Raw genomic sequence first — 98,606 nt, 5'->3', positions numbered from 1 at the left:
TCGGGATTTTAATGGTATTTTCTTCCAGCAACAAGAGGTTTCCAGAGATGGTTCTCGCTACTCTTTTATCTGGATTGAGCAAAATTACATCGTCTAAATCATTTTCTGCAGCGTAGATTTCTGCATAAATATTTTCCGGCGAATGCGTTCTGATATTGCTCAAAATATTGGTATTTACTGAAATTTCTTTAAGCAAATCTATTTCAATATTTTTATGGATAGACAGTACATTTACATGAGGATTCAACTCAAAATAATATTGCACTGGCGTTCTAGAAGAAAGCACTTCTTCTCTGTTTCTAAACGCCATAAAAGTAATCACTCCCTTTTCTAAATTATTTTCAGAAATGGCTTTATTAAAGGTTTCTGTGAAAAATTCAAGGGTAAAAGAAAGCGGAATATTCATTCTCATTTTTCGCATAGAAGCCATCAAAAAAAAGTAGCATTCTTCTGCCATAATTAGCTGATGATTCTTAACAAAAAAATGAACTTTTACGGTATCTCCATTTAAAAATGCATTATTCTGAAGTACTATTTCCTGTGTTTTTTGTCCGTTTAGATAAATCATATTGTAATGATTTTAGTTATGAAAATTGCAAAAAAAATGATAACTGAAATTTCAATTATCAATCTTTTTACTTGGGTTGAAAGATTAAGCTGCGCCTAGTTTGATTTGTAGATTTTCGATGAGATTATCCCAATATAATCTGGTTTCCTCTTCATCTCCTTTTTCGCAGAAATCGGTAATATTAAGAGAAAGATCATTGGTAATCTCATCAATGACAATAGTCATTTCGAAGAAATATTTTGTTCCTTCGTCTTCTTCCCAACGGAAACGCACAAAAGATTCAGGTTTATATCTGATTAATGTCGCTTTTTCTGCGGGACCACCATTCCAACTGAAATAAAAGTCATCACCTCTTTCTACTGCTTCATCTGCAAACCATTCTGAAAGGCCTTCTGCAGTTGCCATATATTCATACAAAATCTCTGAAAGACAATGCATTGTATATTCAAACTGTACCTTATGTTTCATCATATTTTTACCATTTTTGGTGTCGCAATATATAAATTAATTTTATATATCTGCAACTATTTTTCGATAAAATCAATAATTTTTATATGAGTTTTCACATAAAAAAAAGAATTTTAAAAATTTAAAACCCCTTTTTTTGTTTATTTCTCATTTAAAGCTTCTAAAATAATTTCGCAGCCCTTTTTAATCTCTTCTTTGCTAATGGTTAACGGTGGAGAAATCCTCATAAATTCATTTCGGTAGAGTTGCCAAAAAACAATGAGTTCTTTTTCCATACAGCGCTTCGCTACGTCTAATGTATATTCTGGAGATTCTAATTCTACTGCGAGCATTAAACCTCTTCCGTTTACTTTTTTAATTTTCGGGTGAACCAATAATTCTCTGAACAATTTTTCTTTTTCTTCTACTTCATTCATTAAACCACTTTCTAAAACTTCTTTTAAAGTTGCATAACTAGCAGCTGCAATTAAAGGATTTCCTCCAAAAGTAGTAATATGTCCCAATTTAGGAGAATGCTGCAGCGATTTCATTATTTCTGCAGAGCTCATAAATGCGCCAACTGGAACTCCACCTCCCATTCCTTTTCCCATCACGAGAATATCTGGAACCATATCATAATGTTCGAAAGAAAACAATTTCCCTGTTCTCCCAAAACCTGGCTGAATTTCGTCAAGGATTAATAAAGCCCCAACTTCCTCACATCTTTTTTTCAAATTTTTGAAATAATTTTGAGAAGGTGTCAAAAAACCAGCCGCTCCTTGAATCGTTTCGGCGATTACACAAGCTGTTTTTTCAGTAATTTTAGAAAATTCTTCTTCATTATTAAATTCTATGAAAGTAATCATCGGCAACAAAGGACGAAATTCTCTCTTGTGAAACTCATTTCCCGAAACCGACAAAGCGCCATGAGTATTGCCATGATAAGAATTTTTCATGGAGATAATTTCTTCTCTTCCTGTATATCTTTTGGCTAATTTCAGTGCTCCATCAATCGCTTCTGCACCAGAATTTACCAAATAGGTAACTTCTAAAGGTTCTGGAGTAGCTTCTGATAAAAGTCTGCACAGTTCCACCGGTTTTTCCTGAGCATATTCTCCGTAAACCATTACGTGAAGATATTTATCTGCCTGTTCTTTAATTGCATTCACCACTTTAGGATGAGAATGTCCCAAAGTATTGGCAGAAACTCCCGCTACAAAATCTAAATAAGCTCTACCATCTTTTCCATAAATATAACTTCCTATTGCTTTTTCTACTTCGAAACCTGCTGCATAAGGTGTAGTTTGTGCTTGATATTTGAAAAATTCTTGTTTCATTTTGCAAAGATAAAGAAGATAAAAGTTGGAAGATGGAAGTTTTTAAAAAATTTTTTACAGAAATCACAAGATAATTTCATATTTCCAAATTCTAAATTTAAAGGTTTTTCCGTTTTTTTACTCTCGCTGATTCAGCAGATGAATAGATGCTGAATTTTTATTTGCAAAATTAGCGTAATCAGCGAGATATTAAAGTTTTACCGATATGTAATTAAGTTGTGACCTCTTATTTTTATTAAAAGTTTTGTTAAAGTAAAAATTGATTTCAAAAATAAAAAGTCGGACTAAAGTCCGACTCTATAGATTTATAGCTTTCTATCTCTTTTGATGGTTTTTGGTTTTTTCTTGGCTTCTTCTTTTTTACGAAGTTCTTCCGCTTTTTGGTACAGCGTATCGTCTGTTTCATATTTCACTTCTTCATAATTAGGCGTGTCTAAGAAAATATCTTCCCATTTCCGTGGTCGATCTTTGGTATTCCAATTAAAATCTGTGAATTTTCGTTTATCTGGAGCAATCATACTCATCGGGTAAATATCTGAATTGGCTCCAATATTACAAGAGAGAATCTGAATTTTTCTTTCTTCAAAAAGTGCTTCAATTTGTCCACAAGTAGAAAGTGCAATACCGATTCTATCTAATTTTTTGGTCTGCGCATCTTCAGAATCTGCATAAGTAATGGCTTGAGCGTTTCCTGTTACTTTGGCAATTTTAATTTCGTTGTTTTGATAAAAAACGGTCATTAAATTTCCTTTCACTTGATTGAACTCATCTTTCAACGTGAGAGAATCTGCTTTAGAAATTGCAAATGCATTTCCAATGACTTTTAGAGAGTCTATATTTTGTTCCGTTGTATTGAAATATGCTTCAATTTTATCTCCAGAAATTTGTTTTTCGCCACTCCAGAAAAGAGGTTTCACGTTTAAATGAAGAATTCCATCCGTTTCATTAAAGCTCAAAGAATCTGCTCTACCTTGTGCTTTGGTCATGAACAATCTCACTTTTTTATATCCACGAAGGAAACTTTTTTTCTTATTGGTAGAATCTAATTTTTGGTAACTTAAAAATCTTTCCGCAGCAATATAAGCTGTATCTTGATTCATAATTTTTACCGCATAAGGTTTTTGGGTAATCATCGCCGAATCTATTTTTTCGTAGATTTCTCCGTAACCACCGATGATGTAACGATTTTCCTTCGGGTCGTCTAATCTTACGTTTCCTTCTGCTTTACCAAAGCCTGTGAGTTGATTAAAAAACATTTTATCTCCTTTCAGAATTTTACCGTTGTAATAAATTCTAGAATTTTTATTGAGATACACTTGTTTTTCGTTCATGAGATACTTTCCATTTTCCGTGTAGACGTAATTAGAAGGTTTCTCTTTATTGATAATTGTTGTAGGCCCGAAAAACTCTGCAACATTGGTATTTTGATAATGTTTGATATTTTTTCCTTCTACTCTATATTGGGCATTATCAATAGTGTAATTATTGGTAAATTCATTGGTTTTAGAATCAATGAAATAAGTAGCAGACTGAGTCCACATGGTGTTTCTGCCATCATTAATGGTTCCACCAGAATTGAAATAAGCTGTATTTTTTACTCTGTCATAATACAAAACATCTGTAGAAATGGTTTGTTTCGCATCAGTAAGCACCACTTTTCCACGGGCAATTCCTCGTTGAGTATTTCCATCATACTCCATTTCGTTTGAGGTAATTCTGTTTCCGTCTGAAGTAACAAGCAAAACGTTTCCAATGGCTTTAGCAAAATTTTCTTTTTCGTAGAAAATCACTCGGTCTGCCGTCAACATTGCACCTTGGTGTTCGAATTGCACATTTCCTGTGAAGAAAGGATTTCCTCCGTACATGTCTGGTTTTCTTTCGAATAAATCTGAGTGAATGAAACGTACTTTTTGACCGGGCTGAACCGCTACATTGGTTTCTTTTTTGAAATAAGGGTCTTTTACTAAAGGTTCTTTGGAATTGAGTTTATCAATCTGCGAAAAACCTAAAGCATAAATAAAAATGAAGAGTACGAAAAGGATTTTTTTCATTATTTTTTTTTGTGTCCGTAAAAATATAATGAATGATTGTCAATTTTCACGCCAAACGCTTCTTCGATGGATTGTTTGATGCCCTGAATTCTAGGGTCGCAAAATTCTATAATTTCTTCAATCTCTTTGTCTGAGCCATCTTTGTAAATCACTAAATGGTCATGTTGCTTATCAAAATAAGATTTTTCGTAAGAAGATGAAGAAAGTGTCTTTTCGCCGAACTGGTGTTTACGAATCAAGCCTGCATCTAGAAAAATTTCTATAGTATTATAGATGGTTGCCTTAGAAACATGATATTTTTTATTAATCATGATGAGATATAAATCATCTACATTAAAGTGATGATCCATATTATAAATCTCTTCTAAAATGGCATATCTTTCTGGAGTGTTTCTGTAGGCTTTATCTTGTAAATATTGCTTCAGAACATCTTTTATTACACCTATATTTTTTTCTTTTTGAGTAGCTTCCATTGTTTTAATTGAAAAGCAAATTTATTAATTTTTAACTAATAAAAGGTAAATTTTAATGAGAGACAAAATCTAAAAACCTCAATTGCTTGAGGTTTTCATTTTATATTAAGAATCGTAACGTTTAAACTCCTCTAAAATAATTTTTTTCTCTCTTATCGGGTTATTGATTAGTGGTACAGATTCTACCAAAACATTATGCGGTGCTAAACCATACGCTTTGAAATCACTACTACCGATATATTTCACGAAATTATAGATATTCAAGGTGATTTTTTCTTTTACCGTCAATAAAAAGTCATTAATATAAACGTTATCAATAATCACATATTTTAAATCTGGCGGAATATTATGATTTCTAAGAGATGGGTGGCTACTTCTATCAGGAATAATACCTTCTTTCATCATATCAAATAACACCTGATTGAAATAATCATTGATTTTTCTATCAATTTTGAATCCTAAAAGGAAATTCACTTTATACACCGTTCCTGGCATTACCTCATCAATTGAATATTTATAGGTGAAAGGATCTTCTTGATTGATGATATTTAAAATAAAATAATGGTCTGCTCTTTTCGGCTGTGAGCGCATGATAGAATAAATAATTTTAGATTCTACCTCATCTTCTTTCTTCGCACGGCTTAAGAAAGCAAGATTGGTCGCATATTTCGGAATAGACTCATCTAGTTTAATGTCCTTGATGGTAGAAACATAATCTTTCAGTTTTACAAACTTGATGAAATTCTGCTTAATCATTCTACCATTATACCAAGCATACATACAAACTGCCACGAAACCTGCTAAGAAAACGGTAATCCAACCACCTTCGAAGAATTTAATGATGTTAGCACTGAAAAAACCTATTTCAATAGACAAATAAACCAAGGCAAAAATTGCTATAAAAATTTTATTCACTCTATTTCTCCACAACCATGCAATCAATAAGATGGTAGTCATCATCATGGTTACCGTAATAGATAAACCATACGCTGCTTCCATATGTACAGATTCTTTGAAATAGAATACTACAATTAGACAGAAAATAAGTAAACCCCAATTGATTCTTGGAATATACATTTGACCTTTTAAACCAGAAGGATATTGAATCTGTTGGAATGGCCAAAAGTTAAGAGACATCGCTTCTGAAAAAATAGTAAATGAACCTGTAATTAATGCTTGAGAAGCAATAATTGCCGCTGCTGTTGCTAAAATTACTGCTGGAATAATTAAATAATGTGGTAACATTCCGAAGAAAGGATTTGTTCCTGTGAAAACCATTCCGTAGTTATTTAGTAACCACGCACCTTGACCTAAATAGTTTAAAATCAACATGATTTTTACAAAAACCCAACTCACTCTAATATTTTTATAACCACAGTGTCCTAAATCTGAATACAAAGCTTCTGCTCCTGTAGTACAAAGAAAAACAGCCCCTAAAATCAAAATCGCACTAGGAGAAGTTACTATTAATTTATATGCGTAATAAGGATTAAATGATTTTAAAACTTCTGGATGTTCCATTAAATTCACCACACCGAATCCTCCTAAAAACAAGAACCAAATCACCATCACTGGTCCGAAGAACTTTCCAATAAAACTGGTTCCAAATTGCTGAACGACAAAAATTACAACCAGAATTACAGACGTCATTGCCAAAATAGAATTGATTCCTAAATCTAATCCTTTGATTTGCTTAAGACCTTCTATTGAAGCCATTACCGTAAGAGAAGGCGTGATTACCCCATCTGCAATTAATGCAGATGCTCCTACAATTGCAACGAGATACAACCATTTTGTTTTCATCTTTTTGACCAAAGAAAACAAAGCTAGAATCCCACCTTCACCTTTGTTATCCGCTCTAAGAGAAATAAGAACATATTTGATGGTGGTTTGCAATGTTAGTGTCCAAATAATACAAGAAAGTGCTCCTTCTATATATTCTTCAGAAATCATTTTAGCTTCTTTTCCAGACTTAATGATGGCACTCATTACATACAATGGTGAGGTACCAATATCTCCGAAAACAATTCCTAATGAAACTAAAACACCTATGAAAGTTAATTTTTTGGTGTCAAAATGATGACCTCCAGCTAAAACGTCTGACATTTTTCAAGTTTAAAAATAAATGCAAATTTAATCTAATTTCTAGAGGAAATACTTTTTCCTAAGAAAATTTTACATGAAATTAAAAAAGCGCAACCAAAAATGATTGCGCTTTTTTAAAATATGATTAAAGTTTTAAGATTTTACGTATAAAACGTTTTTAATCTCTTGTTTTACTTTTTCTAATTTCGGGAACCACTCTGCAAATAATGCTGCTGAATATGGAGCAGGAGCATCTGGAGTTGTAATTCTCTTAATTGGTGCATCTAAATAATCAAATGCTTTTTGCTGAACCATGTAAGTAATTTCTGAAGCTACAGAACCAAATGGCCACGCTTCTTCTAGAACTACTAATCTATTGGTTTTCTTCACAGAATTAAGAACTGTCTCATAATCTAGCGGACGAATTGTTCTTAAGTCTATTACTTCTACAGAAATTCCTTCTTGCTCTAAATCAGCTGCTGCTTGCATGGCTAATTTTAAGATTTTACCAAAAGAAACCAAAGTCACATCTTTACCTTCTTTTTTGATATCAGCTTTACCAATTGGGATGTAGTATTCTTCTTCTGGAATTTCCATTTTGTCTCCGTACATCTGTTCAGATTCCATGAAAATTACAGGGTCATTATCTCTAATTGCAGATTTTAATAATCCTTTTGCATCATATGGATTAGAAGGAACAATTACTTTAAGACCTGGGCAGTTTGCATACCAACTTTCAAAAGCTTGAGAGTGTGTAGCTCCTAACTGACCTGCAGAACCAGTAGGCCCTCTAAAAACGATTGGCACATTCCACTGTCCACCACTCATTTGATACATTTTCGCTGCATTAGAAATAATTTGGTCAATAGCCACCATAGAGAAGTTAAAAGTCATAAACTCTACTATAGGTCTATTTCCGTTCATTGCAGCTCCTACAGAAATCCCAGCAAAACCTAATTCTGCAATGGGTGCATCTATTACTCTTTTTGGACCAAATTCTGCTAACATTCCTTTTGAAGCTTTGTAAGCTCCGTTATATTCTGCTACTTCTTCGCCAATGAGATATATCGATTCGTCTTTACGCATTTCTTCGCTCATTGCTTCACAGATAGCCTCACGAAATTGTACTTCTTTCATTTTGATTAATTTGTTGAGTTGCAAATTTAAGGAATTTTTATCAAACTATTATGTATCAATTATTACTTTAGTCAACAAATAAAAAAGACACATCTTTTAGGACGTGTCTTGTTTGTTTTTATCTCTAAAATAGATTAATCTACTCTATGCCAAGTTTGGTTTCTACCGATTAATGAGATTCCTACGTAACCTCTTACATTCAGTTTATCACCGTTTCTGGTCACAGTACACTTGTACGTTTTTCCTTTTTTAGGATCTGTAATGGTTCCATCAGTAAATTCTGAACCGTCTTTCTTTAAACCTCTGATGATTTCTAAACCAACTAATGGCTTGTTTTTTCTATCATCTGTACATTTTACACAGTTGTTATTTTCTGGTTTTTGTAATAATTGTACAATTTTGCCATAATATTTACCGTCTGATTTTTTGAAAATTTCTACGATAGATTTAGGCTTCCCTGTTTCATCATCAATTGTTTTCCATTTTCCTTCAATCTGAGCATATGAAAGAACACTGAAGAATAAAGCGAAAAATGCGAATGCTAATTTTTTCATGTTTCTAATTTTAAATTTTTGCTAAAAGTAAATATTTTTTATTAAACAACAAATTTATTGTTATTCTTATCATACTAATAACAAAGCAAGTGCCAAAATTCGGAAAATTAAACACTAGTTTAATATCTCGATTAAATAAAGTTTTTTCAGCTTTTCATTTCTGGTTTTAGGATTCAGAAATTTTAGGGAAAGTTTAGTGATTTTAAAATGCGTTTCCTGATGAAGAATTTTATACGGTTGTGTAACATTTTGTAAATCATTTTCGTATACCAGAACTCTATCCCCTTTTTTCAACAGAGAAACGTCTTTTCTAGGCGTGTTTTGTTGGGTATAAAAATCAAAAGACCAGATTTCATAATCTTTCGGCATGAAAAGATTTTGGGTTGAAAGTTGATTTTTTTCAAAATATTGAGCCATTTTTAAACCACCTTGATATTGGGTCAAAACAGGATAAAACTGCGAATTGAGAAAAATATTAATGGTTATAGTAAAAAGCAAAGAGACCAAAACCCATCTTCTCACCATATTTCCTTTTTTGAAAATATAAAACAGTAAAGTTCCCACAAAAAACAAACCAACCACAAATAAAACCACTTCATGAATTCCTGTAAAATAATACGTGAGCAATAAAACGCCTACTAAACTTACCGAAATCACCACCAACTGAATCACCCAAAAAACTCTGGCTTTTTTCCATTGATTTTTTTCGAAAATTTCAAAAATATAAGAAGCGGTAAAAACAGAAAGAATCGGAATTAGTCCATTTAAATAATGAGGCAACTTAAATTTAGAAAAACTAAATACCAACATCACCAACCAGAACCCGCCTAAAGTTAAAAACTCTACACCTTCTACTTTTTTAAATCTTTTTTGAATCAAATTTTTAGTTCTTTCGAAAACACCCGTGTAAAATGCGATTGAAAAAGGTAAAAATGCCCAAAGTAATGTGTGAAAAAAGAAAGAATAATCAGGACTATTTTGCTCAAAACCTTTGGCTTGTAAACGATTTACACTTTGATTAAACAAAATAAATTCTACACCTTCGTTTCCAAATTGATGATAATATGCATACAAAATCGGTAAAATCCCCGCTCCAAAACTGAGTGCAGCAAAAATGATTTTCACATTAAAAAACCTCAGCCATTCTCTAGAATACAGCAAATAAGAAAATACCGAAAATCCTATAATCACAATCGCCATCAAACCTTTTGAAGAAAAAGCCAATGCTGTAAAAAACCCTGCTAAAATAACATTGCTGATTTTTTGTGTTTTGATAAAAGCTAAAAACTGCCAAATAGAAAGTGCAATAAAACCCGTCAAAACAGCATCTGTTCTTACATCGTGTGCAGAAAGTATAATCGTTTGTGACGCTAAAAATATGAGTGAAGCGGTATAACTTAGATTTTCATTTTTATACAATAAATCAGCTATCTTTTTAACAGAAAAAGCTGCTAAAAACAAGCATAAAATCGCTGGAATTCTATATGCAATATGATTAATTCCAAAAATTTTCATCGATAAAGCTGCGAGCCAAAAATGCAAGTGCGGTTTGTCTAGATAAGGATTATCTCCTTTATAAATTTCTAAAAAATTGTCAGAATTGGCCATTCTCATCGCCATTGTAGCATGTTGAGCAGAATCATTTTCCATCAATGGAATAAATAGCCCAACTAAGTACACCAAAACAAAGCCTACAAAAAGAAAAAAGATTTGATTTCTAGAAAGTAATTGATTTGGATTCATTATAAAAATCAGGTTTTTTAGTATTTTTGCAAAAATTTGCTTTGCAAAGGTAACAAATCAAGCGCTAAAATGGATAAAAATAAATTCTACTCTCTCGTTATTCCTATGTATAACGAAGAAGGAAATGCAGGAATTTTAATCGACAGAATTTCTGATGCTATGAATGGATATCACTATGAACTCATCTTAATAGACGACAATTCTACGGATAAAACCATACAAGAAATCAAAGAAAAAAAACATCCAAATGTAGTGTTGATTGAGCTCAAAAAAAATTACGGACAAAGTTCTGCAATGATGGCTGGTTTCGATTATGCAACTGGTGATTACGTGATTACACTTGATGGAGATTTGCAAAACGATCCTTCAGATATTCCTGCGATGGTAGAACTTTTAGAAAATGGAAATTACGATTTGGTGGTAGGAAAACGTCAAAAAAGGAAAGATTCTTCCATCAGAACCATTCCTTCAAAAATTGCGAATTTCATCATCAAAAAATCTACAAAACTCAACATTTCTGACCAAGGTTGTGCGCTGAAAGTTTTCACCAATGAAACAGCTAAAGAACTTAATCTTTACGGCGAAAACCATAGATTTATTAGTTTAATGGCGCATTTAAACGGTGCTAAAATCACAGAAATTCCCGTAAAACACCACCCAAGACAACACGGTGTTTCTAAATACGGAATGAACAGAACTTTCAAGGTCATTAATGACTTGCTTTTGGTCTTGTTCAATAAAAAATACCTTTCTAAACCGATTTATCTTTTCGGAAATATCGGTTTAATCACTTTTACATTGGGAGTTTTGGTTAATATTTATTTATTGGCGCTCAAAATTTTAGGAAATGACATTGGCGGAAGACCTTTATTAATCCTTGGCGTATTACTTATTTTCATTGGCATTCAGTTTTTCACCACAGGAATTATTGTAGACATGTTGATGAAAACCTACTACGAATCTCAAGAAAAAAGACCTTTTAACATCAGAAATATCACAACATTTGGAGAAAGTCAATCTTAAAAAACTACTCATCAACTTTGCTAAAATTTTCATTAGCATTGCTTTGTTGTATTTCGTTTTTCAGAAAATTCCTTTTCGGGAAGTAACTGTTTTATGGGCAAAAACGAATGTTTTTTATCTCGTTCTGGCTGCTATTCTCTTTTTGGCTTCCCAAATTATTTCTACCAAAAGACTTGAACTCTATTTCAAAGCCAATGATTTCCATTTGAGTTTTAGAAGCAATTTAGAACTCTATTTTTTGGGAATGTTCTATAATTTTTTCATTCCAGGTGGAATTGGTGGAGACGCTTACAAAGTCTATCTTTTGAATAAAAATTTTGGTTGGAGTGCCAAAAAAATTACCTCATCGCTTTTTAATGACCGATTAAGCGGACTTTTGGCAATTTGCGTATTGATTTTGGGATTTTCCTTCAATTTGCTGGAAGCCAAATTCTTCCCCATCTTATTTGTTCTTTTAGTGGTAGGATTTTTCTTTACTTATTTTTTGACTAAAAAGCTTTTTTCTACTTATACCAAAGTTTTTTTTAAAGCTTTTTCCTATTCATTTTTAGTCCAAATTTTACAAGTCATCAGTTTTATATTTTTATTAAAAAGTTTAGATATTACGAACAATTTCACTATATACGCAGTAGTATTTTTGGCAAGTTCTGTGCTCAGTTTAATTTCTTTTGCAGGAATTGGGGTGAGAGAAATGCTTTTTCTACAAGCGTCTAAATGGTTCAGTTTCCATCCAGAAATTTCAGTTTCTGCGTCTTTACTTTTTACAATGATTACTGCATTTTTTTCACTTTTTGGAGTGATATTTCAAATAAGAAAGTTAAATTTGAAGCTTACTGAAACGCCATGAATTTTATAAAAAATAATTTAGCCAATGCTTTCACTCTCGGGAATTTATTTTCTGGAAGCATCGGTGTTATCAATTTAGTAAACGGAAATTATAAAGTTGCCGCACTTTGCATCATCATTTCTTTAGTTTTAGACTTTTTAGACGGATTTGTTGCCAGAGCGCTTAAAGCCAATTCTAATCTCGGCGCACAATTAGATTCTCTAGCAGACATGGTAAGTTTCGGACTTTTGCCTGGTGTAACGATGTTTAAAGCACTAGAAGGTTTCGGTAATCAATTTATGGATTTTGAACTTCCATTTCAGTTGAAATATTTAGGGCTTTTCGTGGCTTTATTCTCATGTCTCAGATTGGCTATTTTTAATTTAGATGAAGAGCAAAGCTATTATTTCAAAGGACTCAACACACCAAGTAATACGGTTTTACTTTTCGGAATGTATTATGCTTTTCAAGAAACGGGAATGTTTTGGCGAACGTTTGAAAACCCTTTGTTTTTACTAGGTCTCGTCGCAGCAAGCTGTTGGTTACTTATCAGTCCCATCAAAATGATTGCGCTTAAATTTAAATCGATGAAACTGAAAGATAATTACCCAAAACTCATCTTACTTTTGGGCGGAATTCTACTGATTTCTATTTTAGGATTGGCTGGAATCCCGATGGTTATCGTTTTTTATATAATCGTTTCTCTAATTTTTCAAAAACAAATGTAAGGACAAGTCACGACTTTGTCCCTACCAAAATAAATTTTATGAATCTAAAACTCCATAAACCGCTCTGTATCTTTGATTTAGAAACTACTGGAATTAATATTTCTAAAGACAGAATTGTAGAAATCTGCATTCTGAAAGTTTTTCCAGATGCTTCTAGAGAAAGCAAAACTTGGTATGTAAATCCAGAAATGCCTATTCCTGCAGAAGCTACTGCTGTTCACGGAATTTCTGATGAAGATGTAAAAGATTCTCCTACTTTTAAAGAATTGGCTCCGAAAATCATTGATATGATTAAGGATTCTGATTTAGGAGGTTTTAATTCGAATAGATTTGATATTCCACTTTTAGCAGAGGAATTGTTGAGAGCTGGTTATGATTTTGATTTATCTAAACACAGACCAATTGATGCTCAAACCATTTTCCACAAAATGGAACCTAGAAATCTAAGCGCAGCGTACCAATTTTACTGCGGAAAATCTCTAGAAAATGCACATTCTGCGGAAGCAGATACTTTAGCAACCTTCGAAGTTCTGGATGCTCAAATCGAAAAATATGCAGATTTGCCGAATGATATTGCTGCTTTAAGCGAATTTTCATTCCATAATAAATTTGCAGATTTGGCAGGATTTATCGCCTTTGATGATAAAGACGAAGAAATTTTCACTTTTGGAAAATATAAAGGTCAAAAAGTAAAAGATGTCTTCACGAAAGATGTAGGATATTTCGGTTGGATTCAGAATGCTGATTTCCCACTTTATACCAAGAAGGTCTTGACTAAGATTCAGTTGAGAAGTAAGTTTTAAGATTTTTCACGCAAAGACGCAAAGGTTTTTCGCAAAGTCGCTTCACTCATCTAAGAGATTGTCTATTAAAATTATCACAAATGAAAAATATTTCCATTATTAAAAAAGGAGAAAATGAATATGAAATTTCATTAGTAGAAGGAAAACTACCTTTTATTGAAAGCGATATGATTTCTGTTAAAGGGAACTTTATCAAAATTAAATCTATTAGAATTGGTGAGTTTTACACAAAAGATAGTGGTTCGTTAGATGCAACTTGTAAAACTCAAGAATTTGAAATTAAAAAAGAAAATATTATCAATATTTCTTTAGAAAATGGAAAGAAAGATTTGATGAGAGTTTTCATCAATCTCAACAATTCAGATGATATTGAATTAGTTCAGCTTTCAAACACAATAGAATTAGCGAAATTTATGGATATTATGCTTAATACATAATGAAAACTAACATTTCTCATAAGGATATTGAACATTTTTATATCACTTTATATTTCAGTAAAAGCCACTCAGATTGCAAAAAAAAAGCAATTTGGAGAGCTTATCGTGATTTTAGTAGAACGTTAAGAAATCTTTCACAGAATCATCAGGAAGTCAAAAATAAATGGGAAAAATTACTTTGTAACTTAATTGAGGAAGTTTGCCAGAATGATTTTAATGAAAAACAATTCGATGAGTGGCATAAAGAAAATACTGAAAAATTAAAAAAATATTCTTTAGATTATACTTTAACCATTGGGCAAGCTCAAAAATGGATTAATATGACTCTAAAATATTGTTTTCTTTTAGGTGAAGAAAAAATTCCCGGAATAACAAAAAATGTAGATTATTTTCATATTCCGATTGATAATATTATTCAGGACAGAATTTTTGAAGAATTTAAAATCAATCGAATTGATGAATCTTGGAGCAGAATAGATTGTTATAGTAAATATATGGAATATCAAGAAAAGTTCAGAGAAAAGATTAGTGAAAACGAAACTCCTTTTGAAGTGGAATTTAAAATGTTTAATGAAAATTTTTAATTTAATATTATGAAAATCATTTGCATAGGAAGAAATTACGCAGAACACGCGAAAGAATTAGGAAACGAAATTCCAGAAAATCCAGTTATTTTCATGAAACCAGACACTGCTGTTCTCAAGAAAGGCAGTGATTTCTATATTCCAGAATTTTCTGATGACGTGCATTATGAATTAGAAGTGGTGCTTAAAATTTCTAAAGGCGGAAAATATATCCAAAAAGAAAATGCACCTAAACATTATGACGAAATTGCGCTTGGAATAGATTTTACAGCGAGAGATTTACAGTCTCAGCTCAAAGGAAAAGGTTTACCTTGGGAACTCGCAAAAGGTTTTGACGGAAGCGCTGTAGTTTCTGATTTTTTCCCAAAAGAGAATTTTGATTTAAAAAATTTGAATTTTCAACTCAAAAAAAATAAAGAAACTGTACAAGATGGCAATACCTGTCTAATGATGTTTTCGCCAGATGATATTATTGCTTTTGTCTCTCAATACTTCACTTTAAGAGTGGGAGATTTAATTTTCACAGGAACTCCAAAAGGTGTAGGAAAGGTATCAGAAAACGATGAGCTAGAAATGTTTCTAGAAGGCGAAAAAGTTTATAGTCTGCGCATACAATAAATCATTTCTAAAAACTTTTATTTCCCGTTTAAAAATTGTAAATTAGTACTGTTATTAAAACACACGCCATGAAAAATATTATTTTACCCATCGATTTTTCTGACACTACTGATATTCTTGTAGAAGGCGCTGTAGATTTTGCAAAAGAAATAGCCGGAAAAATTTATTTAATACACGTAGCTCCTGCAGATATAGGCTTTGCTATAGGAGATATGGGATTTCAATATTTCCCAGAGATAGAAAAATCTGAAATTTCTGAAGAACTCGCCGAGTTGAATGAAATTGAAAAAAGAATAAAAGCAAAAGGTGTAGCTTGTGAACATTTACTAAAACAAGGCATCGCTGCTGAAATTATTTTAGATTATGCTAAAGACAAAAAGGCCAACTACATCGTCATGGGAAGTCATGGAAGAAGCGGCATTTATGATGTTTTCGTAGGAAGTCTTACCAAAGATATCACGAAAAAATCTCCTATTCCTGTTTTAGTAGTTCCTTGTCACAATTAATTTTAACAAATAGAATAAAAAAATCCCGAAATTTTACAATTTCGGGATTTTATATTATGTAAGAAATCTGATTAATCTTCTTTAGTGTGTAATTCTGGGTTGTAGTATGGGAATTTACCTTCTGTAGGTGAATAATATTCTTTATCTTTATTATTCCCTAATGTGGTTACTAAAACATAACACCAATAGCAAAATAAAGCACTAGCTACAATAAATAGAATCCAGTTCAATACGTTTCCTGCGAAATCATAGAATCCGAAAGACCATTTGAACAAATCACTTAAGAATAACCAAAAAGACGTCATTTTTTTCTTATTTTAAATTAACTTTGCACAAAATTAATAAAAATGTTCAGATTACTATCAAAAGAAAGCAATATTTTTTCGATTCCTGTCTATATATTTTTTTTATTTCTTTTGATCATATCATTTAATATATTGGATTTCAAAACATTAGGTGTTTTTTCTAGCATTATTACGTTTTGCGGATTTGCTTTAGGATATTTTCTTTTTAACGCTATTGGCCTGAATTACAATACTCATCTTCCTCTTTTTCTGTATACCTTTTTTGTGTTTGCATTATATCCGGGAAGTTTAGACATAGGAATTGCGATGTCTTTGTTCACCAACTCTTTTGTAATGGTTTTATTGACCAGCAATCAAGATGAAGTAAGGAAAAATTCATACCTGATTATTGGCGCAATTTTGGCGGTGAATTTCTTGTTTTTGCCTACAACTTGGCCTATGTTTATTTTCGTGTTGATTCACCTTATTTCTACTTCAGATCATATTTCGCTGAATATTTTCAGATTATTTTTTGGAAATGCATTGGTTTTTGGAACTTATTTTGGTGTGATGTATCTTATTGGTTATCATGATTTTGACGAAAGTTATATTCCTTATGTAGAAGATTCTTTCATGCAAGATTACTATCCATTATACTTTCTTTTACCCGTTGCTTTATATGTGTTGTATGCTGTAATGGACCATTTTGCCAATTTTAATAAAAAAAGTCCTTCTAGTAAATTTAAGTACACTTTTATGCTCTTGTTTTTCTTGGCACAATTGGTGACTGTATTTCTTTACATGGGCAAAAATTATGAATATTTACTTTTATTGGTTTTACCGAATGTGATTATCCTTTCTAGAGCCTTGAGATTTTTGAAAAAATATTGGATGAAAGAATTCGGTGTATGGATAATTATTCTCACTTTATTACTTTTTAAACTTACTACTTATATAGATTTAGACGAACTAATAAGATTATGATTCAAATAGATGATAAATTAATTTCTGAAGATATTTTTTCTGAAGAATTTGTGTGTAACCTCAGCAAATGCAAAGGAATCTGCTGTGTAGAAGGAGATGCGGGAGCTCCGCTTGACAAAAATGAGAATGAAATTTTGGAAAGAATTTATCCAAAAATTAAAAGTTATCTTAGACCAGAAGGAATAGTTGCCATAGAACAACAAGGAACACACGTTACTGATATTGATGGAGATTTGGTAACGCCACTCGTAAATGGTGGAGAATGCGCTTATGTAATTTTTGATGAAAAAGGCATCACCAAATGTGGAATCGAAAAAGCTTACGAAGATGGTGTTGTAGATTGGCAAAAACCTATTTCTTGTCACCTCTATCCTATTAGAATAACAGAATACAGAAATTTTTCTGCAATCAATTATCATGAATGGGACGTTTGTAGCGACGCTTGTACCTTAGGAAAAGAATTGCAAGTTCCTGTTTATAAATTCTTGAAAACGCCACTGATTAGAAAGTACGGCGAAGATTTTTACAAAACCCTTTGCGAAGCAGCAGAAGAATGGGAACGCGAATTTAATTCGTAGGAAAAGTAGAATATGTATTATTGATTACCAAAACATAATTTCCTTGATTCTGGGAATTGGTTTTGGTAACTTTTATAGGATTTCCCTTCTCATCTACTTCATAAGTAAAGGTATTTTCTACCACTTCACTATTGCTGAACACTTCTTTTACAATCCAACCTTCTTTATTATAAGTATTTTTAACATTGGTTTTCAGGTTGTACATTTCATAATTGGCTTCTACCAATAATTTATTTTCATAAATTTCTTCGGCGGTTTCTTCCACTTTATCATTTTGAAAATCCTTTATCAGTTTGGTGAAAAAATCGTCATTTTTGTAGTTTTTGTACTATACTATTCTGGTCACTTTATTTTTAGCATCTTTTTCTATTTCTTTTGTCAATCTATTATTTTTGTCAAAGAAATATTGAGTTTTAGAAAACATTTTACCATGCATCCAAAGTTCAGAATTCTGCAACTGAAGATTTTTATAGTGAAAAACCTCTTTTTCCTTCTCGCCAGAATGAACATGCTCTGTTTCTATTTTCACCAATAAATTATCAATATTGTAGTAATATTTTTTCACAGTAACATAATCTCCATCTTTGGTTTTTTTCTCTTCTAAAAATGTATTGTAGAATTTCAATTCTTCTGTAAAAACTATATTCGATTGGTCATCTTCCCAATATTGTTTAGAAATCACAGTTTCTGTATTTTTATGCAAGCCAAAATCTTGAGTCGTAAGTTTTTCTTGAGGAAATCCGAAAATGGAAATAATTATGGTGAAAAATGTTATTTGTTTCATGTTTTCAAAATTTTTAAAGCGCCAAAATATAAAGGGGATAAAACTTCAAGAAAGTAAGTTTGTCCAAATTCGGAACAAAATATTTCGGCACACCATTTTCTTGAATGACTAAATTTCCCATATCTTGAGCCAATTTCATACTAGAAGTATCGATTTGTTTTCCGTTATCGAAAATGATGAATTGATAATCATTATTGATGACAATATATCTTTTAGAAGGTACATTATACGGTTTCATCGCCACGAACTCTTCACTAGGTTTCATATCTTCTACCAATGCAACTTCTCCATTATTAGGGTCAAAATAAATGAAATCTGTTTTGTTGGGACTGATAAAACCTTTGCTCAAATCTGGAATAGGCTGATTTGCTTGATTCTCCATTTTAAATTTTCCGTCTTCGCCTAATCTGATTTTATAGGTAGATTTAGGGTTTTTATTTTCTAGAAGTTGAAAAATATCTCCATTAATCCCTTCTGTGAAATAGGGATTATATTCTGTACTTCCAGTGGTTTCTCCGTTAGTATAAGTCAATTTTCTAAAAAAATAATATTTCCCGAAAACCGCGTTGTTTTCTCTGATTTTAAAAACATTTCCGTTTGGATCTTTTCCTTCTAACCAAGCTTCTTTTCTCATAGGTCTTTGTCCGTTTACCAAACTTTCTTTTAATTCAAAAACTTTTTTACCATCATTAGCCGAGTAATTTTCATCAATATATTGATAATTTTTTTCGTCTTGATAAGAGGTGAAGTTCCATGTAGAATCCAATTTTCCATTGTCAAAAATTTCTACGGAAGCCAATGTACCATCAGATTTATATTGATATTTATATTGCCAATGAAATCTAGGATTAGAAGGTTTAATTTCTATAAGTTTTCCGTTTTTGTCATAGCTAAATGTAGAAATGTTTTCACTGGCTTTGTCTGTTCCTGTAGAAATATATGAAAATCTTACAGGCTTTCCTTTCGCATTGTATTCGAAAGTTTCGATGACTTTATCTTTAGAATATTGTGTTTCTATAGAAATTACTTTTCCGTTTTTGAAGGTATAAATTTTGGTTTCTCTTGGTTCAAATTTCCCAGAAGTAAAGCCTACAGAATAATTCACTTCTTCTATTTTTGCTACATCTTTATTTACACCCCAATTTTCTGCTAAATATTTCACCACATTATCTTGTTGTGCAAAAGAAAATTGCACGAACAAAAGCACTAAAAGTTGAATTATTTTTTTCATCATGTTATATGTTTATTCCAAATATAATAAATTATTTCAAATCATCTATCGCATCGTAACTCAAAACACTCATATTGAAAGATTTAGCAAATTCTTTATCAAAAACTCTGCTTCCTTCTGTAGAACCATCTTCGTAAGTAATTTCCGAAAATTCAAAATAATTAACAATGTCAAATTCTAAATCATCATACTCTGTTTTTTTGGATTTAAGAATGGCGCCTGTTTTTCCGTAAACGTAATGACTATCAAAACTTGTTGCCATATCACTTTTCATCACTTCATTTCCGTTTTTGTCATACTGATAAGTGTAAGAAATTTTAGCAGCTGGGTCGTCTATTTCTTCTGAAATTTTCAAATTATTTTCAAAAACTTCATCTACAATTTTTTTAGAATCATCATTGATAAAAACTACTTTCTTGGTTGTATAATTTTTATCAGAAATATAATTGTAATCTACTGTTGATAATACTAATTTGTCATCTTGATATCTTTTTTCCTTAAGAATTCTTCCTTTTTTATCATAATTGAAATCTGTAAAAATTCTTTTGTTACCTAAAACTTCAGAAATTTTTGACAATTTGCCATTTTCATAAAAAAAATCTATGTAAGGATAGTATTGAGGCTTCTCATAATCATCCGCTGTTTCTATAGAAATCAATTGATTTTGAGCATTATATGTATATCTTTTGATTTGAGTAAATCTATCCAAATAATTATCCAAAACATAATCATATTTTATCAAACCTTTTTCAAAAATTCTGATGTGTTTTTCGATGACGAAATATTTACCTAATTCTACATCGTACTTGTAAACAAATGTATTATAGCTTTTTACATTATTGGGCAGTGAATAATCTGATGCCTTGTATTTTTCTTGAGAAAAAACAGCAATGCTTATAAAAAATAGCGTGATAAATAGATATTTTTTCATTGTATAGGTGTTTTAATATTTTTGTTTCCAAGGATTATAATTCATATCTGTGGTGTAATACACTTTACTACCAGATTTTGCATAACCTTGATTGTCTAAGGTCACTCCTTTTAGCAAGAAAAATCCTGTATGATCTTGGTCTCTATAAACCGTGACTTTAAATTTCCCCAACTCCCAAATCATTCCGTCTGGTAAAGTATCATAAGAAGCAAAACTGTCATCATTCACATAGAGTGTTTTGTCTTTTAGATTAAAAACTCCACTCACATTTACTGTTGCGAAATATGTTTTGGTTCCAAAATTATTCGTGTAAATAAATTCTACTTGATTGGTTCCATAAAAAGGATATTCGGTTTTACTTCCGTCAATTTTTTCATTAAAAACCAATTTCATATAAACGCCAGTATTTATTTCTCCCATGTTTGGAATTTGTTCACTCGAAAAACCTTTCCAAGGTCCTGCTAAAATATCATTCAATGTTTTTTCTTGGGCAAAATTTAGCGTAAAAACCAATCCAAGAATCAAAGAAAACAGACTTCTTATCATGATTTTAAAATTTTAAAAATGATATTGAGCACCAAATCCTACTGTACTCATTTTAAAAGACGATGTGTTTCCGTTTCCGTTCGTCCATTTAAATTTCCCAAAATCAAACATTGCATTTACAGACCATTTTTCACTTTCAGAATTGTAAATAACAGGCTGAAATCCCCAACCAAAATAATTCATGGTTCTATTGGTAGTGGTTTCTACAAAACTATCATCATAAATATTTGAGGATTCTTTGAGTTTTCCAAAACCAACTCCATAATCAAAGTGTAAACTATTCACCGTAGAAATTAAGATTAAATACACAGGAATATCCAAAAAACCAATTCCCAAATCTTTTTCTTTGGTTACTAATCCTGCAAAATCAAAAGCAGAACCTTTAAAACACAAAGGATAAATTCTTCCTTTAATATTCGGAATAGACGTCTTAATTTGAGTAATCGCATCACTAGAAAGAATGTGTGTATTGTCATAACCTACTACTGCTGCAATTCTAAAACCTAATTTAGAGTCTTTTTTATAATTGAAAAATCTTGCACCTTCTGCACTTACAGAGAGTTGCATGCTTTTACCTTCTCTCGCCACTTTTGCCAGTTCGTCACCTGGTTTAGAAAAAGAAGTTCCTAGGTTAAATTTCACAGAATTATTACCTTCTTGCGCAAAAGTAAATACCGAAATCATCAATGCTGAAACAGCCGATAAAATAAATTTTCTTCTCATAGTTTAATTTTTTTTGGTAAAAATACTCGGAAGAAATAAGCAAGTAAATACGAATAAAATCGTATATTTTTCAGAATTTTAATTAATATTACTCTTTGGCTTTTCCCTAATTTTTAAAAATCTTGAATATTCCTATCATAACCATAATTGCGAAAAAAAGCGTAACAATAGGGTTTCTGCGGTAAACTTCTTTCACAGCATACATCGTTAAATCAAAAGTAGAATCTAATTTCTGCTTCGAAACTTTTTTGCCGATTTTCACTTTTGTAGTATCTACTTTTTGAATAGATTTTGTAGCAATTGGTTTACCGTTTACATTCAAAACTGCATCTTTAGAATTTTGTGCAGAAATAGTGGTAACAAGTATGAATGACAACAAATAGAGAAACTTTTTCATGGTATACTATTTAAATTAATTTATTCTTCTTAGCAATCTGCACTGCTTCTAACTTATTATGAACCTGTAATTTAGCGTAAATATTTTCTACATGTTTTCTAATAGTTCCTTTAGAAAGGATGAGATTTTCTGCAATAGCATCATATTTCAATCCTTTGCTTAATTGTTCCAAAACCTGAATCTCTCTTGCGGTGAGGGTAATTTTTTCTTTTTCTTCTTCAGTTTCGAAAACCTGAGGTTCTCTGAGCAATTTCAATGTTTTCAGCGCGATAGACGGCGTCATTGCAGCGCCTCCAGAAAGCGTTTCTTTGATGGAATTGTATAATTCTTGAGGATTAATTTCCTTCAGCAAATAACCATCGGCTCCAGCTTTGATGGATTTAAAAATTTTTTCATCATTATCAAAAACCGTTAGCATTAAAATTTTGATGTGAGGATAACGCTTTTTTACTTCCGCAGTAGCTTCTACTCCGTTCATTTCTGGCATTTCTATATCCATCAAAATCAAATCTAAGTTGGAGTTTTTTTCTAATTTTTGGAGCAATTCTTTTCCGTTCAGAGATTTTGATTTGATTTCTATATCTTCAAAAAAAGACAGTTTCTCTTGAACCGTTTTTTGCAAAAAAAGATTATCGTCTACTATCGCTATTTTTATCATGGTATATTATTTATTAGTTGCAAGTTGCGAGTTTCGAGATACGAGATGCGGGTTTCGAGTTTCGGGATTCATGTTTCATAATTTTTCCCAAACAATCTCCAATTCCCCAATTCTCCCACTCTACAATTCTCCCACTCTACAACTCTACAGTTCTATTTCTTTAAAATTTCAGTAATTCTACATTTACGCTGGTTCCTTTCCCGATTTCTGAATTGATGGAAAAATTTCCCCCGATTTCTTCCATTCGTTTTTTCATATTGAGCAATCCGTTTCCTACATCTACATTTTCGGTGTCAAAACCTTTTCCATCGTCTTTGATTTCAATTTTTAAACCTTCCTGAAATTTTTCTGCATTGATGACTATATGATGAGCATTAGCATATTTCATGGCATTATTCACAGATTCCTGAATCGTTCTGTATAAATTTACACCTACTACAGACGAAAATTTCTTGTTTTTAAGATTTTCGTCAATGCTAAAATTGAACAAAATATTTTGATTGGCAGATTGCGCTTGTTCCACAAAATTGAAAATCCTAGAACTCAAATCTTCCATCGTAAAATCTGCTTTATTCATTGCCCAAATCGTGTCTCGAAGTTCTACAATCGTATTTCTGGTAAAGTCACTGATTTTGTCTAAACGCTTTTCTACCGCAGTTTCTAAATTCGGAATTCCAAATTTTGTATTTTCTAAAGACGAAATAATGAAGGTTAATTGCGCACCAATATTATCATGCAAATCTCTGGAAATAGACAAGCGCTGTTCTTGTAACTTATTTTGACTTTCGATTTGCGCCATTGCAGATTTCAATTCAAATTCCTGATGTTGCTGCTTGTTTTTCAATCTTTGTTGACGATAAAAAAGAAAGCCAATAATAGAGGCTAAAATCGCAAATACAATCGCCACCGAAAATTTAATTCTAGAAGTTTCTACTTCGGCTTGCTTCTGAAGTAATTGTTTTTCTTTTTCATTGGTATCAAATTTCACCTCTAATTCGGCAATTTTAGAATTGGTTTCCTGATTAATGAGGCTGTCTTTGAGTGCTGAAAATTTCTTGAAATTCTGCAAAGCATTTTGATGTTCTCCTAAATTTTCAAAACATTCTGAAATCTTGCGATAAGAATCTTGCGAAAGTCCTAAATACTTGTGTTTATCGGTGATTTTTGTTGATTTTTGATAAAACCCAATCGCTTTTTTGAAGTCTTTTTGCATCAAATGCAAATCTCCTAGGTAAGAGTAATTTTCTGCAATTCCTACCGTATCATTTATTTTTTTTCTGATTTCAAGGGCTTTTTGATAGTTTTCCTCCGCTTTGTCAAATTGTTTTCTGAGCACAAAAACCCCTGCAATATTATTCAAACTATAAGGAATGCCGACTTGGTCATTAATTTTTCGTTTTAAGGCGAGACCTTTTTCGTAGTAGAAAAGTGCGCTGTCATATTCTACTTTCATTTCTTTGAGCACACCATAATTGTTATAAATGCTCAATAAGGGTTTCTGAAGGTTATTCTTTTCTGCAATTTGTTTAGATTTCTGCATGTACTGAATCGCTTTCTCTAGATTTCTTTTCTTCATTCTATACCCTAATTCTCCCCATTCTAAAGAAAGATTCTCTAAGTCATTTAATTTCTCGAAAATGTGAATCGCTTTCAGAGAATACGCCAAATCTTTCTCATATTTTCCTTGATAATAATAGACCAAACTAAGGTTACTGTAAGATTTAGCTTCTCCTAAGTCATAATGAATTTTTGCAGATTCTTCTGCATTTTTCAGATAAACCTTGTCCAAAATAGCGGCATCTTTTAACCTTACTTCAAACGGAAGATTATTAATAGAATCTATTTTTTTATGGTTTGATTTTTGCCCAAAAGTCAAACTCAGTGTAAAAATGAATACAAAAGATAAAATTGATTTCATGCAGAGACTTTTCTAAGTCTAAATTTATAAAAATTTATGAATAATGATTTTTACAAATTTGGAGTTTAAACTTCTACCAATAAATACGAAAAAGTTCGTATATTCTGACATAAAAAAGTCCGAGAATTTTCATTCTCGGACTTTACATTTTATAAAAATCAAGTTTTATTTGAAGTCTTCTACTGACACTTCTTTATTAACGATAACTTGATTATTGGTCATTTCCATGTTTTGTCCCATCATGGCTAATTTGATATTTTTAGGAAACTTAATTCCGTCTACTTCCATGTAATCTAGAATAACCATATCTCCTTTGTCAGAAGTGCTTTTCACCAATAAATTAGTTTTGGTATCAAAATATAATTTTTTACCAGCACCAGCTAAAAGATATAATTCTTTACCTTCTTCCGTTACTTTTTCTACTGTTTTGAAGTCTGCCGCATTGTAAGAAAGCACTTCGAATAGTCTTTTTTTCTTTGCTTCTTCAATTGCAGGAGCTGGTAAATCCATTCTCTGACCAGCTTGCATCATGTAACCTTTTTCGCCGTCAAAAACTTGAACCATTTCTTGTCCCATAACTTTTTGAACCGCTTTAGATTTATTCGGTGCCATTTCTAAAGTAGTCGCTTCCATTTCCATGCCCATTACTTTAATCGTAGAAAGTGTTTTCACGGTTTTTACCGCTTCTAATTTAGATTTCCCACCCAAAGCTGCGGCGTAATTATCAATCACTTGTTGAGCCGTTACATTCGCAGAAACTGCTGCTTTTGGAGCATCCGTTTTAGGAGTTTCTACTTCTGGCATTAAAGTAAATACCATTCTGTTTTTCTCGGTTAAATACTTTTTACCAACTGCCTGTAAATCTTTTACAGTAAGTCCTTTTACTTTAGTTAAATAATTAAGAACGCTGTATTTATCGCCACCTTGAGTTTGATAGCTCGTGATGTTTTGTAGCCAATAATTATTGTCTTTCATATTGGTTACATCATCATTCGCTTCTCCTTCTTTAAATTTATCTAAATCTTTTTGTTCTGGCCCGTTGTCAATCATTTTTTGAAGTTCGGCCAAAGCGATTTTGGTTAATTTTTCTGCATTTTCTGGTCCACAAGGGAAATTAATGCTGAAATTGTAGCTTCCATAAGGAACTTTGTTTAAACTTCCTCTTGCTCCACCTCCGTAAATTCCGCCTTCATCTTCACGAAGTTTTTCGATGATTTTAATCGTAGCAACTTCACCTAAAGCTCTCATGGCAAGATCTTCTTTCTCATTATATTTGGTTTCCCCACTGAATCTAATCATCACCATACTTTTAGGATCTTTTCCTTTTTTAATCACTTTTTCTGTAGAAGTGAAAAGAGGTCTGTATCCTAAATCTTTATAAGTTTCTGATTTTTGGGTAGAAGGTAAACTTGCTAAATATTGTTCAGAAAGTTGTTTGATTTGGTTTTCGTCTACATTTCCTACAAAATAGAAATGGAAGTTTCCTGCATTAGCGACTGATTTTTTGTAAATATCGTACGCTAATTTATAGCTGGTTTTTTCCCAAGCTTTAGCATCTGGTAAAATTCCGAAGAATCTAGGATTTTTTTGGTTCAAATATTTCTGAACTTCACTTTGGAAATACGTTTGAGGATTTGCCAAAAGGTTATCTAAAAATCCTTGTTGTTTCGCTTTATAAGAATTGTAGCTTGCTTCGTCATAATTTAGGTTGGTAAAATAACCATAAATCATTTGGAAAAGCGTTTCGAAATCTTTTTTGGTAGAATTTCCGTTGAATCCTGTAGAAATTCCTCCTACATAAGGCATTACAGAAACCTGTTTCCCAGAAAGGAATTTGGTAATATCATTTTTAGAATATTTATTGAATCCAGATTCTGAAAGCGCTGGAAAAGCCCATTGTGTTTTTTCGATGTCTTCATTAGAAATTAAAGAACTTCCACCTAAACTGATCGCTGAGAAAACAATTTCGTCTTCTTTGAAATCTGTTTTTTTGTAAGTTACTTTTGCGCCATTGCTTAATGTAAAAGTAGTGGTTCCCAACTTAGCATCTGCTTCGGTTTTTACAATTTTACCATTGGATTTAAAAGGCTCTACCAAAGTTTTAATGGCAGCTTTGTCTTCGTAAGGTTTTAATTGTGCATTTTTCACATCATCTACAGTTGCCAATAACTGCGCATCTGTAGGAAGTACTGCATTTTCTTTTTTAGGACCAGTTACCACAATCACTCTGCTATCATCTTTGATATAATTTTTCAGAATGTTATTCACTTGGTCTAAAGTCACACTTGGCAAATATTTTTTGTGCAATTCATATTCCCATTCAATTCCTGGAATTGGCTCTTGGTTAAGGAAATTTCTTACATATTCCATTACCAATCTTGCACTTTCTGTTTTATCTCTATTGTTATAAGATTTTTCTAAGTTAGAAAGGGTTTCAGATTTTGCTCTGTCTAATTCATTTTGAGAAAAACCAAATCTTTTTGCTCTTTCTACTTCTTCTAACAGCACTTTAAGCGCATTTTTCTGTTCGCCTTCTTTGGTCATCGCATACGCTTGAAAAGCATCTTTGGTTCTCAAGAAATTGCTATGAGAAACATATCCGAAAATAAATGGTGGCTTCTCAGAATTGGTTAATTCTTGCAAACGGTTATTCACAATGGTAGCAGCCAATTGTTCTACAATGCTTTTTTGATAATCATTTACGGTAACATCTGGTTTTGCAGGACCATCATCTTTAATATAAAATTGCGCCGAAGACGAAGTTGCATCTGCATCAGTAGCAATAGAAATCAAAGTTTCTTTATGATTTGGCATCTCATAATCTACTCTTTTTCTAGCATTTGCAGGATTTTGATATTTGCTAAAATTGGCTTTAATTTTTTGCTCCATTTCATCTACATTAACATCTCCTACTACTACCAAAGCCATTAAATCTGGTCTGTACCAATCTTTGTGAAATCTTCTCAGCGCTTCTGGTTTGAAATTTTGTAGAATTTCTTTTTTACCAATTGGTAATCGGTCTGCATATCTAGAATTGTAAGCTAATTTAGGAAGATATTGGTCTAGCATTCTTTTGTCTGCTCCTAATCCTAAACGCAATTCTTCTAAAACTACGCCTCTTTCTTTTTCTATTTCTTTATCGGTAAGTAATGCGTTAAAAGCCCAATCTTCCATTACTTTAAGCCCTGAATCTAGGTTTCCTGGCTTGTCAAGAGGAACGGGTAGCATGTAAACGGTTTCGTCAAAACTGGTATACGCATTAAGGTGTTGCCCGAATTTAATCCCGATAGATTGTAGAAAATCTACCAATTTATTCTCTGGGAAATTTTTAGTCCCGTTGAAATTCATGTGCTCCATAAAGTGAGCAAGACCTCTCTGGTCTTCGTCTTCATTGATAGAACCCGCATTAATCGCTAAACGGAATTCTACTTTTTTTTCTGGTTTTACGTTTTTCTTGATGTAATACTTCATCCCGTTAGAAAGTGTGCCCGTTCTGACGCTAGGATCAAGAGGAATGTTCTGAGCAAATGCATTGGCAATCAAAAAGAAAGACAACACAAAAGAAAGAAATTGTTTTCTCATAGTTTTAATTTTGATTAATAATAATTTAATACGATAAAAATATAAAGAAAAAACTTATCTAGAAAAGAAAAATCAGTTAAATGTGTGTTAAAAAAATCCGTCTCGAAATTCGAGACGGATTTATATTTCTAAGAAATTTCTAGAAAATTATTTTTGTAATTCTGCTAAAAATTCTTCGTGTGTAATTTTAGTTTCTTTTTTGCTTGCTTTTTCTAGGATAACATCTTTTAGTTTACCCATTGCAACTTCTTGAGAAATTTGTCTTACTTGCTCTTCTTGTTTTAGCATTTCTACTGCATATTTCTGTACTTCTTCTTGTGGAAGATTGTGGATTCCGTACATTGCTAATTGGTTGTTTACTAAAACTTCAGCTTGAGCTAAAACATCTGCATAATCTACTTTTACATCATAATCTTGGAATAATTTTCCTTCGATGATTTGATTTTTGATGATAGATTTTTCTGCTTCAAGAATTTCTTTTGCTTGTTCTTCAGAAGTGATGTTTGGATTAGAGAATAGTAACCATTTTACTAAGAATGCTTCTGGTAACTGAACTTCAGTTTTTTCAGAAACGTTTTCTAATACTTTATTCACAAAGTGAATATCTGCATTTTGTTGGAAATATTCGTCTAATTCAGTTTTTACTCTTGCTTTTAATTCTTCTTCAGAATTAATGTTTCCTTCACCATATACTTTATCAAATAATTCTTGATCTAGTGGTGCTAAGTTTAATTTATAGATTTCTGTAACGGTAGCTTCTAAATCTTCATGATGAATGTGACCTAGTTCATGCTCGTTGTAATTTAAATCTTTAGCCAAAGTTTCGTTTTCCGTTAACTGAGTTTTAGTCAACTTCACTACATCACCTACTTTGTGAGATTTTACCAAACCGAAAGCTTCTTTTTGCTCAGCAGAAACTACTACATTTTTCGGTGGATGATTGTGCTCTCCTTCTGCATCAGCTTCTACTACTTGTGCAATAGAAAGTGCTACATAAGAATCTTTAGTCGCTTTATCTTGAGCATCTTTATCAGCAAATCTTTTTTGCATGTTTTCGATGCTTTGGTTGATTTCTTTATCAGTAGCTTCTACTTTGTAGTGAGGAGCTTCGTAAGAAGATAAATCAATATTAAAATCTGGTTCAAAACCAACTTCGAAACCTACAGAAACTTCTTCTGCATTGTAATCTAGTTCGTTCATAGGAACTGGAACTGGCTGACCAACTAATCTTAAATTGTTTTCGTTTACATAGTTGTTCAATGCTTCAGAAATTTGTTTGTTAATTTCTTCAAAAGCAATACCCGCTTCAAATTGTTTTCTCACCATGCTCAATGGAACTTTTCCTTTTCTAAAACCAGGAACAGTAGCATTTTTAGCATAATTGATCAGTTGTTTTTCAACTTTATCTTTGTAATCAGATTTATTTAAAGTTACTGTAAGCAAAGCACTTACTTCGTCATGATTGGTTCTTGTAACATTCATCTTGTTAAAAATTTTGAGTTGCAAAAATAGTGTTTTTTTATGAAAACAGAAAGCATTTTTTATAGGTAAATTTTCCTTATAAAAAGTCAATTCGCTTTAACGAGAATTTTATCATCTCAAGAAAGTAATTTTCTTAGATTTTTAGAAATTCATCATCAGTTTCACACTGAAATTTCTGCCCATGTTAAAAACGCCCATTCTACCTGTTGCTGGGTTTTCTGGAGCATATTTTAATCTGCTCAAATGGTTCTGATACGCTACATCTGTTAAGTTTTCTCCGCTAATGAAAACATTGAAAAAGTCTTTTTTACCAAATGCCTTAATGTCTGCGCCAATTCCTACACTCAAAAGTGTGTAACTAGGAGTAGCTGTTTCTGTATCAAAAGCGCTGTAAATATTATTTTGTTTGAAATAATGGTCTACTGAAAATTTAGCATAAAAATCAGAAAAAGTATTATTCACTTTTTCGAAATTGGTTTTAATCTCTCCACGATATTTTGGCGCTGGAATAAATGGTAAAAACTTTTCATTTTCTGGACGATTATTCTGCGTAGCTCTTACATAAGAAAATGAATTTTCTACATGCAACCAATCAAATGGATGCGGATGAAAATCTAAGAAAATCTCTCCACCGAAAAGCTGAGCGTTCCCTTGAGTAAATCTAAATGCAGGAACTGGATCACTTGGGTCAATAATCACATCATTTCCGTTGGCATCTTGCATTTTTTCGGTATAAATATAATTAGAAATGAAGTTGACAAACGGTGTAAATTCAAAACTAATATGGTCTGAATTTAAGAAATAAGCAGCATCAATTTGGTGACTGATTTCAGATTTTAAGTTAATATCACCAATTTCGTATCTGAAAGTTCCTTCATGAATTCCGTTAGAAGAAAGTTCTGCAATATTCGGTACTCTGAAACCTCTAGAAAGATTTAATTTAATGGTAGATTGCTTGTCTAATTGGTAAGACAAACCTAAACTTCCAGAAATTCCGCTGTAATTTTTATTAAATTTCGCAAATTTCACATCGGTATTTTCCAGCATTTCTTGAGCATCTACATTTCTATTGTCAAATCTCAATCCTCCTGCTAAAGTCAGATTTTTGTTAAAAGTTTTCTGCGTGAAAACAAACGCTCCTGCATCGAAAAATTGATAATCAGGAATAAGCGCTTCTACTCCTTTATTGGTATTCGATTGTTGCATCCCACCAATTCCGAAAGAAGTTTCCCAATTATTGGTTTCTTTCACGTTATATCTTACGTTATAGTTGAAGGTATTTAAATCAAAGAACAATTCTTTTTCATCAGGCTTAGTTGCGTCTGCAAATTCTTTTCTTTTATTATTTTGAAAAGCAAAATCAGCATTGATGGTTCCGTTTTTCAATAAGAAATAATTGTTTGAAGTTAATCTCAAATGATTGATTTTCTGGTGTGGAAATCCTACTTTATATCCTTTGTAATCTTCATCAGTAGCGGTAACATCGTCTCCATTGTTATTGATAAACGTGAATTTTCCATCAGCATCTCTTTCTCCTTCCACAATATTCAAAGTAGTATTATAAGAACTCACGTTAAAATAAGAATGTCCCCAGTTTTTATTGATTCCTAACATTAAGTTGCCGTCCAATTCTTTGAAACCTGAGTTCAAGACTTTTCCGTCATATTTGTTTTCGTAGTTACCAGCCAATTTATTGGTCAATCTTCCTTCCCAAACGAAGCCGTTTTTGTTTCCTTTATTCGAAAAAGAAGTCGCAATTAAATTGTTATTCGTTTGATAATTGGTAATCAATTGATTTTCGATTTTACCATTTGCAGCTACTTTTGGAGAAATAAAATTCAGTACGCCTGCAATTCCGTCTGAACCGTACATTAAACTTCCTGGACCTTTTACAATTTCTACTTTCCCCACCGAAAATTCATCGATTTCTATTCCGTGTTCGCCGCCCCACTGTTGACCTTCTTGCTTGATTCCATCTACCAATGTAATCACTCTATTGTAACCTAAACCTCTGATTACAGGTTTAGAAATCGCCGCTCCAGAAGTAATTTGGTTCACTCCCGGAATATTTTTCAATCCATCAATTAAATTAGTGGAAGCGTTTTGGTTGATGATATTTTTATCTACAGATTTAATGACTACTGGAATCTTTTTCAGTTCCGAAGCTCTGGTAACTGCCGTTACCACCACCTCATCTATTTCTTTGGCAGATTTTTGAAGGGTGAAATCAGAAACAGCATCTTGACTCACTTCTATGGAAACCAATAATGAAGTATAGTTATCTCCTGTGATTTCTACGAAATATTTTCCAGATTTTAAGTTTTGGAAAGTGTAATTACCATTTTGGTCTGAAACGGTACTTTTTTTAAGGTCTACCAGATAAACTGAAGCATTTTTTACAGGCTCTTGAGTATCAAAATCAGTGATTTTTCCGCTTAATTTATATTGAGCCATCACCAACTGTGCTGCAAAAAGCATTGCAACAAAAAAATATATTTTTTTGATTAACATTTAGATTAATTTTTGTTAAAATTGAAATAATAAGGAATTTGCGAACTTCTAAAAATAGCATCGCAAGTCATAAAAAATTCTAAATGAAAACTGGTGGCGCCCGTAATGAGAAGAATACTACTTTTTCTGTAGGTACAGTAAAGTGATATTGGAAATTTTTAAGCGTAAATTTTTTAGAAATAATGAACAGAAAATTTGCGTCGGAATCTAAAATTCCTATCCCAGCATTAAAAAAGTGTGAAGAGAAACAATCATCTACTCCACCAAAATTTACAATTTTTTCAGAAACGGGTTTCTTGCTAAAAGACAGTAAATCTTCTTTGAAATTATTGGTGTGAGTATGGAAAAACCCCGAAAACACTACAGCAAACAGATATACACTTGCAAAAAGTGATGCCAGAAATCTTCTGTTTGAATGTAATTTTTTGTTCATTCCAGCAAAAATAGCAATATTTTATTAATAGCCAAAAAATCAAATATGACCAAAAACATGGTAGCTCGTTTTGTATTATTTTGTAAATTTGCATGTCAAATTAAAATACTATGGGTAACGCAAGTTTGAAAAAAATCGCGGTGCTTACTTCGGGTGGAGATGCACCAGGAATGAATGCAGCAATTAGAGCAGTGGTAAGAACTGCTAACTACCATAAAATAGAATGTGTAGGAGTAAGAGGAGGCTACACTGGTCTTATAGAAGGTAATTTTACCAAAATGGGACCTCGTTCTGTAAACAATATCATTAATTTAGGAGGAACAATCCTTCGTTCGGCTCGTTCTAAAGAATTCAGAACCGAAGAAGGTAGACAAAAAGCTTTCGAGCAATGCCAGAAAAATGGTATTGACGCATTAGTATGTATTGGTGGAGATGGTACATTTACAGGAGCTAAAATTTTTGCAGAAGAATTTGGCGTAAAAGTAATTGGCGTTCCAGGAACCATTGACAATGATATCTTCGGTACAGACTTTACCATCGGTTATGATACTGCACTGAATACTGCAATGGAAGCCATTGACAAAATTAGAGATACTGCTACTTCTCACAATAGAGTATTTTTCATCGAAGTAATGGGAAGAGATGCTGGTTTTATCGCTTTGAACAGTGGTATTGCTTCTGGAGCATTAGATATTCTTATTCCTGAGAAGAAAGATAGCTTAGAAGATTTGTTCGAAACTTTCGAAAAAGCACAAAAAAGAGGAAAAACTTCTAGTATTGTTATTGTAGCTGAAGGTGAGAGATTAGCTTCTACTTATGAATTAGCCGAACAAACTAAACAAAGATTCCCAGATTATGATATTAGAGTTTCTATTCTAGGACACATCCAAAGAGGTGGTGCACCAAGTTGTGCAGACAGAGTTTTGGCAAGTAGAATGGGATATGGAGCTGTGGTAGGACTTATGAAAGGATTAACGAATGTAATGGCAGGAATTAGATCAAACGATTTAGTTTTTACGCCAATAGAAGATGCTATTAAAAAGCATAATGAAATCAATCAAGATTTACTCCAGATTGCAGAAATCTTGGCAATGTAAATTAATTTAAACAACTAAAAACAAAAAATATGTCAACAATTAAAGTAGGAATCAACGGATTCGGTAGAATTGGAAGTCTAGTTTTCAATGCAATGTTAGAAAGAGATAACATTGAAATCGTAGGGATTAATGACCTTATCAACGCAGAATACATGGCTTACATGATGAAGTATGATTCTGTTCACGGCAAATTTAATGGAGAAGTAAGAGTAGAAGGAAATAACTTAGTAGTAAACGGAAAAACAATCAGAATCACTTCTGAAAGAGACCCTAATAATTTAAAATGGAACGAAGTTGGTGCAGATTACATCGTAGAATCTACAGGACTTTTCTTAGATAAAGGTACAGCTTCTGCTCACATTAATGCAGGTGCTAAAAAAGTAGTTCTTTCTGCTCCATCTAAAGATGATACTCCAATGTTTGTAATGGGAGTAAACCACAAAGAATTACCTGCTGATTTACAAATTTTCTCTAACGCTTCTTGTACTACTAACTGTCTTGCTCCTTTAGCAAAAGTAGTTCACGAAAACTTCGGAATCGTAGAAGGTCTTATGACAACTGTACACGCTACTACAGCTACTCAAAGAACAGTAGATGGTCCATCTATGAAAGACTGGAGAGGTGGTAGAAGTGCATTATTAAACATTATCCCTTCTTCTACTGGTGCTGCTAAAGCGGTAGGTAAAGTAATTCCTTCATTAAACGGAAAATTAACAGGTATGTCTTTCAGAGTACCAACTGCTGACGTTTCTGTAGTAGATTTAACGGTAAGATTAGAAAAAGCAACTTCTTACGAAGAAATTTGCGCTGCTATGAAAGCTGCTTCTGAAGGTGAATTAAAAGGAATCCTAGGTTACACTGAAGATTTAGTAGTTTCTCAAGATTTCGTAGGAGATAAGAGAACTTCTATCTTTGACAAAGATGCTGGTATCATGTTATCACCAAACTTCGTAAAATTAGTTTCTTGGTATGATAACGAAACTGGTTACTCTAACAAGTTAACAGATTTATTATTACACTCTGCTTCTTTATAATCAGAATGAAATAATATCAAACATAAAAACCTTCGGAAACATTCTGAAGGTTTTTTTATGTCAATTTTTTTTCGAAAATAGAAAAACCATCTACTCTATTTTCAAAAATAAAAAGCCATTCTTTCGAATGGCTTTTTATTTGAATTTATATTTTAATCTTATTTGATAATTACTTTTGAAACAGACATTCCTTGATCTGATTTCAGCATCAGTAAATAATTACCACTTTGTAAATTGCTTACTGAAATAGTATCATCTCCAGAATTGGCTGAAACTTTTTGAGTTTTAAGCATTTTACCACTCAAATCATAAAGATAAAGATTACCACCTTTTGCATTAGAATATCTCACACGAATTACTCCGTTTAAAGCAGGATTCTGTAAAATTTCTAGGGTTACTTTTTTAGCATTCACCGCTAGATCATCTGTAGACAAACTCACTTGTTTCACGAATAAAGAATTTGTAGGATCCCATTCATACCAAGAGTCTTGAGTTACATTCACAATATCACCAGTCTTGGTTACTCCTAAAGTACCAGTAGAACTTCCATCTCTGAATAAGAAACTTACTTGGCTAACATTCGGGAAAGTATATTTAAACCAACCTGGATTATCCACATCTGCAGTCATATTTATAGGAGTTCCCCAAGTTGCAGCAGGAAGTGCATTAGATGGAGAATAATTCCAATAATAGATTTTTGGTGATGGCCAATTTGGGGTAGTTGTAGGCGGTTTAAATCTTACTACAATATTTCTTAGTGTTTCAAAAGTGTAAGCTCTCTCTACAACTCCTGAACTTAAACCTAAATTATCAAAAGCTACCGCTTTTACAGTAGTATTAGAATTTACTGTAAAAGAAGAACTATAAAGTGGTGATGAAACTGTAGGCTCTGAACCATCTAAGGTATATCTAATAGTAGGAGCGTTTTCACTATCATCACTTGCAGAAATAGTAACTGTAACATTTGTTCCAGAAACATTTTTGCTACTAGAAGGAGTTATAGTAATAATTGGAGCAACATTTATTGCTGTTTTAGTCCAAACTGCATAATCAGCACCAGAAGCAGAAAGAATCCAACCTGTTCCTAATGAAGGCGTCCAAGAATAAGGTCCGATTTTAACAGCAACTACTGGTTCTGTATCTGATGCATTTTTTTTAATATAAGCAGCGTATAAACCAACCTCCGCTTTATCAATGGTAATATGGCTATACGCATTTATTCCAGTAGTTTTCCTTATTGCCATTAATTTATTAATTTCAGAAGCATAACCTGTACCATAATTTCTTGTTACGCCATCTTTAGCATAAGTTCCTCCATAATAATGTGGCGCAAAAACACATGGAATTCCAGGGTGAGTAAGAATATAAGCGTAAGCTTTAGGAATGTTTGACCCTAAAAAAGCCGAACCCTTAACAAAGGTATCATGATTATCAACAAAAGTAACCGCTTTTTCAGAGAACCCAATTTGCCCAGCTAAACCTGCCATGCTACCACTCGAATTTAATGTAGAATATTGATTAGTAGGATTTTCTTGAATTATTTTTGATAAAGTATAATATAGAGAAAAATCAAATGCTCCAGAAATAGTAGCTCCGCCAGAATAAGTACCGTTAATCCAATTTTTCAAAGCATTTACATTTCCATCCCAAAACTCACCTACAGAATAATATGGCTTACTATCATTGATATAGTTCCCAAAATATGAAGCTGAAAAACCTTTCGCTACATCCCATCTCCATCCTTTAAAACCTAAAGCTTTTAATCTAGACAAAAAATCTTTTACTCCGTTTTGAACGGTAAGATTAGTATGGTCTAAATCTCTAGAACCTGGAAACTCTTCACCAGTGTCAGCAGCTCCAAAAGGTCTGCATCCTGTATAAACATTAGCAGGATTTGCAGCATCATCATTACTACAAATCGTTTCACACCCCCAAGTAGGATTGGTAAAATCCGTCCAATTTTTTGTACCACTTCTGTGATTAACTACAACATCTGCAATAGGATAAAGACCTCTTGCATTCATATTAGCAAGCATTTTTTTTAATTGAGCTTCAGAACCCCAAGAAGTTTGAGAAAAATTGAACCATTCTGTAGGAAAATAACCTACACCTCCTGTTGAAGCACTTGGTGGTGGCAACCAAATCATATCAAAACCCATCGCCTTTAAATTTCCGGCTCTTGAGTTATAATATTCGTAAAAGCCACCTTCACTGGTGTGTCTTGACTGAGAGTATTCATCCCAACCAAAAGACTGGAACATAATATCATCTAAATAATCTTGTCCTTTTACGGAAATTACAGATAATAAGAGTACCAGCAATAAAGTAAATCTATGTTTCATTTTGTTCGTATTTAAGAAAGTAAAGATATATAAAAGAAATCTTTTTAAGAAGCATTTTTTTATGACTTTTGTTATTTTTCTAGAAAAAAAAGTCATTTTTTTAACACAAATCTTAAAAAAAGGAATATTATTTTTTATTTCCCAATTCATTTCTGAAAATAAATTCTTCAGTTTTTCCTTTTAATTCTAGTTTTTTGAAGTAATAATTTCTAGATAATTTTCTTAAAAAATCTTTTTGGTCTACTAGATTCCAATAAAGATCTTCATGAATTCTTTGAGGCAATCTTCGGATATAGAAATCCGTTTTCCAAGTATCTTCATTGTGATAAAATTCTATCACGCCACAATGCTCAGGAATTTCTTCCAATGCAATCATTCCCATTGGCAATAGAAAACTAAAATGATTACAAACATAATCACCACAACCAATTTTGTCATGCTTCAGAAATTTTTCTCCGCTATTTTGATTTTGATAAAATTTTTTGAAATCATTTTTGAAATCGCTCTTCGATAACTTAATTTCAATTTCATGAGAAAAACCTTCCTGATTAATCACCAAAATATCAGCTTCCCAATCTGTATTGAAATGATTGGTCAAGACAATATCTTTTTCAAAATCGCAAAATTTTTGAATGTAGGCAAAAGTAAGTTCCTCTACTTTAATCATCGCAGAATTTTATGAAACCAATAAACTGCAACCGCGAATATCAGAATGGTCAATTCTTCCCAAAACCTGAAACGCATGTTTGTCATTCTGAGCATAGCGAAGAATCTCAAAATCATTTACAATTTTGCCCAAATCTTGTGTCGCAATAAAGCTGCAAGAATGTCTATTCGCCAAGTCTATGATGTTAATGGCGCCAGTTCTCCCTGCTTCCATATAAGAAAACGGATCTTCGGTATTTCTGATTAGAACACGCATCCAGTTGGGCGTTTCGTAAATATTTTCGCCTAGAGAATACGCCTGAGAAAGGAGTTCTGTCATCGAATATTCAGAGAAAATTTTATCTGTCCCGAAACCTTTTTGTAGAATTTTCAAAAGTTCATCTTTGGTCATTTCTTCTTTTCTACCTTTCATTCCACCCGTTTCTATGACTGTGAGGTATTCCGAACGAATTGAAACAGATTCTTCACTTCGTTCAGAATGACAATAATCTAAAAAATCTAATAAGGCAAAAGAAACACCGAAAAGAATTACTTTTCTATTTTCTTTACCTAATTTCTGTAAAAGTTCAAACAATTCTTGGTGATTATAGAGAAAATATCCGTTTTCTGGCTTTCCAGACTTTTTCATCAAAAAATCTACCATATAAATCAATGAAGAATGCGGATTTTCTGAATAATTAGGCAATAAACCTAAGAAAATATAATCTTCTGGTTTCCCTATAAATTGCTCAAAACTCTTATAAATACTTTCTTCGTAAAGGTTAAAATCTGCAATATAATGTTTAGAACGCGTCTGAATTTGCGTAGTTCCCGAACTTTGAAAATAACTTAAAGGTTTGTCAGTCTGAGCATAAACCGAAGGTTTACGAACGAAGTTCACGAAAACTTTGTCTAATACCAAATGGTTTTTAAACATTTCGATTGGTAAAAACGGAATATCTTTTATTTCTTTAATTTCCGAAGGGTTTTTACCCAAAAAATCTACAAATTTTTGGTAAACTTCTACATTTTCGTACTGATAGAGAAACGTTTCCAAACATGCCGCTTGGAAATCTGCTTCAGATTTTATATTAAAAATATTTTTAAACACAGAGATACAGAGATTTTATATGGAGTTCACAGAGTTATTATAAGGAAACATTTCCGTTCAATATTCTTCTGTAACCGTTTTTAAATAAGTTAGTATTAAAATTAATAAGTAATCCCAATCTACAACCGCTTAATTTTAAATATGTTAAAACTTGAGCAAGATGCACATCGTTTAGTGCTTCACAGGATTTCACTTCTATTACAACGCTTTTTTCAACTAATAAGTCAATTCTATAGCCAATATCTAATTTCACTTCTTAGATTAATGGCATTGGTTTTTGTTTTTCTACAAATAATCCAGCTTTTGAAATTTCATAAAATAAGCATTCTTCATAAGCACTTTCCAAAAGTCCAGGACCAATATTTTTTATGAATTTTTAGTCCCAAATCAAAAATAATTTTAGAAATTTCGTTTTCGTGCATACTATATTATTTTTTTTAGCCACAGAGACATTGAGTTTTTCACAGCGCTCACAGAGAATTAATTTTGTGCTTTCTGTTATTTTCTGTGTCTCCGTATTTCTTTAAACCACGGACTTACAAAGTTTGCAAAAGCTTTTTATTCCTGTGTGCTCTGTGCATTCACTGTGTCTCCGTGTTTCAATATTTTAAATTCCTCTCCATCAAAAACACCATACGTAAAATACGAAATCCAATCACCCAGATTCACATGTTTCGCTTCCTTCCCATCAACTTTCAAATCTATAATCATAGGCAAATGACGATGACCATATACGAAGTAATCTAAATTTTCAGACTTCAATTTTTCTTTAGAATATAGGATAAGAAATTCTTTATCCTCGCCTAAAAACTTCATGTCTTCTACTCCACTAATCATCTTATTTTTGGTAGAAAAATAAATCGCAATTTTCATCGCAATATCAGGATGAAGCCACTTAAAAAACCATTGCGCAATAGGATTAGTAAAGAGTTTTTTCATTCTCTTGTAACCTTTATCACCTGGTCCAAGTCCGTCACCATGAGCTAAAAGAAAGTTTTTCCCAGAAACTTCATAATATTGTTTTTCGAAAAAAACTGGAATCCCAATTTCTTCTTCCAGATAATCTTTCATCCACAAATCATGGTTACCCACGAAGAAATAAATGTCAATTCCACTGTCTTTCAATTCTGCTAATTTTCCTAAAATTCTTACATAACCTTTCGGAACTACATATTTCCATTCGTGCCAAAAATCAAACAAATCGCCCATTAAAAACAGAACTTGCGCATCTTGTTTTATTTCGTCTAACCATGCTAAAAATTTAGCTTCTCTTGGCTTACTCAACTCTGGAGTTGGCGCACCAAAATGCTGGTCAGAAGCGAAGTAGATTTTTTTATCAGGCTGTAATTCGATTTTCATTTTTTTAGCTAAGATTAAAATCTTAGGGTAAAATATTTTTCGTCGCTCTGCGACTTCATTAATAATTCTATTTATTGGCTCTTTTAACTTTTTACTTGGCTCTTTAAGAATTTTCTTCCGCAAACCATTCTCCGTAAGAATTTTCGGTTTCGTGGAGTTTCAGATATGCCAATTGAACGTGAGAAGGCAATTTATTTTTAATTTTTTCGGCAATTTCGTAGAGCATATTTTCACAAGTTGGTTGATAATTGCACTCTATTACTTTATGTCCTTTTTGAGCCAAATCTTCTCCCAATTCTTTGTGCGGAGTAAGTGCATTTAGCAAAACAGCATGATCCCATACATCTACAATTTCTTCTTTTACAATTTTTTTGATATCTCCAAAATCGACCACCATTCCGTTTTTCACGTTATTGATGTCATTAATTGGAGTTCCTTTTACGGTCACAAAAAGTTTGTAAGAATGTCCGTGCATATTTTTGCATTTGCCGTCGTAGTTATACAAAACATGCGCCGTCTCGAAGGTGAAAATTTTGGTAATGCGTATCATGGTGCAAAGATAAAGAATTTTTGAATCTAATTAATTTAAAGACTTTAATCAAATAATTAATAAATTTGAAAAAAAATAAAATGTCAAAAATTTACTCATTCGTTTTCTTATACTTTATTATTTCAGTTAATGCACAAGTTACTTTCAAGAAAAACACTATCATTGAAAGTGGACAGGCTCCAAATGTAACTTTAGTTTGTGATTTAGACAATGATGGATATAATGATGTAATTGTAGGCAAAAACACATCTTCAAATCTAGTATGGTTTAAAAATTTAGATGGAAAAGGTAATTTCAGTTCATCAAAGTCTATAAATAATGAATCCGACGGAATTTCATACATTAAAACAATTGACATTGACAAGGATGGGGATTTAGACATTTTTGCTTTAAAAGAAGTATCTGCAACAATATACAGAATAATATTTCTTGAACATCTTGATGGTAAAGGTACATTTGGTTCTCCAAAATTTATAGGTAATTATTATATTTATGGAACTCCTGTTTTTTTTGATGTTGATAAAGATGGAGATGATGATTTGTGCTATTCATATTATAAAACTTCCTCTAATTATACTGTATATTTTGTTTGGGCAGAAAACACTGATGGAAAAGGAACATTTACCAAAGAACATTTGATTACTAGCAGTGAAGCTCCATCAAAATTTTCAGCCATTGATTTAGATCAAGACAATGATTTAGATATACTTACAAATGACTCTGATATTTATATCAATTCAGGAACAGGAATATTTACTAGAACTTACGATGGTAGTTCTTCATATTCTCTATTATCCTCTATTGGAGATTTTGATAATGATGGTGATTTAGACACAGCAAATTTTAAAACATTAGGTTACTCTAATAATACAATTAGAATAATTTACAACAATGGCATTGGAGGAATATCTACTAAAACAGTTTTTAACCTTGGCACTCAACAAGCTATATCACTTCTAAATATGGATGTAGATGAAGACGGCAAAATTGATATTATTGTTTTCACTTTTAATGAAGTATTTTGGATTAAAAATTTAGGTAATAGTACATTTAGTAGTAAAAGATTAATAACTACAGAAATTAATAACTCTACTCTTGGTTCTGGTGGTACAAAAACAAATAATCAAAATTTAAGTTACGGTGATTTAGATGGTGACAATAAATTAGATTTAGTTACCGTTTCTAATTATGATCAAAGAGTTCGTTGGTATAAAAAAAATAATGAAGAATTTATCAAGCAAGATTATTTAATATATACAATAGCTCCTGTATATGATTATCAAATTTTAGATTTTGATAAAGATGGAGACGCAGATTTTTCATTATTTTCTTTTTACGATTTTATTTTAAGAATTAATAACAATAGTCTAGGTCAATTTGAATTTCCAAAAAAAATATCACCTTTTATTACTAACGAAAGCACCAATGGAAATGATAAATTTCACTATGATGACATTGACTATGATGGAGATATAGATATTCTTTTTACAAAACAGACTGCAAATTTTCCAAACAAAACCAATGAAATAGTTTGGCTAGAAAATATTGATGATCTTAATTTAAAATACACTGAACATTCAATATTTACAGAAACAAATGTCTCTTCATCAATATATAATATTCAAAATTTAGTTTTTAATGATTTTGATGGAGATAATATATCAGACATATTAGTTAATTATTCTCTTGATAATAAAAATACTTTTTATTTATTAAAAAATGATGGAAAAGCTAATTTCAACAAATCAATTTTAAACATAAAAGCCAATACATTTAAAATATTTGATTATGACAATGATAATGATTTAGACATTATTTCAAATCAATCTTACAACACTTTTTTCTATAAAAATATCGATGGCAAGGGTAATTTTGTATTGGATAATACAAGAGCAGACATAAAAGAAATAACAAATTTTATTGATTTGGACAATGACAATGATTTAGATATAATATATTTTGATAATTCTTACAAATTAAGCTGGTTTGAAAATACAGACGGTAAAGGTAATTATTCCTTACAAAAATCTATAAATTTTCCTAAATCCTTTTTCTCCTCAGATAAATTATTTTTTACGGATATAGATAATGATAATGATTTAGACATTTTTATTACAAATTATGACAATAACTTGTTAAAACTTTATACTAATATAGGAAATAATATTTTTGATAACGGCAACATTATATCTTCAAATTTCTATTCTAACAGTTTAGACTTTATTGACATTGACAATGATGGCAAAAAAGATATTTTCGCAAAAAATATATACAATTTTAATCAAGAAATAGCATGGTTTCAAAACTTAGGAAAAACCTTAAATACATCAGATATAAAAAACGAAATATCTATATACCCAAATCCGTTTAAAGATTACATTAAAATCAATTTAAACAATATTAAATTAATAAAATTAATTGACATTTTAGGAAATGAAATAAGATATTCAAATGAAAATTTTATAAATACACAGAATATTTTACCTGGTAATTACTTCCTAATTATAATTGACAGAAACGGAAAAACATATTATAAAAAATTAATTAAATTTTAATTCAAAATATTATAATTATTTACAACAATGAAAAACCTTTTCAGATTTTTGTTGCTTTTCTTGGCAACCAATCTATTTGCACAAAACAGTCAGAGATTTTTTCAAAAAATTGAATTTAAAAATAACACAGCAGAAATTTCTGTCAATGATGGATTATATCAAGTGAAATTCTACACGCCAGAAATGGTAGAAACGGCTTTTATCCCAAAAAATCAAACGCTTACAGAAAATTCTCACGCCGTAATTCTCTCTCCAAAAGTTGTAAAATACAACTTCAGAGAAACCAGAGGTTTTGCATGGATTGAAACATCTGGAATTACCGTAAAAATTCAAAAAGTGCCTTTTCAAATTTCATATTACAAAGGTGATGAACTCTTGATTTCAGAAAAAAATGGTTACGGAACGTATGAAAACGGCGAAATCAATAATCATCCACAAAATTTTGAAACATTAAATTTCAATCTTTCTCCAGACGAAGTTTTATATGGAGCTGGAGCAAGAGCGCTCGGAATGAATCGCCGAGGAAATAGACTAATGCTCTACAATCGTGCTCATTACGGTTTTGAAACTCACGCTCCATTGCTCAATTTCACGATGCCAATTGTAGTTTCAAGTAAAAAATATTTGATTCATTTTGACAATGCTCCTATTGGTTACCTCGATTTAGACAGCAAAAAAGACAATTCATTGACTTACGAAACGGTTTCTGGAAGAAAAGTGTATCAAGTCATTTCAGGAAATTCTTGGGAAGATTTGGTTAAAAATTACACAGATTTAACAGGAAAACAACCGATGCTTCCAAGATGGAGTTTAGGGAATTTTTCGAGTAAATTTGGGTATCACACGCAACAACAAACCGTGGAAACCATCGAAAAATTTAGAGCAGAAAAGATTCCAGTTGATGCCATTATTTTAGATTTATATTGGTTCGGGAAATCTATTCAAGGAACGCTAGGAAATTTTGCTTGGGACAAAGATAATTTCCCAAAACCTCAACAAATGATTGATGATTTGAGAAAAAACAACGTAGAAACCATTCTCATCACCGAACCTTTCGTAGTGAACACTTCTTCGCGTTATCAAGAAGCTCTTGACAAAGATATTTTGGCAAAAAACAACGAGGGAAAAGCATTTATGTACGATTTTTATTTCGGGCACACTGGTTTGATTGACATTTACAGCCAAAAAGGAAATTCTTGGTTCAAAAATATTTACAAAGACTTATTAAATCAAGGCGTTACAGGAATTTGGGGAGATTTAGGTGAACCAGAAGTTCATCCTTCTACCATTCTTCACGGAAACGGAAAAAATGGCGACCAAGTTCACAATATTTACGGAATGGATTGGGCGAAATTAGTGAAAGAAAGCTTTGCAGAAACTTCACCAAATGCTCGTCCGTTTATTTTGATGAGAGCTGGTTATTCTGGTGCTCAAAGAAATGGCCTCGTTCCTTGGAGTGGCGACGTTTCTAGAAGTTGGGGCGGATTGCAAAGTCAGCCTGACATTGTTTTACAAATGGGACTTCAAGGAATAGCTTTTATGCACAGTGATTTGGGAGGTTTTGCAGGAAAAAATGAAGACGATGAATTGTATGCTCGTTGGTTGCAATACGGCGTTTTCAACCCAATTTACAGACCTCACGCTGACGAAAATGTTCCAAGCGAACCGGTTTACAGAAGCGAAAAAGCAAAAAATTTAGCCAAAAAAGCGATTGAATTGCGTTACGCTTTGCTTCCTTATAATTATAATTTGGTTTTCGAAAATCATAAAAACGGAACTCCGTTAATGCGACCTTTATTTTTTGAAGAACCAGAAAATCAAGAACTTTACACGTATAATACCGCTTATTTTTGGGGCAAAGATTTCTTAATTTCTCCGATTTTAAATAAAGGACAAAAAGAACAAAGCATTTATTTCCCTAAAAATTCTGATTGGGTAAATTTCTATATTGATGAAAAAATTTCTGGCGGAACTACTCAGACTTTTGCCACGGAAGAAGATAAAATCCCAACTTTTGTAAGAGCAGGAAGTATTATTCCAATGGCGAAACCGATGCAATCTACCAAAGAATATGATGGAAATTCTTTGATTTTGCATTATTATTTTGACGAAAAAGTAAAAGAAACCCAACTTAAATTGTACAATGATGATGGTTTACAAAACGAAGCCTACGAAAAAGGACAATTTGAAATGATGGAATTTGATGCTGAAACCAACGGAAAAACCATCACTTTTGAACTGGAAAATGAAGTGGGCGCTAACTTTTCTGCAAAATCTAAAAATATAGAACTCGTTATTCACCATGTTTCTAAAAATCCAAATTCTGTAAAAGCAGGTTGTAAAAAATTAGAATACACTTATGATTCTGAAAAGAAAACTTTGAAAGTGAATTTGGTTTGGGATTCTGCTAAGGAAAGTAAAGTGAAAATTAAGTTATAAAATAAAATCGCCTCGCAAAATTGCGAGGCGATTTTTTCAACAAATTAAAAACTATGGACTCTTTGTTTGTTAAGAGTGACAAATGGAAATGAATTATGAATAAATCATTTTTTATTTTCTAAAATTTCAGAATCTTTTAAACTATATTCTTACTTTTTACTTGAGTCTTTTTACTTGGCTCGTTTTACTTTTTACTTGGCTCTTAATTAATGGAATTGCTCCGCTTCAGTAGAACCAGCTAAAGCTGTGGTAGAAGAATTTCCTGCAGTTACTACGGTTTGAACTGCATCAAAATAACCAGTTCCCACGAAACTTTGGTGTTTCACTGCACGGAAACCTTTCGCTTGTAATGCAAATTCTCTTTCTTGCAATTCGCTGTAACCAGCCATTCCTCTTTCTTTGTAAGCCAATGCCAATTCGAACATCGCAGTATTCAAAGCGTGAAAACCTGCCAAAGTGATAAATTGGAATTTGTATCCCATTTTTGCTAATTCTTCACGGAAAGTTTCCATTTCAGGAACGGTTAATTTCGCTGCCCAGTTGAAAGATGGAGAACAATTGTACGCCAACATTTTTCCAGGGAATTTCGCATGAATTCCTTCTGCAAATTTTCTCGCATATTCTAAATCTGGGTTAGATGTTTCCATCCAAATTAAATCAGCATAAGGCGCATAAGAAAGTCCTCTGTCAATGCCTTGTTCCACACCACAATTCACTTGGAAGAAACCTTCAGAAGTTCTCTTTCCAGTTACAAATTTTTTATCTCTATCATCAATATCAGAAGTCAATAAATCTGCTGCATCTGCATCTGTTCTTGCCACTAAAACCGTAGGAACTCCGCAAACATCTGCTGCTAATCTTGCTGCAATCAATTTATTGATCGCTTCTTGAGTTGGAACCAAAACTTTTCCGCCAAGATGACCGCATTTTTTAGCAGAAGACAATTGATCTTCGAAGTGAACACCAGCTGCACCAGATTCTATCATTTGTTTCATCAATTCAAAAGCATTCAAATTTCCACCAAAACCAGCTTCTGCATCGGCAACAATTGGAACTAAGTAATCTTTTTCACCACCTCCATTTACAGACTGAATTTGGTCTGCTCTCAAAAGTGCATTATTGATTTTTTTCACCACTGCAGGAACCGAATTGGCAGGATAAAGCGATTGATCAGGATACATTTCTCCAGAAAGATTCGCGTCTGCGGCAACTTGCCAACCAGAAAGATAAATCGCTTCTAAACCTGCGTCCACTTCTTGAACCGCTTGATTTCCTGTTAAAGCGCCTAAACCTGCAACAAAATCTTGATTATTTAACTTTTTCCAAAGCAACTCAGACATTTGAGTAGCGATGGTATAATCTAACTTGTATTTTCCCCTGAGTTTTAAAACTTCTTCAGCCGAATAAGGTCTTGTAATTCCGCTCCATCTTGGATTTTCTCTCCATTCTTTTTCGAGCGCTTGGATTTGTTCTTGTCTGTTCATGATATTTTGGGTTTGTTTTGTTTATTATAATTGACAGCGTTCATGGAGTTTTTCACAGAGAACACTGATTTTTTTAAACGCAAAGCGCGCAAAGATTTTTTTTATTTTTCTTGAAAATATTTTTAAGTTCACAAAGAATCATCAAAGATGATTTGCAATGTCCGCAAAGGTTTTTCCTCTTTTTAACACAGAGTTTTTTCTTGGCTCTTTTTACTTTTTACTTGGCTCTTAAATAAACGGATACGCTTTTAAGGTTAAAAAATCCTCGAAATTTTCATCGAAAATCAATTCATTAAAGAGTTTGGTTGCTAAATCAAATTTTCCTTTCTCGAAACGATTTTCGCCTACATATTTTTTAATATTTTCGAGTTCTTCTTTCTCAAATTCCAGAACCATTTCTTGGGTCAATGTTCTTCCGTCATTAAGTTTTGCTTGATTTTTCAGCCATTGCCAAACTTGAGTTCTAGAAATTTCTGCAGTGGCAGCATCTTCCATTAAATTGTACAATGCAGCAGCTCCAGTTCCCATGAGCCAAGATTCTATATAAAGAATTCCTACGTTGATGTTTTTTCTCACGCCTTTTTCGGTGATTTCACCTTTTGGAACTTCTAATAAATCTGCCTCTGTAATATGATAGTCTTCATGTTTTTTATCTATTTGATTTGGAGTCGGCATAAATTCATCAAAAATTTTCTTCGCTACAGGAACCAAACCAGGATGTGCTACCCAAGTTCCATCGTGACCGTTTTTCACTTCACGCTCTTTGTCTGCACGAACTTTTGCATATGCCAATTCGTTTTCTTCTTCATTATTTTTCACAGGAATTTGCGCTGCCATTCCTCCCATTGCATGAACTCCACGTTTGTGACAAACTTGAATTACTCGTTTAGAATAAGCACTCATAAAAGGCGAAGTCATGGTCACTTGATCTCTGTCTGGAACTAAAAATTCTTTGTGATTTCTGAATTTTTTGATGTAAGAGAAAATGTAATCCCATCTTCCACAATTGAGTCCAGAACTGTGTTCTTTGAGTTCGTATAAAATTTCATCGAGCTGAAAAGAAGCAGTAATGGTTTCGATGAGAACTGTGGCCTTAATAGTGCCTTGAGAAATACCTAAATAATTTTGTGAGAAATTGAAGATCTCATTCCACCATCGTGCTTCTTTATAGTGCTCTAATTTTGGTAAATAAAAATAAGGACCGCTTCCGTTTTCTAATAATTTTTTCGCATTTCTGAAAAAATAAATCCCGAAATCAATTAAAGAGCCAGAAGCTTTTTCTCCATTTATTGTAATATTTTTTTCGTCTAAATGTAAACCACGAGGTCTTACCAAAAGCACCGCCAATTTCTCGCCCAATTGGTATGATTTCCCTTCTTCGTTTACAAAATCTATGGTTCTATTAATCGCATCAGAAAGATTAATTTGTCCTTCCATGCAATTTTCCCAAGTTGGCGAATTAGAATCTTCGAAATCTGCCATAAAAGTAGACGCCCCAGAATTCAAAGCATTGATAATCATCTTTCTATCAACAGGACCTGTAATTTCTACACGTCTGTCTTGTAAATCTTTTGGCAATCTGCTGCACACCCAATTTTCTTCTCTTATTCCACGAGTTTCTTTAGGAAAAGCAGGCATTATTCCCTGATTAATCATTTCTTGAACTTTTTTTCTTTGTTCCAAAAGTTCTATTCTCTTATCATTAAATTTTTTATGCAAGTGAATCAAGAATTTCACCAATTCTTCCGAGAAAATTTCGGGATAATGATGAGTGGCTGTTATTTTAAAATTAGACTCCATAGTATATTTTGTTGTGGGTTTCAAAAAAATGTGGTTATTAGTTTTATTTGAAACGAAATGAATAGATTTTGAATTAGTTCTTTTGCAAATATAAAAAATATTTTCACTTACAGCGAACGTTCGCTAAATTTTTAGAAAAAATTATTATGCGAAAAATCGCTTATATTTCTTATCTTTGAATTTTAAAGGGTTTTACGCCTTATTTAGATTCAATAAAAATTTTATCATGAGCAGCGAAAGTGATTTTATCAAGACCGTTTTTGGTTTAAAACTGAGACAACAGAGACAAAAAAGAAATTGGTCTTTGCAAGATTTAGCAGATAAAACCAAACTTTCTAAATCGTATCTCAACGAAATAGAAAACGGAAAAAAATACCCTAAACACGACAAAATCATTCAGTTAGCTGATGTACTGAATTGTAAATTTGACGATTTAGTCTCTACCAAATTGGACAAAAACCTAGCTCCTTTTAGTGAGATTTTACAAAGTGATTTCTTCAAAGAAGTTCCTCTAGAACTTTTTGGAATCAATAAAAATACACTCATTAATATCATCAGTGAAGCTCCTAAAAAAGTAACTGCTTTTATCAACACTTTGATTGAAATTTCACAAAATTACAATCTCGGAAAAGAGCGTTTTTACTTTGCCGTAGTGAGAAGTTTTCAAGAATTATACGACAATCACTTCCCCGATATCGAAGAAAAAGCCAAAAATTTCGCCGAAGAAAATCAATTAAAGCTTGGGAAAAATATTGACATCAAACATTTAGAAAAAATCCTGATTGATGTTTTCGACTATGAAATAAAATCCGAAGATTTTGAGCAATACGGAACCTTAAATCATCTTCGTTCGCTTTACGTTCCTGAAAAAAAATTATTGCTCCTCAATCGTTTGCTTGACGAAAACCAAAAAACCTTTATTCTTGCCAAAGAAATTGGCTTTCAAGTTTTAGAACTTAACCCAAGACCGAATACTTATTCTTGGTTAGATTTTACGAGTTTCGAAGAATTATTGAGCAATTTCTACGCTTCCTATTTTGCAGGTTGTATTCTGATTCCAAAAGATGAATTGATTGAAAAAACAGAAGAATTCTTTGACGAACCAGACTTTAATTCTCAAAAATTTGATGAATTAATTGCCCATTTTACCAATTCTCCTGAAACTTTTTATTACCGATTAACCAATTTACTTTCAGCCGAATTTGGGATAAAAGATTTATTTTATTTGTGTTTTGTCAAAAAGAAAAACACAGACAAGGTTCAAATTCTCAAGGAATTACACTTAAATCAACAACAAGCTCCTCACGGAAATGCGACTAACGAACATTATTGCAGACGCTGGATTGCCATTAAAAATCTAAAAGAACTAAAAGAAAACGAGACCGCTACTTCTGCACAAATTTCGCATTATAAAGATTCTGGATTGAGTTATCTGGTTATTTCTACCTCTCACAGAAATCCATTTTCAGACGGAACCAACAGAAGTTACTGCTTGGGAATTTTATTGAATGCTAATTCTTTGAAAAAAATAAAATTTGCGAAAAACGACAGCATTAAATCTGAAGATGTAGGCGTAACCTGTGAAACCTGCAGCATCTCTGACTGCGAAGTAAGAAAAGCACCACCAAGCCGATTAGAAAAAGAACACTTCAATGAAAGCATGAAAAAAGCGATTGCAAAAATCAGAAAAGAAGTGCTTTAATTTACGATTTGTGATTTGTGATTTGCGATTTTGTTAAGATTTAAATTAACTATTAGAATTATTTCTTTTTAACATTTTTTGCGGATAACTTTAGACAAAATCTATTGAAATTTTATTTTGTTGGTACTATCTTTGACCTGAGAAGATTATGAATTTCGACAGAATAAAAGAAAAATTAGAAATCCTTGCAGACGCTGCTAAATACGACGTTTCCTGCTCTTCGAGTGGTGGAAATCGCAAAAACAAAGGCGGATTAGGCAACAGTCATACTGCGGGAATTTGTCACTCTTACACAGAAGATGGCAGGTGTATTTCCTTGCTCAAAATTCTCTTGACCAATCATTGCATTTACGACTGTTTATATTGTGTTTCCAGAAAATCAAACGACATAAAACGGGCAGCTTTCACGGTGGAAGAAGTGGTAGATCTCACCATGAATTTTTACCGCAGAAATTACATTGAAGGCTTATTTTTAAGCTCTGGAATTTTTAAAAATGCAGATTTCACCATGGAACGATTGGTGAGAATTGCCAAAAAACTGAGAGAAGAACATAACTTCAATGGCTACATTCACCTAAAAACCATTCCTGGAGCAAGTGATGAACTGATTAGAGAAGCGGGATTATATGCAGACAGACTTTCCATTAATTTGGAAATCCCTACAGAATCTGGTTTAAAACTTCTCGCTCCCGAAAAATCCCATCAAGACATGATAAAACCGATGGGTTTTATTAAAAATGCTTTAACGGTTTATCAAGAAGAAAGGAAAATTTTCAGAAAAGTTCCGAAATTCTCTCCAGCTGGTCAATCTACCCAAATGATTGTGGGCGCAACCAATGAAACAGACCTGAAAATTATTCATGTAGCCAAACATTTTTATCAAAATTACAACATGAAACGGGTATACTATTCTGGTTACGTTCCTGTTTTAGAAGATAAAAATTTACCTTCCATTCATGCACAAGTTCCAATGAAAAGGGAAAACCGACTGTATCAAGCAGATTGGTTGATGCGTTTTTATGGTTTTGATGCCAATGAAATTTTAGACAAAAATCATCCATTTCTAGATTTAGAAGTAGACCCAAAATTAGCTTGGGCGCTAAGAAACAGAGAAAAGTTCCCTGTAAATATCAATACCGCTCCGAAAGAAATGCTGCTAAGAATTCCTGGAGTAGGCGTAACTTCTGTAAATAAAATTCTGATGGCGAGAAAATTTCAGAAACTGAATTTAGAGCACCTCAAAAAAATGGGCGTTGCCACCAACAGAGCCAAATATTTCATAGAATTTGAAAGTCAAAATATTTTCAACCGATTGATTGATGAGCAAAATTTTAGACAAATCATTGTAAACGGCATGAAATCTAAATGGCAAAATCCGTTTTCGGAGCAGTTGAGTTTGTTTTAAATTGCCACGAATGCACGAATATTTAATTATAAAGATTATCATTTATATTTCATTAATAATTTATTATCATTAATAAAAATTGACCACCCTACTCTACGATTCCACTTTTGAAGGATTAATGACGGCTGTATTTGAAGTTTTCGAGTACAAATATGACGTGGTGGAAATTGTTGCTCAACAAAATTACAGTCAAGAGAATTTCTTCGCAGAAACACACGAAGTCATTACTGATTTTAACAAATCTGACCGAGTTCTGAAAAAATTAGAACAAAACCTAGGAAAGCAAGGCATTTCTCAACTCATGATTGTTTATTTCTCGGAGAGAAAAGACTTAGAAAGATTAATTCTGAGCGCAGTTCGACATTCTATAAAACATCCAAAACAAAATATTTTACAAGATTTTGGGAATGAAGATATTTTAGAAATTTCTAAAATTTGTAGAAGTGTGAGCAGAGAAAGACACAGAATGCTGGCTTTTGTACGATTTGAATTATTACAAGATGAAGTGTATTTTGCCAAAATAGAACCTGATTTTAATGTTTTACCACTCATTAGAAAACATTTTAAAGAAAGATACGCCGACCAAAAATGGATGATTTTTGACTTGAAAAGGCATTACGGAATTTTCTATGATTTAAAAGAAGTTCATTTTTTCATACCTGATTCTTCTCAATTGCAAAATTTCAGAAATTCTGAACAATTCCATCATGAAGAAGAGAAAAAATACCAAACACTTTGGCAACGTTACTTTGTAAAAACAGGAATTCCTGAACGAAAAAACATGAAACTTCATATTCAGTGGGTTCCAAAACGATACTGGAAATACTTAACTGAAAAGTATTAAAAAACAAACCTCTCTAAAATTGCTTCTAAAGAGGTCGAAATTTTATGTTTTGGAAATAGTATTTCTAAAAATGGGAGTTGTGCAACAGCTACCTATGTTATCTGTCGTTTTTTATTTCCACATCAATATTCTTCTCAAGTTCTTTAAGTTTTTCAATAATCCCATTATATCTCATAATTTTAAACTTTTTATTTATTTCCATTCGCCAAAAATAACTTAACAATGCTTTTTTGTCATTTTCAGAAATATTTTTTGAAGGCTGAATTCCAACAATATTTCCTTTTTCATCAAATAATAAATTTGAGTGAATTATATCGTTTGTTGGCTTGAAAAAGTTCTGGAAATCTTGCATTTCAGGGTGAGAATCTTCAAGTTTTTCAATAATTTTGTAGTGAAAATCATAAAGAGTAATAATTTTAAATCTCAACGAATCATTGCTGATTGTTTTAAGTCCGCTAGATTTTAAAGATTCGTAACCTGTTTTATTTATAATAGGAGTATAATTTCGAAATAGACCATAATAGTAAAAAGCAATAGAATCCTGAGGAATTTTCTTCTCCATTGTCCAATTTCTAAAGACTCTCACACCTCTTATGCTGAATTTGTGATTGTCCAAGTTTGCCTGAAGGTCTTTAACATCAGACCGTAATCCATTTTTTATTTCAGTCAAAATTGTTTTTTGGGACAGTTTTTCGTTTTTATTACTGCTCCATTCAGTTAATAGAAATGCAAGAATAACACTTATGAAAATCAAAGCGAACTCTGGAAAATATTTTTTAAAAAAAATTGTAATCTTTTCTTTAAGCATCTTTTTCAAAAAACAAATAAATATAAACTGCAAAACCGAAATTGGTTGAAGTCGTTGAAGTTAATTTATATCCATTTTTAGAATATTCATCCAATTTTTCTTGAATTTCTTCTTTTGATTTTTTCACAATGTGTTCAGAATCAAGTGTTAACTTAGTGTAATAAATTAAAGATTCAACTTTGTATTCCTTCATAATATTTAATTTTTAACGGTTTTTTGTTTTAAAATGACAGATAACGGAAAAAGTATTGGCGAAGTGCGGGCTAAATGGAACGAAAAGTTCAATTTAGACTTAACGTAGCGAATGCTTTTTCAATACTGCTAACTTACAAAAAAATGCGGAATTGAAAAGCATGAGCGGATTATTTTTACTGCTTTTCAATTTTGCACTTCTCCCCGCATTTTGCCAATACAATGTGCTTGTTGCACAACTCAAATATACAAAAATTTGTATAAAAACCATACTTTACAACATAAAAAACACCATTGTAAGCGCTCTAAATTTTAATATTTTAAAAACATCCCTCTCTAAAATTGCTTCTAAAGAGTTCTAAATATTATGTTTTTAAAAACTATTTTCTAAAAAAATGAGTTGTGCAACAGCTACGGCTGTTAGCTGTTCGGGCTTTTTATTCGTCATACTCAATTGCATTTTTTATGTAGTCAATTAACGGTTTTGAAGTCTTGAAACTGTCCAAGATTGTTGCAATGCAGTCTTTACTTAATAGAGTTTTATCGCTTATGATTTCCTTAGTACAAAATCCTTTCATTTTTAAAAGTTCGCTTGCTGGATTTGTCTCGTCATAACCGTCTGGCATTTTTTTTAGTTTGCCTACACCTTGTATTCCATTTGGAAAGGTCTTTTGAAACTTTGGTGATGATATAATTTTATTAATGTCATTAAATGAATAGTCTATTTCTTGACGTATTTTTTTAAGAAGTTCAGGTGCTGTCTGCCAAATTCCACCACCTAAAAAGTTAGCACTTGGCTCAATTTGGATATAATATCCTGCCGTGTTGCCGTGAAAACCATTTTTGTTGAATACAATTAAAACATAGTTTTTGTATGGTGTCTTGTCTTTTGAAAATTGCAAATCTCTGTTTACTCTTGTCAAACACTTTTTTGGGTCTAAATTGGCTTGTGAAATGGATTGGTCAAATTTTGATAATCCTGTCAAAAGGTTTTCTGTTAATTCTAAAATGTCAGTTTTGTAATGGTCATAACAATCTCGGTTTTGTTCAAGCCAATCTTTTGAGTTATTATTTTTAAGTTTTTAAAGGAAGTCAAGCGAAGTCTCTTTAATCATTGCTTTTGCTTAATTGGTCAATAAATTTCAAAATCATTTTAACTTGTTTGTCTTCCGATTTGGATGATGCAATTTTGCCAATAATTTCTTTTTGTTCTTCGTCTGTCAATTTTTCAAAGGCTTTAATAACTCCTGCTTCTTTGAATGTTTCTAAAATTTCCTTTTCGGTAATTTGTTTATTTGAAGTCAGCAAGTAAAGTGTCACCCTAACTTTGTCGCCTCCGCTTTTATTAATTGCTTTACGGATTTTGTCATTAATGGAAATTAGTTTGTCTTGCCCTGTAATTGTAAATAGGTTGATACTATCAATTTTGTAATTGTCAATAGTGCCAGATACTTTTAATGAACCCCATTTTCCGACAATGTGTTTGGTGTTGGGGATTTGAATATGATAAGTCCAAGCACCTTTTCCGTGTTCATATTTTAATTCGAGTTGTTCGTCTTTTACTAAGTATTCCATTTTGTTACGTGTTGTCTTTTAGCCGAACCGATGTGGTCGGAAGTAGCAGAGCGGATTTCGACCACATTACTCAAATATACAAAAGTTTTGTGAAAGAGCTATTTTTTTGGTAAATTTTACCTACATGCTATACATTCAGTATTTTTTGTGTATATTTTGTTTCGCATTACGTATAGATATTTTTAGAATTTACTGCTTTCCATTCTTATAATATACTCAAAATAAGCAATTTAAATTATAAATAAACAGTTGTATAGTTATTTTAGGACGACGCACATTTTGAAGAAAACAAATAAGGGTTTGAGTTGAATCAAGTGGCAGTCAAACTCGAGTTTTGTTCGCAAAAAGTACCCTTTTTCCGAAGCTGATTCGAACTTGATTCGAACCTGATTCGAACAAATGTCTCAAAAAACACAAAAAACAGATGAAATAAATACCAACGAAAAGTAAAATAAAAACAATCTACCCTAATTTTTTTTTGACACGAAATAACACTTGCGTTAACTGTTTACTTCCTGAAATAAATGCTGTGGCATGGTTATTGAGAACATTACAATACACACATTACAGATTATCAATCTTTTCAAATTAATGGTAGATGTATTAAAAAAATCATTTCTTATCTTACATCAATGCATCTAGGATTCTGTGCGCTGTACATTTGCACCATAATAATTAACTAAAAAATACAAAATATTATGGCAACAAAATGGAACTTAGACACTACGCACAGTGAAATTACCTTCAAAGTAAGACACATGATGATTTCTAACGTAAAAGGAGCTTTCAACACTTTTACTGCTGAAGTAGAAGCAGAAGATGATACTTTCAAAAACGCAAAAGTAAGCGCGACTATCCAAACAGATTCTATTGACACAAATAATACAGATAGAGATACTCACTTGAAAAGTGCAGATTTTTTCAATGCAGAACAAAACCCAACGATTACTTTTGAAAGTGCTTCTTTAGCTGATAATGTAACAGGACATTTAACTATTAACGGAGTTACTAAACCAGTACAATTAGAAGTGGAATTCGGTGGAATCAACCAAGATCCTTGGGGAAACACTAAAGCTGGATTTACTTTTGAAGGAAAAATCAAAAGAAGTGATTTCGGTTTAAACTGGAATGCAGCCTTGGAAACTGGCGGTGTTTTAGTAAGCGATGAAGTAAAAATCGCTGGAGAATTACAATTCGTAAAAGGATAATAACAAACACAAACGATGAAAGATGCAGAACGCTTTAGAGCATTCTGCATCAATTTTTAATTAAAATGAACATCAACGTATTAGAATACATTTCTGAACAATTGCCCAAAAGCGAAAAAATGCCGGTTCTATTTTTAGGACATGGTTTGCCGATGAATGCAATAGAAGAAAACCAATTTGTGAGAGGATTTAGAGAAATTTCTAAAAAAATTCCTACTCCCAATGCTATTTTGTGTATTTCTGCGCATTGGTACACCAAAGGAACTTATGTAACTTCGGGAGAAATGCAGAAAACGATTCATGATTTTTATGGATTCCCGCAAGAACTTTTCGAGGTAGAATATCCTGCAAAAGGAAATCCTGAATTGGCGAAAGAAACAGCAGAACTTTTGGCGCCCACTTCAGTTATAGAAACCGATAGTTGGGGACTAGATCATGGAGCTTGGAGCGTGATAAAACATTTGTATCCCGCAGCAAATATTCCAGTGATCCAAATGAGTATTGATTATACTCAGCCTGCTCAATATCATTTTGATTTGGCTAAAAAATTACAAAAATTAAGAGAAAAAGGCATTCTGATTATCGGAAGTGGAAACGTGGTTCACAATCTTAGAATGATTGACTGGAAGAATATCAATACGGTTGGTGCTGGTTGGGATTGGGCAATAGAAGCGAGAGCCAAAACGAATGAATGGATTCTTGATGGAAATTTTCAGAATTTAATTCATTTTGAAAAACAAGGAGCCGCATTGCAAAATGCCATTCCTACTCCTGATCATTATTTACCTCTGATTTACACGCTTGGTTTGAAAGAAAAATCTGATGAAATTTCGCTTTTTAATGATGAATTGATTGGTGGAAGTTTGAGCATGACGAGTGTAATGATAGATTGAGGTAAAGGTAAAGGTTGAGAATTTTGGCAAAGTTTTTATGGTAGTATTTCATTAACTGTGTAAGTTGAAAAGTTATTCTGAAAAATTTTGAGCAATAAAAGCTCAAAAAATTTTTCGGAAATAACTTTTTACTATTTTATATATTTACATAGTTATGATTGACAAAGAAGACTTATTAAACAACAAGGATTTCTACAAATCCTTTAAGAATGGAGAAGATTTAACCTCATTCTTTAAACAAATGCACAAACGAGCTGTAGAACACATGCTCGAAGCCGAACTTGATGCTCATCTCGACAACGAGAAACACGAAAAAACCACCACTGGAAACTATCGTAACGGACACGGAACCAAAAAGATAAAATCCTCATTTGGTGAATCTGAAATAAAAATTCCCAGAGATAGAGAAAGTAGTTTTGAACCAGCTCTAGTTCCTAAAAGACACAATATTATAGAAGGTTTAGAAAATATCATTATCTCCTTTTATGCTAAAGGAATGAGCGTGAGCGATATTGAGGAGCAAATTCGTGAGATGTACGATTTTGAAGTCTCTACTTCTACCATTTCTAGGATTACTGATGCAGTTGCAAGCGAAGTAGTGAGTTGGCAGAATAGACCATTAGAAGACCTTTATCTCATTGTTTGGATGGATGGAATTGTCTTTAAAGTTCGTGAAAACTCAAAAGTCATCAATAAAACCATCTATTTAGCGGTAGGTTTAAACCGTGATGGCAAGAAAGAAGTTCTCGGAATGTGGCTCGGAAAAAACGAAAGTTCTAGTTTTTGGATGACTGTTTTAACCGATTTAAAAGCTCGTGGTGTAGAAGATATTTTAATTACAGCTACCGATAATTTGAATGGATTTACCCAGACTATTCGCTCAATTTTTCCTGAATCTCAAACCCAAATCTGTGTAGTTCATCAAATTAGAAACGCCTGTAAATACGTGGTTTGGAAAGACAGAAAAGACTTTACTGCCGATATGAAGCACATCTATAATGCTCCAAATAAACAAGCGGCAGAAGCCGCTCTGAATGATTTTGCAGAAAAATGGGAATCCAAATATGCTTATGCGATAAAATCGTGGAGAGATAATTGGGACGAACTGACTGTATTTTTTGACTTTCCTTTGGAAATCCGTAAAATTATTTACACTACTAATTTAATTGAAAATCTCAATGGAAAAATCAGAAAATATACCAAAAACAAAATGTCTTTCCCTACGGATGATGCAGTCTTGAAGTCGGTTTTTCTTGCTTTAAAGGAAGCTACCAAAAAATGGTCAATGCCAATCCAAAATTGGGGTATTGTTTTAAACCAATTTATGCTTATTTTTGACAAAAGGCTCAGATTATAAAATCCAAGCCTTAACTTTTTAACTTACACACTTTTTGGGATAGTGTCTTTTTTATTTTTTTATCAAATTTATTTTTTCTAAAATCAGTTCATAACTATCAGAATTAAAAGGAATTTCCATCTGATTAGTCATAACAATGGTTCCTCCGTTTGATTTATTAATAGAAATGAGATGATTAAAATTCACGATATAAGATTTGTGAACTCTTATAAATTGTGGATTTTCGGCTAAATTCTCTTCGAACATTTTCAGGTTTTTACTTGCTAGAATCTTCTTACCATCCGTCAAATGTATTTCTGAATACGCTCCTTCTCCTTTGATATAAATAATTTCATCTGGCAAAATAAGTTCTATTCCGTTGCTATGAGAAATTCCTATTTTTTTGGTTTCTGAAAAATCTTTTCCTAAGCTTTCGTGAAGCACTTTTATTTTCTGACTTGTTAATTTCTGAAATCTATTTACCGCTTCTAGCAATTCTATAGGATTAATGGGTTTTAACAAATAATCTACCGCCGAAAGTTTAAATGCTTTAATGGCATATTCTTGATAAGCTGTGGTAAAAATTATTCCAAAATTTAAATCTTTTTCGTCAAAAAAATCTAGAATCTCTAATCCAGAATGTCCAGGCATTTCGATGTCTAAAAAAACCAAATCTGGCTTATGTTTATGTATAGATTTCACAGCATTAGGAATCCCATCACACTCTGCCACAATTTCTAAATGGGGCAAAAATTCTGCAATTAAATATCTAAGAGAAACTCTAGCTCTTTCTTCGTCATCTACAATCAGTGCTTTCATAATACATTAATGGGTTTTAGTTGAATTTTCACCAAAGTTCCTATAGAAACTCCATTTTCGTTTTCCTTATTTTCTATGATGATAGAAACAGAATTTTTATACATTTTATTAAGGATTTCTACTCTTTTTTCTTGTGCCGAAGTTGCAAAAGAAGCTGGTTTTTGGTTGCCTTTTTGAGCATTAATAATTTTACTTTTTTCGATACCAATTCCGTTATCTTCTATCCTAATACAGAGAAAATCTTTTTTCAGCTCAAAGGAAATATTCAATATTTTTTCTTTTCTAGAATGAAGAAGTCCGTGTTTAATTGCATTTTCTACATAAGGCTGTAAAAGCAAAACAGGAATATGAATTTTAGAAAGATGGTCAATATTTTTAGTCGAGATTTCATAGTGTAAATCTCCATTAAATCTCGCTTTTTCTAATTCTAAATACAGTTTCAGCGTTTCTATTTCTTCTTCTAAAGAGATGTAATCTTGTTCTGTAAATTCTAAAATTTTGCGCGTTAATCCAGAAAATTGAGACAAATAAGTAAGCGCTGGCTTTTTTTCATTGGTTAGAATATACGACTGCAAAGTATTCAGAGCATTATAGAAAAAATGCGGATTCATTTGCGATTTAAAAGCTTTGAGTTTCGAACTGTTGCTCTCTTTTTCTAAACGAATGGTGTCAATTTCTAGCTGTTTGGTATAATTTATTTTTCTGATTTGATATCGATAATAAAAATTGATTAAAAAAATCAACAAACCGCCTATAAAAAGTATAAAAATCCAAGATTTCCAAAAAACTTGTTTTATGGTAAAATTCAAAACAATGGGCGCTGCATTTTTATCTTCGGTTTTCAATGTGATTTGATAATCGCCAGCCGAAAGTGACGGAAAGTCTAATTTTCTAGAATTTTCGTCTGCGAGATGCCAATTTCCATTATTTATTTTATAAAAAACCTTGTATTTTTCTCCTGGAGTAAAATTGAGCAAAGCATATCTTAATTCTAAATTGTTTTCATCATTTTCAAATGATTTTTGAGAAGAAAAAGACGTGATTTTACCATTTATTTTCACCTCATCTAAAATTAATTTCGGGTAATTCTGATGCTCTTGATAAGAAAGTGGCAAGGATAAAATCCCTCTATTTACACCAATAAAAACCTTATCGCCTATTTCTGTAATTTGACTGAATTCAAAGTCTTGGTTGTAAGAAAGTTTTTTGTATTGTTTTCGAGTTTTAAAATCATAGACAAAAATTCCATTGTCAGAATTTAGATACAATCTCTCATTAATCATTCTGATATTGAGAATTTTATTCTGAGAAAGCGACTGAAAAATACTTGGTTGAATGATTTGAAAGTCTTTTACTTGCAACAATTTATTATTCTGAGTAAGTGCAAAAATCTGCGAGCCATATTGAACCAATCTACTGATATACACAGATTTTCCTCGATATAAAATTTCTTGAGTTTTATTTTTTGAAACCACAAAAAGACCTTTATTGGTTGCAAAATATAGTCTTAAATTTTCCGCATCGAAAACCACAGATTTCCCTCTCACTTTATTGATTAGAGTATTCTGAGCTCCTAAAGTTATCTGAGGAGGAAAGATTTTTTGCCAATCCGTTTTTGTTTTTCCAAAACTGAGAAAACCGCAAGTTCCGCTCGCTGCAAAAGCAAAGTTTTTCTCGTCTAATGGAGCAATATCTTTGATGGCTGCTTCGTCTTGGTAGACTAATTTTCCATTTTGGTCTAGAATTCTAAAACCATAAGAAGAAGTAAAAATATTCGGAGAATTATTGAAAGATTTCAACAAATAAATCTCGTGTTTATTTTCTCCCTTAAAAATTAACTTTTCGTTTTGATTTTCAATATTTTTCAGAAATAACTCTTCATTTTGTGTCCCGATGAGCAGTTGGTTTTTATACGCAGAAAGTGAAGTGATAATATTTTTACTTTCAAAAAACTGCACATGAAGATTGGGAACTAAGAAAATTCCATTATTAATGGTAGCAAACCAATAATTCTGATTTCTATCTTTATAAACCGTAGAAATGTTATATCCTTTGAAAAAAGGTTGTGCTAAATTCGTGCTAAAAGCGCCATCAGTAGTACAAAGCCAGTTTTCTTTTCCATCAAAAGACGTGTTTTGCACGAAAGTGATTTCTTTAGGAAAATTAACTTTAGAAAATGTATTGTTTTTAAAATAATACCCAAAACTCTCATGCTTAGAAGTAAAAAGCAAACCATTTTTGGTGTTTTGCATAATTCCTGCTCTGAAATTCTTAAGCGCTTCTGGAAGTTGAACTGCTGTTTTTCCTTTTTCATTGATGATAAGCAATTCATCTGCGAAAACATAAAAATTCTTTCCGTCACTATGCGTAAAATTGAGTTTTTTTTGATTGATAGGATAAGATTTATTTTTCTTTCCCGTCATCAAATCATAAACGATTACTCCCTCTTCTTCTACCGTAAAAAGCGAATTATTAATAAGTCCAAATTTAAGATAACCAATAGGAATGTGAGGTTTGAACAATTTCAGTTGTCCTTTTTCTATAAAATAGAGATATCCATCAAAATTACTATACCAAATTCTTCCATATTTATCTTCGCTGATACAAGAACCTGATTTAGAAGTCTGTTCATCTAACGCATAATTCTGATAATTTTTACCATCATATCTGAATAGACCTTGTTCTGTAGAAATCCAAATAAAACCTTTTCTATCTTGGTAAACATCATAAACCACTTCTGTAGGCATTCCGTTTTGCTTACTGAGATGATAATAATAGGGAATACTATTTTGTGCAGAAACTACAAAATTTATTAAAACCGCTAGAAAAAATAAGATTTTCTTAATCATTATAAACAAAATTAACAATAATTCTTCTCACTCCGTTTCAGAGTTTACTAAAAACCATTTTGAATTAACGAAAATCTAAAAGTTAGTTACGTTAATCCAAAATCAGATTTGGTTAAATGTACTCCAGAACAAAGCATCACTAGAAATAATTTTGCAAAAAAAACATGAAGAAACACTTTAGCCAATTCTTACAAAAATTATATCGCTATTGGTTTATTGATGAAAACACAATTTAATATATAAAAACATTATGAGAAAAACTATTTCTATTCTCCTTCTTACCTGCTTTACTCTTCAAGCGAATGCACAATTCGGAAAACTCCTCACTAAAGTTGCCGAAAAAACATTAGGAACACCAGAAGGAGATGCCAAAAAAGCGATTACTCCAGACAAAAAGGACTTAAAGGCACTAGAAGAAGATGCTGCAGATCCTTTTTTAGAAAAACAAAATTTTAAAAAAGACGGACCAAGTGGAATTTATTACGCATCGGTTCCTTTAGGAATTAAAAATATTACTAATGGTAAGGTTTTAGCCCTTAAAAAAGTATATCTTGAATTTGATGATGCTAATTTCAAAGTCAATCTTTATTCGAGATATCATTTTCAAAAAAACAGCGAAGGAAATCCAATTATTGATGCTCAATATACCACTTGGATTAGCTCTGGGGTAAATGCAAAATACAAAGCCATGCTATTGCAACAAATGAAATCCAAAGGAATTTTACATTACATAGACTGTTATATGCCAGATATTGCATATGTACAGTATTTAGACAAAGATCCAGCAAAAGGTGTAAAAAAAGGAGAAGTAAAAGGTTTGCTACAACTAGAACCAGGATTATTTTACGCTTCAGACGAACCCTACGCAGCTTCTGGTAGTGATCCTTATGGACATAATTTATTTGAAGGACAGCAATATTTATTCTTCTATAAAGCAGGAATGGAAGACAAAATTAAAAACTATACTCCTGCAAAAATTGCTCAAATCTTTAAAGATATGGACAAGAAAAAAGAAGAAGCTTATTCTGCAAATATGAATCTCCCTAAAAAAGCAACTCCAGCAAAAGCACCTTCTCAACAAGCAATGATGGCAGCAGTAAAAAAACGTGTAGCAGATTACGGCTGGAAAGAAACGCCAATCTATTGTTACCCAACAAGTGAATGGGCGCCACAATATCAAGATTTAAGGAACAATCAAGGAATTTATGTAAAAACTTTAACTTCTAGAATTATGGCTATTGTAGCAGTTTTCAAAAAACCTGACGGAACTTGTGGATTTATGAATATGCAAATAGAACAGCAAAATTCTTATTCTGCACCAGGAAGTTTAGCCGAAAACTATATCACTCCACCTACAGATTATGCCAACTCTGGAATGGACCCGATAGATTGTGCTAAAGCAAACGCAAACAAGTAACCTTCTTCATATGATTACTGCGGGACTTTTCTATAAGTTCCGTGGTAATTTCTTTAAATTTTCTAAAAATGATGAAATTCAAATTAAACCTTTTTGCTCTTCTACTTCTTTTCACATTCAACGTATTACCGGCTCAAAAAACATTGAATATTAAAGAAAAAGCAGTAGTGATTGTAATGCCTTCTAACGATAGAATTAACCAACTGAAAAAAGAATCTGCGAGTGAAGATGAGTTTTCTGTGATTGTAGAAGATGGCTTATATTATTTAGATCAAGCCAAAATTTTCTTAAAAAAGAAAAACATCAAAACCATTAAAATCAATAGTTCTGATCAAGTAAGATTCTTAGAAAATGGCCGATTTAAGAAATTCAATATTAAAGAACTTTCTTGGGATATTATTTTCTACATGCCGAAAAAAAGTGCAAAACAAATTGATATTACAGACATAGAAAACGAATTTCAAAATTATTTTTTAACCATTAAAAACAAAAAATGATGAAAATAAAATCTCTACTCATTTTCACTTTGTTTATTTCTGTCTTGGCTTTTGCACAAACACCAATTCATCACTTTACATTTAATAATACATATTCTAATAGCAATTCTACTATACAACTTGGTCAACTGAATGCCACTTTTCCGACTTCATTTGTTACGGGTAGAAATGGTGGACAAGCAGTGAATATTCCCAATGCTGGAGGTTTAAAAGCAATTATCAATAATTTACCATTAGGAAATAACCCTAGAACTGTTGCAACTTGGATAAAATTCAACCAATATAATGCAACCGGTGGAAGTTACATATTTAGTTATGGAAATGCTGTAAACGGACAAGCTTTTGGCCTTACCATGAACTACAATAATGGTTTAGAACAATACAATTGGGGTGCCGGTTATAGTGTAACAATCACCATTAATGAAAATTCTAATGTCTTTTTTAATAACGGACAATGGTATCATTTAGTAACGACTTATGATGGCTCTAAAATTAAAATCTATATGAATGGTGCACTCATCAAAACACAAAATTTAGCAATCAACACATCTAACACAATCAATAATTTATTTAAAATAGGTGCTACTCCAAGTACTTCTTCTTGGTTAACTCTAAATGCGACGATTGATGATTTACAAATTTTTGACGTGGCACTAACAGATGCTCAGGTAAATAGTTTATATTCCGGAACGCTGGCTACAGCTGACTTGTCTAATATCAAAAACAACATTTCCATCTATCCCAATCCTGCAAAAGATGTTGTTTTTGTGAAATCTGAGACTCTTATTACAAAAATAGAACTTTATGATTTTTCAGGTAAAAAAATAAAAGAATCAGCTTCAAAAGAAATGAACATCTCTTCTTTACAAAGAGGAAATTACCTTGTAAAAATCACTGATAAAGAAGGAAATACGCAAACGAAAAGTTTAATAAAAGAGTAATATTTCTCACGAAAAGGACTTCTATTTTTGAAGTTTTTTATTGAAATTTTTTGCGATTTGTTTTCTGTAAATGATTAAACAAAAAACTAAAAGCAAGCTTTCGTTAACTCAAAAGCAGGTTTGGTTAATTTGCTTAATTTTCAATAAATACTACCTATAAATTTAGCTAAATTTTATAGGTTATAATTATGAAAACAAAAACATTTACTTTTTTACTAGTTGTATTTTTTACAGTTGGGAATGCACAAGTTACAGCGGGGCTCATTCAATATTTTAAGTTTGATAATTCTTATACTAACGAAGCAAATACAGTTTCTTTTTCACCCACTTCATTTGATTATGATAGAAGTGGATATCCCAATTCTGCAATCAGAATGACCTACACTTTGCAATCTCAAGCTACCATTCCTGGATTACCTTATGGTAATGCTCCACGAACTATTGCATTCTGGACAAGATCTTTAGCAGATGCAGGATTAAATTACGGCCCAATTTTCACTTACGGAACTGGTACGTCTGGAAATGCATGTGGCGGTGGTGTAAGCGTAGATAGAACGATGTTTATGTCTCATACAGACAATTATACCGTAATGATGGGAGGAAATCCCAACAATGTAGGAACTTGGTATCATTTCGTGATGACTTATGACGGAACAACTGCAAAAATGTACAGAAATGGACAATTAATGGGTTCTATGACTAAATCCTGGAATACTATTAATAATTCAGATATTTTTAAATTAGGTGTTGGTGTTGGTGGAGAACAATGGTTTAATGGCTTAATAGACGATTTAAAAATATATGATAGAGCTGTTTCCGACAGTGAAGTTACAGATATATATAATGAGCCCAATACAAATACTGTAGGATTAATAAAATCTTTTTCGTTTAATAATACTGCTGCAGATGATTCAAATAGTGTGAGTTTTACAACAAGTAATGCATCTTATCCTATAACTTATACTGCTGGAAGATCTGGAGCTGGCCAAGCAATGGTTACCACGGCTTCTGCTACAAGAGTTTGTAATATTCCTAATTTACCACTTGGGAAAAGAGACAGAACTATTTCTTTTTGGTACTATCACACTACTTTCAACCCTATAACTTCTTATGCAGCATTAGGTTATGGCGGAACCTCACAATACAATGCCTTTGGATTTTACATGAATGCTAATAGCGTTAGTTTTTCTGGGGCTTCCTATGATGCTAGTTTTACAAACGGAACTACAAATCCTTACCAATGGTATCATGCAGCTCTGGTTTTTGAAGCAGATAATGTAAAAATATATATAAATGGAGTAATAAAAGGCACTTCTCCTAAACCTTTAATAAACACTACGTTAACTTCTTTTAGAATTAATGCTTTCGCTGGAGCAATTGATGATTTAAAAATATATGATAGAGCTCTTAAAAGTACACAGATTTTAAATTTATATCAAAATAATACGCTCAGCGCTTCTGAAAATAATCGCATGGCAAAAAGTACTATTTCCATCTATCCCAATCCTGCAAAAAATGTTGTCTTTGTAAAATCTGAAAAACAAATTACTAAGATTGAACTTTATGACTTTTCTGGTAAAAAACTGAAAGAATCTACTTCCAAAGAAATGAATATTTCTTCTTTACAAAGAGGAAATTACCTTATAAGGATTACGGATAAAGAAGGAAATACGCAAACTAAAAATTTGATAAAAGAGTAATATCTTTGACTAATCCTAAAATAGGTTTACAAGTTTTACATTAAGATACCAATCCGGAAGATATTGATTTTCCGGATTTTTTGTGGATTGTTTCCGGGGTTTTCATCTTCAGACTAAGATGTGGTCTTTTGTTGTTGTAAATATAAATACTTTCTTTAACCATTTGTTTTAAATCCTGAATGTTTTTGCATTTATAAATTAAAAATTCCTGCTTCAATATTCCGTTTATTCTTTCTGCCAAAGCATTTTGATAACAATCATAGCCATCTGTCATTGAGGGTTTTATTTTGTTTTCAACAAGTACTTTCTGATACACTTCTGAGCAATATTGCAATCCTCTGTCTGAGTGATGAATAAGCGGAAGATGTGTTGTTCTGTTTTTAACGGCCATTTTCAGAGCTTTGACTACATTTTCAGCATTCATATTTTCACTTAATTCGTAACCCATTATTTTTCTGCTGTAAGCATCCGTAACCAAAGATAAATAACAGACATTCGTTTTGGTTTTTATATAAGTGATATCGCTTACAAATACCTGTTCTTTTCTTTTCAGGCAAGTCGTTTTCAAAAGGTTGGGGTGTTTTCTGAGCCAGTGTTTGGAGAAAGTTGTTCTTGTATATCTTTTCTTAGGATAAATAAGCAGGTTTTCTCTTCGTAAATAATTGAACAGCGCATCTCTGCCTATTTTTATCTTTTCAAGCTTGAACTTATTTTTAAGCAAATAATAAAGTTTTCTTGTTCCTATTCTGGGCTGTTCTAAACGAATCTCCTCAACAAATCGTTTAACTTTCTCCAATTCTTTTTCCCGAACACATAATCTTTGGCGCTGCTGGTAAATGGCTTGTCTGCTTATCCCAAACAATCTGCAGATTTTGGATAAACTCAATCCTTTTTCTTGGAGTTGTCTGACTGTTTGGGCGTAAACTTTTTTCGAATCTGTGTGCCGTATTGCTTGTCCGAGATATCAATCATCATATTGAGAACTTTGGTTTTTAGTTTCTCATCAGCTAATTCTTTCTCTAATCTTTTAATCTTTTCGGCGGGTGTTTCTTTGGATTGTAACATGGTATGAATGGTGGGTTTGCTCCAATCTAAATTACCATATTTTCTGAGCCAAACCAAAACGGTACTTCTACCTTGGATACCGTAATGTTGCTGTGCCTGTTTGTAAGTGAATTCGCCCTTTTCTACACGGCTTACAATACCTAATTTAAAAGCCATTGTGTAATCTTGTTGTGTACGCTTTTCTACTGTCTTCTCTCGATTTTCCATAATAAGTCTATTTGGTGTAAACTTATTTTAGGACGGGTCACTTATAACAAAAAAGGACTTCTATATAGAAGTCCTTTTATTTAAACCTCCACTTTAAATGCTCTATTTTTCACCATTTCTGCAATGGTAAGAATATCTTCGCCAATTAATCTGTCGTTTTCTAGTTTTTTCACTTTTTCACGAATAATCACATAGTTTTCTTCGATGATTTTAGAAGATTTCAGCGGTCTACGGAACTCTAAACCTTGCGCTGCAAACATAAGTTCTATCGCTAAAATATTTTCTAAATTCCCTAAAACTTGATTAAATTTTCTACCCGAAATACTTCCCATAGAAACATGGTCTTCTTGACCCAAACTCGTAGGAACAGAATCTGCCGAAGCAGGGAAACAAAGCGTTTTATTTTCGGTAACCAATGCTGCAGTAGTATATTGCGGAATCATGAATCCTGAATTCAATCCAGAACTTTCAATCAATAATTTTGGCAAACCATATTTCCCTTCGAGTAAAAGATAACTTCTTCTATCAGAAATATTTCCTAATTCTGCGACAGCTAAAGTAGCGTAATCAAGAGGAAGCGCCATTAATTGACCATGAAAATTCCCTCCAGAAATTGCTTCTTCATCAGAAATTACAATAGGATTATCCGTTACAGAATTCAATTCTGTTTCTGCCATTTGTTTTAAATGTTCATAAGCATTTCTACTCGCACCATGAACTTGTGGAACACAACGCATAGAATACGGGTCTTGCACTCTTCCACAATTTTCGTGGTATTCTAAATTTTCAGAATTTTTAAGCAGTTTGGTCATTCTTTTCGCCACCAATTGACTGCCTTTATACGCTCTAATTTCGTGTAATTCTTTCTTAAAAGGACTTGCAGAACCTTGATATGCTTCAATCGAAAAAGCAGCAGCTAAATCTGCTAAATCTAATAAGTATTTAAATTTATCCAAGCCTAAAATCGCATGTGCCAGAATAAATTGAGTTCCATTAATCAGCGCTAAACCTTCTTTAGCTTGTAATTTTAAAGGCTGTAATTGATGTTTTTCTAAAACTTGGGCAGTTTCTACTGTATTTTCGCCTTCCCAAACTTTTCCTAAACCTAAAAGTGGTAAAACCAAATGAGAAAGTGGCGCCAAATCTCCACTTGCGCCAACTGAACCTTGCTCTGGAACTACAGGAATAATATCTTTTTCTAGCATGAGCATCAATCGTTCTACAACATCTAAAGAAATCCCCGAAAATCCTTTTGACAAAGCGTGAATTTTACACACCATCATGATTTTTGAAAGTTCTTTAGCAATTGGATTTCCTACTCCTACAGAATGCGAAATGATAAGATTTTCTTGTAACTGTGAGGTTTCTTCTTCGGAAATTTTCACATCACAGAGCGGACCAAAACCTGTATTAATTCCATAAACGGTTTTATCTGATTTTACGATTTTCTGTACATTTTGGTAAGAATTCTGGATTTGGGTTTTTGATTTTTTATCCAAATTTGCTTTCTGCTTACCATTGATAATATTGATGACATCTTGGTAAGTAAAGTGGTCTACTCCGTAAATTAACATTTTAAATTATTTTGCCTAAAATTACACAAATCCTTGCAAAGAAAAAAGCGAGAAAAAATCTCGCTTTTCGTTTATTTTTTTACCAGCGTTACCAGCTGACCTTCGAGTTGTGTAATGGCATCAAAAATCTGCTTAAATGCTGGATAATATTCTCTTGGATAATTATCAGAATCTATCTTCACTGAGGTTTCTACAGTGATTTTATTACCTTCAGTGCTCACTACATAAGAATAAACAATCCCTTCATCTTCGGTTTTGAATTTTTTAGACTTCGGAAGATTTTCAAATTTATAGTTATCTGGAATGGTAATTACCACTTTTTTTACCGTTTCGTAAGGAGAAAGAAACTCTATAGGATATTTTCTTTCTTCGGTTTGATTAAATTCATGGTTTTGTCTGAATAAAAATAGCAGTGGATTGAAAATTAATTTACCCCCAACTCCATCTACAAAACTATCTGAAATAAAATCAAAACTGGTCTGAAACTCATTATCATTTACTACTTCTGATTTATAATTATTAAAGTTAAAAGTGTATCTTTCCTTATACTTTTTCTCGTAGTCTTGTTTATTGTCTACATATTCATCATAGGCAAGAATCGCAAAAGTTTTAGTATCTCTATCTTTAAATTTGCCTTCAAAAGTAGTATCTTCATTCAGTTTAGCATCTACATTAAGATAGGTTTTACTTTCGATGAAATTATTAATCTGTAGAATTTCTGCTTTTTTATCTTTTAACAGAATAGCGTTATAGTTATAAGCTCTTGGTGGCAATAAATTGGGCAAAGAAAATTTAGAAGTTGCATCATACAAATAGTAATTACCATTATCTTCTAAACAAGCTACTACATAATTAGGAGCACCAATTGTAGGAAATGCAATATTCAAAATTCCTCTATTTACAGTATTCATAATCATTGGACTTACATTAAGCCCAGCTTCTCTCATCAGCATAATTAAATAAAGATTAATCTCTGCACTATTTCCTATTTTAGAGTCTATTAAACTTTTAATACCATCTCCTGTAAATAACCCAACATTTCCGTCCCAAGTATAAGTAGTTTGAACAAATTTTAGAATTTTACCCGCTTTTTCTTTTGGCAAAGTCATGCTTAAAATATCTTGCGAAAGCACATTTCTTGCCAAAGATTTTTTACTTAATTGTCCTCCAAAATCATCATACTCTTTTAACTTATCTCTAACATCATCCCAAGTTGTAGCGTAAGATTTAAAAATATTATTAAAATTTGTAGAATTTAACTCAGGTCTCACACTAGCAATATAATTCCTTTCATTTTTTATGAAATTTTCGGCTTTAAAAGGCGGTACATTTTCGAAACCTAGCCTCAAACTGTAGTAATCTTGACCATACATCATTTGAGCTTGATCTTCTTTATATTTTGGCATTAATCCTCCTTGAAAATTATAATTGTAGCCAAAAAACTTAGGAAAATCAAAAATATATTCTTCATAAATAACAGGAATATCAAACTCCAAATAAGTTTTGTCTAACAATTGTAAAAAAGGAGAATTTAATTGATATTGATATTCTATAATAGACCCATCTTTCACATTAGGAAACGTGAATTTTTGAATTACTTGATTTTTTTGTTCCTTAGACTTAAATTTTGCGTCTTTTTCTACTTTAGCATTAACGACTTTATCATTTTCTAAATTGTAAGTTACTGCCTTCAATCCAGAAACCGACTCTCTTTCTCCATTTCCTTCATATAAAGGTATTTCAACATCTAGATACTGAGAAGATTTTTCTTTATTGTAAATTTTAATTCTTTTAAAGACTTTGGTTTCTAATTCTCCATTAATAATCAAATTACTAATAGAACTGTATAATATTTCTGCATGAGCATCTTCTTTGATGGTAGATTTTGTTTTAGAAAGTTCGTTTTTATTAAACTCTGGATATTTCATAAACTTGTGCTGCGAAAACACAAACACAGAAATAGAGAATAAAAAAACAGTAAAAATTTTAGTCTTCATGGTTATATTTTAGTTAAAAGAATTTTAGTATTATCTAGGTTATTGGTTTTTTTTCTGAATTCTATATATTCTTTAAATTTTTCTTTAGGATAAATATTTTTCAGGATAGTAATTTTTCGTTGAGTAACCAATTTGCCATTTTCCATAGAAAATTGGAGAGAATAGCTGCCAAACTCTGAATTTAACTGTACAGATTTTGGAACTTCTGCCAACTTATATCCTTCTGGAATTTCCAGGGAAAAATTGTAAGTATCTTGATAAGAAAAATAGACTTCTAATGGTAATTTTCTGTCTTCATGACTGGTCATTTGCATAAGATCTAAGAACGGCATTGCTCTTAAAATGATGTCATTTCCTAATTTTTTAGAATAATTTTTCGCTTGCAACTTCACTTCATAATTTATCAGCGCTTCATCTCTATTATTAGTCACATTATTAGCCTCTAGATTTTCCATGTTAAGGTAATAAAATCTTTCTTTAAGCGCTCCTTTTACCTCATCTTTGTTAAGCGTAGTCAGTGGCATTTGGAAATCATATTGTGCCCCAGAAAATCTAAATTTAGCATCCACATTTATACTATTATCTGGATTTAGTTTAACTTCAGCATTTAGAATTTCACTGCTTTCTTCTGGTTTATATGTAGGTGTATTGACTAACTTGATTTCGTCCTCAGAAATGGCCATCACATTTCTATTGAGCGAGGTATAATTCAAATGATTAAAAGCAATTTCTTGTGAAGTGTTTTCTAACCAAATATTTCCTTTTTCTGTAGGAACCATCAGAATTACATGGTTTCCAAACATTTTTGGGAAATTTTCATCATACTTTTGAACTGAACGATCATCTTTTATTCTACAATAATAAGATTTAATTCCTGCCGCTTTTAATAAGGTTCTCATGTAATTGGTTAATGCTTTACAATCACCATATCCTTTTTTTCTAACATCTTCTACCAACATAGGTTTCCAACCACCTATTCCTTCCATTATCGCAACATATCTGGTTTTACTCTGCATATATTGATAAAGTTTTTTAACTTTATCATGCGTACTTCCTGTAAGATTAAGTGCTGCTACTTCTGCTTGAAGCGCTGGCGTAACTTCAGAAACAGGGTTGATTAGATTTTGATAAAACCAATTTCCGAATTCATTCCACTGAGTAAGGTTTCCTTTTTTCCCTTCTAATGAAAATTGATCTAATGAAAACTCTGCTCTCGGTAAAAATTCATTTAAACTTGGCGAACGAGGCTCATCTTCTACTGCTGGAACATTAGAAAAACTGTAAAAATATTTTTGTCCATTTTCTGTAAACGAAATTTTCGCAAAATCATTTTCATGCATTTTAGTTCTCAATCTGATTCCAGATTTATTATTAATTACTAAACTGTTTTTTTCTGTAGAAATATTATAGCCATCAATTGGGAAAAAATCTGGCATAAAAACTGTATTTCTAGTCTCTGTGGTATAAGAATACTGTATAGAATACGGATAAGTGATTGACATGTAATTCAGAAACAAAATTCTGCTATCATCATAAAAGGAAAAACTAGGACTATGACTAGCATCTGTAAAATCACTTTTAGAATATTTCTTAATGACTTTTCCGTTTTGGTCTAAAATAGACACTTTTATATTGCTTACCGAAACACTTTTATCATAAGGAATACGAATACTCGAAAAATTTTCACCAGATTTATTCAGTATGGTAATGGTTTTATTGTAAGTCTGCACCATATTATCTATGGCATTTATATCAATAATGGTTTCATCATTTCTTACAACAGCATTGGCTTTATGAAGTAAATTTTCTGGAATCGCAGAAACCGCATAATTTTGAGAAAACAAGAAAGCACTGAAAGACAATAAAATAAAAGAAAAAAAACGGTTCATATAATGGTTTTGATAGTTTTTGCTAAATTTATAAAAATTCTTTTATTAAACAAACCTTTAAGAACTTGATAAAAATCACAAAAAAAGCGAGAAAAAATCTCGCTGTGTGAATTAAAAATTAAAATAAAAAGTTTATGAAGTTTGTGTTTTATTGAGGTGTATTTTGTGGTTTCATTCCGCCTTGTTTTCCTCCTTTTCTCATGGCTTTATTTTTCCATGCGTCTCTTTGTTTCTGCATGTTTTCTAATCTTTGTTTTTGCCATTTATCATATTGTTCAGGCGAAAGGATTTTTTTTATTTCTGCATCATGAGCATCTCTTTTCGCATGCATTTCTTGTTGTCTTTGCTTTCTCATTTCTTCCATTTTTGCTCTATTCGCTTCTCTTTCTGCATTATTTTTTTCCTGTAAAGCTTTTATTTGTTCCACTTGCTTTTTAGAAAGATTAAGTTCTGTGGTCATCTTGTCTAAATGAGCTTGTTGTCTTTCTTTCGATTTCTGAACCATTTCCGCTTTTTTAGCTTCTCTTTGTTCTGGCGTAAGTTCTTGTCTCTCTTGTCCGAACATGAATACTGCACCAAAAATGGCTGCACTTAAAATTATTTTCTTTGTCATTTTTTTTGTAATTATTTGGTTAATTATCTTTTTGATGACATAATCTTACAAAGGTTAAAAGCTAAAAAGCTAAAATTTTGTTAAAAAATTTAGCTGTATTTTTCGATGAGGTTTTTAATGACTTCTTCTGTTTCATCAGGAAAATTGACTTGAATGGGAGCTGCATTATTGAGCCAATGATTTAATTTTTGGTCAAATTCTTTCTCACTCCAAATCACAGTTGCTCCCATTTTTTCGGCAGCCAAAGCATTGCATTGTTGTTCATACTGATGAAACATAGGCACACACAAAAGGTTTTTACCCAAGAATAAAGCTTCAGCGGGACCTTCGAAACCGCCACCCGTTAATAATCCTTCGGATTTTGCTAGAGATTGATTAAATTTTTCATTATTCACCTTATAGACTTCTACATTTTCTTGAGAATAATCTTCGCGAGTATGTTTAGAAAAAACTTGAAATTTTTGGTCTGGATGTTTTGATAATTTTTTCAAAATAAATTCATCTGAATAAGCAGGAAGATAAACCGTGTAATGTCCTAAATTTTCTGGTTTTAAGTTCCTTATTTCCGAACGAATCACAGGAGTTCTGATAAAATCATCATATCGCTCGAAGTGAAATCCCACTTTATCAGTAGCTGGAGCATAATTTTTGAGAATGATTGCACCCAAATGAATTCCAGAAATAATAGGCGTTTTAGGAGACAAAAATGCTGATTGATGACTCAGCGCTACCGATTTTTTTCCTCTCAGTTTACAAGCCCAAGCTGTAACGGGTTCAAAATCATTAATCACCAAATCATAATCTTTCACTGGGAGATTTCTAATATCTTTTATCAATTGTCTGAAATCTGCCTTCCTGAAACTGCTTTTATAATTGATACCGCCATTGGTACCAAAATCAAACCCGAAACCTTTAAACTGATATTTTATTTCTTCATCTAAATTTACGTCGGCTTGTGTTCCACTGATGAGAATATCAAGTTCACCATATTTTTTGAGGATGGGAATAATTTCTCTCGCTCTGGAAACATGTCCGTTTCCTGTTCCTTGAATCGCATATAAAATTTTCATAACTACGAAGTTAGAACAAAAATTTTCTCAAAATTCAAGTTTAAATAAATTTAATGTTAAATAAAAAAAGCGAAACCAAAGTTCCGCTTTTGTGTGAATGTAAAAATTAATTTGATATGAAGAATTACTTCTCTTATTTAACGTAATCAAATCTCGTGCCTAAAAATTGGTTTATGTTTTTTATCATAAAAAATGAGGAACAATAGAATAGTTCCTCATTTAAAAATCAAAATATTGGTATGTAAAGTATGATGTTTCTATCTAAATCCGCCACCTCTGTTTCCGTTTCCGTTGCCATTTCCTCTTCCATTTCCTGAAGAACGATTTTCTGAAGCTTTGTTTTCTTGACCTTGACCTCTAAAACCACCGCTTCTTACTGCGTCATTTCCTCTGTTTTGGTTTTCACTTCTTTGAGGAGAAACACTTCTGAAGCCTTCATTTCTAGATGGTTGTTGACTTTGGTTCCCGTAGTTTCTGTCATTATCATTTCTAGAATCTGAACTTCTAAAACCACCATTATCTCTTAGTCTTTCATCAGATGAACCTGATCTAAAACCTGAATTTTCTCTAGATTTCTCGAAATTTCTATTGTCATTATACGCTCTATCATTATTTCTGAAACCTCCTGTTCTGTAAGCATCATTTTTAAATGTTCTTACATCTACATTTCTATATCTAGGAGTCACATAAACCGTTGGTCTATAATGTTTTACTCTATAATTTTGATAGTAAACAATTGGATTATAGTTTCTATAATATCTTTGATAATATACTACGTAAATTCTAGGACCTAAAATTCTTTCTAATGCAATAAATCTGTCATAATACCATCTGTTAGGATTATATCTGTAATATCTCTGCCAATGTCCATAATTAGAAAAACGTGAGTTTAAGATTCTTATTTCTCTGATTTGATAAGGAGAAAGCCTGAATTCTACAAAAAATCTATCCCAATTGATACTGATAATCGTATTCCTGTAATCATTATAATATCCTCTATATAAATCATTGGTGTAATAATTATTAGGATATTCATAATAATATTCGTCTGGATAATTGTAATCATCATAATAATATTCATAGCCATAATTGTTGCCATAATCATCATTAGGATAATATTGTGCGTATGAAATTCCTGTAACTGATAACGCAGAAACGAGGAATAATTTTGTGAATATAGATTTCATCTTCTTAGTTATTTAAGGTTCTATTATGCATTATTAAAAATACGTGCCAAACTTTCTATTTTTTGATAACGATTAGGGTGTATCTTTTTAAAAACGTAGAATTTAAGCCATATTTACTAACTAAGAATTTGATATAGAAAAATAAAAAAAGTTAAAATCTAAACTCGATTTTAACTTTTTTATTGTGTAACTAAGGAATTTTAATCTCAATTATTGTCTGTTTGATTCACTTACAAACTGTGCAATTTTATTATTAAAATGTTCTTTTTGTAGTAAATCTTCTAGTGCAATATGCATTCTATATCTCCAATAATGAGGGAAAACCGCTGGATTATTGATTCTCTCGTCATCTGCATAAGGATTTACAATTTCATAATCTGTAGCAAAATACTCTTGAATTGGGAAAATCGCTAACATCGCTTGAGAATGTAAATGCTGTTTCATAATAATTTCTGCCAATTCTGGAAGAAGTTCTGAAGGTGCAGTTCCGTATTGATTAAGCTGATTATTATAATAATTCTGCGTAAGTTCTCTATTTTCTTTCCACCATTGTCTTAATGTAGAACTGTCGTGAGAAGAAGCTGTAACTACGTTCATATAACCTGCATTTTGAGGATTGTAATACGGAACATCTTCTTTTGGCGAACGCTGAACTTTGAGCGCTGTAATTCCTAAAGCATCCATCACACCAGGAACACAATCTGGAACCAAACCTAAATCTTCGCCACAAATTAACATATCTGTTGCAGAAAGCAACATTGGTAATTTTTCCATGGCTTTTTCATGCCAAAGTCCATCTTGTCTTCTGAAGAAATAATCGATATACAATTCATGCAATGCATTCTTTTCCCAATCAGAAAGATGTTGATATGAAGACGTTTTTTGAATATTAAATCTTGGGTGATAAACAATGTCTTCACCATTATTTTCCGTTAAGAATAACACATTTGCTGCAAGTGAAATCAGTTTTTCTTCCATCCAATCTCTAGGATGAGTTTTAAAATAATCTACTAATTTTCTTTGCGAATCATATTCTGGTTTGAAATGATACACGCCATTTTCTTGATACAAGAAATGTTCTGCAATCGCCTCTTTTTCGTAACCGAAATTATCCCAAAGAATTTGGTCATTGATAAAAGGTCTGCAATATCTATCATAATTAAATGGAATATGTCTTGCCGAAAACTCTTGCAAAGTCACAGGAACCGCAGGATAAAAATATCCTAAAATCCCTTGTGTAGCAGTCATTGGCATTCTCCAAATTCTGAAAAATCCTAGAATATGGTCTATTCTCATCGCATCGAAATAGCGCGCAATTACGTTAAAGCGTTTTTTCCACCAATCGTAATTGTTTTCTTTCATTACTTCCCAATTATACGTTGGGAATTCCCAGTTTTGACCTAAATCAGAAAATTCATCAGGTGGTGCTCCCGCTTGAAAATCCATCCCGAAGAGTTCTGGCTCTGTCCACGCATCGGTAGAAAATCTGTAAATACCGATTGGTAAATCTCCTTTCAGAGAAATTCCTAAACCGTGAGTGTAATCTACAGCGTCTTTTAACTGCAAATGCAACTGATATTGCACCCAAGAATGAAGCATTACACCTTCAAATTCGGCATGTTTTGCATCAAAAAATTGAGAAATTTTTCCTGCAACGTATTTTTTATGCGTTTTCCAATTATTGAAATTCGGAGTGTTATTTTTGTCTCTTAAAACACAAAAAGCAGCATAAGGTTTCAGCCAATCTGCATTTTCATTCAAGAATTTTAAGAAATCTTTGTCTTTAAGAATTTCAGATTTATTTTCTTCAAAAACAGCTTTGATGAATTTCCATTTTCCTGAAATCATTTGTTCATAATCCACAAACTTTTCAGCATTTAATTCATCTTTTTTGTGCTTATATTCTACTTTTAAATTTTCTGGAATTGAATACTGCAAATTTTCTAAACTCAAATACTGAGGATGCAATGCATACACCGAAATCGCCGCATAAGGATAAGAATCCGTCCAACTGTAATTTGCTGTAGTATCATTAATAGGTAAAATCTGAATGATAGAAAGATTGGTTTTATGAGCCCAATCTGCTAATTTTTTAATATCTGTAAATTCCCCAACTCCAAAACCGCTTTCGCTTCTTAAACTGAAAACAGGAATGGCAACTCCAGCTGCTTTGTATAATTGTTCGGCATTAAATCTGAAATAATGATCTGCGTGAACTTGCAAAACTTCCGCATCCTGATTAGGGAAAGCTAATCTGTTTTCACCGTATTCTACTGCAATAACTTCACCTTTTTTCTCGTCGAAAATCCCGTATTTATACTGTACAAATTCTTTTTGTTTTTTTAAATCTACTGCCAATTCCCAAACGCCAACAGATGTTTGAGCCATTTTTGGGGCGTCAGCATAATTCCAGTTTCCCAAAGCTTCATTATTTCCTAGAATCACAACCTTCCAATCAGGCGAATACAGCGGCGCTTCTATTCTGAAATGATGCGTATGTTTTTTAAGAATGGCAACTTTCTCTGCTTTGAAATCTCCTAGTTTATTTCGAAGAATCTTATTATTGAGATAGTTTTCGGGGAAATTTTTATTGTTCCAGACATCGTAAATGTTATACTCTTGGAAATTATTCACAAAATTCAATCGATGATGGCAAATCTCCTCATTAATGATTTGATTATTAGCATCTAGAACCAAATATTTGTATTCTATAGATTTAGAGAAAAAATCGATTTCGCCCTTCCAATTTCTATTATCGGAGAAATGAAGGTCATGTGTTTTCACATTTTTCCCTTCAGAAACTTGAATGGCTAACCTCTGCCCAAACTCAGTTCCATAATTAATAGTGAAATATAATTTCATTTTTTTCGTTTTTCAAATCACGAATTTACAAAAATATATATGCTTTAGAAAAAATTAATTATATGATTTTTAATTTGTTTTCAAGGAAAAGAAAACAAAAAGCTTCAGAAAATCTCTGAAGCTTTTACTATATTTTAGTTTTTTTTTTAATTTAAAACGTAAGAAGTACCTTCTCTTCCGTCTTTCAGTTCTATACCTTGTTCTAATAACTTATCACGAATTTGGTCAGAAAGTTCAAAATTTTTGGCTTTTCTGGCTTGATTTCTTAATTCAATTAAAACTTGTAATGTTTGGTCCAATTTTGAATTGTTATTTTCTTCAATATTTTGTAAACCTAAAACATCAAATACAAAAGCATTCATCAAGGTTTTTAATTCTTCTAAATCTTCAGAAGTAATATTTTCTTTTCCATCTTTTAGTTTAAAAATAAAACTTACCGCTTCAAAAAGATGAGAAATTAAAATTGGCGAATTGAAATCATCATTCAAAGCATCATAACATTTTTCTTTCCAAGAATTTAAATTAAAATCGCTTTCTGCTTTCTGCTTTCCTCTTTCCGCCGATTGCTGATTGCTGATTGCTGAAAGCGTTTTCAAAGACTCCATCAATCGTTGAAATCCCTTTTCTGAAGCCAACATTGCTTCATTTGAAATATCGAGAACACTTCTGTAATGCGCTTGTAAAAAATTAAAACGAACTACAGTTGGATGAAACGGTTTTTCAAAAAAATCATTTTCACCAGAAATTAATTGATGCGGAAGAATATAGTTTCCTGTAGATTTACTCATTCTTTGTCCGTTCATGGTCAGCATATTCGCATGCATCCAATATTTCACTGGCGAAACACCGTTGCAACCTTTTCCTTGAGCAATTTCGCATTCGTGGTGCGGAAATTTAAGATCCATTCCACCTCCATGAATATCAAATTGTTCGCCTAAATATTTAGTAGACATCGCAGTACATTCAAGATGCCAACCTGGAAAACCTTCTCCCCAAGGTGAAATCCATTTCATAATATGTTCTGGACTTGCTTTTTTCCAAAGGGCAAAATCCTGTGGATTTTTCTTTTCGTTTTGTCCGTCTAAATCACGAGTATTGGCAAAAAGTTCGTCTATATTTCTTTTGGAAAGTTCGCCATAATTTCCGCCTTTTTCGTTGTAAGTTCTTACATCGAAATACACAGAACCGTTACTTTCATAAGCCAAACCTTTTTCGATTAAATCTTTAGTCAATTCAATTTGTTCGATAATGTGACCAGTTGCAGTTGGTTCAATCGTTGGAGGCAAAAGATTAAATTTTTCTAAAACTTTATGAAAATCTACGGTGTACTTTTGCACAATTTCCATAGGTTCTAGTTTTTCGAGACGAGACTGCTTAACGAAACGGTCGTTATTTACATCTCCATCATCTGTTAAATGTCCTGCATCTGTAATATTTCTTACGTAACGAACATCATAACCCAAATGTTTCAAACTTCTATAAATGAAGTCGAAATTCATAAAAGTTCTCACGTTTCCAAGGTGCACATTGCTGTAAACGGTAGGTCCACAAACGTACATTCCTACTTTGTTGCCGTTAATAGGTGAGAAAATTTCTTTTTCCGCAGAAAGCGAATTGTATATTTTAAGTTGCATAATTTTTTAGGTTGAGGTAAAGTTTAAGATAAAAGTTGAAAACATAAAAATCAGCAACAACAAATAATTGTAGTTGTAAAAATCTGGTGTGATATTTTTTTAAATCTGGTCATAATTTATGTGGATTGATCATTATATGACTCTAATTTCCAAATTCCTTTATCTTTTAAAAATTGAGTTTCAATATAAATTCCATTATCTTTTCCTTTCAAAATAATTTTTACTGAATCTTTAGAAATTTTCTTCTCCATAGAAACTTCATTTTCATCTATTTTGAGAAACTCATAGTCTTTTTCTTCAAAACTATTTTCTTCTGTTATTAAATTATCTGTATTAAAAACTCTAATTTTCAAAGGAAAAACAACTCGTTGTTTTTGAAAAACAGAATCTTTTTTAAATTTTTCAAAAAAAGTATTGAAATCTTCTTCTACAGTTAATACTTGATTCTCTTGAGACTTAAAATTATATTCAATTTTTTGGTCTTGACAATTTGAAAATATGATTAAAATAAATATTAGTAGTATTTTCTTCATTTCTAAAATTTTCAAATTATCTTATTTTCAAATTATCCAATTGTATTTAATCCAATTTCGCATGACTTCCTACATAATGTAAGAATTCTTGTCTGGTAATAGGATTAGTTCTAAAAATTCCGCTTAATTCTGCCGTGATGGTAGAACTTGCGGTGTCTTTTATTCCTCTGCAATTTACACAAAGGTGTTTTGCATCAATAATACAAGCTACATCTTTCGTTCCGAGAGCTTCTTTCAGCGCATCTACAATCTGCATCGTTAATCTTTCCTGAACTTGCGGACGTTTTGCGTAATAATCTACAATTCTATTGATTTTAGAAAGCCCAATTACGTCTCCGTTTGAAATATACGCAACGTGCGCTTTGCCAATAATGGGTAAAAAATGATGCTCACAGAAAGAATACACCGTTATATCCTTCTCTACCAGCATTTGTCTATACTTATATTTATTACTGAAAGTAGAAATCCCTGGTTTGTTTTCTGGCAAAAGTCCACCAAAAATTTCGTTTACATACATCTTAGCAACACGTTTTGGTGAATCTTTAAGAGAATCATCGGTCATATCAAGACCCAAAGTGTGCATAATCTCTGCAAACTTTTCTTCTATAATTTTTATTTTTTCTTCTGGTGTCTTTACAAAAGCATCCTCACGAAGCGGAGTATGGTCTTTGCCTGTAAAAACATCATCATCGTTTTCAAAAAAGTTACTCATAGTCTGAAATAATGTCACAAAATTAAGAATTAATCTCTAAATCGTATCACTAAAATATTATTAGACTGATTTACAATAATTTAAAATCAAAATATATGAAAAAAATTTGTATTGGCACAGAATTTTATATATTTGCACTTGAATTAACAAAAATTTTTAAAACAAATTGCTATGTCAGACATTACATCAAGAGTAAAAGCTATCATCGCAGATAAGCTAGACGTGGAAGAAACAGAAGTAACTCCTGAAGCAAGCTTCACTAATGATTTAGGTGCAGATTCTTTAGATACTGTAGAATTAATTATGGAATTTGAAAAAGAATTCAACATTCAGATTCCTGATGATCAGGCAGAAAAAATCACTACTGTAGGTCACGCAATCGCTTATATTGAAGAAGTTATCAAACAATAATTTTTATTACAAAAATTAACAAAACTATGGAATTGAAGAGAGTTGTAGTAACAGGATTTGGTGCAATTACACCAATTGGTAATAATGCTCAAGAGTATTGGGAAAACCTTGTAAAAGGTGTAAGTGGCGCTGCTCCTATCACTCTCTTCGATTCTACTAACTTCAAAACAAAATTTGCTTGTGAGGTTAAAAACTTCAATCCTCTAGATCATTTTGAAAAAAAGGAAGCAAAAAAAATGGACCGAAACACTCAACTCGGTGTGGTGGCAGCTCGTGAAGCTGTTTCACATTCTAGAATTATCGAAGATCAAGTAGATAAAAACAGAGTGGGTGTAATCTGGGGTTCAGGAATTGGAGGTTTAGAAACTTTCGAAACCGAAGTTCTAGGCTGGGCAAAATCTGAAGGAATACCTAGATTTAATCCTTTCTTCATTCCAAAAATGATTGCGGATATTACTCCGGGTCATGTTTCTATGGAATACGGTTTTCATGGACCTAATTATACTACAGTTTCTGCGTGTGCATCTTCTACAAATGCATTGATAGATGCTAAAATGCTTCTCCAATTAGGAAAAGCAGACGTAATTGTATGTGGAGGTTCAGAAGCTGCTGTTACCGCATCTGGAATGGGAGGATTTAATTCTATGATGGCTCTTTCTACAAGAAATGATGATTATAAAACTGCTTCTAGACCATTTGACAAAGACAGAGATGGATTTGTTCTAGGAGAAGGTGCAGGTTGTATCATCCTTGAAGAGTATGAACATGCTAAAAAACGTGGCGCTACCATTTACGCAGAACTTGCAGGTGGTGGTTTAAGTGCAGATGCGTATCATATGACTGCACCTCATCCAGAAGGATTAGGCGCTTATCTAGTGATGAAAAATTGTTTAGAAGACGCTGGTGTAACTCCAGATGAAGTAGACCACATCAATATGCATGGTACCTCTACTCCATTAGGAGATATTGCAGAATCTAATGCAATTGTTAAACTATTAGGCGAGCATGCATTTGATATTCAAATAAACTCTACTAAATCTATGACTGGTCACCTTCTTGGTGCAGCTGGTGTAATAGAAGCTATAGCAGCGTTAGGAACTATTTTACATGGTATTGTTCCTCCTACTATTAACCATTTTACTGATGACGAAAACATTGACAGCAGATTAGATTTTACATTTAACCACGCTGTAAAAAAAGATGTAAAAGTAGCCATGAGTAATACCTTTGGTTTCGGAGGTCACAATGCTTGCGTTCTATTCAAGAAATTATAATGGGCTTAAAAAATTCATTACAAAAATTTCTACTTAAAAGACCTTTCAAAAAAAAGACTGAAAAAGAAAAGCTACTTTCTGCCAGAGTTAGTAAAATAATTGGGCAGAATGTAAAAAATCTTGATTACTATCATGAAGCTTTTTCTCTGAAAATTCCTAATAAAACTATAGGAGCTAAAAACTACGAAAGATTAGAATTTTTAGGAGATGCAGTCTTAGGAAGCATCATTTCTTGCTACCTTTATAAAAATTATCCTGTTGCCAATGAAGGATTTCTTACCCAAATGAAATCAAAAATTGTCAATCGAAAAAACCTTAACTCTCTAGGCGAAAAACTGAAGCTTAGAGATTTTATTCAAAATGGTGGAAATGGTAATTTAGGTGAAAACATTTCGGGGAATCTCTTCGAAGCCTTTATTGGTGCGCTATATTTAGACACCAATTATGAAACTTGCGAAAAAATTGTTTTAGAAAAATTGTTTACCGATAAACATATCGAAAAACTAGAAAACAAAATCGTAAGCTACAAAGGATTATTGCTAGAATGGAGTCAAAAGAAAAAGGTGACAATAAAGTATGATATCACCGAAGAAACTTTGCCCAATAAGAACCTTCTATTTAAGAGTTGTATCTACTTAAATAATGTAAAAATCTCTTCTGCCACAGAAACTTCTAAGAAAAAAGCAGAAGAAAAAGCAGCACAAAGAGCGTTTTACTCCTTAAATAAAAAAGAACACATTGTTGAAAAGCAAAAAAATATTTCTTGACCTAGAAGATGATGAACCAATGGACATTGGTTTACTTAGATTGGCTAAAAAATTACCCGATCACGAAATATTTTTCGAAATTAACAAAATAAATCCCTTCCAATTCGTAAGAACAGACGACTTAAAAATAAAACAGTTTTGTTTTACAAAATTCGAAGGATATCATAAAGAAACTAAAAATTGCTATTCTATAGTATCTAACAAATCAGCACCATTACGAAAAAAAACAGACAACGAACTCTTTGCACAGACTGAAGAAATCAAATTTCTGATGCCCAAAAATAAAGATGTAGACTACATTATTTATGCAAAGGATAGTTTTAAAGATTTTTCACTAATTTTGCTGCCAGAAAACATCATGTTTCAAATACAAGATTTTTCTTTACAACCCAATAGCGAACTATACAAGCTAATTAATTATTATGAATAAGAGAGCGAAAAAAACCAAAGTAATCGCAACATTAGGACCTGCTTCTTCTACGAAAGAAATCATGCTAGAACTGGTAAAAGCTGGAGCCGATGTTTTTAGAATAAATTTTTCTCATGCCGATTACGAACTGGTTAAGAGAAATGTAGACATTATTAGAGAAATCAATCAAGAATACGGTTATAACATCTCTATTTTAGGAGATTTACAAGGTCCTAAATTAAGAGTAGGTGTGGTAAAAGAAGGCTCTTTCCTTAATCCAGGAGACGTACTTACCTTTACCAATGAGCCTTGCGAAGGAGATTCAACCAAAGTATTCATGACTTACGAAAAATTCCCGCAAGACGTAAAAGTTGGCGAAAGAATCCTTATTGACGATGGGAAATTAGTTTTCGAAGTTATCGAAACCAACCAAAAAGATACCGTAAAAGCAAAAACGATTCAAGGTGGACCATTAAGCTCTAAAAAAGGAGTGAATTTACCAAACACCAATGTTTCTCTTCCTGCTTTGACAGAAAAAGACATCGAAGATGCTAAATTCATGATTGAAAATGAATTCGACTGGATTGCACTTTCATTCGTTCGTCATGCTCAAGACATTATTGATTTAAAGAAATTAATTCAAGCGCATTCTGATTTCAAAATTCCAATTATTGCAAAAATTGAAAAACCAGAAGGTGTAAAAAATATTGACGAAATTCTTCTAGAATGTGACGGATTAATGGTTGCACGTGGAGATTTAGGTGTAGAAGTTCCAATGGAAGAAGTTCCTGTCATTCAGAAAAAATTAGTAGACAAAGCCAGATATTACTCTAAACCAGTAATTATCGCTACGCAAATGATGGAAACCATGATCAGTAGCCTTACTCCAACTAGAGCCGAGGTAAATGACGTAGCAAACAACGTATTAGACGGTGCTGATGCGGTGATGCTTTCTGGTGAAACTTCTGTAGGAAAATATCCAGTAGATGTAGTTAAAAACATCACAAAGATCATTAAGAATATAGAATCTACTAATCTTTACGAAAAGAAAAATGATATTATAGAAAAAATAACTTGTGTAGACGATCGTTTCGTAACAGATATGGTTTGTCTAAACGCAGTTAAAATTGCAGAAACTACTGGTGCAGCAGCCATTATTACGCTTACTCACTCTGGTTACACTGCTTTCCAAATTTCTGCACACAGACCTACTTCTAGAATTATCGTTTTCAGTTCAAACAGAAGAGTTCTTACCATGCTGAACCTTTTATGGGGAGTAAGAGCGTTCTACTATGACATGAACAAATCTACAGACGAAACGGTAATCCAAGTGAACATGTTAACACATCATTATGGCTATGTAGAAAAAGGAGATTTCGTAGTAAATCTCAATGCAATGCCAGTTTATGAAGGTGGAAAAACCAATACACTCAGATTAACAAATATATAAAATAAAAGCTCCATAATGGACTGCCCCCAAAAAGTTAGACACTTTTTAGGGGCATTTTTTATGGGGAAAAGTAAATATTCATTAGACTTTAAATTAAAAGCTATAAAGAGATATCACAAAGGGGATATTGGAACAGACGATTTAGGAAAACGCATTGGAGTTTGTGGTTCCTTGGTTCGTAAATGGATAAAATTTTATGAACTTTATGGAGTTTCAGGACTTGTTCGGCTTTCCAATACGCATTACACAAAAGATTTTAAATTAAAGATTTTATCAGTAATTGAGAAAGAGAATTTAAGTTTAAAAGAAGCGTCGAGAAGGTTTAATATTCCTGCGGAGTCCAGTATTCTTAGTTGGCAGCGTAATTACAAAAAAAATGGTATTTTAGGTTTAGAAAACATACCCAGAGGAAGACCTAAAACCATGAGTAATTACACGCGAAAAAAAAAGAAAACAGGCAAACCCTTAACAAGGGAGGAAGAACTGTTGGAGAGGATTTATTATTTAGAAGCCGAGAACGCCATTTTAAAAAAGTTAGACGCCTTAATTCAGGAAAGGAAAAATCCAAAGCCATCGAAGAGTTAAGGCAGGACTTTGATTTAGCAGTACTACTGCATTGTACATCGATGGCAAGAAGCAGTTTTTATTACTATCAAAAACGCTTTCAAATGAAAGATAAATATGCGGAAATAAAAGAAATGATTAAGCAGATTTATCATCGTCACAAAGGAAGGTTGGGCTATAGAAGAATTACTTTGCTTTTGAAAGAAAAAGGAATTTTGATTAATCACAAAACTGTTTTACGACTTATGAAAATATTAGGTTTAAAGAGTATTATCCGAGTGAAGAAATATAAATCTTACAAGGGAGAGCAAGGGAAAATTGCGCCCAATGTTCTACAGAGGAATTTCAAATCGGACACTCCTAATCAGAAATGGGCAACCGATGTTACAGAGTTTAATGTATCGGGTAATAAACTTTATCTATCTCCAATCATCGATTTATTTAATGGTGAAATTGTCAGTTTTGACTTATCTGAAAGACCTGTGTTTAGCCAAATCATCAGAATGCTAAAGAAATCATTCAGAAAAGTAAAATCTACACAAAACATCATTCTACATTCTGATCAAGGTTGGCAATATCAAATGAAACATTACCAAAACTTGTTAAAAGAAAAAGGTATTATTCAAAGTATGTCCCGAAAAGGAAACTGTTTGGACAATGCGGTGATAGAAAACTTTTTTGGAACGATAAAATCAGAAATGTTTTATGCCAGAAAGTTTGGTTCCATTCAGGAACTTAAGATGGAAATAGTGAAGTACATTCACTATTACAACAATGATAGAATAAGACTCAATCTCAAAGGAAAGAGTCCGGTACAGTACCGAACTCTTTCCTTTGAAAATATTGTTTAATTTTGTCTAAACTTTTGGGTGCAGTCTATAATTTTGGAGCTTTTTTATTTTTTTAAATTTCTAAAATTTTCCGATAATGGTTTTGGGAGCGGTAAATTCTTTGAGCGCATACAGAGACAATTCTACTCCATATCCAGAATTCTTTCTTCCGCCAAAAGGCAATCTTACATCTGAACGAAAAATTTGATTAATTGCCACGCCTCCGCTTTCTAAATTCTCTGCGAAAAACAAAGCTCTTTCTTTATTTGAGGTGAAAACGGCGTTTCCTAATCCAAACATGGTATTATTGGCAATTTGTAAAGCTTCTTCATCATTTTTTACTTTAAAAACCATTGCCAATGGACCAAATAATTCTTCCTGAGCAATAGGATTTTCTGGATTCATTTCTAAAATTCCTGGTTTAAAAGCCATATTTCCTACAGATTCTAATGCTACAATAGCTTTCGCTCCGTTGTTAAGCGCTTTTTGATATTGTTTTTCTAAATCTGAAGCCAAATCTTCTCTCGCCATTAATCCTAACTTCGTTTCTTCATTCATAGGATTTTCTGGTTGGTATTTTTGATACTCTTCTGTGAATTTTTCTACAAAATTTTGATATATTTTTTCGTGAATGACAAATCTTTTCCCAGCTACACAAGTTTGACCGTTATTCTGTAATCTTGCTTGTGCTCCTTCTTTTGCTGCTTTAGAAACATCTGCATCTTCACAAACAATAAAAGCATCACTTCCACCTAATTCCAAAACACATTTTTTTAAATTTTTCCCTGCAGTTTCGGCAATTTTTCTTCCTGCAGCTTCACTACCTGTAAGAGAAACGCCTCTAATAATCGGATGAGCAATCATTTCTTCTACTTGCGTGTGAGAAACTTTTAAAAAGGTAAAAATACCTTTTGGAAAACCTGCTTTCTCGAAAATTTCTTGCATGGTTTCACCTGATTTTTCACAAATTGAAGCATGTTTTAGCACGATTACATTTCCTGCTAAAATGGTAGGAACTGCAAATCTAATCGCTTGCCAAAAAGGAAAATTCCATGGCATAACGCCCAAAATAACGCCCAAAGGTTCGTGATGGATTTCGGAAATTTGAAACTCTGTTTCTAATTGTTCCGTTTTCAGTACATTTTCTGCGGCCGCATAATAATCACATAATACTGCACATTTTTCTATTTCTGAAACAGATTGCGAAATCGGTTTATTCATTTCTTTGGTTATAATTTCGCCAAATTCTTGTTTTCTATCATTCAGAATTTCAGATAGTTGAGTGAAATGTTTTTGTCTTTCTTCAAATGGAATTTTTTTCCATTTTTGGAAAGCGTCTTGAGAATTTTGTAATTTATTTTGAAGGAATTGTTCCATAATTTTTGATTAAAAAAGTGTACAAAGATACTGTACCAAAGCCTAAACGTGGTTTTGCCAAAGATAAAAATTTTAAATGCTTATCATTTAAAAAAGTGAAAATAAAACCGAAACCAATTTCTAGCCCTGATTGAGCGATATGTTTGAGCTCTTTTTGTTTTTTTTTAGATATTTCGACTTCACTCAATATGACAAAAAAAACAAAAAAGCGAGTAGCGAAAGCAGGACTGAAAGTGAAAGAAAACAGAAAACGTGTTGCTCCTAAAAATTTTAATTATTGGACAAATCACGATTTGTCCCTACGAAATCATAAACCACTCATTTACCAAACTGGCAGCTAATCTGGCGGTTCTCTCGGCAATGTCAAAATCTGGATTTACCTCCGCAACATCTAGCGCGACCAATTTTTCTGACTTCAAAATATGTCTGTAAAAATGTAGAAAAGTAGCATCTGCAAAGATTCCGTTGTACGCAGCAGCCGAAACTCCGGGCGCAATAGACGCGTTGAAAACATCCATGCAAATGGTGAGATACAATTGGTCTACCGAAAGAATTAGTTCATCTATTTGATGATAGATTTTAGGTAGATTTTCAAAAAAAATTTCGTCTGCCAAAATGTATTTCATCCCGAATTGATGGGCAGTATCAAACAACTTTAATGTATTAGAATTTTTCTGAATCCCGATGTGCAATGAATGAATTTCTCCTTCTTGGGCGATTTGCCAAAAACCCGTTCCAGAGCTTGCTCCTACTCCATTTTCTGGTTCACGGTTATCAAAATGTGCATCGAGATTGATTATGCCAATTTTTTGGTTTGGAAATGCTTTTTTGATGCCAGAATAATGCGCAAAAGTCACTTCATGGCCGCCTCCTAAAACAATTGATTTTCCATTTTTTTGCAGAATTTTAGAAACTTTTTCAGCAAGATTTTCTTGGCTTTTTTCTAAATTTTGGTCTTCGCTAGTGATATTTCCGAAATCTAATAATTTAAAATCTGGAGAAACTACAGGAAAATTGCTCATATTTTTTCGAATGATGTCTGGAGCTTTGGCAGCGCCAATTCTTCCTTTGTTTCTTCTAACGCCTTCATCTACCGCAAAACCATGCAAAACGAAATTATTCGGTGAAATATTTTCATAGTTCTCCACTATTTCTACTCGTTGAAATACTCTGTGATGAAGCGGTGAATCTCCATCGTTACGTCCTTGCCAAATGTTGTCCATGTTTAATTAAATTTTTTCTCCATCAATATATACTTCACTTGCCACCAAACTTCCTTGATTGTATAAAATATTTTGAAAATTGTCAGTTTCAAAAACTACAAAATCTGCCTTCATTCCTTTTTTCAGAATTCCTCTATCAGTCAAATTTAATGCTTTTGCCGCACGGAATGTAATTCCAGCTAAAACTTCGGCAGTGCTTAACTTCTGAAAAGTGGCTAAAATGGAAGCTTGGGTAATGAGATTTCCCATTGGTGCTGAACCGGGATTCCAATCACTTGCAATAGCGAGAATTCCGTTTTTATCTAAAATTTTTCTCGCTGGGGTAAAAGGTTCTCCCAAACCTAAACTCGCACCAGGAAGTGCCACTGCAACGGATTCTGAATTGGCTAAATATTGTATATCTTCATCAATTGTCGCTTCTAAATGGTCTGCTGAAACAGCACCAACTTCCACTGCAATTCTAGAACTTCCCGCTGTAAATTGGTCTGCATGAACGGTGATTTCAAAACCTAATTCTTTTGCTTTTTCTAAAAATTTTCGGCTTTCTTCTGGTTGAAATGCGGATTTTTCGATGAAAATATCTACTCTTTTCGCTAAATTTTCTTCTTTTACTTTTGGTAGAATTTCATCAACAATATATTGTAAGTATTCTTCATTACTCCCTTCAAAATCTCTTGGTTTTAAATGCGCAGAAAGACAAGTTGGGATTAAAGTTGCTTTGGTTTTAGTTTGTGCTTGTTGAATCACGCGAAGCATTTTCAGTTCACTTTCTACATTCAATCCGTAACCAGATTTGATTTCAATAGTCGTAATTCCCAGTGAAATTAAGCGATTGATTCTTTCTAATAGTTTTTCTAAAAGTTCGTCTTCGGAAGCATTTCTGGTATGCTTAACCGAACTCCAAATTCCACCACCTTTTTCTGCAATTTCTAGATAAGTTTTCCCTGCATTGCGCATGGCAAAATCATTGGCTCTGTTTCCTCCAAAACAAATATGCGTGTGACAATCTATGAATGCGGGAAGAAGGATTTGAGGTTCGAGGTTCGAGGTTCGAGGTTCGAGTTCAGCGTTTGGGAAGTCAGATTTCAATTTTTCAAAATCACCAATTGCTTCAATTAAATTTTCGTTGTTAATTAAAATTCCGCCGTTTTCGATAATTTCTAATTGTTCATCAGAGAGTTTTCCTCGAAGTGGAAGATTATTGAGTGTAAGAATTTGTTTGAAAGGACCTATGAGTTTCATAATTGTAAAAATAAACAATTTGTTCTTTTGTCTTGATACAAAAGAACCAAAAATTGCCTCCTTTATGTCGGCGAATACTATTTCAAGACTTGAATCCTCGGCTAAAAATTTCAAAATAATTCTAAAATCCCTGAAACTCGCTCCACCACATTCCCAACAATGCTCAAACAGCAGGAATTTTTTAACGAATTATTTCAAAATTTTCTTAACGCCTCCGAATTCTATGTCGTAAATTGAGCAAAAAACAATAAATTTGAAGATATAATTTTCACTGATGCCAGATTTTTTACACGCAGATAAAGAAAATTTCTCTGATGAGGAATTAATGCAGGAAGAACAGATTCGTCCACAAAGTTTTAAGGATTTTGCGGGACAAAGAAAAACGTTGGATAATTTAGAGGTTTTCGTGGCGGCTGCTAAAAATAGAGGTGGCGCTTTAGACCACGTGCTTTTACACGGGCCTCCAGGTTTGGGAAAAACAACTTTGGCGCATATTATTGCCAATGAACTAGGCGTAAATTGTAAAATTACTTCGGGACCAGTTTTAGATAAACCCGGAAGTTTGGCTGGACTTTTAACGAATTTGGAAGAAAACGACGTGCTTTTCATTGATGAAATTCACCGACTTTCGCCTGTGGTGGAAGAATATTTGTATTCTGCCATGGAAGATTATAAAATCGACATTATGCTGGAAACAGGTCCAAATGCACGTTCTGTACAAATTGGCTTGAATCCTTTTACTTTAGTTGGCGCCACTACGCGTTCTGGAATGCTCACAAAACCAATGTTGGCAAGATTTGGGATTCAATCTCGATTAGAATATTATACGGTAGAACTTTTGGGAATGATTATCGAGAGAAGTGCAAGAGTTTTAGGCGTTCCCATTTATGAAGATGCAGCACTAGAAATTGCGAGAAGAAGCAGAGGAACTCCGAGAATTGCCAATGCACTATTGCGCAGAGTTCGAGATTTTGCAGAAATTAAAGGAAACGGCGAAATTGAAATTGAAATTACCAAGTTTGCTCTCAATTCTCTGAATGTAGATGAATATGGATTGGATGATATGGACAATAAAATTATGCGCGTAATGATAGAAAATTTCAAAGGGAAACCCGTTGGGATTTCTGCTTTGGCAACTTCTATTGGCGAAAATCCAGAAACTTTGGAAGAAGTTTACGAACCGTTTTTGATTCAGGAAGGTTTTATCATCAGAACTCCAAGAGGAAGAGAAGTTACAGAAAAAGCTTACAAACATTTAGGAATTTCGAGGCCGAAAAACCCAGGAGAACTTTTTTAGGTTGAGGCAAAGAGTTAGGTTAAGAAAATGAAAAATATAAACTATCAGAAAATTAATTAAATTAGTAAAAATCACACTTTATATGAAACTTTACCCTATACAATGCGGAAATTTTAAATTAGACGGCGGTGCTATGTTTGGCGTCGTCCCGAAATCTCTTTGGGAACGTACCAATCCTGCAGATTCTAAAAATTTAATTGAACTGGGAACTCGTTCTCTTTTGGTGGAAGATGGCAAAAAACTCATCTTAATAGACTGTGGTTTAGGAAATAAGCAAGATGAGAAGTTTTTCGGACATTATTCGCTTTATGGAGACGAATCTTTAGACAAAAATTTAAAAAAATTCGGGTTTGTAAGAGAAGATATTACCGATGTTTTTTTGACGCACCTTCACTTTGACCATTGTGGTGGCGCCATTGAATGGAATGATGATAAATCTGGTTATAGACCAGCTTTTAAGAACGCACAGTTTTGGACGAACGAAAATCATTGGCAATGGGCAACTGAACCTAATCCTCGTGAAAAAGCAAGTTTCTTGAAGGAAAACATTTTGCCGATGCAAGAAAGCGGACAATTGCAATTCCTGCCTACTCCAAAAACTGGAAATTATGGTTTTGCACCAGATTTGAAAATGGATGTTATTTTTGTAGACGGACATACAGAAAAACAAATGCTTCCTGTAATTCAATATCAAGAAAAAACGATTGTTTTTGCAGCAGATTTAATTCCAACAGCGGGTCACATTCCGCAAGTTTACGTGATGGGATATGACACGAGACCGCTTCTTACCATGGAAGAAAAAGGAAAATTTTTGAAGCAATGTGTAGAGAATGAATATTTACTGTTCTTCGAACACGATGCTCATCATGAATTGGCCAGTCTGAAAATGACTGAAAAAGGCGTGAAGCTAGATGAAACGTTCAGTTTTAACGAAGTTTTTGGGTATTAATTTGCGGCAAGTTAGAAGATGGAAGCTGGAAGTTTACATACTGCAAAAAAAATTATTGGAATTACGGGCGGAATAGGAAGTGGAAAATCAACAGTTTCTAAATTTATAGAAGAGTTGGGATTTCCCGTTTATGATTCTGATTTTTGGGCAAAAGAATTGGTGAATATAGACGAAAATCTAAAGTCTAGAATTATAGAACTTCTTGGCGAAGAATCTTATGACGAAAACGGAAAATACAACCGGAAATTTGTTGCTGAAAAAGTTTTTGACCATCAAGAATTGCTTTTACAACTCAACCAAATCATTCACCCTGCGGTGAAAATTCATTTTGAAAATTGGGTAAATGCTCAAACCGCAGAATTTGTCTTCAAAGAAACGGCTTTGCTTTTTGAATTAAAATTGAATGAAAGTTGTTATCAATCAATTTTGGTTACTGCTGATGAAAACATCAGAATAAAAAGAGTGATGGATAGAGATGGCAGAACATACCGAGAAGTAAAAGAAATCATCGATAAACAAATGCCTGAAGTTGACAAAGTGAAATTAGCGGATTTTGTGATTCAAAATAATACTGATTTAGAGTCTTTAAAGGAATTTACTCATCAAGTTACAGACGAGTTACAACGAATGGATTTGTAAATTATAATTTAAAAAAATAAGAAAACCTTGAGATGAATGGACTGCCCCCAAAAAGTTAGACACTTTTTAGGGGCATTTTTTATGGGGAAAAGTAAATATTCATTAGACTTTAAATTAAAAGCTATAAAGAGATATCACAAAGGGGATATTGGAACAGACGATTTAGGAAAACGCATTGGAGTTTGTGGTTCCTTGGTTCGTAAATGGATAAAATTTTATGAACTTTATGGAGTTTCAGGACTTGTTCGGCTTTCCAATACGCATTACACAAAAGATTTTAAATTAAAGATTTTATCAGTAATTGAGAAAGAGAATTTAAGTTTAAAAGAAGCGTCGAGAAGGTTTAATATTCCTGCGGAGTCCAGTATTCTTAGTTGGCAGCGTAATTACAAAAAAAATGGTATTTTAGGTTTAGAAAACATACCCAGAGGAAGACCTAAAACCATGAGTAATTACACGCGAAAAAAAAAGAAAACAGGCAAACCCTTAACAAGGGAGGAAGAACTGTTGGAGAGGATTTATTATTTAGAAGCCGAGAACGCCATTTTAAAAAAGTTAGACGCCTTAATTCAGGAAAGGAAAAATCCAAAGCCATCGAAGAGTTAAGGCAGGACTTTGATTTAGCAGTACTACTGCATTGTACATCGATGGCAAGAAGCAGTTTTTATTACTATCAAAAACGCTTTCAAATGAAAGATAAATATGCGGAAATAAAAGAAATGATTAAGCAGATTTATCATCGTCACAAAGGAAGGTTGGGCTATAGAAGAATTACTTTGCTTTTGAAAGAAAAAGGAATTTTGATTAATCACAAAACTGTTTTACGACTTATGAAAATATTAGGTTTAAAGAGTATTATCCGAGTGAAGAAATATAAATCTTACAAGGGAGAGCAAGGGAAAATTGCGCCCAATGTTCTACAGAGGAATTTCAAATCGGACACTCCTAATCAGAAATGGGCAACCGATGTTACAGAGTTTAATGTATCGGGTAATAAACTTTATCTATCTCCAATCATCGATTTATTTAATGGTGAAATTGTCAGTTTTGACTTATCTGAAAGACCTGTGTTTAGCCAAATCATCAGAATGCTAAAGAAATCATTCAGAAAAGTAAAATCTACACAAAACATCATTCTACATTCTGATCAAGGTTGGCAATATCAAATGAAACATTACCAAAACTTGTTAAAAGAAAAAGGTATTATTCAAAGTATGTCCCGAAAAGGAAACTGTTTGGACAATGCGGTGATAGAAAACTTTTTTGGAACGATAAAATCAGAAATGTTTTATGCCAGAAAGTTTGGTTCCATTCAGGAACTTAAGATGGAAATAGTGAAGTACATTCACTATTACAACAATGATAGAATAAGACTCAATCTCAAAGGAAAGAGTCCGGTACAGTACCGAACTCTTTCCTTTGAAAATATTGTTTAATTTTGTCTAAACTTTTGGGTGCAGTCTAGAACTCAAGGTTTTCTTATTTATATCCTACAAGGTTATTTTTTGATAAATTTCATTTTAGAAGTTGCTCCTTTTTCAGAAATCTCAATGAAATACACTCCTTTTGCAAGGGACGAAACATTGACTTTATTATTGGTCACTTTTCCTTTTGAAATAAATTGACCTGCAACGTTATAGATGGTAAAAGTAGCATTATTAGATACTTTAGTAATATTTAAAACATCAACCGCTGGATTAGGGAAAATATTTACTCCAAGTTTATTATTCTCTTGGGTAGATAAAGTTCCCAAAATAAATGGATATATTTCTTTGTCTTTATTAAACGTATTTTGATTAACCATAACTACACCTGAATCAGTTGTAAGTTTATAATATCCATTACCATAATCACAGCAAAAACCATCTCCATAGGTATCATAAATTTTAAAAGTATAGCAAGAATTATTAGGTAAGTTGAAAGTAAATTTTTTAACTGCTGGATTTTCTATATCCTCATAAGAGTCACCAGAATAAAGCACTATGCCTTCACTATTTACTATTTCCCAAGAAGTTTCTGAACCATAATCATCTAATTGTAATTCTAATTTCACGGTAGAAGAAGCAAAGTTCTGAGCCGCTAAAAACTCATAACTAAAAGAATCTGCATTGTTAGTATTTCTAGCATCTACATCACCGTTCACAGAAGAAACACCAATTGTGACATTATTAGATAATGATGTTCCTAATAAAGTTATTGGCACTAAAGTTTCTTTATTAGGAGCTAAATTACCAGACCAACTTTGATTGTAATTAGTACCTGCATCATTGATTGAGATTATTGCAGTATTTAAATTAGAGGTTCCTCTATTAATTAACCTTACATTTGCTGTAGCTTTTTTACAAGTTGTAGATGCTTCTACATTTACATTACTAAATTTTAATTCTGCATCATTAGCATACAATGTAACAGGTGTTAATGCATCAGAAGTTAATAATTCTTTTCTTCTTGGTGAATTAGCTAAAACGGCATTAAATCTATCAACTTGGTTAATTGTGAAAATATTCATACATGTATCACTTGTATAATCCATGTAATTTTCGAACATTTCGTCTGCTGTAGGAGGCGAGCAAGTATTTACTTTAGGATGTGTAAAACATCCATAGTTCTCAGTCTTATGAATTGGAGTATCTGCTACGTAATCTGTACCGCAATCTTCATCTCCCCAAATGTGACGTAATCCTAACCAGTGACCTACTTCATGAGTTACAGTTCTTCCATAACCATAGGTAGAATCTAAATTAAAACTCCCATCATCATAATCTAAATTCCCGAAAAATTGATAACCAATAATTACACCATCTGTAGTGGCAGTAAAAGGAGGATAATCTATCCCACTTAAAGTAGTCGCTTCAGGAAACTGAGCATAACCTAAAACACCATCTAAATCTCCACCAAAATTAACTACCCAAATATTTAAATATTTTGTAGGATCCCAAATGGTATTCGGTTTTAATTCAGTTTCTACAGCATTTTCATCCCAGTAATCGTTATCAATAGTAATTCTATCAATACCATTTGTAGGATTTCCATTAGGATCTCTTACTGCTAAAGCAAATTCTATATTAGCATCTGCACCTACTGGATTGGTATTAAAACCTCTTGTTCCAGATTTTTTTCTGTAATCATTATTAAGTGTCGTAATTTGGGAGATAACTTGCGTATCACTTATGTTTGTTCCTGTACCTACTTCCTCACCTTTGTTGACTACATGAACAACTACTGGTATTGTTCTTACTGCGGTAATTCTTTGATTAAAGGTTTTTT

General features: G+C 32.4%; 85 protein-coding genes and 2 pseudogenes (1 of these 87 only partly in view). 34 read left to right on the top strand and 53 right to left on the bottom strand.

Annotated features, from left to right (window positions below; translation table 11 throughout):
- The 9 genes from KKQ79_RS13840 to KKQ79_RS13800 form a co-directional block, all read right to left on the bottom strand.
- Positions 1-568 (bottom strand): aminotransferase class IV (locus KKQ79_RS13840; RefSeq protein ID WP_213190637.1); only part of this gene is annotated, 568 nt, incomplete at its 3' end.
- Between the two features lie 84 nt (positions 569-652).
- Positions 653-1,039 (bottom strand): START-like domain-containing protein, encoded by a 387-nt coding sequence (locus tag KKQ79_RS13835; protein ID WP_213190636.1) that lies wholly within the window; start codon positions 1,037-1,039, stop codon positions 653-655.
- 137 nt (positions 1,040-1,176) lie between these two features.
- Positions 1,177-2,352, bottom strand: coding sequence for an aspartate aminotransferase family protein (locus KKQ79_RS13830; protein ID WP_213190635.1), 1,176 nt, complete (start codon positions 2,350-2,352; stop codon positions 1,177-1,179).
- A 305-nt stretch (positions 2,353-2,657) separates the two neighbouring features.
- Positions 2,658-4,403 carry an OstA-like protein gene (locus KKQ79_RS13825; RefSeq protein WP_213190634.1) on the bottom strand — a complete coding sequence of 582 codons (1,746 nt, stop codon included), beginning with the start codon at positions 4,401-4,403 and terminating at the stop codon, positions 2,658-2,660.
- The gene (locus tag KKQ79_RS13820; protein WP_069798615.1) at positions 4,403-4,876 is read right to left on the bottom strand and encodes a Fur family transcriptional regulator; all 474 of its coding nucleotides are present in this window, start codon (positions 4,874-4,876) and stop codon (positions 4,403-4,405) included. The genes KKQ79_RS13825 and KKQ79_RS13820 overlap by 1 nt, the downstream gene beginning before the upstream one ends.
- Positions 4,877-4,981: 105 nt before the next feature.
- The gene (locus KKQ79_RS13815) at positions 4,982-6,982 is read right to left on the bottom strand and encodes a KUP/HAK/KT family potassium transporter (protein ID WP_213190633.1); all 2,001 of its coding nucleotides are present in this window, start codon (positions 6,980-6,982) and stop codon (positions 4,982-4,984) included.
- 132 nt (positions 6,983-7,114) lie between these two features.
- On the bottom strand, positions 7,115-8,122 hold the full coding sequence (locus KKQ79_RS13810) for a pyruvate dehydrogenase complex E1 component subunit beta (RefSeq protein ID WP_347813938.1): 1,008 nt from the start codon (positions 8,120-8,122) through the stop codon (positions 7,115-7,117).
- Between the two features lie 110 nt (positions 8,123-8,232).
- On the bottom strand, positions 8,233-8,652 hold the full coding sequence (locus tag KKQ79_RS13805; protein WP_213190631.1) for a DUF2147 domain-containing protein: 420 nt from the start codon (positions 8,650-8,652) through the stop codon (positions 8,233-8,235).
- A gap of 114 nt (positions 8,653-8,766) precedes the next feature.
- A complete protein-coding gene (locus tag KKQ79_RS13800) occupies positions 8,767-10,395 on the bottom strand; it encodes an ArnT family glycosyltransferase (protein ID WP_213190630.1) in 1,629 nt (542 codons plus the stop codon).
- A 69-nt stretch (positions 10,396-10,464) separates the two neighbouring features.
- Here KKQ79_RS13800 and KKQ79_RS13795 point away from each other — a divergent pair, with 69 nt between their 5' ends.
- The 8 genes from KKQ79_RS13795 (at position 10,465) to KKQ79_RS13760 (ending at position 15,920) form a co-directional block, all read left to right on the top strand.
- Positions 10,465-11,418, top strand: a complete 954-nt coding sequence (locus KKQ79_RS13795) for a glycosyltransferase family 2 protein (RefSeq protein ID WP_213190629.1) — start codon at positions 10,465-10,467, stop codon at positions 11,416-11,418.
- Complete coding sequence (locus tag KKQ79_RS13790; RefSeq protein ID WP_213190628.1) at positions 11,399-12,265, top strand: lysylphosphatidylglycerol synthase transmembrane domain-containing protein; 867 nt, start codon at positions 11,399-11,401, stop codon at positions 12,263-12,265. Before KKQ79_RS13795 ends, KKQ79_RS13790 begins: the two co-directional genes overlap by 20 nt.
- Complete coding sequence (locus KKQ79_RS13785; RefSeq protein ID WP_213190627.1) at positions 12,262-12,972, top strand: CDP-alcohol phosphatidyltransferase family protein; 711 nt, start codon at positions 12,262-12,264, stop codon at positions 12,970-12,972. Before KKQ79_RS13790 ends, KKQ79_RS13785 begins: the two co-directional genes overlap by 4 nt.
- A 38-nt stretch (positions 12,973-13,010) precedes the next feature.
- A complete protein-coding gene (locus KKQ79_RS13780) occupies positions 13,011-13,775 on the top strand; it encodes a 3'-5' exonuclease (protein WP_213190626.1) in 765 nt (254 codons plus the stop codon).
- An 80-nt stretch (positions 13,776-13,855) separates the two neighbouring features.
- Positions 13,856-14,212: a hypothetical protein gene (locus KKQ79_RS13775; RefSeq protein WP_213190625.1), complete on the top strand. Its 357-nt coding sequence runs from the start codon at positions 13,856-13,858 to the stop codon at positions 14,210-14,212.
- A complete protein-coding gene (locus KKQ79_RS13770; RefSeq protein WP_213190624.1) occupies positions 14,212-14,796 on the top strand; it encodes a hypothetical protein in 585 nt (194 codons plus the stop codon). The genes KKQ79_RS13775 and KKQ79_RS13770 overlap by 1 nt, the downstream gene beginning before the upstream one ends.
- 9 nt (positions 14,797-14,805) lie before the next feature.
- Positions 14,806-15,414 carry a fumarylacetoacetate hydrolase family protein gene (locus KKQ79_RS13765; RefSeq protein WP_213190623.1) on the top strand — a complete coding sequence of 203 codons (609 nt, stop codon included), beginning with the start codon at positions 14,806-14,808 and terminating at the stop codon, positions 15,412-15,414.
- Positions 15,415-15,482: 68 nt separating this feature from the next.
- The gene (locus tag KKQ79_RS13760) at positions 15,483-15,920 is read left to right on the top strand and encodes a universal stress protein (RefSeq protein ID WP_069798598.1); all 438 of its coding nucleotides are present in this window, start codon (positions 15,483-15,485) and stop codon (positions 15,918-15,920) included.
- 71 nt (positions 15,921-15,991) lie between these two features.
- On the opposite strand, the gene KKQ79_RS13755 is transcribed toward KKQ79_RS13760, so the two are convergent.
- Entirely contained in the window at positions 15,992-16,225 is a 234-nt protein-coding gene (locus tag KKQ79_RS13755) for a DUF6341 family protein (RefSeq protein WP_104794283.1), read from the bottom strand.
- A gap of 42 nt (positions 16,226-16,267) precedes the next feature.
- On the opposite strand from KKQ79_RS13755, the gene KKQ79_RS13750 reads away from it, so the two are divergent.
- Complete coding sequence (locus KKQ79_RS13750; protein ID WP_213190622.1) at positions 16,268-17,188, top strand: DUF6427 family protein; 921 nt, start codon at positions 16,268-16,270, stop codon at positions 17,186-17,188.
- Positions 17,185-17,766, top strand: coding sequence for a DUF3109 family protein (locus KKQ79_RS13745; protein ID WP_213190621.1), 582 nt, complete (start codon positions 17,185-17,187; stop codon positions 17,764-17,766). The genes KKQ79_RS13750 and KKQ79_RS13745 overlap by 4 nt, the downstream gene beginning before the upstream one ends.
- On the opposite strand, the gene KKQ79_RS13740 is transcribed toward KKQ79_RS13745, so the two are convergent.
- From KKQ79_RS13740 to KKQ79_RS13680, 13 genes are all read right to left on the bottom strand, one after another.
- Entirely contained in the window at positions 17,756-18,031 is a 276-nt protein-coding gene (locus KKQ79_RS13740) for a hypothetical protein (RefSeq protein ID WP_213190620.1), read from the bottom strand. The two genes, KKQ79_RS13745 and KKQ79_RS13740, sit on opposite strands and share 11 nt — an antisense overlap.
- A 63-nt stretch (positions 18,032-18,094) precedes the next feature.
- Complete coding sequence (locus tag KKQ79_RS13735; RefSeq protein WP_213190619.1) at positions 18,095-18,550, bottom strand: hypothetical protein; 456 nt, start codon at positions 18,548-18,550, stop codon at positions 18,095-18,097.
- A gap of 13 nt (positions 18,551-18,563) precedes the next feature.
- Positions 18,564-19,781 (bottom strand): hypothetical protein, encoded by a 1,218-nt coding sequence (locus tag KKQ79_RS13730; RefSeq protein ID WP_213190618.1) that lies wholly within the window; start codon positions 19,779-19,781, stop codon positions 18,564-18,566.
- 31 nt (positions 19,782-19,812) lie between these two features.
- Positions 19,813-20,712, bottom strand: a complete 900-nt coding sequence (locus tag KKQ79_RS13725) for a hypothetical protein (RefSeq protein ID WP_213190617.1) — start codon at positions 20,710-20,712, stop codon at positions 19,813-19,815.
- A gap of 12 nt (positions 20,713-20,724) precedes the next feature.
- Positions 20,725-21,258, bottom strand: a complete 534-nt coding sequence (locus KKQ79_RS13720; RefSeq protein WP_213190616.1) for a hypothetical protein — start codon at positions 21,256-21,258, stop codon at positions 20,725-20,727.
- 12 nt (positions 21,259-21,270) lie between these two features.
- A complete protein-coding gene (locus tag KKQ79_RS13715) occupies positions 21,271-21,981 on the bottom strand; it encodes a hypothetical protein (RefSeq protein ID WP_213190615.1) in 711 nt (236 codons plus the stop codon).
- Positions 21,982-22,087: 106 nt separating this feature from the next.
- Positions 22,088-22,378: a hypothetical protein gene (locus tag KKQ79_RS13710; RefSeq protein ID WP_213190614.1), complete on the bottom strand. Its 291-nt coding sequence runs from the start codon at positions 22,376-22,378 to the stop codon at positions 22,088-22,090.
- 10 nt (positions 22,379-22,388) lie between these two features.
- On the bottom strand, positions 22,389-23,036 hold the full coding sequence (locus tag KKQ79_RS13705) for a response regulator transcription factor (protein WP_213190613.1): 648 nt from the start codon (positions 23,034-23,036) through the stop codon (positions 22,389-22,391).
- 160 nt (positions 23,037-23,196) lie between these two features.
- Entirely contained in the window at positions 23,197-24,954 is a 1,758-nt protein-coding gene (locus tag KKQ79_RS13700) for a tetratricopeptide repeat-containing sensor histidine kinase (RefSeq protein WP_213190612.1), read from the bottom strand.
- 165 nt (positions 24,955-25,119) lie between these two features.
- The gene (locus tag KKQ79_RS13695; protein WP_213190611.1) at positions 25,120-28,536 is read right to left on the bottom strand and encodes a M16 family metallopeptidase; all 3,417 of its coding nucleotides are present in this window, start codon (positions 28,534-28,536) and stop codon (positions 25,120-25,122) included.
- A gap of 147 nt (positions 28,537-28,683) precedes the next feature.
- Complete coding sequence (locus KKQ79_RS13690) at positions 28,684-30,018, bottom strand: trigger factor (protein ID WP_069798575.1); 1,335 nt, start codon at positions 30,016-30,018, stop codon at positions 28,684-28,686.
- A 141-nt stretch (positions 30,019-30,159) separates the two neighbouring features.
- Entirely contained in the window at positions 30,160-32,529 is a 2,370-nt protein-coding gene (locus tag KKQ79_RS13685) for a TonB-dependent receptor (RefSeq protein ID WP_213190610.1), read from the bottom strand.
- A 79-nt stretch (positions 32,530-32,608) separates the two neighbouring features.
- A complete protein-coding gene (locus tag KKQ79_RS13680; protein ID WP_069798571.1) occupies positions 32,609-32,962 on the bottom strand; it encodes a hypothetical protein in 354 nt (117 codons plus the stop codon).
- A 110-nt stretch (positions 32,963-33,072) separates the two neighbouring features.
- Here KKQ79_RS13680 and pfkA point away from each other — a divergent pair, with 110 nt between their 5' ends.
- Complete coding sequence (pfkA, locus tag KKQ79_RS13675) at positions 33,073-34,059, top strand: 6-phosphofructokinase (protein WP_213190609.1); 987 nt, start codon at positions 33,073-33,075, stop codon at positions 34,057-34,059.
- Positions 34,060-34,088: 29 nt separating this feature from the next.
- The gene (gene gap / locus KKQ79_RS13670) at positions 34,089-35,093 is read left to right on the top strand and encodes a type I glyceraldehyde-3-phosphate dehydrogenase (protein ID WP_104794269.1); all 1,005 of its coding nucleotides are present in this window, start codon (positions 34,089-34,091) and stop codon (positions 35,091-35,093) included.
- 158 nt (positions 35,094-35,251) lie between these two features.
- Here the strand turns inward: gap and KKQ79_RS13665 are convergent, their stop codons facing one another.
- From KKQ79_RS13665 to queD, 6 genes and pseudogenes are all read right to left on the bottom strand, one after another.
- Entirely contained in the window at positions 35,252-37,435 is a 2,184-nt protein-coding gene (locus KKQ79_RS13665) for a chitobiase/beta-hexosaminidase C-terminal domain-containing protein (RefSeq protein ID WP_213190608.1), read from the bottom strand.
- A 127-nt stretch (positions 37,436-37,562) separates the two neighbouring features.
- The gene (locus tag KKQ79_RS13660) at positions 37,563-38,102 is read right to left on the bottom strand and encodes a hypothetical protein (RefSeq protein WP_213190607.1); all 540 of its coding nucleotides are present in this window, start codon (positions 38,100-38,102) and stop codon (positions 37,563-37,565) included.
- A gap of 9 nt (positions 38,103-38,111) precedes the next feature.
- Complete coding sequence (locus KKQ79_RS13655) at positions 38,112-39,191, bottom strand: LuxE/PaaK family acyltransferase (protein ID WP_213190606.1); 1,080 nt, start codon at positions 39,189-39,191, stop codon at positions 38,112-38,114.
- A gap of 37 nt (positions 39,192-39,228) precedes the next feature.
- Positions 39,229-39,537 (bottom strand): annotated as a pseudogene (locus KKQ79_RS13650) (GxxExxY protein).
- Between the two features lie 212 nt (positions 39,538-39,749).
- A complete protein-coding gene (locus tag KKQ79_RS13645; RefSeq protein WP_213190605.1) occupies positions 39,750-40,550 on the bottom strand; it encodes a UDP-2,3-diacylglucosamine diphosphatase in 801 nt (266 codons plus the stop codon).
- Between the two features lie 103 nt (positions 40,551-40,653).
- Complete coding sequence (gene queD, locus KKQ79_RS13640; RefSeq protein WP_104794264.1) at positions 40,654-41,100, bottom strand: 6-carboxytetrahydropterin synthase QueD; 447 nt, start codon at positions 41,098-41,100, stop codon at positions 40,654-40,656.
- A gap of 80 nt (positions 41,101-41,180) precedes the next feature.
- On the opposite strand from queD, the gene KKQ79_RS13635 reads away from it, so the two are divergent.
- Together KKQ79_RS13635 and KKQ79_RS13630 are read left to right on the top strand one after the other, a co-directional pair.
- Positions 41,181-43,655 carry an FG-GAP-like repeat-containing protein gene (locus KKQ79_RS13635; RefSeq protein WP_213190604.1) on the top strand — a complete coding sequence of 825 codons (2,475 nt, stop codon included), beginning with the start codon at positions 41,181-41,183 and terminating at the stop codon, positions 43,653-43,655.
- Positions 43,656-43,682: 27 nt separating this feature from the next.
- Complete coding sequence (locus KKQ79_RS13630) at positions 43,683-46,094, top strand: glycoside hydrolase family 31 protein (RefSeq protein WP_213190603.1); 2,412 nt, start codon at positions 43,683-43,685, stop codon at positions 46,092-46,094.
- A gap of 206 nt (positions 46,095-46,300) precedes the next feature.
- Here KKQ79_RS13630 and aceA read toward each other — a convergent pair whose 3' ends face one another.
- Together aceA and aceB are read right to left on the bottom strand one after the other, a co-directional pair.
- A complete protein-coding gene (gene aceA, locus KKQ79_RS13625; RefSeq protein WP_347813937.1) occupies positions 46,301-47,578 on the bottom strand; it encodes an isocitrate lyase in 1,278 nt (425 codons plus the stop codon).
- 228 nt (positions 47,579-47,806) lie between these two features.
- Positions 47,807-49,378, bottom strand: a complete 1,572-nt coding sequence (gene aceB / locus KKQ79_RS13620) for a malate synthase A (protein ID WP_213190602.1) — start codon at positions 49,376-49,378, stop codon at positions 47,807-47,809.
- 226 nt (positions 49,379-49,604) lie between these two features.
- Between aceB and KKQ79_RS13615 the strand changes: the two genes are divergently transcribed.
- The 3 genes from KKQ79_RS13615 (at position 49,605) to KKQ79_RS13605 (ending at position 53,329) form a co-directional block, all read left to right on the top strand.
- Positions 49,605-51,080, top strand: coding sequence for a helix-turn-helix domain-containing protein (locus tag KKQ79_RS13615; RefSeq protein ID WP_213190601.1), 1,476 nt, complete (start codon positions 49,605-49,607; stop codon positions 51,078-51,080).
- A gap of 148 nt (positions 51,081-51,228) precedes the next feature.
- Positions 51,229-52,485: a putative DNA modification/repair radical SAM protein gene (locus tag KKQ79_RS13610; RefSeq protein WP_213190600.1), complete on the top strand. Its 1,257-nt coding sequence runs from the start codon at positions 51,229-51,231 to the stop codon at positions 52,483-52,485.
- Positions 52,486-52,564: 79 nt separating this feature from the next.
- On the top strand, positions 52,565-53,329 hold the full coding sequence (locus tag KKQ79_RS13605; protein WP_213190599.1) for a TIGR03915 family putative DNA repair protein: 765 nt from the start codon (positions 52,565-52,567) through the stop codon (positions 53,327-53,329).
- 97 nt (positions 53,330-53,426) lie between these two features.
- On the opposite strand, the gene KKQ79_RS13600 is transcribed toward KKQ79_RS13605, so the two are convergent.
- From KKQ79_RS13600 to KKQ79_RS13585, 4 genes and pseudogenes are all read right to left on the bottom strand, one after another.
- A complete protein-coding gene (locus KKQ79_RS13600) occupies positions 53,427-54,137 on the bottom strand; it encodes a DUF6090 family protein (RefSeq protein ID WP_213190598.1) in 711 nt (236 codons plus the stop codon).
- Positions 54,130-54,330 (bottom strand): DUF4177 domain-containing protein, encoded by a 201-nt coding sequence (locus KKQ79_RS13595; RefSeq protein WP_095070192.1) that lies wholly within the window; start codon positions 54,328-54,330, stop codon positions 54,130-54,132. The genes KKQ79_RS13600 and KKQ79_RS13595 overlap by 8 nt, the downstream gene beginning before the upstream one ends.
- 436 nt (positions 54,331-54,766) lie before the next feature.
- A pseudogene (locus KKQ79_RS13590) lies at positions 54,767-55,399 on the bottom strand (DUF2461 domain-containing protein); the annotation flags it as partial.
- 37 nt (positions 55,400-55,436) lie between these two features.
- A complete protein-coding gene (locus KKQ79_RS13585) occupies positions 55,437-55,904 on the bottom strand; it encodes a DUF1905 domain-containing protein (RefSeq protein ID WP_213190597.1) in 468 nt (155 codons plus the stop codon).
- 698 nt (positions 55,905-56,602) lie between these two features.
- Between KKQ79_RS13585 and KKQ79_RS13580 the strand changes: the two genes are divergently transcribed.
- From KKQ79_RS13580 to KKQ79_RS13570, 3 genes are all read left to right on the top strand, one after another.
- A complete protein-coding gene (locus KKQ79_RS13580; protein ID WP_213190596.1) occupies positions 56,603-57,112 on the top strand; it encodes a YceI family protein in 510 nt (169 codons plus the stop codon).
- Between the two features lie 65 nt (positions 57,113-57,177).
- A complete protein-coding gene (gene ygiD / locus KKQ79_RS13575) occupies positions 57,178-58,005 on the top strand; it encodes a 4,5-DOPA-extradiol-dioxygenase (protein ID WP_213190595.1) in 828 nt (275 codons plus the stop codon).
- 154 nt (positions 58,006-58,159) lie between these two features.
- The gene (locus tag KKQ79_RS13570; RefSeq protein WP_213189549.1) at positions 58,160-59,362 is read left to right on the top strand and encodes an IS256 family transposase; all 1,203 of its coding nucleotides are present in this window, start codon (positions 58,160-58,162) and stop codon (positions 59,360-59,362) included.
- Between the two features lie 51 nt (positions 59,363-59,413).
- On the opposite strand, the gene KKQ79_RS13565 is transcribed toward KKQ79_RS13570, so the two are convergent.
- Positions 59,414-60,160, bottom strand: coding sequence for a LytR/AlgR family response regulator transcription factor (locus KKQ79_RS13565; RefSeq protein ID WP_213190594.1), 747 nt, complete (start codon positions 60,158-60,160; stop codon positions 59,414-59,416).
- Positions 60,157-63,009 carry a sensor histidine kinase gene (locus KKQ79_RS13560; protein ID WP_213190593.1) on the bottom strand — a complete coding sequence of 951 codons (2,853 nt, stop codon included), beginning with the start codon at positions 63,007-63,009 and terminating at the stop codon, positions 60,157-60,159. The genes KKQ79_RS13565 and KKQ79_RS13560 overlap by 4 nt, the downstream gene beginning before the upstream one ends.
- A 250-nt stretch (positions 63,010-63,259) precedes the next feature.
- On the opposite strand from KKQ79_RS13560, the gene KKQ79_RS13555 reads away from it, so the two are divergent.
- From KKQ79_RS13555 to KKQ79_RS13540, 4 genes are all read left to right on the top strand, one after another.
- Positions 63,260-64,426, top strand: coding sequence for a hypothetical protein (locus KKQ79_RS13555; RefSeq protein WP_213190592.1), 1,167 nt, complete (start codon positions 63,260-63,262; stop codon positions 64,424-64,426).
- 68 nt (positions 64,427-64,494) lie between these two features.
- Complete coding sequence (locus KKQ79_RS13550; protein WP_213190591.1) at positions 64,495-64,923, top strand: hypothetical protein; 429 nt, start codon at positions 64,495-64,497, stop codon at positions 64,921-64,923.
- Positions 64,920-65,864, top strand: a complete 945-nt coding sequence (locus tag KKQ79_RS13545) for a LamG-like jellyroll fold domain-containing protein (RefSeq protein ID WP_213190590.1) — start codon at positions 64,920-64,922, stop codon at positions 65,862-65,864. Before KKQ79_RS13550 ends, KKQ79_RS13545 begins: the two co-directional genes overlap by 4 nt.
- 188 nt (positions 65,865-66,052) lie before the next feature.
- Positions 66,053-67,564 carry a LamG-like jellyroll fold domain-containing protein gene (locus tag KKQ79_RS13540; protein WP_213190589.1) on the top strand — a complete coding sequence of 504 codons (1,512 nt, stop codon included), beginning with the start codon at positions 66,053-66,055 and terminating at the stop codon, positions 67,562-67,564.
- A gap of 40 nt (positions 67,565-67,604) precedes the next feature.
- Here KKQ79_RS13540 and KKQ79_RS13535 read toward each other — a convergent pair.
- The 11 genes from KKQ79_RS13535 to folE form a co-directional block, all read right to left on the bottom strand.
- A protein-coding gene (locus tag KKQ79_RS13535) for an IS3 family transposase (protein ID WP_250131172.1) occupies positions 67,605-68,836 on the bottom strand; the annotation gives its coding sequence in 2 pieces (ribosomal slippage) (positions 67,605-68,488 and positions 68,488-68,836; 1,233 coding nt in all).
- An 80-nt stretch (positions 68,837-68,916) separates the two neighbouring features.
- The gene (gene hutH / locus KKQ79_RS13530; RefSeq protein ID WP_213190588.1) at positions 68,917-70,410 is read right to left on the bottom strand and encodes a histidine ammonia-lyase; all 1,494 of its coding nucleotides are present in this window, start codon (positions 70,408-70,410) and stop codon (positions 68,917-68,919) included.
- 71 nt (positions 70,411-70,481) lie between these two features.
- Positions 70,482-72,407, bottom strand: a complete 1,926-nt coding sequence (locus tag KKQ79_RS13525) for a DUF3858 domain-containing protein (protein WP_213190587.1) — start codon at positions 72,405-72,407, stop codon at positions 70,482-70,484.
- 2 nt (positions 72,408-72,409) lie between these two features.
- On the bottom strand, positions 72,410-74,296 hold the full coding sequence (locus KKQ79_RS13520; protein ID WP_213190586.1) for a DUF3858 domain-containing protein: 1,887 nt from the start codon (positions 74,294-74,296) through the stop codon (positions 72,410-72,412).
- A 148-nt stretch (positions 74,297-74,444) separates the two neighbouring features.
- Positions 74,445-74,909 (bottom strand): DUF4890 domain-containing protein, encoded by a 465-nt coding sequence (locus tag KKQ79_RS13515; protein WP_213190585.1) that lies wholly within the window; start codon positions 74,907-74,909, stop codon positions 74,445-74,447.
- 89 nt (positions 74,910-74,998) lie between these two features.
- The gene (locus tag KKQ79_RS13510) at positions 74,999-75,979 is read right to left on the bottom strand and encodes a glycosyltransferase family protein (RefSeq protein ID WP_213190584.1); all 981 of its coding nucleotides are present in this window, start codon (positions 75,977-75,979) and stop codon (positions 74,999-75,001) included.
- A 257-nt stretch (positions 75,980-76,236) separates the two neighbouring features.
- Positions 76,237-77,166: a hypothetical protein gene (locus KKQ79_RS13505; protein ID WP_213190583.1), complete on the bottom strand. Its 930-nt coding sequence runs from the start codon at positions 77,164-77,166 to the stop codon at positions 76,237-76,239.
- A 210-nt stretch (positions 77,167-77,376) separates the two neighbouring features.
- The gene (locus tag KKQ79_RS13500) at positions 77,377-80,028 is read right to left on the bottom strand and encodes a 4-alpha-glucanotransferase (protein WP_213190582.1); all 2,652 of its coding nucleotides are present in this window, start codon (positions 80,026-80,028) and stop codon (positions 77,377-77,379) included.
- Between the two features lie 146 nt (positions 80,029-80,174).
- The gene (gene cysS / locus KKQ79_RS13495; protein WP_213190581.1) at positions 80,175-81,662 is read right to left on the bottom strand and encodes a cysteine--tRNA ligase; all 1,488 of its coding nucleotides are present in this window, start codon (positions 81,660-81,662) and stop codon (positions 80,175-80,177) included.
- Positions 81,663-81,778: 116 nt separating this feature from the next.
- The gene (locus tag KKQ79_RS13490) at positions 81,779-82,210 is read right to left on the bottom strand and encodes a hypothetical protein (RefSeq protein ID WP_213190580.1); all 432 of its coding nucleotides are present in this window, start codon (positions 82,208-82,210) and stop codon (positions 81,779-81,781) included.
- A gap of 31 nt (positions 82,211-82,241) precedes the next feature.
- Positions 82,242-82,907: a GTP cyclohydrolase I FolE gene (gene folE / locus KKQ79_RS13485; protein WP_104794236.1), complete on the bottom strand. Its 666-nt coding sequence runs from the start codon at positions 82,905-82,907 to the stop codon at positions 82,242-82,244.
- A gap of 171 nt (positions 82,908-83,078) precedes the next feature.
- Between folE and KKQ79_RS13480 the strand changes: the two genes are divergently transcribed.
- The 6 genes from KKQ79_RS13480 (at position 83,079) to KKQ79_RS13455 (ending at position 88,633) form a co-directional block, all read left to right on the top strand.
- Positions 83,079-83,318 carry an acyl carrier protein gene (locus tag KKQ79_RS13480; RefSeq protein WP_069800766.1) on the top strand — a complete coding sequence of 80 codons (240 nt, stop codon included), beginning with the start codon at positions 83,079-83,081 and terminating at the stop codon, positions 83,316-83,318.
- 26 nt (positions 83,319-83,344) lie between these two features.
- Positions 83,345-84,592 (top strand): beta-ketoacyl-ACP synthase II, encoded by a 1,248-nt coding sequence (gene fabF / locus KKQ79_RS13475; protein WP_213190579.1) that lies wholly within the window; start codon positions 83,345-83,347, stop codon positions 84,590-84,592.
- Positions 84,592-85,359, top strand: a complete 768-nt coding sequence (rnc, locus tag KKQ79_RS13470) for a ribonuclease III (RefSeq protein WP_213190578.1) — start codon at positions 84,592-84,594, stop codon at positions 85,357-85,359. Before fabF ends, rnc begins: the two co-directional genes overlap by 1 nt.
- Positions 85,334-85,789, top strand: a complete 456-nt coding sequence (locus KKQ79_RS13465) for an IPExxxVDY family protein (RefSeq protein ID WP_069800815.1) — start codon at positions 85,334-85,336, stop codon at positions 85,787-85,789. The genes rnc and KKQ79_RS13465 overlap by 26 nt, the downstream gene beginning before the upstream one ends.
- The gene (gene pyk / locus KKQ79_RS13460) at positions 85,782-87,218 is read left to right on the top strand and encodes a pyruvate kinase (RefSeq protein WP_213190577.1); all 1,437 of its coding nucleotides are present in this window, start codon (positions 85,782-85,784) and stop codon (positions 87,216-87,218) included. The genes KKQ79_RS13465 and pyk overlap by 8 nt, the downstream gene beginning before the upstream one ends.
- Positions 87,219-87,278: 60 nt before the next feature.
- Positions 87,279-88,633 (top strand): IS3 family transposase gene (locus KKQ79_RS13455; protein ID WP_213190656.1). Its coding sequence is split into 2 segments (ribosomal slippage): positions 87,279-87,753 and positions 87,753-88,633, totalling 1,356 coding nucleotides; the frame shifts between segments, so codons are not numbered across the junction.
- Between the two features lie 60 nt (positions 88,634-88,693).
- Here KKQ79_RS13455 and KKQ79_RS13450 read toward each other — a convergent pair.
- The 4 genes from KKQ79_RS13450 to hutI form a co-directional block, all read right to left on the bottom strand.
- On the bottom strand, positions 88,694-89,989 hold the full coding sequence (locus KKQ79_RS13450; RefSeq protein WP_213190576.1) for an NAD-dependent succinate-semialdehyde dehydrogenase: 1,296 nt from the start codon (positions 89,987-89,989) through the stop codon (positions 88,694-88,696).
- Positions 89,967-90,176 carry a hypothetical protein gene (locus KKQ79_RS13445; protein ID WP_213190575.1) on the bottom strand — a complete coding sequence of 70 codons (210 nt, stop codon included), beginning with the start codon at positions 90,174-90,176 and terminating at the stop codon, positions 89,967-89,969. Before KKQ79_RS13445 ends, KKQ79_RS13450 begins: the two co-directional genes overlap by 23 nt.
- A 112-nt stretch (positions 90,177-90,288) precedes the next feature.
- Positions 90,289-91,212: a formimidoylglutamase gene (gene hutG / locus KKQ79_RS13440; protein WP_213190574.1), complete on the bottom strand. Its 924-nt coding sequence runs from the start codon at positions 91,210-91,212 to the stop codon at positions 90,289-90,291.
- A gap of 6 nt (positions 91,213-91,218) precedes the next feature.
- Positions 91,219-92,454, bottom strand: coding sequence for an imidazolonepropionase (gene hutI / locus KKQ79_RS13435; protein WP_213190573.1), 1,236 nt, complete (start codon positions 92,452-92,454; stop codon positions 91,219-91,221).
- 274 nt (positions 92,455-92,728) lie between these two features.
- Between hutI and ruvB the strand changes: the two genes are divergently transcribed.
- The 4 genes from ruvB (at position 92,729) to KKQ79_RS13415 (ending at position 96,775) form a co-directional block, all read left to right on the top strand.
- A complete protein-coding gene (ruvB, locus tag KKQ79_RS13430) occupies positions 92,729-93,751 on the top strand; it encodes a Holliday junction branch migration DNA helicase RuvB (protein WP_213190572.1) in 1,023 nt (340 codons plus the stop codon).
- 82 nt (positions 93,752-93,833) lie between these two features.
- The gene (locus tag KKQ79_RS13425) at positions 93,834-94,700 is read left to right on the top strand and encodes an MBL fold metallo-hydrolase (RefSeq protein ID WP_213190571.1); all 867 of its coding nucleotides are present in this window, start codon (positions 93,834-93,836) and stop codon (positions 94,698-94,700) included.
- A gap of 18 nt (positions 94,701-94,718) precedes the next feature.
- Positions 94,719-95,339, top strand: a complete 621-nt coding sequence (gene coaE, locus KKQ79_RS13420) for a dephospho-CoA kinase (RefSeq protein ID WP_213190570.1) — start codon at positions 94,719-94,721, stop codon at positions 95,337-95,339.
- Between the two features lie 81 nt (positions 95,340-95,420).
- Positions 95,421-96,775 (top strand): IS3 family transposase gene (locus KKQ79_RS13415; RefSeq protein ID WP_213190656.1). Its coding sequence is split into 2 segments (ribosomal slippage): positions 95,421-95,895 and positions 95,895-96,775, totalling 1,356 coding nucleotides; the frame shifts between segments, so codons are not numbered across the junction.
- Between the two features lie 62 nt (positions 96,776-96,837).
- Here the strand turns inward: KKQ79_RS13415 and KKQ79_RS13410 are convergent.
- On the bottom strand, positions 96,838-98,606 hold the 3' portion of the coding sequence (locus KKQ79_RS13410) for a T9SS type A sorting domain-containing protein (RefSeq protein WP_213190569.1). The gene runs 211 nt beyond the window's last position; the window shows 1,769 of its 1,980 coding nt (coding positions 212-1,980); its start codon lies beyond the right edge, outside the window; it ends in the stop codon at positions 96,838-96,840.

The organism is Cloacibacterium caeni (genome assembly GCF_907163125.1).
Lineage (GTDB): Bacteria > Bacteroidota > Bacteroidia > Flavobacteriales > Weeksellaceae > Cloacibacterium > Cloacibacterium caeni_B.
Note: the sequence above shows the minus strand (reverse complement) of the source record. Positions and strands in the feature narration are given on the sequence as shown.

Bases quoted from the DNA above. Each gene is read 5' to 3' on its own strand.
- KKQ79_RS13835 (WP_213190636.1), bottom strand. From the start codon at position 1,039: ATGATGAAACATAAGGTACAGTTTGAATATACAATGCATTGTCTTTCA.
- KKQ79_RS13830 (WP_213190635.1), bottom strand. From the start codon at position 2,352: ATGAAACAAGAATTTTTCAAATATCAAGCACAAACTACACCTTATGCA.
- KKQ79_RS13825 (WP_213190634.1), bottom strand. From the start codon at position 4,403: ATGAAAAAAATCCTTTTCGTACTCTTCATTTTTATTTATGCTTTAGGT.
- KKQ79_RS13820 (WP_069798615.1), bottom strand. From the start codon at position 4,876: ATGGAAGCTACTCAAAAAGAAAAAAATATAGGTGTAATAAAAGATGTT.
- KKQ79_RS13815 (WP_213190633.1), bottom strand. From the start codon at position 6,982: ATGTCAGACGTTTTAGCTGGAGGTCATCATTTTGACACCAAAAAATTA.
- KKQ79_RS13805 (WP_213190631.1), bottom strand. From the start codon at position 8,652: ATGAAAAAATTAGCATTCGCATTTTTCGCTTTATTCTTCAGTGTTCTT.
- KKQ79_RS13800 (WP_213190630.1), bottom strand. From the start codon at position 10,395: ATGAATCCAAATCAATTACTTTCTAGAAATCAAATCTTTTTTCTTTTT.
- KKQ79_RS13795 (WP_213190629.1), top strand. From the start codon at position 10,465: ATGGATAAAAATAAATTCTACTCTCTCGTTATTCCTATGTATAACGAA.
- KKQ79_RS13785 (WP_213190627.1), top strand. From the start codon at position 12,262: ATGAATTTTATAAAAAATAATTTAGCCAATGCTTTCACTCTCGGGAAT.
- KKQ79_RS13780 (WP_213190626.1), top strand. From the start codon at position 13,011: ATGAATCTAAAACTCCATAAACCGCTCTGTATCTTTGATTTAGAAACT.
- KKQ79_RS13775 (WP_213190625.1), top strand. From the start codon at position 13,856: ATGAAAAATATTTCCATTATTAAAAAAGGAGAAAATGAATATGAAATT.
- KKQ79_RS13770 (WP_213190624.1), top strand. From the start codon at position 14,212: ATGAAAACTAACATTTCTCATAAGGATATTGAACATTTTTATATCACT.
- KKQ79_RS13765 (WP_213190623.1), top strand. From the start codon at position 14,806: ATGAAAATCATTTGCATAGGAAGAAATTACGCAGAACACGCGAAAGAA.
- KKQ79_RS13760 (WP_069798598.1), top strand. From the start codon at position 15,483: ATGAAAAATATTATTTTACCCATCGATTTTTCTGACACTACTGATATT.
- KKQ79_RS13755 (WP_104794283.1), bottom strand. From the start codon at position 16,225: ATGACGTCTTTTTGGTTATTCTTAAGTGATTTGTTCAAATGGTCTTTC.
- KKQ79_RS13750 (WP_213190622.1), top strand. From the start codon at position 16,268: ATGTTCAGATTACTATCAAAAGAAAGCAATATTTTTTCGATTCCTGTC.
- KKQ79_RS13745 (WP_213190621.1), top strand. From the start codon at position 17,185: ATGATTCAAATAGATGATAAATTAATTTCTGAAGATATTTTTTCTGAA.
- KKQ79_RS13735 (WP_213190619.1), bottom strand. From the start codon at position 18,550: ATGAAACAAATAACATTTTTCACCATAATTATTTCCATTTTCGGATTT.
- KKQ79_RS13730 (WP_213190618.1), bottom strand. From the start codon at position 19,781: ATGAAAAAAATAATTCAACTTTTAGTGCTTTTGTTCGTGCAATTTTCT.
- KKQ79_RS13725 (WP_213190617.1), bottom strand. From the start codon at position 20,712: ATGAAAAAATATCTATTTATCACGCTATTTTTTATAAGCATTGCTGTT.
- KKQ79_RS13720 (WP_213190616.1), bottom strand. From the start codon at position 21,258: ATGATAAGAAGTCTGTTTTCTTTGATTCTTGGATTGGTTTTTACGCTA.
- KKQ79_RS13715 (WP_213190615.1), bottom strand. From the start codon at position 21,981: ATGAGAAGAAAATTTATTTTATCGGCTGTTTCAGCATTGATGATTTCG.
- KKQ79_RS13710 (WP_213190614.1), bottom strand. From the start codon at position 22,378: ATGAAAAAGTTTCTCTATTTGTTGTCATTCATACTTGTTACCACTATT.
- KKQ79_RS13705 (WP_213190613.1), bottom strand. From the start codon at position 23,036: ATGATAAAAATAGCGATAGTAGACGATAATCTTTTTTTGCAAAAAACG.
- KKQ79_RS13700 (WP_213190612.1), bottom strand. From the start codon at position 24,954: ATGAAATCAATTTTATCTTTTGTATTCATTTTTACACTGAGTTTGACT.
- KKQ79_RS13695 (WP_213190611.1), bottom strand. From the start codon at position 28,536: ATGAGAAAACAATTTCTTTCTTTTGTGTTGTCTTTCTTTTTGATTGCC.
- KKQ79_RS13690 (WP_069798575.1), bottom strand. From the start codon at position 30,018: ATGAATGTTACAAGAACCAATCATGACGAAGTAAGTGCTTTGCTTACA.
- KKQ79_RS13685 (WP_213190610.1), bottom strand. From the start codon at position 32,529: ATGTTAATCAAAAAAATATATTTTTTTGTTGCAATGCTTTTTGCAGCA.
- KKQ79_RS13680 (WP_069798571.1), bottom strand. From the start codon at position 32,962: ATGAACAAAAAATTACATTCAAACAGAAGATTTCTGGCATCACTTTTT.
- pfkA (WP_213190609.1), top strand. From the start codon at position 33,073: ATGGGTAACGCAAGTTTGAAAAAAATCGCGGTGCTTACTTCGGGTGGA.
- gap (WP_104794269.1), top strand. From the start codon at position 34,089: ATGTCAACAATTAAAGTAGGAATCAACGGATTCGGTAGAATTGGAAGT.
- KKQ79_RS13665 (WP_213190608.1), bottom strand. From the start codon at position 37,435: ATGAAACATAGATTTACTTTATTGCTGGTACTCTTATTATCTGTAATT.
- KKQ79_RS13660 (WP_213190607.1), bottom strand. From the start codon at position 38,102: ATGATTAAAGTAGAGGAACTTACTTTTGCCTACATTCAAAAATTTTGC.
- KKQ79_RS13645 (WP_213190605.1), bottom strand. From the start codon at position 40,550: ATGAAAATCGAATTACAGCCTGATAAAAAAATCTACTTCGCTTCTGAC.
- queD (WP_104794264.1), bottom strand. From the start codon at position 41,100: ATGATACGCATTACCAAAATTTTCACCTTCGAGACGGCGCATGTTTTG.
- KKQ79_RS13635 (WP_213190604.1), top strand. From the start codon at position 41,181: ATGTCAAAAATTTACTCATTCGTTTTCTTATACTTTATTATTTCAGTT.
- KKQ79_RS13630 (WP_213190603.1), top strand. From the start codon at position 43,683: ATGAAAAACCTTTTCAGATTTTTGTTGCTTTTCTTGGCAACCAATCTA.
- aceA (WP_347813937.1), bottom strand. From the start codon at position 47,578: ATGAACAGACAAGAACAAATCCAAGCGCTCGAAAAAGAATGGAGAGAA.
- aceB (WP_213190602.1), bottom strand. From the start codon at position 49,378: ATGGAGTCTAATTTTAAAATAACAGCCACTCATCATTATCCCGAAATT.
- KKQ79_RS13615 (WP_213190601.1), top strand. From the start codon at position 49,605: ATGAGCAGCGAAAGTGATTTTATCAAGACCGTTTTTGGTTTAAAACTG.
- KKQ79_RS13610 (WP_213190600.1), top strand. From the start codon at position 51,229: ATGAATTTCGACAGAATAAAAGAAAAATTAGAAATCCTTGCAGACGCT.
- KKQ79_RS13600 (WP_213190598.1), bottom strand. From the start codon at position 54,137: ATGCTTAAAGAAAAGATTACAATTTTTTTTAAAAAATATTTTCCAGAG.
- KKQ79_RS13595 (WP_095070192.1), bottom strand. From the start codon at position 54,330: ATGAAGGAATACAAAGTTGAATCTTTAATTTATTACACTAAGTTAACA.
- KKQ79_RS13585 (WP_213190597.1), bottom strand. From the start codon at position 55,904: ATGGAATACTTAGTAAAAGACGAACAACTCGAATTAAAATATGAACAC.
- KKQ79_RS13580 (WP_213190596.1), top strand. From the start codon at position 56,603: ATGGCAACAAAATGGAACTTAGACACTACGCACAGTGAAATTACCTTC.
- ygiD (WP_213190595.1), top strand. From the start codon at position 57,178: ATGAACATCAACGTATTAGAATACATTTCTGAACAATTGCCCAAAAGC.
- KKQ79_RS13570 (WP_213189549.1), top strand. From the start codon at position 58,160: ATGATTGACAAAGAAGACTTATTAAACAACAAGGATTTCTACAAATCC.
- KKQ79_RS13565 (WP_213190594.1), bottom strand. From the start codon at position 60,160: ATGAAAGCACTGATTGTAGATGACGAAGAAAGAGCTAGAGTTTCTCTT.
- KKQ79_RS13560 (WP_213190593.1), bottom strand. From the start codon at position 63,009: ATGATTAAGAAAATCTTATTTTTTCTAGCGGTTTTAATAAATTTTGTA.
- KKQ79_RS13555 (WP_213190592.1), top strand. From the start codon at position 63,260: ATGAGAAAAACTATTTCTATTCTCCTTCTTACCTGCTTTACTCTTCAA.
- KKQ79_RS13550 (WP_213190591.1), top strand. From the start codon at position 64,495: ATGATGAAATTCAAATTAAACCTTTTTGCTCTTCTACTTCTTTTCACA.
- KKQ79_RS13545 (WP_213190590.1), top strand. From the start codon at position 64,920: ATGATGAAAATAAAATCTCTACTCATTTTCACTTTGTTTATTTCTGTC.
- KKQ79_RS13540 (WP_213190589.1), top strand. From the start codon at position 66,053: ATGAAAACAAAAACATTTACTTTTTTACTAGTTGTATTTTTTACAGTT.
- hutH (WP_213190588.1), bottom strand. From the start codon at position 70,410: ATGTTAATTTACGGAGTAGACCACTTTACTTACCAAGATGTCATCAAT.
- KKQ79_RS13525 (WP_213190587.1), bottom strand. From the start codon at position 72,407: ATGAAGACTAAAATTTTTACTGTTTTTTTATTCTCTATTTCTGTGTTT.
- KKQ79_RS13520 (WP_213190586.1), bottom strand. From the start codon at position 74,296: ATGAACCGTTTTTTTTCTTTTATTTTATTGTCTTTCAGTGCTTTCTTG.
- KKQ79_RS13515 (WP_213190585.1), bottom strand. From the start codon at position 74,909: ATGACAAAGAAAATAATTTTAAGTGCAGCCATTTTTGGTGCAGTATTC.
- KKQ79_RS13510 (WP_213190584.1), bottom strand. From the start codon at position 75,979: ATGAAAATTTTATATGCGATTCAAGGAACAGGAAACGGACATGTTTCC.
- KKQ79_RS13505 (WP_213190583.1), bottom strand. From the start codon at position 77,166: ATGAAATCTATATTCACAAAATTATTCCTCGTTTCTGCGTTATCAGTT.
- KKQ79_RS13500 (WP_213190582.1), bottom strand. From the start codon at position 80,028: ATGAAATTATATTTCACTATTAATTATGGAACTGAGTTTGGGCAGAGG.
- cysS (WP_213190581.1), bottom strand. From the start codon at position 81,662: ATGCAACTTAAAATATACAATTCGCTTTCTGCGGAAAAAGAAATTTTC.
- folE (WP_104794236.1), bottom strand. From the start codon at position 82,907: ATGAGTAACTTTTTTGAAAACGATGATGATGTTTTTACAGGCAAAGAC.
- KKQ79_RS13480 (WP_069800766.1), top strand. From the start codon at position 83,079: ATGTCAGACATTACATCAAGAGTAAAAGCTATCATCGCAGATAAGCTA.
- fabF (WP_213190579.1), top strand. From the start codon at position 83,345: ATGGAATTGAAGAGAGTTGTAGTAACAGGATTTGGTGCAATTACACCA.
- rnc (WP_213190578.1), top strand. From the start codon at position 84,592: ATGGGCTTAAAAAATTCATTACAAAAATTTCTACTTAAAAGACCTTTC.
- pyk (WP_213190577.1), top strand. From the start codon at position 85,782: ATGAATAAGAGAGCGAAAAAAACCAAAGTAATCGCAACATTAGGACCT.
- KKQ79_RS13450 (WP_213190576.1), bottom strand. From the start codon at position 89,989: ATGGAACAATTCCTTCAAAATAAATTACAAAATTCTCAAGACGCTTTC.
- hutG (WP_213190574.1), bottom strand. From the start codon at position 91,212: ATGGACAACATTTGGCAAGGACGTAACGATGGAGATTCACCGCTTCAT.
- hutI (WP_213190573.1), bottom strand. From the start codon at position 92,454: ATGAAACTCATAGGTCCTTTCAAACAAATTCTTACACTCAATAATCTT.
- ruvB (WP_213190572.1), top strand. From the start codon at position 92,729: ATGCCAGATTTTTTACACGCAGATAAAGAAAATTTCTCTGATGAGGAA.
- KKQ79_RS13425 (WP_213190571.1), top strand. From the start codon at position 93,834: ATGAAACTTTACCCTATACAATGCGGAAATTTTAAATTAGACGGCGGT.
- coaE (WP_213190570.1), top strand. From the start codon at position 94,719: ATGGAAGCTGGAAGTTTACATACTGCAAAAAAAATTATTGGAATTACG.